The organism is Variovorax sp. OK605 (assembly GCF_900115445.1).
GTDB lineage: Bacteria > Pseudomonadota > Gammaproteobacteria > Burkholderiales > Burkholderiaceae_C > Variovorax.
This window is the reverse complement of sequence record NZ_FOWL01000011.1, coordinates 112,579-223,150: the sequence shown is the minus strand read 5'-3', so window position 1 is coordinate 223,150 and position 110,572 is coordinate 112,579. Positions and strand designations below refer to the sequence as shown.

General features: G+C 70.3%; 111 protein-coding genes (2 of these 111 running past the window's edge). 55 read left to right on the top strand and 56 right to left on the bottom strand.

The window, feature by feature from the left end; all coding sequences use genetic code 11:
• Positions 1–442, top strand: partial view of an oxidoreductase gene (locus BM013_RS27360; RefSeq protein WP_093130922.1) — the 3' portion only. 413 nt of this gene lie to the left of the window's left edge; 442 of the gene's 855 nt are visible here — the last part of the coding sequence; its start codon lies off the left edge, out of view; its stop codon occupies positions 440–442.
• Positions 443–451: 9 nt separating this feature from the next.
• Here BM013_RS27360 and BM013_RS27355 read toward each other — a convergent pair whose 3' ends face one another.
• Together BM013_RS27355 and BM013_RS27350 are read right to left on the bottom strand one after the other, a co-directional pair.
• Positions 452–1,375 carry a bestrophin family protein gene (locus BM013_RS27355; protein ID WP_093130920.1) on the bottom strand — a complete coding sequence of 308 codons (924 nt, stop codon included), beginning with the start codon at positions 1,373–1,375 and terminating at the stop codon, positions 452–454.
• Between the two features lie 41 nt (positions 1,376–1,416).
• Entirely contained in the window at positions 1,417–2,466 is a 1,050-nt protein-coding gene (locus BM013_RS27350) for a substrate-binding domain-containing protein (RefSeq protein ID WP_093130918.1), read from the bottom strand.
• A 128-nt stretch (positions 2,467–2,594) separates the two neighbouring features.
• On the opposite strand from BM013_RS27350, the gene BM013_RS27345 reads away from it, so the two are divergent.
• The 5 genes from BM013_RS27345 (at position 2,595) to BM013_RS40670 (ending at position 9,262) form a co-directional block, all read left to right on the top strand.
• Positions 2,595–5,780: a two-partner secretion domain-containing protein gene (locus BM013_RS27345; RefSeq protein WP_177225576.1), complete on the top strand. Its 3,186-nt coding sequence runs from the start codon at positions 2,595–2,597 to the stop codon at positions 5,778–5,780.
• A 146-nt stretch (positions 5,781–5,926) separates the two neighbouring features.
• The gene (locus tag BM013_RS27340) at positions 5,927–7,657 is read left to right on the top strand and encodes a ShlB/FhaC/HecB family hemolysin secretion/activation protein (protein ID WP_218153689.1); all 1,731 of its coding nucleotides are present in this window, start codon (positions 5,927–5,929) and stop codon (positions 7,655–7,657) included.
• 27 nt (positions 7,658–7,684) lie between these two features.
• Positions 7,685–8,125, top strand: coding sequence for a TonB-system energizer ExbB (gene exbB, locus BM013_RS27335; RefSeq protein ID WP_093130912.1), 441 nt, complete (start codon positions 7,685–7,687; stop codon positions 8,123–8,125).
• A gap of 4 nt (positions 8,126–8,129) precedes the next feature.
• Positions 8,130–8,489: an ExbD/TolR family protein gene (locus tag BM013_RS27330; protein ID WP_218152721.1), complete on the top strand. Its 360-nt coding sequence runs from the start codon at positions 8,130–8,132 to the stop codon at positions 8,487–8,489.
• Positions 8,486–9,262, top strand: coding sequence for a TonB family protein (locus tag BM013_RS40670; protein ID WP_143098357.1), 777 nt, complete (start codon positions 8,486–8,488; stop codon positions 9,260–9,262). The genes BM013_RS27330 and BM013_RS40670 overlap by 4 nt, the downstream gene beginning before the upstream one ends.
• Positions 9,263–9,301: 39 nt before the next feature.
• Here the strand turns inward: BM013_RS40670 and BM013_RS27320 are convergent, their stop codons facing one another.
• From BM013_RS27320 to BM013_RS27305, 4 genes are all read right to left on the bottom strand, one after another.
• A complete protein-coding gene (locus BM013_RS27320) occupies positions 9,302–10,810 on the bottom strand; it encodes a PepSY domain-containing protein (RefSeq protein WP_093130906.1) in 1,509 nt (502 codons plus the stop codon).
• 16 nt (positions 10,811–10,826) lie between these two features.
• The gene (locus BM013_RS27315) at positions 10,827–12,953 is read right to left on the bottom strand and encodes a TonB-dependent receptor (RefSeq protein ID WP_093130904.1); all 2,127 of its coding nucleotides are present in this window, start codon (positions 12,951–12,953) and stop codon (positions 10,827–10,829) included.
• A 123-nt stretch (positions 12,954–13,076) separates the two neighbouring features.
• Positions 13,077–13,448, bottom strand: a complete 372-nt coding sequence (locus tag BM013_RS27310) for a DUF2946 family protein (protein WP_177206599.1) — start codon at positions 13,446–13,448, stop codon at positions 13,077–13,079.
• 94 nt (positions 13,449–13,542) lie between these two features.
• Entirely contained in the window at positions 13,543–14,490 is a 948-nt protein-coding gene (locus BM013_RS27305; protein ID WP_093130902.1) for a LysR family transcriptional regulator, read from the bottom strand.
• 118 nt (positions 14,491–14,608) lie between these two features.
• Between BM013_RS27305 and BM013_RS27300 the strand changes: the two genes are divergently transcribed.
• The gene (locus BM013_RS27300) at positions 14,609–15,199 is read left to right on the top strand and encodes an NADPH-dependent F420 reductase (RefSeq protein WP_093130900.1); all 591 of its coding nucleotides are present in this window, start codon (positions 14,609–14,611) and stop codon (positions 15,197–15,199) included.
• Between the two features lie 42 nt (positions 15,200–15,241).
• Here the strand turns inward: BM013_RS27300 and BM013_RS27295 are convergent, their stop codons facing one another.
• The 4 genes from BM013_RS27295 to BM013_RS27280 all read right to left on the bottom strand — a co-directional run bounded on the left by BM013_RS27295 (position 15,242) and on the right by BM013_RS27280 (position 18,845).
• The gene (locus BM013_RS27295) at positions 15,242–15,865 is read right to left on the bottom strand and encodes a PAQR family membrane homeostasis protein TrhA (protein WP_093130898.1); all 624 of its coding nucleotides are present in this window, start codon (positions 15,863–15,865) and stop codon (positions 15,242–15,244) included.
• Positions 15,866–15,910: 45 nt separating this feature from the next.
• Positions 15,911–17,362: a glycerophosphodiester phosphodiesterase family protein gene (locus tag BM013_RS27290; RefSeq protein ID WP_093130896.1), complete on the bottom strand. Its 1,452-nt coding sequence runs from the start codon at positions 17,360–17,362 to the stop codon at positions 15,911–15,913.
• 186 nt (positions 17,363–17,548) lie between these two features.
• Positions 17,549–18,319: a class I SAM-dependent methyltransferase gene (locus BM013_RS27285; RefSeq protein WP_093130894.1), complete on the bottom strand. Its 771-nt coding sequence runs from the start codon at positions 18,317–18,319 to the stop codon at positions 17,549–17,551.
• Positions 18,320–18,323: 4 nt separating this feature from the next.
• Complete coding sequence (locus tag BM013_RS27280) at positions 18,324–18,845, bottom strand: O-acetyl-ADP-ribose deacetylase (protein ID WP_093130892.1); 522 nt, start codon at positions 18,843–18,845, stop codon at positions 18,324–18,326.
• Positions 18,846–18,921: 76 nt separating this feature from the next.
• Here BM013_RS27280 and BM013_RS27275 point away from each other — a divergent pair, with 76 nt between their 5' ends.
• A complete protein-coding gene (locus BM013_RS27275) occupies positions 18,922–19,200 on the top strand; it encodes a hypothetical protein (RefSeq protein WP_093130890.1) in 279 nt (92 codons plus the stop codon).
• 151 nt (positions 19,201–19,351) lie between these two features.
• Positions 19,352–20,356, top strand: coding sequence for a sialic acid TRAP transporter substrate-binding protein SiaP (locus BM013_RS27270; protein WP_093130888.1), 1,005 nt, complete (start codon positions 19,352–19,354; stop codon positions 20,354–20,356).
• Between the two features lie 200 nt (positions 20,357–20,556).
• Here BM013_RS27270 and BM013_RS27265 read toward each other — a convergent pair whose 3' ends face one another.
• Both BM013_RS27265 and BM013_RS27260 read right to left on the bottom strand, forming a co-directional pair.
• Positions 20,557–22,005 (bottom strand): GTPase/DUF3482 domain-containing protein, encoded by a 1,449-nt coding sequence (locus tag BM013_RS27265; protein ID WP_093130886.1) that lies wholly within the window; start codon positions 22,003–22,005, stop codon positions 20,557–20,559.
• On the bottom strand, positions 22,002–23,414 hold the full coding sequence (locus BM013_RS27260; protein WP_093130884.1) for a DUF2868 domain-containing protein: 1,413 nt from the start codon (positions 23,412–23,414) through the stop codon (positions 22,002–22,004). The genes BM013_RS27265 and BM013_RS27260 overlap by 4 nt, the downstream gene beginning before the upstream one ends.
• A 442-nt stretch (positions 23,415–23,856) precedes the next feature.
• Between BM013_RS27260 and tssE the strand changes: the two genes are divergently transcribed.
• Positions 23,857–24,489 carry a type VI secretion system baseplate subunit TssE gene (gene tssE, locus BM013_RS27250; protein WP_093130880.1) on the top strand — a complete coding sequence of 211 codons (633 nt, stop codon included), beginning with the start codon at positions 23,857–23,859 and terminating at the stop codon, positions 24,487–24,489.
• Positions 24,490–24,536: 47 nt separating this feature from the next.
• On the top strand, positions 24,537–26,417 hold the full coding sequence (gene tssF, locus BM013_RS27245; RefSeq protein WP_093130878.1) for a type VI secretion system baseplate subunit TssF: 1,881 nt from the start codon (positions 24,537–24,539) through the stop codon (positions 26,415–26,417).
• Between the two features lie 7 nt (positions 26,418–26,424).
• Here tssF and BM013_RS27240 read toward each other — a convergent pair whose 3' ends face one another.
• On the bottom strand, positions 26,425–27,033 hold the full coding sequence (locus BM013_RS27240) for a TetR/AcrR family transcriptional regulator (RefSeq protein ID WP_093130876.1): 609 nt from the start codon (positions 27,031–27,033) through the stop codon (positions 26,425–26,427).
• 83 nt (positions 27,034–27,116) lie between these two features.
• Between BM013_RS27240 and BM013_RS27235 the strand changes: the two genes are divergently transcribed.
• Positions 27,117–27,545 (top strand): VOC family protein, encoded by a 429-nt coding sequence (locus BM013_RS27235; protein ID WP_093130874.1) that lies wholly within the window; start codon positions 27,117–27,119, stop codon positions 27,543–27,545.
• Positions 27,546–27,554: 9 nt separating this feature from the next.
• On the opposite strand, the gene BM013_RS27230 is transcribed toward BM013_RS27235, so the two are convergent.
• Both BM013_RS27230 and BM013_RS27225 read right to left on the bottom strand, forming a co-directional pair.
• Positions 27,555–29,423: an ABC transporter ATP-binding protein gene (locus BM013_RS27230; RefSeq protein ID WP_093130872.1), complete on the bottom strand. Its 1,869-nt coding sequence runs from the start codon at positions 29,421–29,423 to the stop codon at positions 27,555–27,557.
• 21 nt (positions 29,424–29,444) lie between these two features.
• Positions 29,445–30,401 (bottom strand): LysR family transcriptional regulator, encoded by a 957-nt coding sequence (locus BM013_RS27225; protein WP_093130870.1) that lies wholly within the window; start codon positions 30,399–30,401, stop codon positions 29,445–29,447.
• Positions 30,402–30,645: 244 nt separating this feature from the next.
• On the opposite strand from BM013_RS27225, the gene BM013_RS27220 reads away from it, so the two are divergent.
• The 7 genes from BM013_RS27220 to BM013_RS27190 all read left to right on the top strand — a co-directional run bounded on the left by BM013_RS27220 (position 30,646) and on the right by BM013_RS27190 (position 37,580).
• A complete protein-coding gene (locus BM013_RS27220) occupies positions 30,646–31,083 on the top strand; it encodes a DUF1810 domain-containing protein (RefSeq protein ID WP_093130868.1) in 438 nt (145 codons plus the stop codon).
• A 123-nt stretch (positions 31,084–31,206) separates the two neighbouring features.
• Positions 31,207–31,614: a DUF2934 domain-containing protein gene (locus tag BM013_RS27215; RefSeq protein ID WP_093130866.1), complete on the top strand. Its 408-nt coding sequence runs from the start codon at positions 31,207–31,209 to the stop codon at positions 31,612–31,614.
• Positions 31,615–31,748: 134 nt separating this feature from the next.
• Positions 31,749–32,360, top strand: a complete 612-nt coding sequence (locus BM013_RS27210; protein WP_093130864.1) for a Dps family protein — start codon at positions 31,749–31,751, stop codon at positions 32,358–32,360.
• 40 nt (positions 32,361–32,400) lie between these two features.
• Positions 32,401–35,019 (top strand): excinuclease ABC subunit UvrA, encoded by a 2,619-nt coding sequence (locus BM013_RS27205; RefSeq protein WP_093130862.1) that lies wholly within the window; start codon positions 32,401–32,403, stop codon positions 35,017–35,019.
• A gap of 122 nt (positions 35,020–35,141) precedes the next feature.
• Positions 35,142–35,543 (top strand): hypothetical protein, encoded by a 402-nt coding sequence (locus BM013_RS27200; RefSeq protein ID WP_093130860.1) that lies wholly within the window; start codon positions 35,142–35,144, stop codon positions 35,541–35,543.
• A gap of 108 nt (positions 35,544–35,651) precedes the next feature.
• Complete coding sequence (locus tag BM013_RS27195) at positions 35,652–36,599, top strand: oxygenase MpaB family protein (protein ID WP_218153688.1); 948 nt, start codon at positions 35,652–35,654, stop codon at positions 36,597–36,599.
• 138 nt (positions 36,600–36,737) lie between these two features.
• Positions 36,738–37,580: a DODA-type extradiol aromatic ring-opening family dioxygenase gene (locus BM013_RS27190; RefSeq protein WP_093130858.1), complete on the top strand. Its 843-nt coding sequence runs from the start codon at positions 36,738–36,740 to the stop codon at positions 37,578–37,580.
• Positions 37,581–37,645: 65 nt separating this feature from the next.
• Here BM013_RS27190 and BM013_RS27185 read toward each other — a convergent pair whose 3' ends face one another.
• A complete protein-coding gene (locus tag BM013_RS27185; protein WP_093130856.1) occupies positions 37,646–39,136 on the bottom strand; it encodes a glycosyltransferase family 2 protein in 1,491 nt (496 codons plus the stop codon).
• A gap of 130 nt (positions 39,137–39,266) precedes the next feature.
• On the opposite strand from BM013_RS27185, the gene BM013_RS27180 reads away from it, so the two are divergent.
• Positions 39,267–39,827, top strand: coding sequence for a cytochrome b (locus BM013_RS27180; RefSeq protein ID WP_093130854.1), 561 nt, complete (start codon positions 39,267–39,269; stop codon positions 39,825–39,827).
• Entirely contained in the window at positions 39,824–40,684 is an 861-nt protein-coding gene (locus BM013_RS27175; RefSeq protein ID WP_093130852.1) for an alpha/beta fold hydrolase, read from the top strand. The genes BM013_RS27180 and BM013_RS27175 overlap by 4 nt, the downstream gene beginning before the upstream one ends.
• A gap of 38 nt (positions 40,685–40,722) precedes the next feature.
• Here the strand turns inward: BM013_RS27175 and BM013_RS27170 are convergent, their stop codons facing one another.
• Both BM013_RS27170 and BM013_RS27165 read right to left on the bottom strand, forming a co-directional pair.
• Positions 40,723–41,748 carry a Bug family tripartite tricarboxylate transporter substrate binding protein gene (locus BM013_RS27170; RefSeq protein ID WP_093130850.1) on the bottom strand — a complete coding sequence of 342 codons (1,026 nt, stop codon included), beginning with the start codon at positions 41,746–41,748 and terminating at the stop codon, positions 40,723–40,725.
• On the bottom strand, positions 41,745–42,740 hold the full coding sequence (locus tag BM013_RS27165) for a Bug family tripartite tricarboxylate transporter substrate binding protein (protein ID WP_093130848.1): 996 nt from the start codon (positions 42,738–42,740) through the stop codon (positions 41,745–41,747). The genes BM013_RS27170 and BM013_RS27165 overlap by 4 nt, the downstream gene beginning before the upstream one ends.
• Before the next feature lie 157 nt (positions 42,741–42,897).
• Here BM013_RS27165 and BM013_RS27160 point away from each other — a divergent pair, with 157 nt between their 5' ends.
• The 7 genes from BM013_RS27160 (at position 42,898) to BM013_RS27130 (ending at position 51,069) form a co-directional block, all read left to right on the top strand.
• Positions 42,898–44,349, top strand: a complete 1,452-nt coding sequence (locus tag BM013_RS27160; RefSeq protein ID WP_093130846.1) for an FAD-dependent oxidoreductase — start codon at positions 42,898–42,900, stop codon at positions 44,347–44,349.
• An 84-nt stretch (positions 44,350–44,433) separates the two neighbouring features.
• Positions 44,434–45,303, top strand: a complete 870-nt coding sequence (locus BM013_RS27155; RefSeq protein WP_093130844.1) for an IclR family transcriptional regulator — start codon at positions 44,434–44,436, stop codon at positions 45,301–45,303.
• A 54-nt stretch (positions 45,304–45,357) separates the two neighbouring features.
• Entirely contained in the window at positions 45,358–46,653 is a 1,296-nt protein-coding gene (locus tag BM013_RS27150) for an aconitase X (RefSeq protein WP_093130842.1), read from the top strand.
• Complete coding sequence (locus BM013_RS27145) at positions 46,650–47,099, top strand: aconitase X swivel domain-containing protein (protein WP_093130841.1); 450 nt, start codon at positions 46,650–46,652, stop codon at positions 47,097–47,099. The genes BM013_RS27150 and BM013_RS27145 overlap by 4 nt, the downstream gene beginning before the upstream one ends.
• Positions 47,096–48,796 (top strand): dihydroxy-acid dehydratase, encoded by a 1,701-nt coding sequence (locus BM013_RS27140; RefSeq protein WP_093130839.1) that lies wholly within the window; start codon positions 47,096–47,098, stop codon positions 48,794–48,796. The genes BM013_RS27145 and BM013_RS27140 overlap by 4 nt, the downstream gene beginning before the upstream one ends.
• A 121-nt stretch (positions 48,797–48,917) precedes the next feature.
• Entirely contained in the window at positions 48,918–50,069 is a 1,152-nt protein-coding gene (locus tag BM013_RS27135) for a porin (RefSeq protein ID WP_093130837.1), read from the top strand.
• A gap of 22 nt (positions 50,070–50,091) precedes the next feature.
• On the top strand, positions 50,092–51,069 hold the full coding sequence (locus BM013_RS27130) for a Bug family tripartite tricarboxylate transporter substrate binding protein (protein ID WP_093130835.1): 978 nt from the start codon (positions 50,092–50,094) through the stop codon (positions 51,067–51,069).
• 21 nt (positions 51,070–51,090) lie between these two features.
• On the opposite strand, the gene BM013_RS27125 is transcribed toward BM013_RS27130, so the two are convergent.
• The 8 genes from BM013_RS27125 to BM013_RS27090 form a co-directional block, all read right to left on the bottom strand.
• Positions 51,091–52,230, bottom strand: a complete 1,140-nt coding sequence (locus tag BM013_RS27125) for an acyl-CoA dehydrogenase family protein (RefSeq protein ID WP_093130833.1) — start codon at positions 52,228–52,230, stop codon at positions 51,091–51,093.
• Entirely contained in the window at positions 52,227–52,559 is a 333-nt protein-coding gene (locus BM013_RS27120) for a DUF6285 domain-containing protein (protein WP_093130831.1), read from the bottom strand. Before BM013_RS27120 ends, BM013_RS27125 begins: the two co-directional genes overlap by 4 nt.
• Before the next feature lie 3 nt (positions 52,560–52,562).
• On the bottom strand, positions 52,563–53,585 hold the full coding sequence (locus tag BM013_RS27115; RefSeq protein ID WP_256221710.1) for a phosphotransferase family protein: 1,023 nt from the start codon (positions 53,583–53,585) through the stop codon (positions 52,563–52,565).
• 1 nt (position 53,586) lies between these two features.
• A complete protein-coding gene (locus BM013_RS27110; RefSeq protein WP_093130829.1) occupies positions 53,587–55,110 on the bottom strand; it encodes an acyl-CoA synthetase in 1,524 nt (507 codons plus the stop codon).
• Between the two features lie 48 nt (positions 55,111–55,158).
• Positions 55,159–56,022, bottom strand: a complete 864-nt coding sequence (locus tag BM013_RS27105; protein ID WP_093130827.1) for an enoyl-CoA hydratase-related protein — start codon at positions 56,020–56,022, stop codon at positions 55,159–55,161.
• Positions 56,019–57,152, bottom strand: a complete 1,134-nt coding sequence (locus tag BM013_RS27100) for an acyl-CoA dehydrogenase family protein (RefSeq protein WP_093130825.1) — start codon at positions 57,150–57,152, stop codon at positions 56,019–56,021. Before BM013_RS27100 ends, BM013_RS27105 begins: the two co-directional genes overlap by 4 nt.
• Positions 57,149–58,339 (bottom strand): acyl-CoA dehydrogenase family protein, encoded by a 1,191-nt coding sequence (locus tag BM013_RS27095; RefSeq protein WP_093130823.1) that lies wholly within the window; start codon positions 58,337–58,339, stop codon positions 57,149–57,151. Before BM013_RS27095 ends, BM013_RS27100 begins: the two co-directional genes overlap by 4 nt.
• Before the next feature lie 137 nt (positions 58,340–58,476).
• Complete coding sequence (locus tag BM013_RS27090) at positions 58,477–59,340, bottom strand: class I SAM-dependent methyltransferase (protein WP_093130821.1); 864 nt, start codon at positions 59,338–59,340, stop codon at positions 58,477–58,479.
• 271 nt (positions 59,341–59,611) lie between these two features.
• Between BM013_RS27090 and BM013_RS27085 the strand changes: the two genes are divergently transcribed.
• Together BM013_RS27085 and BM013_RS27080 are read left to right on the top strand one after the other, a co-directional pair.
• Positions 59,612–60,673, top strand: a complete 1,062-nt coding sequence (locus tag BM013_RS27085) for an AraC family transcriptional regulator (RefSeq protein ID WP_093130819.1) — start codon at positions 59,612–59,614, stop codon at positions 60,671–60,673.
• 13 nt (positions 60,674–60,686) lie between these two features.
• On the top strand, positions 60,687–61,787 hold the full coding sequence (locus BM013_RS27080; protein WP_093130817.1) for a hypothetical protein: 1,101 nt from the start codon (positions 60,687–60,689) through the stop codon (positions 61,785–61,787).
• A gap of 57 nt (positions 61,788–61,844) precedes the next feature.
• On the opposite strand, the gene BM013_RS27075 is transcribed toward BM013_RS27080, so the two are convergent.
• Positions 61,845–63,032 (bottom strand): ABC transporter substrate-binding protein, encoded by a 1,188-nt coding sequence (locus BM013_RS27075; RefSeq protein WP_093130815.1) that lies wholly within the window; start codon positions 63,030–63,032, stop codon positions 61,845–61,847.
• A 187-nt stretch (positions 63,033–63,219) separates the two neighbouring features.
• Here BM013_RS27075 and BM013_RS27070 point away from each other — a divergent pair, with 187 nt between their 5' ends.
• From BM013_RS27070 to BM013_RS27035, 9 genes are all read left to right on the top strand, one after another.
• Positions 63,220–64,482, top strand: coding sequence for a dienelactone hydrolase family protein (locus BM013_RS27070; protein ID WP_093130813.1), 1,263 nt, complete (start codon positions 63,220–63,222; stop codon positions 64,480–64,482).
• A gap of 14 nt (positions 64,483–64,496) precedes the next feature.
• The gene (locus BM013_RS27065) at positions 64,497–65,462 is read left to right on the top strand and encodes a PDR/VanB family oxidoreductase (RefSeq protein ID WP_093130811.1); all 966 of its coding nucleotides are present in this window, start codon (positions 64,497–64,499) and stop codon (positions 65,460–65,462) included.
• Positions 65,463–65,489: 27 nt separating this feature from the next.
• Entirely contained in the window at positions 65,490–66,818 is a 1,329-nt protein-coding gene (locus tag BM013_RS27060) for an aromatic ring-hydroxylating dioxygenase subunit alpha (RefSeq protein ID WP_093130809.1), read from the top strand.
• The gene (locus BM013_RS27055; RefSeq protein WP_093130807.1) at positions 66,815–67,300 is read left to right on the top strand and encodes an aromatic-ring-hydroxylating dioxygenase subunit beta; all 486 of its coding nucleotides are present in this window, start codon (positions 66,815–66,817) and stop codon (positions 67,298–67,300) included. The genes BM013_RS27060 and BM013_RS27055 overlap by 4 nt, the downstream gene beginning before the upstream one ends.
• Positions 67,297–67,890, top strand: coding sequence for a cysteine hydrolase family protein (locus tag BM013_RS27050; protein WP_093130805.1), 594 nt, complete (start codon positions 67,297–67,299; stop codon positions 67,888–67,890). The genes BM013_RS27055 and BM013_RS27050 overlap by 4 nt, the downstream gene beginning before the upstream one ends.
• A complete protein-coding gene (locus BM013_RS27045) occupies positions 67,887–68,681 on the top strand; it encodes an SDR family oxidoreductase (protein WP_093130803.1) in 795 nt (264 codons plus the stop codon). Before BM013_RS27050 ends, BM013_RS27045 begins: the two co-directional genes overlap by 4 nt.
• A gap of 74 nt (positions 68,682–68,755) precedes the next feature.
• Positions 68,756–68,971, top strand: coding sequence for a hypothetical protein (locus BM013_RS40665; RefSeq protein ID WP_143098356.1), 216 nt, complete (start codon positions 68,756–68,758; stop codon positions 68,969–68,971).
• Between the two features lie 223 nt (positions 68,972–69,194).
• Complete coding sequence (locus BM013_RS27040) at positions 69,195–69,689, top strand: BspR family type III secretion system anti-sigma factor (protein ID WP_256221709.1); 495 nt, start codon at positions 69,195–69,197, stop codon at positions 69,687–69,689.
• Between the two features lie 201 nt (positions 69,690–69,890).
• Complete coding sequence (locus BM013_RS27035) at positions 69,891–70,502, top strand: RNA polymerase sigma factor (RefSeq protein WP_256220030.1); 612 nt, start codon at positions 69,891–69,893, stop codon at positions 70,500–70,502.
• 63 nt (positions 70,503–70,565) lie between these two features.
• Here BM013_RS27035 and sctC read toward each other — a convergent pair whose 3' ends face one another.
• The 22 genes from sctC to BM013_RS26930 all read right to left on the bottom strand — a co-directional run bounded on the left by sctC (position 70,566) and on the right by BM013_RS26930 (position 87,574).
• Entirely contained in the window at positions 70,566–72,470 is a 1,905-nt protein-coding gene (gene sctC / locus BM013_RS27030; protein WP_177225575.1) for a type III secretion system outer membrane ring subunit SctC, read from the bottom strand.
• A gap of 50 nt (positions 72,471–72,520) precedes the next feature.
• The gene (locus BM013_RS27025) at positions 72,521–72,967 is read right to left on the bottom strand and encodes a type III secretion system chaperone family protein (protein WP_143098354.1); all 447 of its coding nucleotides are present in this window, start codon (positions 72,965–72,967) and stop codon (positions 72,521–72,523) included.
• Positions 72,964–74,034, bottom strand: coding sequence for a type III secretion system export apparatus subunit SctU (sctU, locus tag BM013_RS27020; protein WP_093130795.1), 1,071 nt, complete (start codon positions 74,032–74,034; stop codon positions 72,964–72,966). Before sctU ends, BM013_RS27025 begins: the two co-directional genes overlap by 4 nt.
• The gene (gene sctT / locus BM013_RS27015; RefSeq protein WP_093130793.1) at positions 74,031–74,837 is read right to left on the bottom strand and encodes a type III secretion system export apparatus subunit SctT; all 807 of its coding nucleotides are present in this window, start codon (positions 74,835–74,837) and stop codon (positions 74,031–74,033) included. The genes sctU and sctT overlap by 4 nt, the downstream gene beginning before the upstream one ends.
• 10 nt (positions 74,838–74,847) lie before the next feature.
• Positions 74,848–75,117, bottom strand: a complete 270-nt coding sequence (sctS, locus tag BM013_RS27010; protein ID WP_093130791.1) for a type III secretion system export apparatus subunit SctS — start codon at positions 75,115–75,117, stop codon at positions 74,848–74,850.
• Between the two features lie 31 nt (positions 75,118–75,148).
• Positions 75,149–75,796: a type III secretion system export apparatus subunit SctR gene (gene sctR / locus BM013_RS27005; RefSeq protein WP_093130789.1), complete on the bottom strand. Its 648-nt coding sequence runs from the start codon at positions 75,794–75,796 to the stop codon at positions 75,149–75,151.
• A gap of 5 nt (positions 75,797–75,801) precedes the next feature.
• The gene (gene sctQ / locus BM013_RS27000) at positions 75,802–76,965 is read right to left on the bottom strand and encodes a type III secretion system cytoplasmic ring protein SctQ (protein ID WP_093130787.1); all 1,164 of its coding nucleotides are present in this window, start codon (positions 76,963–76,965) and stop codon (positions 75,802–75,804) included.
• A gap of 5 nt (positions 76,966–76,970) precedes the next feature.
• The gene (locus tag BM013_RS26995) at positions 76,971–77,678 is read right to left on the bottom strand and encodes a hypothetical protein (RefSeq protein WP_093130785.1); all 708 of its coding nucleotides are present in this window, start codon (positions 77,676–77,678) and stop codon (positions 76,971–76,973) included.
• Positions 77,675–78,184 (bottom strand): type III secretion system stalk subunit SctO, encoded by a 510-nt coding sequence (locus BM013_RS26990; protein WP_093130783.1) that lies wholly within the window; start codon positions 78,182–78,184, stop codon positions 77,675–77,677. The genes BM013_RS26995 and BM013_RS26990 overlap by 4 nt, the downstream gene beginning before the upstream one ends.
• On the bottom strand, positions 78,181–79,521 hold the full coding sequence (gene sctN, locus BM013_RS26985) for a type III secretion system ATPase SctN (RefSeq protein WP_093130781.1): 1,341 nt from the start codon (positions 79,519–79,521) through the stop codon (positions 78,181–78,183). The genes BM013_RS26990 and sctN overlap by 4 nt, the downstream gene beginning before the upstream one ends.
• Positions 79,522–79,555: 34 nt before the next feature.
• Positions 79,556–80,206, bottom strand: coding sequence for an HrpE/YscL family type III secretion apparatus protein (locus BM013_RS26980; RefSeq protein WP_093130779.1), 651 nt, complete (start codon positions 80,204–80,206; stop codon positions 79,556–79,558).
• Entirely contained in the window at positions 80,167–80,991 is an 825-nt protein-coding gene (locus BM013_RS26975; protein ID WP_093130778.1) for a hypothetical protein, read from the bottom strand. Before BM013_RS26975 ends, BM013_RS26980 begins: the two co-directional genes overlap by 40 nt.
• A complete protein-coding gene (gene sctJ, locus BM013_RS26970; protein WP_093130776.1) occupies positions 80,991–81,812 on the bottom strand; it encodes a type III secretion system inner membrane ring lipoprotein SctJ in 822 nt (273 codons plus the stop codon). Before sctJ ends, BM013_RS26975 begins: the two co-directional genes overlap by 1 nt.
• Positions 81,809–82,243: a type III secretion system inner rod subunit SctI gene (gene sctI, locus BM013_RS40660; protein ID WP_093217609.1), complete on the bottom strand. Its 435-nt coding sequence runs from the start codon at positions 82,241–82,243 to the stop codon at positions 81,809–81,811. The genes sctJ and sctI overlap by 4 nt, the downstream gene beginning before the upstream one ends.
• A 17-nt stretch (positions 82,244–82,260) precedes the next feature.
• Positions 82,261–82,782 (bottom strand): hypothetical protein, encoded by a 522-nt coding sequence (locus tag BM013_RS40655; protein WP_143098353.1) that lies wholly within the window; start codon positions 82,780–82,782, stop codon positions 82,261–82,263.
• Positions 82,779–83,249: a tetratricopeptide repeat protein gene (locus tag BM013_RS42155; protein ID WP_305728018.1), complete on the bottom strand. Its 471-nt coding sequence runs from the start codon at positions 83,247–83,249 to the stop codon at positions 82,779–82,781. The genes BM013_RS40655 and BM013_RS42155 overlap by 4 nt, the downstream gene beginning before the upstream one ends.
• A 44-nt stretch (positions 83,250–83,293) precedes the next feature.
• Positions 83,294–84,532, bottom strand: coding sequence for a type III secretion system translocon subunit SseC family protein (sctE, locus tag BM013_RS26955; protein WP_093130774.1), 1,239 nt, complete (start codon positions 84,530–84,532; stop codon positions 83,294–83,296).
• A gap of 14 nt (positions 84,533–84,546) precedes the next feature.
• Entirely contained in the window at positions 84,547–85,329 is a 783-nt protein-coding gene (gene sctB, locus BM013_RS26950) for a type III secretion system translocon subunit SctB (protein ID WP_093130772.1), read from the bottom strand.
• An 85-nt stretch (positions 85,330–85,414) separates the two neighbouring features.
• Entirely contained in the window at positions 85,415–85,903 is a 489-nt protein-coding gene (locus tag BM013_RS26945) for a SycD/LcrH family type III secretion system chaperone (protein ID WP_093130770.1), read from the bottom strand.
• Between the two features lie 17 nt (positions 85,904–85,920).
• On the bottom strand, positions 85,921–86,532 hold the full coding sequence (locus BM013_RS26940; protein ID WP_093130768.1) for a hypothetical protein: 612 nt from the start codon (positions 86,530–86,532) through the stop codon (positions 85,921–85,923).
• Positions 86,533–86,584: 52 nt separating this feature from the next.
• Positions 86,585–87,205, bottom strand: coding sequence for a hypothetical protein (locus BM013_RS26935; RefSeq protein WP_093130766.1), 621 nt, complete (start codon positions 87,203–87,205; stop codon positions 86,585–86,587).
• A 72-nt stretch (positions 87,206–87,277) separates the two neighbouring features.
• Positions 87,278–87,574, bottom strand: coding sequence for a hypothetical protein (locus BM013_RS26930; RefSeq protein WP_093130764.1), 297 nt, complete (start codon positions 87,572–87,574; stop codon positions 87,278–87,280).
• Between the two features lie 257 nt (positions 87,575–87,831).
• Here BM013_RS26930 and sctW point away from each other — a divergent pair, with 257 nt between their 5' ends.
• The 8 genes from sctW to BM013_RS26890 all read left to right on the top strand — a co-directional run bounded on the left by sctW (position 87,832) and on the right by BM013_RS26890 (position 94,622).
• Positions 87,832–88,962: a type III secretion system gatekeeper subunit SctW gene (sctW, locus tag BM013_RS26925; protein ID WP_093130762.1), complete on the top strand. Its 1,131-nt coding sequence runs from the start codon at positions 87,832–87,834 to the stop codon at positions 88,960–88,962.
• Between the two features lie 5 nt (positions 88,963–88,967).
• Positions 88,968–89,351, top strand: coding sequence for a type III secretion system chaperone family protein (locus tag BM013_RS26920; RefSeq protein WP_143098352.1), 384 nt, complete (start codon positions 88,968–88,970; stop codon positions 89,349–89,351).
• A gap of 174 nt (positions 89,352–89,525) precedes the next feature.
• The gene (locus BM013_RS26915; RefSeq protein WP_093130758.1) at positions 89,526–89,954 is read left to right on the top strand and encodes a type III secretion apparatus assembly protein SctX; all 429 of its coding nucleotides are present in this window, start codon (positions 89,526–89,528) and stop codon (positions 89,952–89,954) included.
• A 7-nt stretch (positions 89,955–89,961) separates the two neighbouring features.
• Complete coding sequence (locus BM013_RS26910; RefSeq protein WP_256221708.1) at positions 89,962–90,363, top strand: type III secretion apparatus assembly chaperone SctY; 402 nt, start codon at positions 89,962–89,964, stop codon at positions 90,361–90,363.
• Positions 90,360–92,465, top strand: a complete 2,106-nt coding sequence (gene sctV / locus BM013_RS26905; protein WP_093130754.1) for a type III secretion system export apparatus subunit SctV — start codon at positions 90,360–90,362, stop codon at positions 92,463–92,465. The genes BM013_RS26910 and sctV overlap by 4 nt, the downstream gene beginning before the upstream one ends.
• Positions 92,462–93,883, top strand: a complete 1,422-nt coding sequence (locus BM013_RS26900) for a hypothetical protein (protein WP_093130752.1) — start codon at positions 92,462–92,464, stop codon at positions 93,881–93,883. The genes sctV and BM013_RS26900 overlap by 4 nt, the downstream gene beginning before the upstream one ends.
• An 86-nt stretch (positions 93,884–93,969) precedes the next feature.
• Positions 93,970–94,278, top strand: coding sequence for a hypothetical protein (locus tag BM013_RS26895; RefSeq protein WP_093130750.1), 309 nt, complete (start codon positions 93,970–93,972; stop codon positions 94,276–94,278).
• Between the two features lie 95 nt (positions 94,279–94,373).
• Positions 94,374–94,622 carry an EscF/YscF/HrpA family type III secretion system needle major subunit gene (locus tag BM013_RS26890; RefSeq protein ID WP_093130748.1) on the top strand — a complete coding sequence of 83 codons (249 nt, stop codon included), beginning with the start codon at positions 94,374–94,376 and terminating at the stop codon, positions 94,620–94,622.
• A gap of 96 nt (positions 94,623–94,718) precedes the next feature.
• Here the strand turns inward: BM013_RS26890 and BM013_RS26885 are convergent, their stop codons facing one another.
• Positions 94,719–96,872, bottom strand: a complete 2,154-nt coding sequence (locus BM013_RS26885) for a hypothetical protein (protein ID WP_093130746.1) — start codon at positions 96,870–96,872, stop codon at positions 94,719–94,721.
• Between the two features lie 14 nt (positions 96,873–96,886).
• A complete protein-coding gene (locus tag BM013_RS26880; RefSeq protein WP_093130744.1) occupies positions 96,887–97,336 on the bottom strand; it encodes a type III secretion system chaperone in 450 nt (149 codons plus the stop codon).
• A 206-nt stretch (positions 97,337–97,542) separates the two neighbouring features.
• On the opposite strand from BM013_RS26880, the gene BM013_RS26875 reads away from it, so the two are divergent.
• Positions 97,543–97,986, top strand: a complete 444-nt coding sequence (locus tag BM013_RS26875; RefSeq protein WP_093130742.1) for a type III secretion system chaperone — start codon at positions 97,543–97,545, stop codon at positions 97,984–97,986.
• Positions 97,987–98,017: 31 nt separating this feature from the next.
• Here the strand turns inward: BM013_RS26875 and BM013_RS26870 are convergent, their stop codons facing one another.
• A complete protein-coding gene (locus tag BM013_RS26870; protein WP_093130740.1) occupies positions 98,018–98,458 on the bottom strand; it encodes an ATP-binding protein in 441 nt (146 codons plus the stop codon).
• A gap of 164 nt (positions 98,459–98,622) precedes the next feature.
• Here BM013_RS26870 and BM013_RS26865 point away from each other — a divergent pair, with 164 nt between their 5' ends.
• The 3 genes from BM013_RS26865 to BM013_RS26855 are packed head-to-tail and all read left to right on the top strand — an operon-like array spanning position 98,623 to position 103,512.
• Complete coding sequence (locus tag BM013_RS26865) at positions 98,623–99,348, top strand: hypothetical protein (protein ID WP_093130738.1); 726 nt, start codon at positions 98,623–98,625, stop codon at positions 99,346–99,348.
• Complete coding sequence (locus tag BM013_RS26860) at positions 99,345–101,432, top strand: hypothetical protein (protein WP_093130736.1); 2,088 nt, start codon at positions 99,345–99,347, stop codon at positions 101,430–101,432. The genes BM013_RS26865 and BM013_RS26860 overlap by 4 nt, the downstream gene beginning before the upstream one ends.
• Positions 101,422–103,512 (top strand): PP2C family protein-serine/threonine phosphatase, encoded by a 2,091-nt coding sequence (locus BM013_RS26855; RefSeq protein WP_143098351.1) that lies wholly within the window; start codon positions 101,422–101,424, stop codon positions 103,510–103,512. Before BM013_RS26860 ends, BM013_RS26855 begins: the two co-directional genes overlap by 11 nt.
• Here BM013_RS26855 and BM013_RS26850 read toward each other — a convergent pair.
• Positions 103,494–104,249, bottom strand: coding sequence for a GNAT family N-acetyltransferase (locus tag BM013_RS26850; protein WP_143098350.1), 756 nt, complete (start codon positions 104,247–104,249; stop codon positions 103,494–103,496). The two genes, BM013_RS26855 and BM013_RS26850, sit on opposite strands and share 19 nt — an antisense overlap.
• Before the next feature lie 154 nt (positions 104,250–104,403).
• On the opposite strand from BM013_RS26850, the gene BM013_RS26845 reads away from it, so the two are divergent.
• Together BM013_RS26845 and BM013_RS26840 are read left to right on the top strand one after the other, a co-directional pair.
• Entirely contained in the window at positions 104,404–107,100 is a 2,697-nt protein-coding gene (locus BM013_RS26845; protein WP_093130730.1) for an MFS transporter, read from the top strand.
• An 89-nt stretch (positions 107,101–107,189) separates the two neighbouring features.
• Positions 107,190–108,305, top strand: coding sequence for an ABC transporter substrate-binding protein (locus tag BM013_RS26840; RefSeq protein ID WP_177225574.1), 1,116 nt, complete (start codon positions 107,190–107,192; stop codon positions 108,303–108,305).
• 65 nt (positions 108,306–108,370) lie between these two features.
• Here the strand turns inward: BM013_RS26840 and BM013_RS26835 are convergent, their stop codons facing one another.
• A complete protein-coding gene (locus tag BM013_RS26835; protein ID WP_093131037.1) occupies positions 108,371–108,799 on the bottom strand; it encodes a GNAT family N-acetyltransferase in 429 nt (142 codons plus the stop codon).
• A 158-nt stretch (positions 108,800–108,957) separates the two neighbouring features.
• Between BM013_RS26835 and BM013_RS26830 the strand changes: the two genes are divergently transcribed.
• Both BM013_RS26830 and BM013_RS26825 read left to right on the top strand, forming a co-directional pair.
• Entirely contained in the window at positions 108,958–109,290 is a 333-nt protein-coding gene (locus BM013_RS26830; protein WP_093130726.1) for an STAS domain-containing protein, read from the top strand.
• Positions 109,291–109,407: 117 nt separating this feature from the next.
• Complete coding sequence (locus BM013_RS26825) at positions 109,408–109,617, top strand: hypothetical protein (RefSeq protein ID WP_093130724.1); 210 nt, start codon at positions 109,408–109,410, stop codon at positions 109,615–109,617.
• Between the two features lie 79 nt (positions 109,618–109,696).
• Here the strand turns inward: BM013_RS26825 and BM013_RS40650 are convergent, their stop codons facing one another.
• Positions 109,697–109,894, bottom strand: a complete 198-nt coding sequence (locus BM013_RS40650) for a hypothetical protein (protein WP_143098348.1) — start codon at positions 109,892–109,894, stop codon at positions 109,697–109,699.
• Between the two features lie 371 nt (positions 109,895–110,265).
• A protein-coding gene (locus BM013_RS26820) for an RraA family protein (RefSeq protein ID WP_093130722.1) crosses the window boundary here: on the bottom strand, positions 110,266–110,572 show its 3' portion. 365 nt of this gene lie beyond the right edge of the window; only the last 307 of its 672 coding nucleotides appear in the window; its start codon lies off the right edge, out of view — the gene reads right to left on this strand; the stop codon is at positions 110,266–110,268.

Here is a 110,572-nt window from a genome sequence, read left to right as displayed (position 1 = left end):
GTCCATCGGCGGGCTGTCGAGCTTTGCGGCCACGGGCTACTACCACGGCACCAAGTACGCGGCGGAGGGCATCTCGGAGTCGCTGGCCATCGAGGTCAGGCCGCTGGGCATCGGCGTGCTGATCGTCGAGCCGGGGCCGTTTCGCACGAACTGGGCGGGCCCGTCGATCAAGCAGTCGGCCACGCGCATCGAGGCCTACGACGCCACGGCGGGCGAGCGCCGCAAGCAGACGGCCGCGCGCAGCGGCAACCAGGCCGGCGACCCGGTGCGTGCGGCGCAGGCCATCATCGATGCCGCGCTGTCCGACAACCCGCCGCTGCGGCTGGTGCTGGGCAAGGCGGCGCTCGACCTGGCGCGCAAGAAGCTCGAGTTCATGCGCGGCGATTTCGATGCGTGGGAGTCGGCGACGCTGGGCGCCGACTTTCCGCCGGGCGAGGGCTGAGCCAGCGGCTCAGGTCTGGATGTAGGGGGCGGACACCTGCGCGGCGCCTGCCTTGGCGCCCGGTTGCGGCTCGCCCATCATCTCGCGCAGCGTCGACTCGATCATTTGGGACATCGCGTCCAGCGCCAGGTCGTTGGGCTCGGTGCCGAAGGGCTCCTCGATCTCGGCGCCCAGCGCCTCCAGCGCGAAGAAGGTATAGGCGATGAAGGCGACCACCACCGGCGTCATCGGCCCGATGGCGTCCACCAGCCCGAAGGGCAGCAGCACGCAGTACAGGTAGATGGTGCGGTGAATGATCACCGAGTAGGTGAACGGAATCGGCGTGCTCGCAATGCGCTCGCAACCGCCCAGCGCCTCGGTGAGGCGGCCCAGCGGCACTTCCATCGACTGGGCGAGCATCGGGTCGAGCCGGCCGGCCTGGCGCTGGCCGCGCATCCATTCGCCCACCATGAGCAGCAGCACCGCCGGCTTGAACCGCACGGCCTGCAGGCGCGCGCAGTCTTCGGGCGGCAGCAGCCGCGCGAGGTCGGCCGCGGGGTCGGTGCCGCGCAGCTGGTGGCGCAGCGCATGCACGAAGGCGATGAGGCGCAGCGTGGGCACGTTGGCCTGCGCGGGCGCATCGGCCAGCGTGAGCACCTGCCGCACCAGCGAGCGCGTTTCGTTCAGCAGCGCACCCCACAGCGTACGCGCCTCCCAGTAGCGCGAGTAGCTCGTGCCGTTGCGAAAGCCCAGGAAGATGGCCAGCGTGAGGCCGATGAGCGAGAAGGGCACGAAATTCAGCGGCACCTTCCACTGGAACACCCGGCCGTGCAGCACGGTCACGAGCACGGCGAAGGCGGTGGTCCACAGCAGCTGCGGCAGGATGGCCAGCAAGACCGAGCCACGCCATACGAACAGCATGCGCAGCCAATGGGGGCGGGGTCGGACGATCATCGGTCGGCGATTATCCGCGTGCGACCGATGACCGAGGCGGGCTACAGCACGTAGCAGTTGTTCAGGATGATGTTGCGCGCATCGGTGCTCGCCAGGTAGGCAATGAACGCGTCGACCGCGGCATTGCTCGACCCGCTGCGCCCGCGAATGGCCACGGCGTCCTGAAGCAGGCGGTCATGCGGCGGATTGCCGTTGACGGTGGCCGGCGTGTATTCGAAATAGCTGCCCGTCAGGGAACGGACCGCGCCCGCGCCATTGCACACCTGGGATTTGGCGACGAAGCCCATGTTCGGATATGCCGTTGCGCCGGTGCTGGCATTGACGGCGTTATAGGTGGTGCCGATCGTCGAATATTGCGTGAATTTGGCGTCGTACGAACCGCTGGGGTAGGTGATGCCATTGACCCGCGTCAGCACCTGCTGCGCGGCGGTGCCATAGGGCGCCGTGGTGGGGTTGGCGATCGCGACCTGGCCATTGGCGTAGGCATAGCTCGCGGGGCTGGGAAAGCCGCCCGAGCCCGAGCTGCTCACGTTCGCACCGTACTTGGACCACAGGATCAATTTGCCCTCCGCATAGCGGAACGGCACCTGCACCACGCTGGAATAGCTGGTCCGCAATGCGGCCGGCGTGGTGTCGTCCGCCGCAAAGAACAGGTCATAGGGCGTGGTGCCGCCGGGCGAGGACAAGGCGGTGCCGATGGCGGTCTGGAAATCCCCGGTGGCGCCCGACGTCACGGTGAACGAGGTCCCCGAATACGGCAGGCCGGCCAGCGCATAGGCGTCGATGAGCTGGTTCAACGCGCCCTGGAAGTTCGCAGCCACCGCCACGGTGACCGTTTGCGCCCAGGTGGCGGGCGCGGCCAGCATCAGCACGCTGGCTGAAACACTCAATGCGATTTTCCTGATTGCCTGTTTCGATACTGTTTGGGACACGGTTTCTCCTCGTTGAATTAAATGGGCCGTGGTGCGTTTCGAATAAAAACGCAATTCGGGCGAGTCGAATGAATTTCTCCCTGCTCTTCTTTTTTTGATGAATCTGATTTGCGCCGTATATTTGCCGGCATATAGAGCGCATAAGAAATCGGGTTGCATGCCTGGAATGCGCGCCGCTGGTTTGCACCGAGAAACAAAAAGTTAAGCGGTCGCTATACTCGCAGAAATATAACGAAGAAGGTGGATAAATGAAGAGGGCGCCGTCCGGTCAACATCCCTGCGCGGGATTGTTTAAAACAAAAGTCTCCTTCGCCATTTCGGCGCTTCTGCTTTCTTATTCATCGCCGGGCTGGGCCGCGCCGCAGGGCGCCAGCGTGGCCGGCGGCGTGGCGGCCGTCACGCGCACGGGCAGCGTCACCCACATCGACCAGGGCACGCAGCGCGCGGTGATCAACTGGCAGGGCTTCAGCATCGGCGCGGGCGAGACCGTGAACTTCAACCAGCCCAATGCTTCCGCGGTCACGCTGAACCGCGTGGTCGGCAACGAGCGCAGCGTGATCGACGGCGTGCTCAACGCCAACGGCAAGGTGTTCCTGGTCAACGCCAGCGGCGTGCTGTTCACAAGGGGCAGCAGCGTGAACACCGCCGGCCTCGTGGCCAGCACGCTCGACCTCGACAACGCCGACTTCGAGGCCGGCCGCTACGTCTTCAAGGGCAGCGGCGGCTCGGGCTCGGTCGTCAACATGGGCACGCTCACCGCGGCCAGCGGCGGCTACGTCGCGCTGCTGGGCGGCACGGTGTCGAACCAGGGCGTGATCGTGGCGACCAAGGGAACCGTGGCGCTCGCCAGCGGCGAGAAGATCAGCCTCAACTTCAACGGCGACTCGCTGGTGAGCGTGAGCATCGACGAAGGCACCTTGAACGCGCTCGTCGAGAACAAGGGGGCCGTGCAGGCCGACGGCGGCAAGGTGTTCCTCACCGCCAGGGCCGCCGACGACGTGCTGGGCAGCCAGGTGAACAACAGCGGCATCGTGCAGGCCCGCACGCTGGACGACCTGAAGGGCGACATCGTCGTGCATGCCTACGGCGGCACGGCCAGCGTGGGCGGCACGCTCGACGCATCGGCGCCCGTGCGCGGCGACGGCGGCACCATCGAGACCTCGGGGCGCAGCGTGAAGGTGGCGGACGACGCCAGCGTCACCACCCGGGCCGCGAACGGCAAGACCGGCACGTGGACGCTCGACCCCGACGGCTTCACCATCGGCGCGGGCGGCGACATCCGCGGCACCACGCTGGGCGCGCTGCTGGGCAACAACAACATCGCCATCGAATCGACCGGCGGCAACGGCGCGGACGGCCACATCCACGTCAACGACGCTGTCAGCTGGTCGGCCGACACCGCGCTGACCTTGAGCGCGACGAACGACATCCGCATCAACGCGCCGATCACGGCCACCGGCGCGAACGCGGGACTGAGGCTGAACTACGGCGGCGACTACCGCATCGACACCGACCACGGCGTGTCGGTCACCCTCGGCGGTGCGAATGCGAGCCTGGCCATGAACGGCAACGCCTACACGCTGGTCCACAGCATGAGCGACCTGGAGGCCATCGACGATGCGGGTGGCGTCGCGGCAGGCCGCTACGCGCTGGCGGGCAACCTCGATGCGTCGGGCAAGACCTACACCAACACGGTGGTCTCGAAGCTGTCGGGCACGCTGGCGGGGCTGGGCCACACGATCGCCAACCTGACGATCGCGGAGCCGAAGCAGACGAGCGGCCCCAGCCTGGTTGAGACGGGCCTGATCGGCACGGCGCAAAGCGGCAGCATCGTGCGCGACATCGGGCTGTCGAACGCCAGCGTGAGCGCCTATGGGCGGGTCGGCGCACTCGCGGGCGTGAGTGCCGGGCGCATCAGCCAGGCCTGGGTGAGCGGTGCCGTCACCGGCGCCAGCAGCGTGGGCGGGCTGGTGGGCGTGAACAACGGCACCATCGAGCGTTCGTACGCCACCGCCACCGTGACGGGCTCGTCGCTCTACGAGGGCTACAGCAGCATCGGCGGCCTCGTCGGGCAGAACAGCGGCGCGGCCAGCCGCATCGCCGACTCGCATGCCACGGGCAACGTGACGGCCCTCAATGCGTTCGAGTTCAACAACGGCTCCATCGGCGGGCTGGCCGGCGGCAACCTCAACGGCACGATCGCCAATTCATATGCAACCGGCCGCGTGACGGTGTCGGACAACGCAATCACGGTCGGCGGGCTGGTCGGGCTGACCGGGGGCGCAACCGGCCTCATCACGAACTCGTATGCCACCGGCGACGTCACGGGCGGGCAGGGCAACATCGGCGGCCTGGCGGGGCGCAACATCTCCGGCGGGCGCATCGTCGACTCCTATGCCACAGGCAACGTCACCGGCGGCGCCCGCGTGGGCGCCATTTCCCCGAACTTCGGCGGGCTGGTGGGCGAGAACAGCGCGGGCACCATCTCGGGCTCGCATGCGAGCGGCACGGTGACGGCTTCTTCGGGATTCGCCGGTGGCCTGGTCGGCAGCAGCGGCGGCACCGGCGCGAGCATCAGCAACTCCAATGCAAGCGGCGACGTCAAGGGCGGCGCCGGCAGCTACGCGGGGGGCCTGGTCGGCTACAACAGCGACAGCAGCACCATCTCCGGTTCGCGCGCCTCGGGCGATGTCACGGGCGAGAACGCGGGTGGCCTGGCGGGCGGCCACTCCGGCACCATCACGGGCTCCGAGGCGAGCGGCCATGTGACGGGCTCCAACGCGGCTGGCGGCCTGGTCGGGCTGATGGGGGGCGGCACGGTGACCGACTCGCGTGCCAGCGGCGACGTGACGGGCCGCGACAACGTGACGGGCGGGCTGGTGGGTGAATTCCGCGGTGGCGTGATCGACAAGTCGTTTGCCACCGGAAGGGTCGTGACCGAGAGCGGCGGCCCCGGTGCCCTGGTCGGAAGCAGCACAGGCACGGGCACCGTCACCAACAGCAGCTACCGCGATGTGGCGGCCGAGGCCGAGGCGCAAGCGGCGGCGCGTGCCGCAGCCGAGGCCGCAGCGCGTGCCGCAACCGAGGCAGCCGCCGCGGAAGCCGCCGTGCAGGCCGCGGCACGGGCTTCCGCAGAAGAGGCCGCCCAGGCCACCGCCAACGCCACGGCCGCAGCGCAGGCCTTGGCCTTTGCCGCAGCCCGCGCCGCCGAGCTGCAAGCCCGCGCCGATGCCGGCGCGCGCCTCGCATCGGCCGCCGAAGCCGACGCCCGCCGGCAAGCCGAAGAGCGCCCCGTGTTCGCCACCACCGCGAGCCTGGCCCCCCGGCCCGTTGCCATCGCGGACCACATCGTCTTTGCCGACCGGCGCAACTTCTCGGCGAACGTGCAGCGCATCGAAGTCGATGGCCAGGTCTTCGACCTCGAGGACGAGGCCGCACCGCCAGCGTCCACAGCGCCGGTCCGCAAGCCCTAGCCAGGCATCGCGTTCGCGCAGGAGGCGCGCCCCTCGCGGGGCCGCTTCGCGCGCGGGCTGCTGACAGTGCTTCGCGCCTTTCATCCTCAGCCATCTCCGTCATCTTCCGATTCTTCCGCCGTGACATGAACCCGACTTCCCGCGCCTTGTCTTCCCGTCTTCCGCCCCACGCACTCGCCACCCTGTTTGCACTGTGCCTCTGCGCCATCGACAGCCATGGCCAGGCGCTGCCGCTGCCCAGCTACGGCATCGGCGACGCCGTGCGCGAGGCGCAACAACCGCCGCGCCCGCCCGCGCCCGCCAGGCCTCCCGCGCCGGTGATAGACGCGCCGCAGGAGCGCCCCATGAACCTGCCCGCCGGCGAGACCCTGGCGGTGCGCGCGTTCCGCGTGGAAGAGGGCGCCGAGCTCGTGCCGCAGGCCGAACTGCAGCTGGCGCTCGACCCCTACCAGGGCCGCGCGCTGTCGATGGCCGAAATCGAGCAGGCCGCGGCGAAGGTCTCCGCGCTCTACCGCGCCCACGGCTACCTCGTGGCGCGTGCCTACGTTCCGCGCCAGGACGCCAGCGGCGGCACGCTGGTGATCCGCGTGCTCGTGGGCACCTACGGCAACTTCGCGCTGAAGAACCGCTCGCTGGTGCGCGACAGCGTGCTGGGTGACGTGTTCGCTTCGGTGAGAGGGCAGCGCGCCGCCGCCGTCACGCCCGTTGCCCCTGTCTCTCGCGCCGAACTCGAGCGCGCGATGCTGCTCGTGAGCGACATGCCCGGTGCCACGCTGCCGCGGCTCACCGTCTCGCCCGGCGAGGCGCAGGGCACGTCCGATTTCGACATCGACGTGGGCGAGGCGCCGCGCGTCGGCGGCTACGTGGCCGGCGACAACCACGGCTCGCGCTACACCGGCCGCAACCGGCTCAGCGCGGGGCTCGACATCAACTCGCCCTTCGGCATCGCGGACAAGCTGTCGTTCAACCTCATGGGCGCGCAGGGCGGCGGGCTCGACAACGCCCGGCTGGCCTACAGCCTGCCGCTGGCCGCCAATGGCCTTCGCGTGGAGTTGGCCGCGTCGCGCACCAGCTACCACCTGGGCGCGGACTACAGCGACCTCGAAGCCCGCGGCCGCGCGCACACGGTGGAGGCCACGTTCAGCTACCCGCTGGTGCGCAGCCGAGAGCAGAACCTGTCGCTGAGCCTGAACCTCGCGGCCCGCCAGTTGCGCGACGAGATTGGCGCGGTCGACTCGGTGAGCGACAGGCGCGTCAAGGTCGCCACCTTCGGCGCGCAGCACGAAGCCTGGGGCAACGTCTTCGGCCGCGCCGGCTACACCAACCTGAGCGCGGGGCTGACCTGGGGCCACCTCGGCATCGACGATCCCGCGCAGCGGGCGGTCGACTGTGCCTGCGCCAACACCCTGGGCAGCTTCGCGCGGCTCAACCTGCGGCTGGCCGCCGGCCTCGAACTCGCGAAGGACTGGAGCGCCAACGGCACGCTGAGCCTGCAGAAGGCGCTGCGCAACAGGAACCTCGACGGCAGCGAGCAGATGGGCATCTCGGGGCCCGGCGGCGTGAAGGCGTACCGCGAGTGGGTGAGCGGCGACAACGGCTACCTGTTCAACCTCGAGCTGCGGTATGCGCTGCCCGCGCAGGAAGGCCTCGTGCATTCGCTGGGTGTGTTCGCGGACGTGGGCCGCGCCTGGCAGCAGAACAGCAATGACGCCGCCGGCAACGGTGTGCGGCTGTCCGATGTGGGCGTGGGCTATTCCGCGCGCTACCGGTCGATGTTCGCGCGCGTGCAGGTGGCGCGGGCTGCGGGCGCGCGGCCGCAGGAGTTCGCGCGCGACGGCAGGACGCGCGTGCTGCTGCAGGCCGGCGTGCTCTTCTGACATGGCCCGAGAAGAAAGGAAAACCGAATGAACGCGAACTGGCTCACAGCCGCCATCGACTACGGCGTGATCGGACTGCTGGTGGTGCTCAGTGTGGTGGTGGTGGCCATCGGCATCGAGCGTGCATGGCTGTACCGCAGCATCGACACCCACGCCGTGCGCGACATCAAGTCGCTCGAACTGGTGCTCACGCGCAAGCTCTTCGTCATTGCCTCGGTGGCCAGCAATGCGCCCTACCTGGGCCTGCTGGGCACGGTGTTCGGCATCATGCTGACCTTCTACAACATGGGGCAGGACAGCGCGATCGACAGCGGCAAGATCATGGTCGGCCTGGCGCTCGCGCTGAAGGCCACGGCCGTGGGGCTGGCGGTGGCGCTGGTGTCGGTGGCGCTCTACAACACGCTGCTGCGCAAGGCGCAGGTGTTGATCCTCGAATGGGAGATCGCGCGTGACCGACAAGCCGATTGACAGCATGAACATGCTCCCCTTCGTCGACATCATGCTGGTGCTGCTCACCATCGTGCTGACGACGTCGAGCTTCATCGCCAGCGGGCGCATTCCGGTGAACCTGCCGCAGGCCAGCGCCAGCCGGTCGGACACGGCGCACACGCAGACCATCGCGATCGACGCGGCGGGCACGGTGCACTTCGGCGGCGAGGCGGTCGACACCGACGCGCTGAAGGCCAGGCTCGCGCCGCTGGACCGGCAGACCGCATTCCTGCTGCGCGCCGACCGCACGGTGCAGCTGCAGCGCTTCATCGATGTGGCCGACGTGCTGAAGCAACTGGGCTTTGCCAAGGTGGCCGTGCAGACGGAGGCCGGCAAGCGATGACCGGTGCGCCGCCGGTGCAGCGCGTGCGGCCGGTGCTGGCGGTCGGCTTCGGCATCTCGCTGCTGCTGCATGCGCTGGTGCTGTTGCCGTGGCTGCTGCTTGGACGCGCCTCAGCGCCGCCACGGCCGCCACCGCCTCCGCGCGAACAGCTCGTGGTCGACCTGCTCGGATTGGTGGGCAACCGGCAGGTCGAGCAGCAGCAGGCGGGAAGGCCCGCACCGGAGCCTGAGCCACACCCACAGCCACAACCCCAGCCCGAGCGCCAAGCCGCGGTGAAGCCCGTGCCTGCGCCGAGGCAGCCCGTACGCAAAGAGCTTCGGGAGAGGGCGCCTGAGCCTCCGCGGGCAGCACCGAGCCCGGTGTCGGTTCCCGCGCAGCCGGCGGAACCCGCCCCGCCCGCGGCTGCGGTGGCTGCGGCACCGCAGCCCCTCGGCGCCGAGGAAGATCGCGCCCGGCAGACCGTGCGTGCGCGCGAGACCGACGCGAGCGTCTTGCGGCAGTACCTCGCGAGCCTGAGGAAGGCGGTGCAGTCGAGGCTGGTCTATCCGTCCGAGGCACGCGAGGCGGGCCATGTCGGCGCGCCGGCGATCCGCTTCACGCTCACGGAGAGTGGCGATATCCTGGCGGGCTCGCTCGCGGTGCAGCGCAGCAGCGGCCATGCGGCGCTGGACGAAAGCGCGCTGCGCGCCGCGCAGTCCAGCGTGCCTTTCGAGAAGCCGCCGCGGCAGATGAACGTGGTGATTGCGGTTGCGTTCGCGAAAGAAAGCAATTGAGAAAAAAGCGCGCCGGCGTCCAGCGGCGGGTGCCGCCTATCAGGCCTGGGCAAGCCGGGTTCGCAAACGGCGATACCCGATCACGATGCCCGTGAGGCTCACCAGCAAGCCGCCCACGCTCAACAGGATCAACACCGCGTCGCGCGCCGATGCCCAGCGCAGCATGGACTGCAGGTCCCAGCTGTGCAGGAAGCTGAAGAGCCAGCGGCCCCGGCGCTGCGCGCGGTCCGCGCTGACGGCGATGTCGCCCGTGTGCGGGTCGAGGTAGACCCAGGTGTCCTGCGCATCGCCGAAGCGGATGCGCCAGACAGGCAGGCGGCGCTCGGCGGCGCCCATCATGGCCTCGGGCTGGCGGCCGTAGTAGTGCAGGTCGTACTGATCGAGCTGTTCGTGCGACACCATCGGCGCGCTCATCAGGCGTTGGCCCGCGCGCAGAAGCTCGGCGTCCGGCCACTGCATCAGCACGCGGTAATCACTGCCTTCCTGCACCACCAGGCGCGTGTCGTTGGCCGCGTTGCGCGCCAGCACGAAGGGCCGGCCACCGAGCACCCGCCATTCCAGTTCGCTCGCCTGGAAGTGCGCCGCCTGCAGCAGCGCCAGCAGCTTCGGCACCGGCAGCGCGAGCCGCGTCTCCTGCGGGCTGCCGCCGCGGTAGGCCGCCACGTTCGGCCGCGCTCCCTTGGCGTCGAAGACGCCCAAGGGGTTCATCGACATCAGCCCGCTGAAGATCCATGTGAACACGATCGACGCGAACACCAGCCCCAGCACGTGATGCCAGTGCAGGTGGAAGTCGCGGTAGGGCGAGCGGGAACCCGACTTGTAGCGCCCGCTGAACCGCCAGCGCCAGATGCCCGCCACCGTGCCCGTGACGGACGTGACCACGCACACGGCCGAGAGCACGATGACGATCCAGCTCCACGTCGCGTCCACCGAGCGGTCGCGAAACATGTAGAGCCAGTGCAGCCAGGCGCCGACGTAGTTCCACAGGCGCTGGGCGCGTGGTGCGTCCATCACCACCTGGCCGGTGGTCGACGACACATACAGCAGGGTGCGGGCGGCATCGTGCATCTGCACCTCATGCAGCGGACGGTGCGCGTCGAGCCCGCGCGAATGCGTCCATCGGTCTTCCCGCACCTGGCCGAGGTAGCTTGCAGCCGCGCCGGGGACGAATGCCCTTGCCGCACGCGTGGCAGCCGCTGCGTCCACCGGCGGCGCCGGCGTGCCGTCGACGGCATCCGCCACGGCGTATCCGCCGCCCTTGCCACGAACGATGTAGCGGGCGCGGCCACCCACGGTGCCCAGCACCACCTCTTGCGCGGCGCCGTGCGCGCGGCCGGGCGCCAGCGCGGCGTCGACCGGCACGCAGCAGGTGCCCGCGTCCAGCGGCGGCAGCGCCTGCATGCGTTCCCACGGCGTCAGCTTCGGGTAGCCCACGAAGAGCATGACCACCCCGCTCACGAACCACAGCGCCATCAGCACGCAGGCAGCCACGCCCGTCCAGCGATGGACGAGGTAGGTCAGGCGTCTTGCGCGTTTGCTCCAAGTCATCGGACGGCCCCGTCCATCAGAAGCGGTGGTACGCCGTCAGCTCGACGCGGCGCCCGTCGCCCACGAACCATTGTGTGTTGGTGTAGTAGGCGGTGGTGTAGTAGCGCTTGTTGAACACGTTGAAGCCGCGCAGCGTCAGCGTGGTGTCGGGCGTGACCTGCCAGCGCAAGGCCAGGTCGGTGGTGGTGTAGGCGGGCAGCGCCAGCGTGTTGGCGTTGTCCGCGTAGCGCTTGCCGACGTAGCGCAGGCCGGAGCTGAGCGTCCATTGCGGCAGGAAGCTCCAGCTCACCCACACGTTGGCCAGCCGCCGCGGCACGTCGGTGGGAACGTTGCCCGCGCGCGAGACGGCCACGCCGCGCACCGTTTCGGAGAAGTCGTCGTAGCGCGCGCGAAGCAGCGAGGCGTTGGCGTCGAGTTGCCACCCCGACGCGAACGCCATGGCCAGCGTCGCCTCGATGCCCTTCGACGAGCGCTGCCCCACCTGGATGCTTTGCGCCGGGTTGCCCGGGTCGCGCGTGACGAGGTTGTTCTTGGTGATGTGGTACGCGGCCAGCGTCCATTCGCCGCGCTGGCCCCAGAAGGCCTGCTTGAGCCCGACCTCCGCCTGTTTGCCGGTGGAAAGCGCGAACTTGCTGTTGGCGGGCGACAGCATGAGCAGCCCGCCGACCGGGTCGGCCGCCTTGGCGAACTGCGCATACAGCGCCAGGTTCGGCACGATCTCGAACACGGTGCCGATGCGCCAGCCGGTGTTGGAGAAGGACTTGTCGAACGACGGCGTGCCGGCGACGAGGTCGCGCCGCGAAATGCGCGCGTGGTCGTGGCGCAGGCCGCCGATCAGCGACCAGCGCTCGCTGAGTTCGAGGCGGTCTTCCGCGAACACGGCCGACTGCCGCGCTTCGTTGGTGTAGCGCGGAATGAAGGGAACGCTGCTGTAGAAGACGCCGGGCACCGGGTTGAGCGGATCGACCGAAGGCGATGCGCCCACGTAGGTGTTGTTCGTGTGCGTGAACGAACTCGTGTTCACGTCGAAGCCCACCGACGCCTGGTTCTTCAGGCCGAACAGCCGGCCCTTGAAAGTGGCGTCCGTCGTGTTGCCGGTCTGCGACTGGTTGTGCAGGATCTCGGTGTTGCCCGACCGGTCGATCAGCCCCGTGCGCGGGCTGTAGGCATAGGCCTCGGCATTGCGCCAGTAGCGCGTGCTCTCGATGCGGTAGAGCCGGCTGCGCACGCTCATGTCGGCGCCGGGCGTCCACTGCGCCGCGAGCTCGCTCCAGCGGTCGTCGTACCGGATGGCGCTGTCGCCCACGTTGTAGTTCTTCTCGCGCAGCGCCGGCAGTTGCCGGCCATCGACCAGCGGCGTGCCGAAGTAGCGCATCGGGTTCTGCCTGCCTTGGGCGTGGCTGAGCTTCAGGCTGAATTCGGGCGACACGTCGAGCTGCACCGCACCGGAGATCGTGCGGTTGCGCGAGTCGCCCCTGTCGACCCAGCCGTCGGACCGGTCGCCGCTCAGGTCGAGGCGGTAGGACAGCTTGTCGTTGATGGCGCCGCCGCTGCCCAAGTCCAGGCGCTGCGTGCGGTCGGTGCCCAGCGTGGCCTGCACCTCGTTCTCGATGGGGCCGTGCGCCGGCTTCTTGGGAATGACGTTGACCACGCCGCCGATGGCGCCGTCGCCGTAGACGACCGAGGCCGGGCCGCGCAGCACCTCGACGCGCTCGACCGACCAGGTGTCGAACGGAAACGTCACGCCCACGCCGCCGTACTGGCGCATGCCGTCGTACAGCCGCATCACCGAGGTGGTGTCGGTGAAGCCGCGCGCGGACAGCGACGAGCCGCCGTTGCCGGGGTGCGCCAGGCTGCTGATGCCGGGCGAGCGGGTGATGGCGTCGACCAGGCTGGCGTCGCCACGCTCGCTGAGTTGCTCGCGCGTGAGGGTGCTCACGCTGGCGGGCGTCTGCAGGGGCGTGAGGCCGAGGCCGGAGCCGGTCGACACAGGGGCGGCGAGGCTCGCGTCCTGGGTGGCGGTGATCGACACGGCGGGCAGCGTGGCCTGCGCATCGGCGGCGGAGGCGGAGGCGGCGAAAGCGGGCAGGGCCACGCACGGGAATGCCGCGGCCAGTGCCAGCGACAGGAGGGTCTTGTTCATGGGAAATCTCTCTTCGGGCGCGCCCAGCCACGCACGGGCGCGCCGACTCATTGCAGGGACGGGCCGCGCGCGGTTCGCCCGATTCACGGGCGGCACGTCACGCGCGGCAGGTTCGAGAAAGCGTCAGGAGAGAGAAGGGGGCCCGCGCGCGGGCAGGGGCGCCGCGGTGGCGGCGGCGATGTGCGCCGAAGGAACCGGCCGCGTCGCATGGGCGAGCGGCTGAAGCACGGGCAACGCGAGCGTCGGCGTGGCGGGCGGCGCGCCGACCATCACGCACAGCGGGCAGTCCATGTGGGCAAGGCCCATTTCCTGCGCGCCGTCGTCGGTGTGCACGATGGCCTTCACCAGGCCGTTGGTCGAGCACACGAGTTCGATGGACTGCGGGTTCACGACCGGCGACGCAATGGCCACGCCGAGCGACAGCGCGAACCAGAGCAGCACCCCTCGGACCAGGCTCGCACCCGGACGCCGCAAGCCCGCGCGCGTGGCGGGCATGAGGTGCTGGATGGCGCGGGTGGAAGACATCGGCGCGGATTATCGGCGACGTGTGGCGTGGCCGCGCAACTGCTGTCCCCCTGTTCCGAAAGGATCAGGCCTGCACCGCGCCCGCCGCACCTGCCATGCCCGCTACGCCCGCCATGCCCGACGCGCCCGCCTTCATGCGCGCGATGAGCCACCGCCCCGCGGGCCCGGGCGGCGCCGATGCGGGGTGCACCGCGGCCATGGTCAAAGGCGTGCCTTCGCGGGGCATGTCCTCGATGTCCAGCCGCACCAGCTTGCCCGAGGCAATGTCCTGCTCGACCATGTGCAGCGGCATGCTGCCCCAGCCGACGCCGTCTCTCAGGAACGCATGCTTGGTCGAGAGGTCGGCCAGGCGCCAGGTCGACGGCGACAGCACGCCGAAGTCCTGCCCCGCGAGCAACGGCGAGCGGTCGGTCAGCACCAGCTGCACGTGCCTGGCCAAGGCATCGCGGGGGATCCGCCCCGCCCAGGCCGCAAGCGGATGCGCCGGTGCCGCGACCATCACCAGCAGCACCTGGCCCAGCCGCTCGCTCGTGAGCGACGGGAAGGCCATCGGCAGGACGCTGAGAAAGCCCAGGCTGCAGCGGCCGTCCATCACGGGCTGGTACGCGGCGCCCAGGCCTTCGACGAAGAGCCGCAGCGGCGTGAGCGGGAAGCGGGTTGCGAACTCCTTCGCCGCCTCGGTGATCGCGGCGGTGGGGAAGAACACGTCGACCACCACCGAGAGCTCGGCCTCCAGGCCCGCGGACATCAGCCGCGCGCGTGCCTTCAGCGTGTCCACGCCCGACACGATGTTGCGCGCGTCCGCGAGCAGCAGCACGCCTTCGGGCGTGAGCTTGGGGTAGCGCCCGGAGCGGTCGAACAGCACCACGCCGATCTGCGCCTCCAGGCTGCCGACCCAGCCGCTCACGGCCGACTGCACGCGGTTGAGCTTGCGGGCCGCGGCCGAGAAGCTGCCTTCGTCCACGGCGGCGATGAAGGTGCGGAGCTGGTCGAGTGAAACGCCGTCGAGCATGGAATGTCAATCCATCCCAAAAGGAGATGGATCGAATCTCAATATACCGTCTTTTCAGATCGGACCGAAGCGCCCACCATTGGCCCATCGATCAACGAACACCTCACGGAAAGCTCCCATGACCTACGCCATCATCGGCACCGGCAACGTCGGTTCCGCCCTTGCCCGCCACTTCGCCCGCGCCGGCATCGACGTGGCCATTGCCAACACCCGCGGCCCCAGCTCGCTCGCCGCGCTGGCGGAAGAACTCGGCGGCCATGTCACCGCGGTCGCGCTGCCCGAGGCCCTTGCCGCCGACGTCGTGATCCTGGCCGTGCCGTTTCGCGCGCACGCCGATGTGGCACGTGCGGCCACCCAGGGCTGGACCGGAAAGATCGTCGTGGACGCGATGAACACCTATGGCATTGCGCCGGAAGAACTGAAGGGCCAGGCCTCCAGCGACGTGGTGGCGGGCGCGTTCCCGGGCGCGAAGGTGGTCAAGACCTTCAACCAGCTGCCCGCGAAGCTGCTGGCGGCCGACCCTGCCGACAGCGGCGGGCGTCGCGTGATGTTCGTGGCGGGCAACGACGAGGCGGCCAGCGCATCGGTCGCGCAGCTGGTGGACGCGCTGGGCTTTGCGCCCATCGCGCTTGGCAGGATCGACGAAGGCGGCGCATTGCTGGCACTCGGCGGGCCGCTGGTGCTGAAGAACCTCGTCAAGCTCGGCTGAACCGACGCGGCGGCGGCGCTGCGCGCCCTTCTGGAGCTACAGCTACAGCACGAACCAGCCGACCGCCACGTAGTGGCTCGCGGTGCCCGCCAGCACGAACAGGTGCCAGGCCCCGTGCGCGTGCCGGAAGCCTTGCCGGTTGCGATAGAACACCGTGCCCGCCGTGTACAGCACGCCGCCGACCAGCAGCCACATCAGTCCGGCGGCGTCGAGCCGCGCGGCCAGCGGCACGGCCGCGAGCACGCCGAGCCAGCCCATGCCGATGTACAGCCACAGCGGGGGAGGCTTGGGCGCGCCGCCCTTGGCCGGCGCCAGCTCGCGCCAGATGCCGAAGAGCGCCGCGCTCCAGATGATCGCCAGCAGCAGGCCGCCCCACACGCCCTGCAGCGTGACCAGCGCGAAGGGCGTGTAGGTGCCCGCGATCAGCAGGTAGATGGCGCAATGGTCCGCCCGCTCCCACATGCGCTTGAGCCGACCGCGCGTGCTGTGGAAGAGGGTGGAGGCCGCGTACAGCGCCACCGCCGAGAGCGAGAACACCAGCGCCCCCGCGATGCGCGCGGGGTCGCCGGTGGGCACGGTCTTCGCGAGCAGCAACGCCGCCGCGGGCAGCGCGAGCAGCAGGCCGAGCAGGTGGCTGTAGCCGTTGAGTCTTTCGCCAGGGTACATGGGGTGCGCGGCCTGCTGTCTTCGGTCTGCGTGCGGTGCGGCGCCTCAGCGGCCCGTTTCCGTCAGGTACGTCTTGCGCGCGGCGAAGGCGGTGTTCGCGAAGTCCGAGAACACGCCGTCGATGCCCGCGCGGAAGTACAGCAGGTACTCGGCCACGGGGTCGCCCTTGTACAGGCCGGCCAGGTACTTGGCTTCGTTGCGGAAGGTGTAGCTGTGCACGAAGAGGCCGGCCTTGTGGGCGTCGGCGATCAGCGCGGTGGGCTTCACGGTGTTCACGTCGGCCAGGCCCTTGTTGGGCGTGACGAAGGGCGCGATGGTGTGCGCCATGACCTGCGGCTTCCACGGGCCGATGCCGTCGGCATAGGTCTTCACCTCGGCCAGGCCGGCGGGCGTGAGCATTTCGCCGAACCACTTCGGGTTGCCGGCCAGCGTCCAGCTGTAGGGGCGGCCGTCGACGAAGGTGTAGACGTCGGTGGTCACGTAGATCATCTCGCCCGTCTGGTAGTTGACGTCGTTGCCGTCCACCAGCTGCACCGCGCGGGCCTTCAGGCCGGCCGAGCGCAGGTACTTCAGGCTCTCGGGCTCGAAGCTCTGCACGAAGATCGGCGCGTCCTTGCGGTTGAGGTCGTTGAAATTCATGATCTTCAACAGCGCGTCTTCCAGCGGGTGGCTGCCCACCGGGCCGCAGCCGTTGGCAATGGCCTGCGCGTTGTTCCAGATCGGGTTCTTCGTTTCCGGGTACACGGTGAGCGCGCGGCCGGTGGAGGCGCTCTTGGCCTTGGCGATGTCGATCACTTCCTGGAAGCTCAGGATCGGCAGCTTGCCGTTGAGGTCGGTGGGGCGCAGGTCCTTGGCGTCGTAGGTGGTGCCGCGGATCCACTGGCGCAGCTCGTCCATGGTGAAGTCGGTGATGGACCAGTCGTCGGTGTGGTCCTCGCCGTCGACGATGAGCGACTTGAGCACCGACTTCGAATCGCTCGGGTCGGTCAGGTCGCTCAGGTACTGGGCCGGGCCGTTGGCTGCGATGGGCGGGTACGTGACGTTGACCAGCACGCCCTTCACCGTGCGCTTGCGCCCGGCGACGGTGGCGTTGGTCTTGGCCACGTCGGCCACGTTGGTGTTGTCGCTCAGCCAGGGGTTGTGGCGCGCCACCAGCACGCAGTCCTTCGTGAGGTGCAGGTCGGTCTCCAGCGAATCGGCACCGGCGTCGGCCGCGGCTTCGTAGGCGGTCCTTGTTTCTTCCGGATACAGGCCCGGCAGGCCACGGTGGCCGATGACAAGGGGCACGGAACCGTCGAGCGTGCCCAGCGGCGCGGGTGCGGGCGGGGCCGGGGCTGGCGCCGGGGCCGGCGGGAGCACCGGAAACGCGATGCCGCCGCCACCGTTGCCGCCGCCACAGGCGGCGATCACGAGGCAGCCGCCGACAGCGGCAATGGCCGCCACGACGGCGCGAACCGGACGGGGGGCGGGTGCAGGAACGCTCTTCGTTGTTGTCATGTGCGGTCTTGGGATGGTTGTGGAAGGAGATCGAAAGCCGCCGGATGCTAGGTTTGGCCCATGACGGGACAGTGACCGGCAAACTTTTCCAACACTGCGAATCACCCGCGACCACAACCGGCCGCAACCGACCACTACCAAGAGCTCTCGAGCAGCTTTACCGAACCGCGCCGTGCTGGCGCCCGCTCAGGGCCGCGTCCCCACCAGCACCGGCTGGAAGAAGGCATCGTCGATGCGCCGCACCTGCGCCAGCCCCGCCTCGCGCATGAGTTCGCACAGCCGCGTCGTCGACACCGCGTAGTAGCGCGAGCGCATCACGCGCGTGCGCACCTCGCGGGTCGCGAGGTCTTCGGTGACGAAGAAAAAGCCCAGGTCGTAATGCGCGCCCCGGCCGCCGTCGTCGAAGTCCCAAACCTGGAACAGCACGTGCCGCTGGCCGTTCTCGACGCGCGCGCCGTAGTGCTTCACGAGGTTGCTGCCGCGCGCCTCGCTGTCGTAGTCGCGCACGCTGACCACGCAGCCGCCCCCGGGGCGCAGGCATGCGGTCATCTGGCGCAGGGCGGTGAGCAGGTCGTCGTCGGTCTGCAGGTGCGGCATCGAGTTGTCGCACGACATCACGATGTCGAAGCCGCCGCCGTGGTGCGTGTGCGCCTCGCGCATGTCGCACACAGAGAAGGCGACGTCGAGGCGGCGCGCCTGGGCCTCGCTGCGCGCGCGTTCGATCTCGCGCGCGGACAGGTCCGACGCCGTCACCCCGTGGCCGAGCGCGGCGAGCCCGAGCGCCTGCGTGCCGATGCCGCACGACACGTCGAGCACCTTGCGGGGCTTGCCCTGGCCAGGCCATTCGGCCTCGATGAGCTGCGAGAGCCGCTCGCCCTGTGCGCGGACGCTCTCGTTCCAGTCCGGATAGATCAGGTGGTAGAGCGGCGCGAGGGTGTCGTAGAAGTTGTCGGTCATGCGCTCATTCTGCGGAGCCGGCGCGCAGCGCGGCCTCGTACACCGCGAGGTCGCTCGCCGAGAAGCAGCAGAACACCACCTCCTCGACCGACGTTTCGCCCTGCAGCGCCTCGCGCACGGTGGTCACCGCCACGCCGGCCGCCAGCTCGACCGGATAGCCGTAGATGCCCGTGCCGATGCTCGGGAACGCGATGCTGCGCACGCCTTGCGCGGCGGCGATCGCCATCGACCGCCGGTAGCACGCGGCGAGCAGCTCGGGCTCGCCCGATGTGCCGCCGCGCCACACCGGGCCGACGGTGTGCACGATGAAGCGCGCGGGCAGCCGATAGCCCTTCGTGAGCTTGGCTTCACCCGTCTTGCAGCCGCCCAGCAGCCGGCATTCGTGCACCAGGTCCGGGCCGGCTGCGCGGTGGATGGCGCCGTCGACCCCGCCGCCGCCGAGCAGCGAGGAGTTGGCGGCGTTGACGATGGCGTCGACCTGCAGCGTGGTGATGTCGGCGCGCAAGGCGCGAAGGGTGTGAGTCATGGCGTGGCTTGTCTGGTCTGTCGACAGGGCAATCATGCCGCGTCGGCCCGACAATCCGCCGGTCCATTCACCCACCATGTCCAGATATCCAGCAGCCACTCTCACCGGTCTCGGCCTGGCGTTGTCCCTGGCCGCCTCGGCCTTCTTCTTCTGGGCCTGGTACGACCGCTACCTGAGCCGCGACTTCAACGAGCTCGGCCGCTTCTACGACGCCGAATGCCAGTGCGTCTACACCACGGCCGGCATGGTGTGGGTGCTGCCCGCGGGCGCGTTCCTGCTGCTGGCCGTCGGGCTGCTTGCACTGGTGGTGCGCCGCACACGCGCCCGCAAGCCCTCGGCGCCACGCGCCTCCTGACCGCGCAAACCCCAGTCGGGCAAACCCCGCTTCCTGCGGTTGTTTCGAGTCCTTACGATCCGCTCGCCGGACGCGATCGACCGGCACCTGTCCGCCGCCATGGCGCCGATCTTGCATGAGCCCGGGTTGTTCTCAACCCGAGGGAGAGTCGATGAAAAGCTTCTTGCCGTGGCGCCGCGCAGGCCTTGTCCTGTTCGCGCTGGGGGGCGCCATGGCGATGGCCGCGCAAGCGCAAGCGCAGGTGGTGCAGCTCAAGTGGGGCCACGTCTACGAGCCCACGAGCATCTTCCACCAGCAGGCCGAGCTGGCGGCGCGCAAGATCGCCGAGCAGTCCGAAGGCAAGATCAGGATCGAGGTGGTGCCCTCGTCGAAGCTGGGGCAGGAGTCCGACTTTCCGCTGATGCTGGCGAACGACTCGGTGCAGATCGCCTACGTCGGCGAGGCCACATTGGCCGAGGGCTATGCGCCGCTGGGCCTGGCGAGCTACCCCTTCGCCTTCAAGGACCTCGACCACATGCGCCGGTACCTGGCGAGCCCGTTGCTGGCCGAACTGATGAAGGGCTACAACGAGAAGAGCGGCAACCGCATGGTGGCCGCCGTGTACTACGGCGCGCGGCAGGTCACCTCGGCCAGGCCGCTTGCGAAGCCGGAAGACTTTCGCGACCTGCGCCTGTACGTGCCCGACGCCGCGGCCTACCAGCTGTTTGCCACCGCGCTCGACGCCAAGCCGGTGACGCTGCCCTTCATGGCGCTCTATGGTGCGCTGAAGAAGAACGAGGTCGAGGCGCAGGAAAACCCGCTGGGCATCGTGCGCTCGAAGAAGCTCTATGAAGTGCAGAAGTACGTGCAGCTCACCGCGCACGTCTACGACACGCTGGGCATCGTGATCGGCAAGGCCGCGTGGGCGAAGCTTTCGGCGCCGCAGCAGGCCATGGTCGAGAAAACGCTGGCCGATACCGCGAAGTGGACCAACGTCGGCGTGATCGCGGGCGAACTGGAAGACGAGCAGTTCCTGCGCGGCAAGGGCATGACGGTGTCGCCGGTGAACCGGCAGCTGTTCCTGGAACGCATCGCCAAGCGTTCGACGCCCGAGCAACTGGGTGCGCGGCCGGGCGACTTCCGGCGGCTGCAGGCGCTGGCCTCGGGCGCGAACTGACGGCGTTGTCTCGCGTGCGGCTCATGCGCGGCGGCTGAGACCCCGCTTCCTGGCGGAAGCTGTTGGCGTGCACCTCGGCGATGTCGGCGGCGTCGACAAACTCGCGCAGAGGCTCGACGAAACCTTGGAGCGCCCCGCCGCGCCGGGTTCGCAGGAGCCGGCCAGCTCCGCCGCAAACGAAGCCTCTGGCTCGACAGTGTTCAGGCGGGCTCGAAGGCGCGCAGCAGTGCGTGCGACAGGTCGGCGGCGAGCGCTTCGCGCTGCGGTGATGCGCGCCAGAAGATGCGGGTGGCCGCGTTGCCGCCGGCTTCCCAGTCCGGGTGGTTGCGCGCCGGTTGCGCGGCGCGCACGGCGGCTGCGGTAGCTTGCACAACGGCGTCGTTCACGGCGCCTTCGGCCGCACCTTCTGTCGCTGCACCGGCGCTGATGCGCTGCGTGGCCGCATGCCCGCGCTGCTCCAGCGCCTGCGTGAGCTTCAGCTGCCAGGCCACCAGCGCGAACAGCACGCCGTCTTCCACCGTGAGCTCGTGCATGTCGCGCAGCTTGTTGGCCAGCTTGCGCCCGAGCGGGCCCCAGCCCTGCGACACCGCACCGCCGATGGCGCCGCCGAGCGCCGCACCGGCGCCCAGCGAGAGGCCGGCCACGGCCAGGTCGGCGACCACGCCCACGGCCGCGCCGATGACCGCGCCCTTGCCCAGGCGCAGGCCGGCGTCCTTCATGGCCTCGGGGTTGAAGAAGTCGAGCGTCCAGCGGCCTTCGACCATCGGCAGCGGCGCCTCGTCGGCGTCGCCCTGGCGAAAGCCGTAGAGCGCGAGCAGGTCGTCGGTGCAGTGCTGCGCCTTGTCGAACACCGCCTTCTGCAAGGCGGTGACGAGCGCCTGCCGCCGGACGGTGTCGGCGAACTCGGTGGCCGACACCGTGCGGCGCACGGCCGCGGCGTCGACCAGCAGGTCGGCAATGCGCGTGCAGGCCGACTGGCGGCGCTGCGCGGCCTCGGTGTCGAGCGCGTCGACCACGCCGCGCAGCAGCTCGCGGCGATCGCGCAGCAGGGTGGCGAGGTCGTTGTACAGGTCGTGTTCGGCGCCGACGAAGGGCGCGGCCGCATCGAAGCGAACCTGCACGTGCAGGCCGTAGGCCGACAGCAGTTCCTTCCAGGCCGGCTCGCGGCTGGCGGCGTCGCGCACGAAGTTGAGCACCGGCAGCACGGGGCGCGCGCAGGAGTTGAGCAGCTCGATCTCGTCGCGGAACTTGGGCAGCACCGGCTCGCGCACGTCGATGACCAGGAAGGCGGCGTCGATGTCGAGCATGGTGCGCAGCACCTTGGCCTCCTGCTCGAACACGCCGTGGGCCTCGGGCCCCTGCAGGAAGCGGCGGATGCGCTCGGGCGGCGTGGCCTGCGCGTCGAAACCGGCGAGGTGCTCGCGCAGCGCGACGGCGTCTTCGAGGCCGGGCGTGTCGAAGAAGCGCACCGCGGCGGCGCCGTTCACCTCGAGGTCGACCGATTCGACATGGCGCGTGGTGCCGGGCCGGTCGGACACCTCGCCGAAATGCACGCGCCGCGTGAGCGTGCGCAGCAGCGAGGTCTTGCCGGCGTTGGTGTGGCCGACGACGGCGATGCGCAGGGGCTGCGTCTGCTGTTGTGCGGTCATGGCGTTGTGGCGGCTTCGTGCAGCGCGGCGTCGAGGCGGTCGCTGGCCGCGATGCGTTCCAGGCCGGTGTCGCGCAGCCAGTCGAGCCAGCGCCGCACCGCGCTCTCGCCCGGTGCATCGGCCAGCCACAGCCGGCATTCGCCGCAGTGCGCCAGCACCTCGCGCAGGAAGCGTTCGGTGCCGCGGTCGGGGCTCGAGGCGGCGTGGCACACCAGCAGCACGGTGCGCGGATGCACGCGCGCCAGTTGGTCGAGCAGCGCGCGGCGGGCCGGCCCGCTGCCGTCGATGCGTTGAATCTCCATGGCGTCGGCTGTCGATGCGGCGGGCAGGGCGGCCGGCGGCCAGGGCGTGTCGGGCGGCAGTTCGAAGCCGATGACGAACAGCACGTCGCGCAGCTGCGCCTCGGACAGGCTGGCCGGCGTGGCGCCGTGCGTGCGGCCGGGGTCGGCATCGACGATGGCGGCCGGCGCCATCGCGGCGAAGCGGTCGAGCAGCTTGCGGTAGTAGGGCTCGCGCCAGTCGGGCTGCAAGGCCTTGCGGCGGCTGCGCCACATGGCGGCGCTCAACAACACGAGCGCCACGCGCGGCAGCAGGCCGTAGACCACGATGCAGCCGGTGAGCCACAGCGCCCAGGTGCGCTGGCCGCCGGTGCTCGCCGCGCCGGGGGCGGCCATGACGGTGGCCGCGTCGGGCACGGGAAAGCCCAGCTTCGCGGGCGCCCAGCCCAGCACCTGGACGGCCTGCACGAAGAAGGCCGGCTCGAGGATGGTGGTTTCCCAACTCAGCGTGTAGCTGCGGAAGGCGAGCGCGAACAGCATCGCGGCCAGCACCACGGCGAACGACAGCGACCAGATGCCGTGGCTCACGAGCCCGAAGGCCCAGGGCAGCAGCCTGGCGCGCGACATCAGCCCCGTGGCCGCGCGCACCAGCATGGGCGCCTGCCCGCGCTTGCCGCCCGCCACGCGCGCGGTGAGCGACAGCCAGATCCACCCGAGCGAGGCGGTGCCGCCGAAGCCCAGCGGCATCCACAGGCCCGCCAGCCACAGCAGCAGCGTGAGCGCGTGCAGGCCCAGCAGGCTCACCAGCGCGACGATCACGTTGATGTGGCGGTCGCCGCCGCCCACCACGTTGCCCGCGAGCCCGAGGCCGGCGGCCACGATCAGCGCGACCATGCCCAGCAGCACCCACGGCGCCCATTGCCGCGCGCGGGCGAGTTCAGCTTGCAGGCCGATGCGCTCGCCGAGCTGGAGCGCGCGTTCGGTGACTTGCGCGTGGCCGTCGGCCGGGCGCGAGGCGGCGATGCGCATGGCTTGCGCGTCGTCGAGCGGGCCGTTCTGTTCGGCCCATCGAACCGCCTCGGTGATGACCGCATCCGAAAAAACTGGGTCGCGCAATGCGGTGTTGGTCAACAGGGTCCCTTCGCGAATGACGAGGCCCCGTGCAGTGACGGGGCGCGCAAATTATGCCCGGCGCGCCACGGGCGACCATGAGAAACGGGGCCGCGAACGGCCCCGTTGTCCAAGGTAGAGAGAGCAGCTGCCGCTGGCCTCGTCTCAGCGCAGGCCGAAGAACGAAAGCACGGCGACCACGACCACGACCAGACCGACGATGTAGATGATGGAATTCACGCGAGGACTCCTTTGTGTTGAATATGTATTCAGCTTCGTCGCAAGGCCACGGAAAGACTGTCGGCAAGGGGCGGCGTGTGCTGTAGGACTCGCAAAGCGAGCGGCGCAGGCATCGCCCCGCGCCAAGGGGTTTCCCGTGGGTTGTCCGAGGAATGTGACGATTGTTTGCAATGGGCAACGGGCGCCCACGCAAGACTCGGCGCCTCTTTGTGAAGCCGACCTCATGCGACCTGCCGAGCCCCCGATCTCCAGCCTTTCAAGCCCCTCCACGCCGCCCACCCGGTTCACGGGCGCCGACCCCGTTCATCCCGGCGCCCGCCCGCTTCGCGAGCCCGGCGCGCCCGAAGCCCCCGCGGTGCGTATCAACGCCCACCTGCTGCCCACGCTGTTCGACCGCCTGCGCGACGAGGCGCCCAGCCGCGGCTCGGAACTGCCTTCGGACTACACCGTGAGCCCGGCGCAGATGCGCGACATCGTGCAGCGCGACCTGGCCTTTCTGCTCAACACCACCAATGCCGAAGACCTGATCGACCGCAAGCGCCACGCCGAGGCCGCGTCATCGACCGTCAACTTCGGCGTGCCGCCGCTGGCGGGCAGCTACCTCTCGCAGCGCAAGTGGGGGGACATCGAACGCATCATCCGCCGCGCCGTGTACGACTACGAGCCGCGGCTCATTCCCGAGACGGTGTCGGTGGTGCCGCTCATGAAGGAAGACGGCGCGGCCGAGGCCTGCAACGTGCTGCTGTTCGAGATTCGCGCGCTGATCAACCTGCAGCCCTATCCGCTGGCGTTCACCGTGCAGAGCGCCGTCGATCTGGAGACCAACCGCATGAGCGTGCTGCATGTGGCGCGCTGAGGCCCACCTTTCATCGCTTTTTCATCACTTCAGGAACCCCGAGCCTCATGGACCCCCGACTCCTCGACTGCTACAACAAAGAGCTGGTCTACATGCGCGAGGCGGCGAGCGAGTTCGCCAGCGCGCACCCGAAGATCGCGCGGCGCCTGGGCATGCACGGCATCGAGGTGGCCGACCCCTACGTGGAGCGGCTCATCGAGTCGTTCAGCTTCCTGTCGGCGCGCATGCAGATCAAGCTCGATGCGGAGTTTCCGCGCTTCACCCAGCGCCTGCTCGAGGTGCTGTACCCCAACTACCTGAGCCCCACGCCGTCGATGGCGGTGGCGCAGCTGCACCCGAGCGTGAAGGAGGGTGACTTCACGCGCGGCTTCGTGGTGCCGCGCGGCACGGCCTTTCATGCGCGCGTGCCCGCCGGCGAGGAAACGCCGTGCGAGTTCCGCTCCAGCCAGGACGTGACGCTGTGGCCCGTCGAGATCGCCGATGCCAGGCTCACCGGCGCGCCGCCCGACATTCCCGCGCTGGAGCGCTACCTGCCGCCGCACGTGCAGGTGACGGGCGCACTGCGCCTGCGCTTGCGCATCGTGGGCGAGATGAACTTCAGCACGCTGGCGGGCCTCGATCGCCTGCCGATCTACCTGCGCGGCAACGAGCAGGTGGCCTCGCACCTGTTCGAACTGCTGCACACCTCGGCGGTGGCCACCTTCGTGGGCGAGCCCGGCAAGCTGACGGAACGGCCCCACGTGGTGACCGAAGGCGCGCTGGTGCACGAAGGCCTGGGCCCGGGCGAGGGGCTGCTGCCGCTCGAATGGAACACCTTCCACGGCCACAACCTGCTGCACGAGTACTTCGCGTGCCCCGAGCGCTTCTATTTCTTCACGCTCACGCAGTTGGCACCGGGGCTGGCGCGCGTGCACGGCAAGGAGGTCGAGATCGTCGTGCTGCTGGGCAAGCCGCCGGGCGCCTTGGGCGCGCTGGTCGACGCGGGCCAGTTCGCGCTGTTCAGCACGCCGGTGGTCAACCTGTTCGAGCGGCGCACCGACCGCATCGAGCTCGACGAGGCGCAACCCGAGTTCCACCTGGTGCCCGACCGCTCGCGCCCGCTCGACTTCGAGGTGTACGCGGTGCGGCGCATCGCGGGGCAGCAGGCGCAGACCACGGCCGAACTCGAATTTCGCCCGCTCTACCAGACGCTCAACGAGGACGAGGGCAACTACGGCCGCTACTTCTCGGTGCGCCGCGAGCCGCGGCTGGTGTCGAACACCGCGCGCAAGTACGGCACGCGCACGCCGTACATCGGCACCGAGGTGTTCCTGTCGCTGGTCGACCAGCACGAGGCGCCGTACCCCGAGCGCCTGCGCTACCTCTCGGTGAAGGCGCTGCTCACCAACCGCGACCTGCCGTGCCTCGTGCCGCGCAACGGGCATGCCGATCTGGCCGTGTCCGACTCGGTGCCGGTGTCGGCGGTGGGGCTGATCCGCCCGCCGAGCACGCCCAAGTCGCCGTTCGCGCAGCGCGAGATCGCGTGGCGGCTGATTCGCCAGCTGGGCTTCAACCACCTGCCGCTGGCCGACATGCCGCACCGCGAGGGCGCGCAGGCGCTGCGAGACATGCTGCGGCTGTTCGTCACGGCCGACAACGACGTGCTGGGCCGGCAGATCGACAGCCTCGTCGGCTCGCGCATCGAGCCCGTGACGCGGCGCCTGCCGGGCGCGGGGCCGCTGATCTACGGGCGCGGCGTGCAGTGCACGCTCAGCGTTGACGAAGAGGGCTTCTCGGGCACCAGCCCCTACCTGCTGGGCCTGGTGCTGGAGCATTACCTGGCGCGGCACGTGAGCATCAACGTGTTCACGCAGACGGTGCTCGAGTCGATGCAGCGCGGCACCGTGGCCAGGTGGCCGGTGCGCATGGGCGGCCGCGGAGTCGTCTGACGGGGCTTCAGCCCTTCTTTGCGGGCCTTGCGGAATTTGAAGGCCTTGCGGGCCCCAGCGCCTGCTCGACCAGCCAGCGCATGGCGGCGCGAACCTCCTTGGCGTCGGCGCCGGCGTCGATCTCCAGCGCCGCGCGGTCGAAGGCGGCTGACAGCAACTGCGACAGCGCATCCACCGAGACCTCGCCGCGCCCCATGCCGGCGCGCTTGAGGCCCTCGCGCAGCGAGTGCGCCGCATTGGCATCGTCGATCGCCATGGTCTCGGCCACGCCCAGCACGGCGGGGCCGTCGACCAGCAGCAGCCGCGTGCGGCCCGGGACGGTCATGGCGCCCAGGTAGGCCTCGCTGCCTTCGAGCAAGGCTTCGCGCGGGTCCAGTTGCTTGGGCGTGGCGGCTTCGATGTCGGCCGCCACGGCCATCGCCTCGCGCGCCAGCACCTGGCGGAACAGGTCGCGCTTGTCCGCGAAGTGGTGGTACAGCGCGCCGCGGGTGATGCCCGCGGCCAGCGCGATTTCAGGGGTGGAGGTGTCGCCGTAGCCCTTGCTGACGAAGAGGGCGCGCGCCGCTTCGAGCAGCGCGAGCTGGGTGTTTTCGGTGCGTTCGCGGTTGGTGGCCATGGCGGGTAATTTACATGCAGGCTGTCTGTAGGTTAGTATTTAACGTACGTACAGTCTGTATGTTTCATGGAAAGGACCCTCCGATGAAAGTCACGAGCTACTACCCCGTCGTCATGACCCGCGACGTGGCCGGCACCGCCGCCTTCTACCAGTCGCACTTCGGCTTCGTGCCGCTTTTCACCAGCGACTGGTACGTGCACCTGCAGCTGGCGGACCAGCCTTCGGTGAACCTGGCCGTGCTGGACGGCCGCCACGAGACCATTCCCGAGGCGGCGCGCGGCCAGGTGGCGGGCGGGCTGCTGCTGAACTTCGAGGTGGACGACCCCGACGCGGTTCACGACCGGCTACAAGCCGCCGGCCTGCCCATCCTGCTGCCGCTGCGCGACGAGGCCTTCGGCCAGCGCCACTTCATCACGCGCGACCCGAACGGCGTGCTGATCGACATCATCAAGCCGATTCCGCCGAGCGGCGAGTTCGCCGCGCAGTACGAGGCCGGCGCGCTGCCGACCTGAACGCCTTCATCAGGCCCGCAGCGCCTCTTCCTCGTCGAGGTTGTCGCCCAGGAAGCCGCCGCTCTGGTGCGCCCACAGCCGCGCATAGAGTCCGCCGCGCGCCATCAGCGTGCGGTGGTCGCCTTCCTCGACCACGCGGCCTTCGTCGAGCACGATCAGGCGGTCCATTGCCGCGATGGTCGACAGCCGGTGCGCAATGGCGATCACGGTCTTGCCTTCCATCAGCGTGTACAGGCTCTGTTGGATGGCGGCCTCCACCTCGGAGTCGAGCGCGCTGGTGGCTTCGTCGAGCAGCAGGATCGGCGCGTCCTTGAGCATCACGCGCGCAATGGCCACGCGCTGGCGCTGGCCGCCCGACAGCTTCACGCCGCGTTCGCCCACGTGCGCCTCGTAGCCGCGGCGCCCGGTGGCGTCGCCCAGCGTCTGGATGAAGTCGTGCGCCTCGGCACGCCTGGCCGCCGCCTCGATCTGCTCCTGCGGCGCGTCGGGCCGGCCATAGGCAATGTTGTCCGACACCGAGCGGTGCATCAGCGAGGTGTCCTGCGTGACCATGCCGATGTGGCTGCGCAGCGAGTCCTGCGTGGCGTGCGCGATGTCCTGCCCGTCGATCAGGATGCGCCCGCTCTCGAGGTCGTGAAAGCGCAACAGCAGGTTCACCAGCGTCGACTTGCCCGCGCCCGAGCGGCCGACCAGGCCGATCTTCTCGCCGGGCTTCACCGTCAGGTTCAGGTCGTCGATGACGCGGCGGCCACCATCTTGGTCGCTCAGGCCGTAGCGGAAGCTCGCATGCTCGAAGCGCACCTCGCCGCGCGGCACCTCGAGCACCTTGGCGTCCGTCGCGTCGAGCACGGTGCGCGGGCGCGACAGCGTCTTCATGCCGTCCTGCACCGTGCCGATGTTCTCGAACAGGCTCGTCATCTCCCACATGATCCAGTGCGACATGCCCTGCAGCCGCAGCGCCATCGCGGTGGCCGCGGCCACCGCGCCCACGCCCACCGTGCCGTGCGACCACAGCCACAGCGCCATGCCGGCCATGCCGGCGGTGAGGCCCATGCTCAGCGTGTGGTTGACGATTTCGAAGGCGCTCACCAGCCGCATCTGGCCGTAGCCGGTCTTCATGAAATCGCGCATGGCGTCGCGCGCAAAGCCCGCTTCGCGGTGCGTGTGCGAGAACAGCTTGACCGTGGCGATGTTGGTGTACGCGTCGGTCACGCGGCCGGTCATGAGCGCGCGGGCGTCGGCCTGCGCCTTGCCGACCTTGCCCAGGCGCGGCACGAAGTACGCGAGCGAGGCGATGTACAGCGCCAGCCAGATCACGAAGGGCCACACCAGTTGCGCGTCGAGCACGCCCACCAGAATGATCATGGTGGCCACGTACACGCCCATGGCGACCAGCACGTCGGCCAGCACGAACACGGTGTCGCGCACGGCCAGCGCGGTCTGCATCACCTTGGCCGTGATGCGGCCCGCGAACTCGTCCTGGTAGAAGGCCATGCTCTGGCCCAGCATCAGCCGGTGGAAGTTCCAGCGCAGGCGCATCGGCAGGTTCACCGCCAGCGTCTGGTGCTTCACGATGGTCTGCAGCGCCACCACGCCGATGCTGATCGCCAGGAACGCGGCCAGCCACAGCAGCGTGTCGCCGCGCTCGGCCCACAGGCGCGAAGGCACCTGCCCGCCGAGCCAGTCGACGATGCGCCCGAGGATGGCGAACAGCGCCGCCTCGAAGGTCGACATCAGCGCGGTGAGCACCGCCATGACGGCGATCTTGCCGCGCACGCCGTGCGTGCAGGCCCACAGGAAGGCGAAGAAGCCCTGTGGCGGCAGCGTGGGTTCGGCGGCGGGGTACGGTTGGAGGAGTTTTTCGAAGAAGCGGAACAAGGACACGGTCTCCCAGAGAGCTCAGGACTTTAGCCGTGCCTGCATGACCTTGCCCCGAAAAGGTGCGTTCTGCGGCGCTTTCGCCGGCGCCTGCGCGCCGAGCCGCTCGCTCAGGAAGTCGATGAAAGTTCGCAGTTTGGGCGACATGTACTGCCGGCTCGTGTACACGGCGAACAGCGTGACCGGCATCGATTCGAACTCCGGCAGCAGCCGCACCAGCCGGCCCTGCGCGATGTCCTCGTCGATCAGCCACAGCGGCATGAAGGCGATGCCCATGTCCGCATGCACCGCGTGCAGCGTGAGCGTGGTGTCGTCCGAGCGCATGGCCGGCGCCAGCCGCAGCGGGAACATGCGCCCGCCCGGGCCCTTGAGCGCGAGGTTCTCCAGGTTCACGTAGCTCGGAACGATGGCGCCCAGCTTCGCCAGGTCGGCGGGCAGCGCCGGAACGCCGCCCTTGCGCGCCAGGTAGGCCGGCGTGCCCGCCAGGTAGAAGGGCACGCGGCACAGCGGCCGGGCAATCAGCGCGGGCGAGGGCTCCTGCGTGGCGCGCAGCGCAAGGTCGTAGCCGTCGGCGGCAAGGTCGACCTTGCGGTTCTCCAGATGCATGTCGACCAGCACCTCGGGGTACTTTTCGCGGTAGTCGGCCAGCACGCGCGCGAAACGCGGCGTGGCACACCACACGGGCGCGCTCACCTTGAGCTGGCCGCGCGGGGTGTCATGGGTCTGGCCGATGGCGGCCTCGGCCGCGTCGAGCAGGTCGAGCGCGCGCCGGCTCTGCTCGTACCAGGCGGTGCCGGCCTCGGTCAGGCTCAGGTGGCGGCTGGAGCGGTGCAAGAGGCGCGCGCCCAGCGATTTCTCGAGTTGCGCGACATGCTTGCTGGCCATGGGCGGCGACATGCCCAGGCGCCCGGCGGCTGCCACGAAGCTGCCGGCCTCCACGACTTCGCGGAACACCCGCAGGCTGGTCATTCGGTCCATGTTCGGTCCATCGGCACACCTTTCAATCTTTCCTGCCAGGAACTTGGCCGGCGCATCGTAGCCTGCCGGTTTCCTGAAAGGAAATGTCGCGGCGCCGCCGGGCCGCGCTTGTGCTGCTGCGATCGGCCGGTCCGCTTGCCCCACGCGGCGAAAGCCTACCGGCGCCCCCGGCGCATGCCCACGGCTTCCCGGCACCGGCGCCGTAGCCTCGTCCGACCGCAGCAACGAACCGGAGACCCGAGCGATGCCTTTCGATCTGGAACGCTTTCTGAGCGCGCAGGCGCCGGTGCACGAGGCCGTGTGCGCGGAACTCGCCGCCGGGCGCAAGGCGAGCCACTGGATGTGGTTCATGTTTCCGCAGCTGCGCGCGCTGGGCCGCAGCCCGACCGCGAAGTTCTTCGGCATCGAGGGGCTGGACGAGGCGAAGGCCTACTGGGCGCATCCGGTGCTGAGCGAGCGGCTCGCCCTGTGCACGCAGCTCGTGCTCGACGTCCGCGGCCGGAGCATCCACCAGATCTTCGGCTCGCCCGACGACATGAAGCTGCACTCGTGCATGACGCTGTTCGAAGCGGCGGCTCCGGAAGAGGCTCGCTTCGCCCGGCTGATCGAGCAAGGTTTCGGTGGCGTGCGGGACGACAACACCCTTGCGCTGCTGCGCCCGCAGGGGCGGCAACCCGGCTGAGGTGGTGTCCGACCTGGAGAAGGGAAACAGGCTCGCGATGCGCAGGCGTTCGGGCGCCAAACCTTCCAACCATTCCATCCAAATCCGGTCCATCCGAATCCAGTCCATCCAAAGGAGCACCCCATGAGCAGCACACCCCTCGGTTCCGGCGACGGAACCCGCCCCACCACCGGCGGTGGCGTCGACAACATCGGCGGCGGCGAGAAGTTTTCTTCCACGAAGAACAAGGCCGGCGAAGACGTTTCCGGCCCGGCACCGAAGGAGCGGATGCAGTCCAAGCGCAAGAGCGCGGAGGCCAGCCAACGCGACGACTCCGCGCCACTCGGCCTGGCTGAAGACCTCACGCCGGAGACCAACCGGGAGCCCGGGGGAGGCAGCGAGCCCGCCGGCGACTCGGCCTCCCGCGAAGAAGCGATCCGCCGTGCCGCGTACGACGCCTACCAGCGCAGGGGCGGCGAGGGCGGTCATGAAACGCAAGACTGGCTGGAGGCCGAAGCCGAGGTGGACCGCCAGCACGCCGCGAAACGGTGAGCGACCAACCAGGAGCGGGCAGCTTGCCGTCTCGCGGTCGAACGGCCTCGATGCAAGCGGCCTTCCGCCCTACAGGCAGCGCGCGAAGAACGGACTAGAACCCGAGCACTCAACACACAAACCTGGAGTTACCGATGGCAGCACCTTCCGCAAGCAACAAGTCCGCGCTGGCTGGCGCACCCGCCTCGTCGAGCGAAGTGGCGCCCGACCTCGACCAGCCGAGCCACGAGACGCAGAAGTTCGGCGAGATCGTCAAGATGCCCAACGGGCTGTCCGAAAAGGTCTGCAAGGGCAGCGTGGCGCTGCTGAACCAGTGCCTGGCCGACACCATCACGCTGCGCGACATGTACAAGAAGCACCACTGGCAAGTGGTCGGCCCCACGTTCAACCAGCTGCACCTGATGTACGACCAGCACTTCGAGGCGCAGGTGCTGCTGGTGGACATCCTCGCCGAGCGCATCCAGCTGCTGGGCGGCATCGCGCTGGCCATGGCGGCGGACATTGCCGAGACCACGAAGATCAAGCGCCCGCCGCGCGGCCGCGAGCCGGCCGCCGTGCAGATCCGCCGGCTGGCCGAGGCGCACGAACTCATCATCATCGAGGCCCGCAAGGCGGCTAAGGCGGTGGACGAGGCCGGCGACGACGGCAGCAACGACGTCTTCGTGAGCAACATCCTGCGCACCAACGAACTGCAGGTGTGGTTCCTGACCGAGCACCTGGTGGCGGCGTCGCCGGTCACGGCCTGAGCCGTTCCGGCTTTCGGGTGGGGGCCGTACGCTATCGCCCATGGACGATCAACGCAACGACCCCTCCTATTCCGCGCACCCTGTCGGCCGCTTCGTGCGCGTGCGCGGCGCGCGCGAGCACAACCTCAAGGACGTCGACGTCGACATCCCGCGGGATTCGCTCGTGGTGTTCAGCGGCATCTCCGGCTCCGGCAAGTCGTCGCTGGCGTTCGGCACCTTGTATGCCGAGGCCCAGCGGCGCTACCTCGAGTCGGTGGCGCCGTATGCGCGCCGCTTGATCGACCAGGTCGGCGTGCCGGCCTTCGACAGCATCGAGGGCCTGCCGCCGGCCGTGGCGCTGCAGCAGCAGCGCGGCACGCCGAGTGCGCGTTCTTCGGTGGGCAGCGTCACGACCCTGTCGAGCCTGTTGCGCATGCTCTATTCGCGAGCCGGCGACTATCCCGCGCGGCAGCCGATGCTGTACGCGGAAGACTTCTCTCCCAACACGCCGCAGGGCGCCTGCCCGGTGTGCCACGGCCTGGGGCGCGTTTTCGAGGTGACCGAGCAGTCGATGGTGCCCGACGATTCGCTCAGCATCCGCGAGCGCGCCGTGGCCGCGTGGCCGCCGGCCTGGCACGGGCAGAACCTGCGCGACATCCTGGTGACGCTGGGCCACGACGTCGACAAGCCCTGGCGCGACCTGCCGAAGAAGACGCGCGACTGGATCCTGTTCACCGACGAGCAACCGACGGTGCCCGTGTATGCCGGCTTCACGCCGGCCGAGACGCGCGCCGCACTGCGCAGCAAGACGGAGCCGAGCTACCAGGGCACCTTCATGGGCGCGCGCAAGTACGTGTTGCACACCTTCGCCACCACGCAAAGCGCGCTCATGAAGAACCGCGTGTCCCGCTTCATGGTGGGCGCGCTGTGCCCGTCGTGCAAGGGCAAGCGGCTCAAGAAGGAGGCCTTGTCGGTGCGCGTGGCGGGCCACGACATCGGCGAGATATCGCAGATGCCCCTGGGCGAGTTGTCGCGCGTGCTGGCGCCGGTGGCCGCGGGCAAGCTGCCCGGGCAGTCGGAAGAAAAGCGCATCGCGGCGCAGCGCCTCGCCCACGACCTGCTGGAGCGCGTGGGCACGCTGCTCGACCTGGGCCTGGGCTACCTGTCGCTCGACCGGCGCACGCCGACCCTGTCGCCCGGCGAACTGCAGCGGCTGCGGCTGGCCACGCAGATCCGCTCGAACCTGTTCGGTGTGGTCTATGTGCTCGACGAGCCCTCGGCCGGCCTGCACCCGGCCGACGGCGAGGCGCTGGTGGTGGCGCTCGACATGCTCAAGCGCGCGGGCAACTCGCTCTTCGTGGTCGAGCACGACCTGTCGCTGATGCGGCGCGCGGACTGGCTGGTCGATGTCGGGCCGGAAGCCGGCGAGAAGGGCGGTGTCGTGCTGTACAGCGGGCCGCCGCAAGGCCTGCGCGGGGTGGCGGGCTCGCACACCGCGCGCTACCTCTTCGGGGAACGCACGGCGCACCCGAAAGCGCCGCGCCCGCCCGCCGGCTGGCTCAGGCTGGCCGGCATCTCGCGCAACAACCTGAGCAGGCTGAGCGCCGAATTTCCGCTGGGCGTGCTGACCGCGGTGACGGGTGTGTCGGGCTCGGGCAAGTCGAGCCTGGTGACGCAGTCGCTGGTCGAGCTGGTGTCGGCGCACCTGGGCCATGAGCCGCCCGAAGCCGAAGAGGAAGCATCGGGCGAACCGTCGGTCATGCAGCGCGCCACGGGCCGCATCGTGCAGGGCATGGAGAACATCCGCCGGCTGGTGCGCGTCGACCAGAAGCCCATCGGCCGCACGCCGCGCTCCAACCTCGCGACCTACACCGGGCTCTTCGACCATGTGCGCAAGCTGTTCGCCGGCACCCCGGCCGCGCGGAGGCACCGCTACGACGCCGGGCGCTTCTCGTTCAACGTGGCCAAGGGCCGCTGCCCTGACTGCGAGGGCGAGGGCTTCGTCAGCGTCGAGCTGCTGTTCATGCCCAGCGTGTACGCGCCGTGCCCCACCTGCCATGGCTCGCGCTTCAACCCGCAGACGCTGAAGGTGACGCTGCGCGGCAAGACGATTGCGCAGGTGCTGGGCATGACGGTCGACGAAGCGCACGCGTTCTTCGAGGCCGACGCCGCGGTGGAACGCCCGTTGCGCCTGCTGCGCGCCATCGGCCTGGGCTACCTGCGGCTGGGCCAGCCCGCCACCGAGCTGTCGGGCGGCGAGGCGCAGCGCATCAAGCTCGCGACCGAACTGCAGCGCGCGCAGCGCGGCGACACCCTGTACGTGCTCGACGAGCCCACCACCGGCCTGCATCCGGCCGACATGGACCGGCTCATGGTGCAGCTCAACGAGCTGGTGGACGCCGGCAACACCGTCATCGTGGTGGAGCACGAGATGCGCTGGGTCGCGGCCTGCGACTGGGTGATCGACATGGGGCCGGGCGCCGGCGGTGAAGGCGGGCGCATCGTGGCCGTGGGGCCGCCGCGCGCGGTTGCGGCGGTGGAGGCGAGCCGCACCGCGCCCTACCTTCGCGCGTGGCTGGAAGAAGATGTGCCCGACGTGCCCGACGTGCCCGACGTGCCCGACGTGCCCGACGTGCCCGACGTGCCCGACGTGCCCGACGTGCCCGACGCACTCGCATGACCGCAGCCTAAGCCGAAGCCGGGCTTCGTCCTACCCGGCGCGCACTTCGCGCTGCCTACATTGCATTGCATGGAGACGCGAGGTGCGGCTCCTTCCAACATCCGCTTCAAGAGGGACTTCCAATGAAAAAACATCTTCTGGTTCTGGCGATTGCATCGAGCTGCTTTGCCATGGCTTCCGCCAATGCCATGACGAAGGACGAATACAACGTTGCCAAGGAAAAGATCTCGGCCGACTACAAGGTCGCCAAGGCCAAGTGCGACACCCTGAAGGACAACGCCAAGGATGTCTGCGAGAAGGAAGCCAAGGGCGTGGAAAACGTGGCCAAGGCCCAGCTGGAGCAGGACTACAAGCCGACGCCCGGCCACGCCAAGAAGGTGGCCGAAGAAACCGCCACGATGAACTACGACGTTGCCAAGGAAAAGTGCGACGACCAGTCCGGCGATGCCAAGAGCGCCTGCGTGAACCAGGCCAAGGCCGACCACGACAAGGCCAAGGCCGACATCAAGGCAATGAAGGGCTGACCCGCTGCCGTACGATGAAGAAGAGCGCCTCCGGGCGCTCTTTTTTTGCCGGTCGGCCGCGTCGGAAGTGCCACGAAAGGCCGGTACCAACAAAAGAAAAATCGCACGATGTCGCTTTCCCGATCGCCCAGCAGCGCCACGACCTTGCAGCTCCCTTCGTGGATCCAGCAGGCCATCGACGGCCTGGCGTCGGACATGCTGAGCCCGCCGGGCGTGTCGGCGGTCGACTTCACGCAGCCGCGGGGAGAGCCCGCGCTGGCACCGCACGGCTCGATGTCCTGGAAGATCTTCAAGAACCCGGTGGCCATGTTCGTGGGCGGCGTCGCGGCCGTGATCCTCGAGCTTGCGCAGCCGCGCGTGCGCACGGGCGTGTGGGAGCACTCCACGTTTCGCACGCAACCGTTGGCAAGGCTGCAGCGCACCGGTCTCGCGGCCATGGTGACGGTGTATGGCGCCAGCAGCGTGGCGCAGAAGATGATCGCGGGCGTCGTTCAGCGCCATGGCCAGGTGCACGGGCAGACACCCGCGGGCGATGCGTACGCGGCCACCGATGTCGAGCTGCTGAGCTGGGTGCAGGCCACGGCGGGATTCGGTTTCGCGCATGCGTTCGATGCCTGCGTGCGGCCGTTGAGCCCCGACGAATTCGACCGCTTCTATTTCGAGGGCGCACCGGCCGCGCGTTTGTACGGCGCCCTGCAGGCCCCCACGTCGCGCAGCGAGATGCAGGCGCTGTTCGACAGCATGGCCGACCGCCTGGGGCCGTCGCCCGTCATCTTCGAATTCCTCGAGATCCTCCGGCGCACGCCCATCCTGCCCAGGGCGCTGCGGCCAGCACAGTGGCTGTTGATGCGGGCGGCCGTGGAGATCGTGCCGCCGCCGTTGCGTGAACACCTGGGGCTTGGCCGCGCCTATGGCCTGAACGGCTTTGAAAGGCGACTGGTGCGATGGAGCGGGAGCCTTGCCGACCGGGTGATGCTGGCCCAAAGCCCCGCCGTGCAGGCGTGCCGGCGGCTCGGATTGCCCGACAACTATCTCTATCGGCGAGTCAACGAGTGACGGCGGTCGCGCCGCCGAATGTGCCGGTTCTTCCTGTTCTCGATGTTTCCTGACAGGAACCGATTCGATGCATCGCAGCCTGTCGATTTCCTGCGGGGAAATGTCTACAGTCGATGCAACGCTTGAAGGAGCATCGACTTGACCCACGACCAAACGAACACATCGCAGCTTTCGAGATTGCCCACGTACTTCATCTCGCACGGCGGCGGCCCCTGGCCGTGGATGAAGAAGGAAATGGGCCCGACCTACGACCAGCTCGCGGCCTCGCTGGCCGACATGCCGCGCCAGATCGGCCGCACGCCCAGTGCCATCCTCATGGTGTCGGCGCACTGGGAGGCGCCCGTCTTCGCGGTGCAGGGCAACCCCAAGCCGCCCATGATCTACGACTACGGCGGCTTCCCGGCCCACACCTACGAGGTGCGCTACGACTCGCCGGGCTCGCCGCAACTCGCGCAGCGCGTGCAGTCGCTCATTGCCGAGGCCGGCCTGCCGGTGCAGATCGACCCCGAGCGCGGCTACGACCACGGCATGTTCTCGCCGATGGCCGCGATCTACCCGAAGGCCGACGTGCCGGTGGTGCAGCTGTCGCTGCGGCGCGGGCTCGACCCGGCCGAGCACCTCGCGCTGGGCCGCGCGATCGCGCCGCTGCGCGACGAGCACGTGCTGATCGTGGGCAGCGGGCTGAGCTATCACAACCTGCGCAACTTCGGCCCGCAGGCGCACGGCGTGTCGAAGGCTTTCGACGACTGGCTCGATGCGGCGGTGGCCAATGGCTTGCCCACCGAGCGCAGCGCGCAGCTGCTCGACTGGGCTTCAGCGCCCGCGGCGCGCATGGCGCATCCGCGTGAAGAGCACCTGATTCCGCTGATGGTGGCGGTCGGCGCGGCCGAGGCCGAGGCCGGCGAGCGCGTCTATCACGAGGAGACCTTCATGGGCGGGCTCGTGGTGTCGAGCTTCCGGTTCGGGGAAGCGGCCGCCTAAAAAGAAGACAACGAAGAAGCGCGGCCCGTTCCGTTCAGTCAGCGGCCGGGCCCTGCCGCCCCGCCTCAGCTGTTGCGGCGCTGCACCCCATCGGCATCGACCAGCCCCACGCGCGTCTGCCGCCCCCACGTCCCGCGCCCCGTCAGGAACGTCCACCAGCCCCAGGCCGCACCCGTGTGGCGCAGGATCTGGAAGGTGAAGGGCTCGACCAGCGCGGCCGCGAAGGCCTGCATGAAGTTGGCTTCGCTGCTGTGGCCGATCCAGCGGCGGTACAGGTACACCGACCACAGGTGAAAGGCGAGGTCGAGCACGATCTTCGCGCCGATCACGCCGGCCACCGGCGCCAGCACGCCGAATTCGCCGCGCACCAGGTACACCAGCAGCAGTGCGAAGGCGGCCAGGCCGTACAGCGGCTGCAGCGTGTCGATGGCCTTCACGGGCAGCATCGCAATGCCGAGCCAGCCGTAGCGCCGGTCGCCGACCATGGCGCGGTACCAGTACTGCGTCTGCAGGAAGCCGCCGAACCAGCGCCGGCGCTGGCGCAGGAAGGCGCCGGTGCTGCTGGGCGCGTCGGTGTGCGCCTGCGCGTCGCCGAGCACGCGCACGGTCCACGGCAGGCCGTGGGCCTGGGCGTGGCGGTGCAGGCGGTGGATGAGTTCGTAGTCCTCCACCAGGCAGTCGGTGTCGAAGCCGCCCACGGCGCGCACCGCCTCGGTCCGGAAACCCGCGAAGGCGCCCGAGATCAGCAGCAGCCCATTGACTTGCATCCACGCATAGCGCGAGAGGAAGTTGCGGATGTACTCGTAGGTCTGGAACCACTGGAAGCAGCGCCCCGTCAGGGTGCGGCTGCACACGGGCGTGATGACGCCGGTGGCGGCCACCAGGTTCGGCTCTTCGGTGAAGGCGCGGCGCACGGCGCCGATGGCCTGGCTGTCGAGCAGGGTGTCGCCGTCGACGGTGAGCACGGTGTCGGTGTCGATGCACACGATGGCCGCGTTCAGCGCCACCGCCTTGCCGCCGTGGGGCAGGCGCAGCCAGTAGAGCGAGGGGTGCGTGGCGCTGGCGGCGCTGAGCTCGCCCAGCGGCGGCGCGACCAGGCCGTAGCGCGCGGCCAGCAGCTCGGCCGTGCCGTCGCTGGAGCCGTCGTCGGCAATCACGATGCGGTCGGGCACGTCGCTCTGCCCGAGCAGGGCGGCCAGTGTGACGGGCAGCACGGCGGCCTCGTTGTGCGAGGCGACGATCACGCCCAGCGTGTTGCGGCGCATCGCGGCCGCGGCAGAAGCAGAAGCAGAAGCGGGGCCGGAAGAAGGCGAGGGCCGCTGCCGCAGGATCGGCAGCGTCATCCAGGCCACGAACAGCAGCAGCACGGTGTCGTACAGCACGTAGGCCACGCCGACCGACCAGGCCCGCACGTTGCCGACCTTGAAGGCCATGGCGAAGAGCAGGGCCCACAGCACGAGCACGCCGCCGTGGATCAGCCAGCTCCGCAGCGGGGTGCCGGGGGGAGACAGGCGCGGCGAGGCGGCCGCAAAGGCGCGTTGGAGAGGATCGTTCAAGAGAAGGTGCCCGGGCGAACTGGTCGTTGATACGCAAAAACTCGGCCTGCGGTTTCGAAAGTCCCATGGCAAACCCGGGACAATCGCTCGCGCCACAGACTGAGTCGCCTCACGCCCGAAAATTCCCCGCATGCTCGCACAAACCCGTTACACCCGAACCGCGATCGCGCTGCACTGGCTCATTGCCGTGCTCATGGCCGTCAACATCGCGTTGATCCTGCTGGTCGACCACTACCCCGACGAGTGGGTGCGCCCGGCCGTCGACACCCACAAGTCGATCGGCATCACGGTGCTGGGGCTGGTGCTCCTGCGCATCCTGTGGCGCGCCACGCACAAGCCGCCGGCCATGGCGGGCTCGCTGGGCGCGCTGGAGCGCTTGGCGGCCCATGCGGCCCATGGGGCGCTTTACATCCTGATGATCCTGCTGCCGCTGTCGGGCTGGATGCACGACTCGGCCTGGAAGGACGCCGGCACCCACCCGATGTTCCTGTTCGGCCTGTTCGAGTGGCCGCGCATCGGCTGGATCATGGCCATCGAGCCCGCGCTCAAGGAAACCTGGCACACCGTGCTGGGCGGGGTGCACACCTGGGCGGGTTATGTGCTCTATGTGATCTTCGGGCTGCATGTGCTGGGCGCGCTGAAGCACCAGTTCCTGGACGGCGAGCGCGAGCTGCAAAGGATGTGGCCATGACGCCGCAAGACACTGAAGACGCACGCGCGGTCATCGCCCGCATCGACGCACTCTCGACCCACCACGACCCGGTGCACGAAGGCGTGCGCGTGCGCTGGCGCCGTTTCGGCACCGACACCACGAAGCCGCCGCTGGTGCTGCTGCACGGTGGCCATGGCAGCTGGATGCACTGGCTGCGCAACGCGCAGGCGCTGTCGGCCGGCCGCACGCTGTGGCTGCCCGACATGCCCGGTTTCAACGAATCCGACGCGCCGCCGCGCGTGGCGCCCGGCGAAGACTCGCTGCCGCCGCTGCTCGACGCGCTGGGCGGCACGCTCGACCAGCTCGTCGGCGCGGGCACCCCCATCGACCTGGGCGGCTTTTCCTTCGGCGGGCTGACCGCCGCGCGCTTCGCGGTGAAGCGCGGTGCCATCCGCCGTTTTGCGGTGGTGGGCAGCGGCGGCCACGGCACGTTGCGGCGCATGACGGCGCAGATGATCGACTGGCGCGCCGCCCCCGACCGCGAGGCCGAGCGCGCCGCGCTGCTGAACAACCTGGCCGCGCTGATGCTGCACGACCCGGCGGCCATCGACGCGCTGGCCTTCGAGATCCACGACATCTCGTGCCACGGCACGCGCTTTCGCAGCAAGGAGGTGTCGCAGTCGGGCGGGCTGCAGCAGGCGCTCGACACGCTGGGCGTGCCCACGCTGCTGCTGTGGGGCGAGTTCGACGTCACCGCCGACCCGCGCCCGCTGGTGGCCCGGCTGGTCGCCGAAGGGCCGGCGCGCGAAGGCGTGGTGATCGACGGCGCCGGGCATTGGGCGCAGTACGAGCGCGCCGACGAGGTCAACGCGCACCTGCTGAAGTTCTTCGGCTGAGGCGCCAGAATCCCGGCGTTGCCGCTGCCTGCTGATGTCTACTGGGGCTGCCTCACCAGCCCCAGCTTGCGGATGATGTCGCCCCACTGGTCGTAGGTCGCGCGCGTCAGCGCGGCCAGTGTCGCGGGGCTGGACGACTCGGCCTCGTACGCGCCCTGGCGGAAGAAGTCACGCGTGGCCGGCATGGCCAGCACCTGCGCCAGCGCGGCGTTGAGCTTCTCGACCACCGGTGCCGGCATGCGCGCCGGCCCGTAGAAGCCCAGCCAGCTCGGCATGTCCACGCCGCTCACGCCCTGTTCGCCCATGGTCGGCACGTCGGGCAGCATCGGGCTGCGCCGGGGCGCGGCCACCGCCAGCATGCGGACCTTGCCGGTGGCCGTGTTCTGGATGGCGTTGGGCGCCGCGTCGAAGTAGTACTGCACGCGGCCGGCGAGAAAGTCCTTCGCGGCGTCGGCACCGCCCTTGTAGGGCACGTGCACCACGTCGAGCCCGGCCTGCCGCGCGAAGGCCTCGCCGTAGATGTGCGACGAGGTGCCGGTGCCGAAGGAGGCATAGCTCATCTTTCCCGGGTTGGCCTTGATGTACGCCACCAGCTCCTGCACCGTGCGCGCCGGCACGCTCGTGTGCACGGTCAGCACCAGCGGTCCGCGCGCGCCGAGCGAGATGGGCGTCAGGTCCTTGAACGGGTCGTAGCGCACCTGCGCCAGCGTCTGCGGGTTCTGCGCCACCACGGAAGAGGGCGCGTACATGAGGGTGTAGCCGTCGGGCGCGGCGCGGATCACTTCCTCGGTCGCGAGGATGAAGCTCGCGCCCGGCCGGTTCTCCACGATCACCGGGATCTGCAGCACCTCGCCGAGCTTGTGGGCGACAAAGCGCGCCTGCGAATCCGACGCGCCGCCCGCCGCCAGGCCGAGCACGATGCGCAGCGTGCGGTTCCTGTCGGGGAAGGGCGCGGCGGCGCGGGCGGTCAGCGGCCACATCGGCGCCAGGACCGCAGCGAGCGCACCCAGCGAGACCCCGGCGGTGAACCGGCGGCGACGGAGCATGGCCTGCAGGCCGCTCATTGCTTGGCCAGCCCGACCTGCTGCACCATCGCGCCCCATTGCTCGTAGGTGGCGCGCGTGATGCTCGCGAACTCCTCGGGCGTGGTGGCGCCGGCTTCGTAGCCGCCGCTGCGGTAGAACTCGCGCACCTGCGGCATCGCCAGCACCTTGGTGAGCGCGGTGTTGAGCTTCTCGAGCACGGGCGCAGGCATGCGCGCCGGCCCGTAGAAGCCCAGCCAGCTCGGCAGGTCGAGCCCGGCGTAGCCCTGCTCGGCGAAGGTGGGCACGTCGGGCAGTGCGGCCACGCGCGCGTTGGCCGCCACCGCCAGGATCTTCACCTTGCCCGTGGCCGAGGTGATGACGGCCGACGAGGCCGAGTCGAACATGTACTGCACCCGCCCGCCGATCAGGTCCTTGGCCGCGTCGGAGCCGCCCTTGTACGGGATGTGCACCGCGTCGATGCCAGTCTTCTTCACGAAGGCCTCGCCGTAGATGTGCGACGAGGTGCCCGCGCCGAAAGAGGCGTAGCTCACCTTGCCCGGGTTGGCCTTCACGTAGGCCACCAGTTCCTTCACGTTGTTCACCGGCACGGTGGTGCTCAGCGACAGCACCAGCGGCCCGCGCCCGCCCATCGAGATGGCGGTGAAGTCCTTGAACGGGTCGTACGGCACCTGGCTGAAGGTGTGCGGGTTCTGCGCCATGGTCGACGACGGCGCGTACAGCAGCGTGTAGCCGTCGGGCAGCGCGCGCGAGACCTCGTTGGCCGCCAGCATGGTGCTGGCGCCGGGCTTGTTGTCGACGATCACGCTGGTGTGCAGCACCTCGCCGAGCTTCTGCGCCACGATGCGCGCCTGCGCGTCGGTGCCACCGCCGGCGGTGAAGCCCACGACGATGCGGATCGGCTTGCCGCGCGCCGGAAAGTCCTGCGCCAAGGCCAGCGGCGCCAGGCCCAGGAAGGCCGCGGCGCCCAGGGCCGAGCCAAAGGCACGGCGGGTGCCGTGAAGTTTCTTCATCGATGTCTCCGTTTGGAATTTCTTTTCTTATATTGATCTTGAAAACCATAAAAAGCCATATTCACTAGGGAATACCCCAGAGATATACCTTTTGAGTTTGACAAAATGGAAAGTGAAATCAAAATAAGACGAAACAAGCCAAGCCGAGAACGCATTCATGAAAACTGTCGTCCGCACCGACGAGCGCATCCTGTCTTCCGACATCTTCGACCGCGACAGCCGCGTCAAGCGCCCTGACCACGGCAGCTGGGCCGAGCCCGGCAAGGACATTCCCGTGTACCACCGCTGCGGCGTGCTGGTGGTCGGCGGCGGCCCGTCGGGCACCGCCGCCGCGGCGGCCGCGGCCCGCGCGGGTGCCGACGTGGCGCTGCTGGAACGCTACAACCACCTGGGCGGCCTGTCGACCGGCGGCCTGGTCATCTGGATCGACCGCATGACCGACTGGCAGGGCGAGCTGGTCATTCGCGGTTTCGCCGAAGAGCTGTTCGACCGCCTGCCGGCCGACGCCATTGCCGGCCCGGTGCGCGAAGACTGGGGCTCGCAGGACGCGGCCAAGGCCGCGCACTGGTCGCAGCGCACGGCGGCGTACCACGGCGTGGTCACGTGGTCGCCCACCATCGACCCCGAGCGCCTGAAGCTGCTGTCGCAGGAGATCGTGCTGGAGCGCAAGGTCAAGCTCATCTACCACTCGTGGGCCGCCATTCCCATCGTGCAGGACGGCGCCGTGAAGGGCGTGGTGTTCGAGAGCAAGGAAGGCCGCATGGCCATCATGGCCGACGTGGTGGTCGACGCCACCGGCGACGGCGACCTGTTCGCCCGCGCCGGCGCCGCCTACGTGAACGACATCGAAGAGGCCGATGTGCACCACTGCATGAACACCTCGTGGCTGTTCGGCGGCGTCGACATGAACCGCTGGATCGAATTCAAGGCCGGCCAGCCCGAGGCCTTCACGAACTTCATGGCGCGCGGGCGCGAGGCCTGCGGCCTGTTCGAGCGGCCCTTCGTTTCGTGGCGCAACGACGTGGCGCTGTTCATGGGGCCGCGCCAGTCGGGCTACTCGGCGCTCGACGTGGACGACCTCACCGCGGTGGAAGTGCGCTCGCACCGCGCCATGGCCGCGCACCTGGACTACTTTCGCGCGCATGCGCCCGGCTTCGAAGATGCGTACCTGATGCTCAGCGCGCCGCAGATCGGCGTGCGCCACGCAAGGCGCCTGACCGGCGTGGGCGCCGTGCTGCGCAGCCAGTGGCCCGACGGCGTGCCGCTGGCGGACGAGATCGGCGTGTCGCCGGCGGTGTCGCCCAAGTTCCCGAACATCTCCATTCCCTACGGTGCGCTGGTGCCGCAGCAGCTCGACGGCCTGCTGGCCTGCGGGCGCCACATCTCGTGCGACCGCAACTCGCACGGCTTCATGCGCGAGATTCCGCAGTGCTGGATCACCGGCCAGGCCGCGGGCGTGGCGGCGGCGCTGGCCTCGCGCGGCGGCATTGCGCCGCGCTTCATCGACGTGGGCGCGCTGCAGTCCGAGCTGCTGGCGCAGGGCGTGTACCTGCGCACCGGCGCGGCGCAGGGCGCCGCCGCGCTGGCCACCGCCGAAGCCGGCGCCTGAACGCCGGCCCGAGCCTTTGCCATGACCCCGGCAGACCACCCTGCGCAAGCCTCTACATTGGAGAGTCTTGTGAAGGGTCCTCCCATGTCCACTGAAAAAAACGACACCTCCCATTCCGCCGCCGAACCGGCCGAGCCGGTTGAAACGCGCGGCGAACGCTCCGACACCGTGAGCGCGCTGGAGCGCGGCATCTCGGTGCTGCGCTGCTTCAGCGAAGAGCGCCCGGTGCTGGGCCACGCCGACGTGGCGCGCATCACCGGCATTCCGCGCCCCACCGTCAACCGGCTGGTCGCCACGCTGCTCTCGCAGGGCATGCTCAAGCCCGCGCAGGCGGCCGACCGCTTCATGCTCGGGCCGGGCGTGGTGTCGCTGTCGCGCGTGTTCCTCGGCAGCCTCGACGTGCGCGCCGCCGCGCGGCCCAGCATGCAGGCGATGGCCGAAGAGGTGGGCGCCTCGGTCTACCTGGCGGTGCGCGACGGCATGGAAATGGTGCTGATCGAGGCCTGCCGGCCGCGCTCGTCGATGCTCTCGGCCCGGCTCGACGTGGGCTCGCGCGCGCCGCTGGCCAACTCGGCGCTCGGCCGCTCGTACCTCTCGGCGCTGCCCGAGGCGCAGCGCAACCAGCTGATCGATTCCATGCGCCTGCTGCGCGGGCCCGAGTGGGACAGCATTGCGCCGGCCATGAACCGCGCCATCGGCGAGTCGCGCCGGCTGGGCTACTGCCTGTCGCTGGGCGAGTTCCACCGCGAGATCAATTCCGTGTCGGTGCCGCTGATCGGGCCCGACGGCGAAGTGATGGCGCTCAACGGCGGCGGCGCCGCGTTCGTCTTCACCGAAGAGCGGCTGCGCAACGAACTCGCGCCGCGCCTGCACGACATCGCGCTGAGCATCGCGCGCGACATCGGCGGGCACGTTCCTACACCGACACCGACACCGACACCCCCGCCGGGCTAGCAGGCCCGGCCGGGGGGCTTCCCCCACGACCACAGAAGAACGGAGACACAGGCCATGCACCTGAGCGATGAAGAAAAAGCCATGCGGGACGGCCGGGACGGGCCGGCCGTGCAGAAGGCGATGGACCTGCTGATGCGCTACGGCGATGCACTGGGCGCCGAGCGGCTGGTGGAAACGCGCAACGTCTGCGCCACCATCACCTCGACCACGCCCTTCCAGCGCGACTTCGCGCTCGCCAAGGGCGGCGGCATGGACGCGGTGTTCTCCGAATTCAGCCTCGACAGCCAGGAGACGGTCGAGATCCCCAAGTTCAAGGTCTTCACCAGCCACCTGCAGCTGGGCTTCGACCCCGGCCAGCCCGAGCGCATGGGCGTGAGCGAGGAGATCGTGCAGTTCTACAACCGCAGCGAGCGGCATGCCGCGGGCCTGGGCGCGCAGATCATGAACACCTGCACGCCCTACCAGGTCGGCAACATTCCCACGCGCGGCGAGCACTGCGCATGGATGGAATCGTCGGCCGTGGTGTATTGCAACTCGGTGCTGGGCGCGCGCACCAACACCGAAGGCCGCGAGAGCACCGGCGCGGCCATGCTCACCGGGCGCATTCCGTACTGGGGCTACCACCTCGACGACAACCGGCGTGCCACGCACGTGGTCGAGCTCGACATCGAGGTCGAGTCGGTGCAGGACTGGGGCCTGCTGGGCTACTACATCGGCGAGCACGTGCAGGAGCGCGTGCCGGTGGTGCACAGCAGGCGCGGCATCGGGCGCGTGCCCAACCTGCCGCGGCTCAAGCACTTCGGCGCGGCGGCTTCGTCTTCGGGCGGCGTGGAGATGTACCACATTGCCGGCGTCACGCCCGAGGCGCTGACGCTCGAGCAGGCGCTGGGTGGAAGGGCGCCGGTCGAGGTGCTGCGCTACGGCGAGGCCGAGCGGCGCGCCACCTACGAGAAGATCAACGTGACCGGCAAGGACGCCGAGGTGCAGTACGTGATGCTCGGCTGCCCGCACTACACCATCGAGCAGATCTGGGAGGCCGCGCAGCTCATGGAGGGCCGCAAGGTGCACCCCGATTGCGAGCTGTGGATCTTCACGCCGCGCGCCATCAAGTCGCTGGCCGACCGCAACGGCTACACGAAGATCATCGAGGACGCGGGCGGCATCCTCATGAGCGACAGCTGCTCCGCCATGAGCCGCGCCGTGCCCAAGGGCACGAAGACCGTGGCGCTCGACTCGGCCAAGCAGGCCCACTACCTGCCCGCCATCCTCGGCGTGCAGGCCTGGTTCGGCAGCACCGCCGAATGCATCGACGCTGCCTGTACCGGGCGCTGGAACGGGGGCTACGCATGAGCACGGCCGTCTTGAACGAACAGGTCATCGTCATTCACGGGCGCAAGGTCGTGGGCGGCGTGGCCGAGGGCGAGGCGCTGGTCACGCGCGACCGCATCTCGGGCTGGGGCGGCATCGACCCGCGCACCGGCACCGTCATCGAGACGCGGCACGAGCTGCGCGGCCGGAGCTTCGCGGGCAAGGTGCTGGTGTTCCCCGGCGCCAAGGGTTCGTCGGGCTGGTCCGCCATGTTCCACATGACGCGGCTCATGAACGTGGCGCCCGCCGCGTTTCTCTTCAACGAGATGACCACCAAGATGGCGCTGGGCGCGGTGGTCACGCATTCGCCCGCCATGACCGACTTCGAGCGCGATCCGCTCGCCTGCATCGAGACCGGCGACTGGGTGCGCGTGGACGCCGACCGCGGCGTGATCGAGATCACCAAGAAAAAAAGAGGCACGCCATGACCCGTCCCCTGCGCAGCAACTTTCCGCGCGGCTCCTACCTCTGGTCGGTGCGCAACGCGCACTGGCGCGCGCTCGGCATTCCCGAGGAGGACTGCGAGAAGCCGAAGATCGCGATCGTCAACAGCTCGTCCGAGCTGGCGGCGTGCTTCAGCCACCTCGACCGCGTGGCGGTGGAGGTGAAGGCCGCCATTCGCGCGGCGGGCGGCGTGCCCTTCGAGATCCGCACGGCCGCGCCCAGCGACTTCATCACCGGCGCCGGCGCGCGCGGCGCCTACATGCTGGCCGCGCGCGACCTGGTGACCAACGACATCGAAGTGGCCGTCGAAGGCGCGCAGCTCGACGGCATGGTGTGCCTCACCTCGTGCGACAAGACCGTGCCGGGCCAGCTCATGGCGGCCGCGCGGCTGAACATTCCCACGCTGCTGGTGCCCTGCGGCTACCAGCCCAGCGGCGAGTACCGCGGCCACCACATGGACATCGAGGAGGTGTTCATCGGCGCGATGCACGCCGTCACCGGCAACCTGCCGGTGGAAGAGCTCGTGGGCATGAGCCGCGAGGCCATCCGCGGCCCCGGCGTGTGCTCGGGCCTGGGCACGGCCAACTCGATGCACATCGTGTGCGAGGCGCTCGGCATGGCGCTGCCAGGCAGCGCGCCGGTGGCCGCGCTCAGCGAGAAGATGATGGCCGACGTGCGCGCCGCCGGCACGCGCATCGTGCAGATGGTGTGGGACGACCTGAAGCCGCGCGACATCCTCTCGCCCGGCGCTTTCGCCAACGCGGTGCGCGCGGTGCTGGCCATCGGCGGCTCGCTCAACACCGCCAAGCACCTGCAGGCGGTGGCCACCGAAGCGCAGTGCGGCGTCGACGTGTACGGGCTCTTCGAAAACCTCGGCCCCACCACGCCGGTGCTGGCCGGCGTGCGGCCCATCGGCGCGCATTCGATCGAAGCCTTCGAGGCGGCGGGCGGCTGCCGCGCGCTCATGAAGCAGCTCGCGCCGCTGCTGGACACCGGTGCGCGCACCGTCACCGGCGCTATCGTGGCCGACAACCTGCAAGGCTTCGGCGTGGCCGATGCCGAGGTGATACGCCCCATCGAGCGCCCCGTGGCGCCGCTGCCCGCCATCGTGCTGCTGCGCGGCAACCTCGCGCCAGAGTCGGGCCTCATCAAGACCGGCATCGCCGAGCGCAAGGTGCGATGCTTCACCGGCCCAGCCGTGTGCTTCTGGAGCGCCGACGCCGCGATCACCGCGCTGAAGCAGGGCGAGATCGTGCCCGGCCAGGTGATCGTGATGCGCGGGGCCGGCGCCTGCGGCGGCCCCGCGATGGGCGGCGGGGCGTCGCGCGTGGTGTTCGCGGTCGACGGCGCGGGGCTCGGCGACGACGTGGCGCTGCTCACCGACGGCCACCTCTCGGGCCTGGTCTGCAAGGGCCTCGTGGTGGCCGAGGTGTCGCCCGAGGCGGCGCTGGGCGGCCCGCTGGGCCTGCTGCGCGACGGCGATGTGATCACCATCGACCTCGATGCGCGTCGGCTCGACGTCGCGCTGACCGACACCGAGCTGCAGGCCCGCCGCGCCGACTGGCAGGCGCCGCCGCCGGCGAACGACACCGGCTGGCTGCAGCAGTACCGGCGCAACGTCGGCTCGCTTTCGCAGGGCGCGGTGCTGGTGCGTGCGGAGCGCCGCGAGCCCGCGAGCTAGACCCACCCCTTTCCCCAGGCTGAGACCACCCCGGCGCGCATGCCCGTGCGCCCCGGGTGGCGCAGCCCTGCGCGCGTGCCGAGTTGTTCAACCAAGAAAAGAAGCAGGAGACAGAGAAAAAATGAAAAAGCAATGCATGTGGCCGGCGGTCGGTCTGGCGGGCCTCACCGGCCTTGCGAGTCTTGCGGGCGGGGCGGCGCACGCCCAGTCCAGCGTCACGATGTTCGGCGTGGTGGACCTGGGCATCCAGTACACCCACGGCGCCGGCGTGGGCTCGGTCAAGGCGCTGTCGAACGGCGGGCTGTCGACCAGCCGCCTGGGCTTTCGCGGCACCGAAGACCTGGGCGGCGGCCTGCGCGCGGGCTTCTGGCTCGAGGGCAGCCTGAACCCCGACACCGGCGGCGGCCGCGCCAGCAACTCCAACAACCAGACCAGCGGCGCGGGCACGGCCGGCCCGATCACCTTCGACCGCATGTCCTTCGTGAGCCTCTCGCACGACAGGCTGGGCGAGCTGCGGCTGGGTCACGACTTCATTCCCACGCACTACAACAGCATCTACTTCGACCCCTTCAACGCCAACGGCGTGGCGCGCGCGGGCAACCTCACCTTCGCGGCCGCGGGCACCGGGCCGCTGCCCACGGGCATCACGGGCAGCAACACCGTGAGCTACTGGCTGCCGGCCAACCTGGGCGGCCTCTACGGCATGGCGATGGCCGGCACCGGCGAGAACGACTCGACCGCCGCGAACCGCGACGACGGCAACTTCGCGGGCGCGCGCATCGGCTTCGCGTCGGGCGCGTTCGACATCGCGGCGGCGTTCACGCGCACGCACTACAACGCGGGCGCGGCCATCGGCAAGTACTCGCACGCCAACATCGGCGGCTCGTGGGACGCGGGCTTCGCGAAGTTCTTCGCGCTCTACAACATGGTGCGCGTGGAGGTCCTGGCCGGCACCGTGCGCAAGAACACCGCGGAGATCGGCGCGCACATTCCGGCCTTCGAGGTCGGGCGCATCCGCATCAGCTACGCCTACCTGAACGACCGCAGCGACGACAGCGTGCGCAACGCCGACGGCATGCCGCGCAACCGGGACGACGCGCGCCAGTTCGGCATCGGCTACGTGCACAACCTCTCGAAGCGCACCGCGCTGTACGGCACCTACGCGCGGCTCATGAACAGCGGCCAGGCGCGCTACGTCGTCAGCGGCGGCGTGGCGCCCGCGGCCGGGCAGCGTTCGTCGGGCTGGGAGTTCGGCGTGCGGCACGCCTTCTGAACCTGCTCCAAAGGAGAACACCATGCAACGCAGAACCCTGACTGCGGCGGCCCTGTGGGGCGGCGCCGCCGCGCTGTGCGGCCTGCCGGCGGCCGCCGCGCTGGCCGACGAGGCCTACCCGCAGAAGCCGCTGAGGCTGATCGTCGGCTTCGCGCCCGGCGGCGGTGCCGACGTGCTCACGCGCATCATCGCGGAGGGGCTGGCCAAGCAGCTCGGCCAGCAGGTGATCGTGGAGAACCGGCCCGGCGCCGACGGCGTGCTGGCGGCGCAGGCCACCTCGTCGGCCAGGCCCGACGGCTACACGCTGCTCATGGGCACCAACACCGCGATGGTGGCCGCGCCCACGATGCGGCCCACGCCGCCGTACGACCCGTTCAAGGCCTTCACGCCCATCAGCTCGGCCGGGCAGTTCTCGATGTTCCTCGTGGTGCCGTCGAACCTGCCGGTCAAAAGCGTGGGCGAGCTGCTCGCGCTGGTGGCGTCGAAGCCCGGCGCGCTCAACTCGGCCTCGAGCAACAGCGCGTCGGAACTCGCCATGCTGCAGCTGCTGGGCGAGCGCAAGGTGGTCAACGCGCGCTACAAGGGCGACATGCAGGCCATGACCGACCTGCTGGGCGGGCAGATCCACATGATGTTCACCACCGGCACGCTGGCGCCGGGCTTCGTGAAGGAAGGGCGCATCCGCGCGCTGGTGGCACTGCTGCCGCAGCGCAGCGCCCTGCTGCCCGACGTGCCGACGGGCGGCGAGCTGGGCCTGGGCAAGCTCACCATCACGCCGTGGGCCGGCTTCTTCGGACCGCCCGGCCTGCCGCCGGCCATCACGCAGAAGCTGTCGCTGGAGCTGCAGAACACGCTCAGGCGGCCGGACGTGCGAGAGCAGCTGGGCCAGCAGGGTTTCGAGGGCTACGGCATGAGCCCGGAGAAGTTCGGCGCATTCTTTCGCGCGCAGTACGACGCGTTCGGCGCCACAGTGCGCGAGCACAACGTGAAGTTCGAATAGGCCCTGCCAACCGGTCCGAGCTCAGCGCATGAGCTCGCGCGCGATCACCACGCGCTGGATCTGGTTGGTGCCCTCGAAGATCTGGTTGAGCTTGGCGTCGCGCATCATCTTCTCCACCGGATAGTCGCGCACGTAGCCGTAGCCGCCGAACACCTGCACGGCGTCGGTCGTCACCTTCATGGCCACGTCGCTCGCGAAGCACTTGGCCATGCTCGCGAACTTGGGCAGCTGCTGCCAGTCGCCGGCGTCGGCCAGGCGCGCGGTTTCGTACACCAGGCAGCGCGCGGCCTCGATCTGCATGGCCATGTCGGCCAGCATGAACTGGATGCCCTGGAACTCGATGATCGCGCGCTTGAACTGCTTGCGCTGCTTGGCATAGGCCAGCGCCGCGTCGAGCGCGCCCTGCGCCAGGCCCACCGACGCCGCCGCGATGGCCGGGCGGTTGAGGTCGAGCGCGCGCATCGCCGAGCGGAAGCCCTTGCCTTCCTCGCCCAGGCGGTTTTCGGCGGGCACGCGCACGTTGTCGAGGTAGACGGGCACGTTGATCGTGCCCTTCATGCCCATCTTGCGTTCGTTGCGCCCGAAGGTGAGGCCCTTGCTGGCCTTCACGTCGACGATGAAGGGGCTGATGTCGTCGGCCCCGCCGCGCTCGCCGGTCTTGGCGAACACCAGGATGTGGTCGGCGCGGCTGCCGAAGGTGCACCACTGCTTCTGGCCCGTGAGCAGGTAGCTGTCGCCGTCGCGCACGGCGCGCGTGCGCATGCCGCCCACGTCGCTGCCGCAGTCGGGCTCCGAGATGGCAATGGCCGTGACGGTGCGGCCTTCGGCCAGCAGCGGCAGGAAGCGGTTCTTCTGTTCCTCGGTGCCGAAATGCATGATCGGCAGCGCGAACATGGTGTTCATGCCCGCCATCAGCGCGCACGACTCCGACACGCGCGAGATCTCCTCGCGCGCGATGCACACCATCGTGAGGTTCGCGCCCGGGCCGCCGTAGGCCTCGGGCACCCACAGCTGCAGCAGGCCCATGTCGCCGTAGATGGGAATGAGCTCTTCGGGAAAGCGGTCGTTCTCGTCGATCTCGGCGGCAATGGGCGCCACGTGGCGCTCGACCATGCGGCGCACGCCGTCGCGAAAGGCGGTCTGTTCTTCGGTGAAGTTCATGGGGCAGGGCTTTCGGGGTTCGTCCACTTGGGGTTGTTGAGGGCCAGCGCCTGGGCCAGGTCCGCGCGCAGCTGCGCGGCCAGGCCGGGCGAGTCGATGGGAAGCAGGCCGCTGCGGATCGCTTCGGCCAAGGCGAGCTCGGCCGCGCCGGCGCCGGCGCCGTTCGGCGGCGCGGCCGACCGCAGCTCGCGCTCGACGATGCGCAGCACGTTCACCGTCACGCGTGCCTGGAACCGGTGGTAGCCGTCGAGCGTGGGCAGCAGTTCGTCTTCGAGGTAACGCGCGGCGGCCTGCAGCAGGGTGGCGGCGGGTGGCACGGAGGTCGGCATGGCTCAGCCCTCGATCAATTGGAAGAAGTCCCACAGCGGCTCTTCCATGCGCCGCCCCACGGCGCACAGCTCCACGCTGGCCGGGCTGCCGTCGCCGCGCACCGAGAGCCCGCGCCGCACGCAGCCGATGGCCCACTTCAGGTTGGAGAAGGCCTCCCAGAAGCGCACGCGCGCCGGGTCGACCGGCACGCCGCTGGCGCGTTCGTAGGCCGCGTACAGGTCGTCGCGCGCGCCGAAGCCGCCGGCCTCGGGCGCGCCGCCGAAGCGCCAGGTCTTCATGCACAGCACGCCCAGGTCCTGCATCGGGTCGCCGATGCGCGCGATTTCCCAGTCGAGCACGCAACGGATGCCTTCGGGGCCGACGATGAGGTTGCCGGTGCGGAAGTCCGAATGCACGAGGGCATCGCGCCACGCCGTGGGCAGGTGCCGGCGAATCCATTGCAGCGCGAACTCGAGCGCGGGGTGGCGAAAGCCGGTGCGCTCGAGCAGGTCGCCGTACACCGCGAGTTCCTGCGCGGGCGACAGGTGCTGCAGGAAGGGGAGCTGCTGCGTCGGCGTGGCGTGGATCGCGGCCAGGATGGCGCCCGCCTGCGCCGCCATCGCGGCGCGTGCCACGGCAAGGGCCGGGTCGCCCACCACCTTGCGCCCCAGCGTCTCGCCTTCGACGCGCGCGGTGACGTAGCCACGGTCAAGGCCGTCGTGCACGTCGAGGATGGCGACCACCCGCGGCGCCGGCACGCCGTGCGCGCGGGCCGCGATCATCACGCGTGCGTCCTCGGCGGCGTCGAGCTTCGGCGCACAAGGGCCGAATGAAGGGCCGGGTGAAGGTCCGGACGAAGGCAACCGCGCGGGCGTCTGCTGCAGGATCATCGGCTGCCGCCCGTCGCCGGTCAGCAGGTCGAACGACCAGGTGGTCTTGGTCGCGCCGCCGGTGAGCCGGCGCAGCTCTTCGACGCGGCCGTTCAGCCCCGCGTGCCGCTGCAGTGCGCTCGCCAGGCGCGGGCCGAGGTCGTGCACGCCGGACACCTCAGATCTTCCGGCCCGCCGCCTGCCAGAACGGGTCGCGCAGCCGGCGCTTGAAGATCTTGCCGCTGTCCTCGCGCGGCAGCGCCGCGTGAAAGTCGATGCGGCGCGGCACCTTGTAGCGGGCGATGCGCGCTTCCAGGAAGGCGCGCAGCTGCGCCGCGTCGGGCGTGGCGCCGGGCATCGGCTCGACGGCCGCGGCCAGCGACTCGCCCATCTCGTCGTCGGGAATGCCGAACACCGCGCAGTCGCGCACGTCCGGGCACTGCAGCAGCACCGCCTCGATCTCGGCCGGGTAGATGTTCACGCCCGCCGAGATCACCATGTCGGCGCGGCGGTCGCACAGGTAGAGGTGCTCGTCCTTCACGTAGCCGACGTCGCCGCAGCTGACGAGGCCGTCGCGCTCCACCTCGGCGCGCTTCTGGGGGTGGTTGTGGTAAGTGAAGTCGGCGTACGCGGGCACGCGCACGAAGATCTCGCCGACCTCGCCCGGCGCCACGGGCCGGCCGTCTTCGCCGTACAGCGCCATGCGCGCGCCGGGCGTCAGGCGGCCCACGCTGCCCGGGAAGGCGAGCCAGTCTTCGGGCGTGCTGAGCGTGGCGGTGCCCACCTCGGTGCCGCCGTAGGTCTCGTAGACCACCGGGCCCCACCAGTCCATGAGCGCGCGCTTGGTCTCGGGAGAGCAGGGCGCGCCGGTGTGCGTCACCCATTGCAGCGAGCGCAGGTCGTGGCGCTGGCGCACCGCCTCGGGCAGCTTGAGCATGCGCACGAACATGGTGGGCACCGCCACCATGTGCGTGATGCGGTGGCGCTCGATGGCCGCGAGCGCGGCCTCGGCGTCGAACCGGGTCTGCATCACCAGCAGGTCGGCCACCTGCAGCGCCTGCCGAGCGAAGGCATTGGGCGACGAGTGGTACAGCGGTCCGCCGATCAGCGCGCGCACGCCCTGGCGCAGGCCGTACACGCTGCGCAGCAGTTCGACGTAGGCCGCGGCCTGCTCGGGCGTGGCGGCATCGCGCTTCACGCCCTTGGCACGGCCGGTGGTGCCCGAGGTGTAGATCATGGTCGCGCGGCTGCGCAGCGGCGGGCCGTCCCACGGCGCGAAGGCCTCGAGCCACGCGTTCCATTCGGTGGCGCCGGGCGGCAGCGCAACGGCCTCGTCGTCCAGCGAGAAGCTGCGTTTCGCCTCGGGCGGCGTGGGCACGGTGATGACCCGGGTGGTGGCCGGCACCTGCTCCCGCACCGGCGCGAGCAGGTCGGCGTGCGCGACCAGCACCTTCGGCTGCACGTCGTTCACGATGTAGAGCACCTCTTCGGGCTTGCCGTGCCAGTTGACGGGCACCGCGTAGGCGCCGAGCGCGGCGGCCGCCTGCTGCGCCTCGAAGAAGGCGAAATCGTTGCGCAGCAGCAGCGCGACGGCATCGCCTTCGCGCACGCCCAGCGCATGGAGGCCGCGCGCGGCGCGCAGTGCGCGCTGCATGAGCGCATCGCGCCCCATGCTGCGCTGGTCGAGGATCACCTGGCTCATGTCGTCGTGTCTCCGTGATCTGGCGGCGCTTTCATGCCGCTTCTTGTTTCAGGCGCGGAAGGCGGGCTCCGTCCACCATGGGTAGAACGCCGGCATGCCGTCGCTCACCCGGTCGGGAAAGCGCGCGGGCCGCTTCTGCCTGAACGAGGCCACGCCCTCGGCCGTGTCCGCCGAGGTGCCGCGCGCCGCCAGCGCGGTGCTCTCGAGGCGGTGCGCCGCCATCGGGTGGCCCTCGCCCAGCATGCGCCACATCAGCTGCCGCGTGAGCGCCACCGACACCGGCGCGGCGTTCTCTGCGATGCCGCGTGCCAGCGCCTGCGCGCGGGCCAGCAGGTCGCCGGGCTCGCACACCGCGCTCACCAGGCCGCCCGCGGCAGCCTCGGCCGCATCGAACACGTGCCCGCCCAGGCTCCATTCGAGCGCCTTCGAGATGCCCACGACACGCGGCAGGAACCAGCTCGCGCAGGCGTCGGGCACGATGCCGCGCCGCGCAAAGACGAACCCGAAGCGCGCGTCGCTCGCGGCAATGCGCACGTCCATCGGCAGCAGCATCGAGGCCCCGATGCCCACGGCCGCGCCGTTGACCGCGGCGATCAGCGGCTTGGTGCAGGCGAAGAGCCGCAGCGCGAGCACGCCGCCGCCATCGCGGCCCGGCTCGTCAGCGGAATCGGGATCGGGTGCGCCACTGAAAGCGCCCGCGCCCTCCGACAGGTCGAAGCCCGCGCAGAACGCGCGGCCCGCGCCGGTGACCACGATGGCGCGCACCGCGTCGTCGGCATCGGCGCGGTCGATGGCCTCGCACAACTCGCGGCGCATCGCGCGCGTCATGGCGTTCATCTTCTCGGGCCGGTACAGCGTCAGCGTGAGCACCGGGCCCGAGCGGTCCCAGCGGATCGTCTCGAACGCGCTCATGCCATCGCCGCGAGCCGCATGGCCTGCGCCTCGACGTCGCCGAACAGCTGGTCGATGAGCGTGACGCGGCGCAGGCAGTGGCCGACCGCGTATTCCTCCGTCATGCCGATGCCGCCGTGCACCTGCACCGCCGCGTGGCACACGGCGCGTGCGTGCCGGCCGATCACCAGCTTGGCGCGCGCGAGGTCGGCGCGCGCGCCGGGCGCGTCGAGGTCGTCGGCGGCCACCGCCGCGACCATGGCCATGCTGCGCGACATTTCCAGCGCCACCAGCATCTCGGCCGCGCGGTGGCGCAAGGCCTGGTTCTCGCCGATGGCGCGGCCGAACTGCCGGCGCGTGCCGAGGTAGTCGATGGCCAGCGCGTAGGCCGTTTCCATGGCGCCGACCGCGTCCGCGCAGACGGCGGCCGTGCCCATGGCCAGCGTGCCTTCGAGCGCGCGCAGCGCGGCGGCGCCGTCGTGCGGATCGCCCAGCGGCTGCGCCCTGGCGGCGTTGAAGCGAAGCTCGCCCGCGGGGGTGTCGTCGACCAGCCGGTGCGCGCGGCAGGCGATGCCCGCGGCGCGCGCATCGACATGGAACAGCGCCACGCCGTGCGCGTCGCCGGGCTCGCCCGCGGTGCGCGCGCTCACCACGAAACGGTGGGCCGACGGCGCGTGCAGCACGTTGCACTTGGCGCCGTCGAGCAGCCACTGGCCGTCCTGCTGGCGCGCGCGCGTCTCTATCCACAGCGGCGCATGGCGCGCGGCCTCTTCGTCGTGCGCCCAGGCCAGCCGCAGCTCGCCGCTGGCCACGTCGGGCAGCAGCTGCACCTGCAGCACCTCGTCGGCCGCCAGCCGCACGGCGGTGGCACCGAGCACGATCGACGACAGGAAGGGCTCCAGCACCAGCGCCTTGCCCAGTTCCTGCATCACGGGCATCAGGTCGGCCGCGCCGCCGCCAAAGCCGCCGTGCGCCTGCGGCAAGGGCAGGGCGGTGAGGCCCAGCGCGGCCAGTTGCTGCCACGCGGCCAGGCTCCAGCCGGTGGCCGACGCGGCAATGGAACGGCGCTTTTCGAAGCCGTACACATCACCGAGCAGGCGCGCGAGGCTGTCGCGCAGCGCGAGCTGTTCGTCGTTCAGTTCGAAGTTCATGCCTGCGCCGCTCCGGAGCCCAGGATGGTCCTGGACAGAATGTCTTTCTGCACCTCGCTCGTGCCGCCGTAGATGCTGGCGGCGCGGCTGTAGAAATAGCGCATGGCCAGCGGGCCGGCCCAGTGCGCGGCGCCTTCGCCGTCGTGCGGGCGGCGCTCCATGGCCGAGGGCCCGGCGATGCGCTGCAGCAGTTGCGCGATGTCCTGCTGCAGCTCGGTCCCCTTGAGCTTGAGCACCGAGGCGAAGCCGGGGTTCTTCTGCGCCGTGTCGGGCGAAAGCAGGAAGCGCCAGTTGGTCACCTCCAGCGCGCGCACTTCGGCGTCGAGCATGGCGAGTTCGCTGCGCAGCTTGGGGCTGTCCAGCAGCGGCCGGCCGGCCTCGGTGAGCCTGCCCGCCAGTTCGCGCGCGTATTCGAGCCGCTCGCGGCACAGGCCCACGTTGGCGATGCCGGTGCGCTCGTTCATCAGCAGGTACTTGGCGCAGTCCCAGCCGCGGCCTTCCTCGCCCACGAGGTTGCCGACCGGTACGCGCACCTCGTCGAAGAACACCTCGTTGAGGTGGTGCTGCCCGTCGATGGAGGTGATGGGGCGGATGGTGATGCCGGGCGTGCGCAGGTCGATCAGCAGGAACGAGATGCCGTGCTGCTTGCGGCCCTCGCCGTCGGTGCGCACCAGCGCGAACACCCAGTCGGCCAGGTGCGCGGTGGTGGTCCAGATCTTCTGGCCGTTGACGACGTAGTCGTTGCCCTCGCGCCGTGCGGCGGTGCGCAGCGAGGCCAGGTCGGAGCCCGAGCCCGGCTCCGAGAAGCCCTGGCAGAACCAGAGGTCGAGGTTGGCCAGCTTCGGCAGGAAGTGGCGCTTCTGCGCGTCGGTGCCGAACTTCATCAGCACCGGGCCGAGCATGCCCACGTTGAACACCTGCGGCAGCGGCGCGCTCGCGCGGAACAGCTCGTCGAGCAGGATCAGCCGCTCGGCCTGGCCCAGTTCGGCGCCGCCGTACTCGCGCGGCCAGTGCGGCGCGGCCCAGCCCTTCTCGTTGAGGATGCGCTGCCAGGTGACGGTGTCCTGCTTGCGCGGCGGATGGCCTAGCCGCAGGCGCTCACGGATGTCGGCGGGCAGGCGCGTGTGCACGAAGCGGCGCACCTCGTCGCGGAATTCGGCCTGGCGGGCGGTCAGATCCAGATTCATCGATAGCAGGGCGGGGACGCCCGAAGTTGGCTGAAAGGATCATAGCCCGATGCGCTTCATTGGATCAACCATTAAATTTTGGGCAATAAAAAAGCGCCGGAGTGCCGGCGCTTTCGGTCGCATCTGGCGAGCCGTCTTCAGGGCTTGACGAACTTCAGCACGAACTCGTCCTTCGGCTGCGGCGGTTCGGGCGTGTTGCGGTCGCGCGGGTCCGAGGGGTTGCGCAGGAAGTTGCCTTCGCCCACTTGCCTGAACCCGGCCCGCTCGACTTCCGCGCGCAGGAAAGCTTGCTCGATGCGGTGCAGCGTGCCCGATTCGGAAATGCCCGTGCCCGCGCGTCCCGCGTGGTCGGCGATGACATAGATGCCGCCCGGCTTGAGCGCGGCGAACACGGCACGGTTCACCGCGGCGCGGTCCACGCCCATGTGGCCGAAGTCGTGGTAGTTGAACATCAGCGTGACCAGGTCAAGGCCGTTCGCCGCGAGCTCGGGCGGCACCGGGTCTTCGAAGGGCCGGACCACGGCGACGATGTTGCTCGCGTTCGGGTTCCTGGCGCGTTCGGCCAGCGCGACGGGTGAAGGGCGCGGCCCGGCGGAAGGTGCTGTGGGTGCCGTGGGTGCCGTGGGTGTGGCGCCTATCGGCGCGGGGGCCGCGGCACCCTCGGGCTGCGCGGGGCGGCTCATCGGCGGGCGCGGCGGGCTCTGGCCGTACACGCGGCCGTTCGCTCCGGTGGCGCGCGCGATCAGCTCGGTGGTGTAGCCGCCGGCCGCGCTCAGGTCGAGCGCGACCATGCCGGGGCGCACGCCGATGAAGGCCAGCATCTCCTGCGGCTTGCGCCGCGCGTCGTTGCGCCGGTCGGCGTCGCTGCGATCGGGGCTGGCAACGATTTCGGCGATGCGGGCCTGCGAGATCGCCGGTGTCTGCGGTCCCGGCGTGGTGCAGGCGGCGAGCGCCACGGTGAGGCCCGCGAGGGCTGCGGCAAGGGTCTGGCGAAAGGGCATGGACGAGCTCCGGGTTTCGGGTTCCAGGTTCCGAACAGGGATTGCATCCGGCCCCCATGGCGCGAACGCAGCCCCGCCAGTCTATGCCTCGGTTCTTTCGCCTGCCTGAGGCCGGTGGCTGCCGGCCATCGGCTGGGCAAGGTTCTTGCTGCAAATGCGGGGCTGCCCGGGCAACTCCCATGGCGGCAAGCGGCTGCCGGACGTAGATTTCCGGCGTGCGGCAGGCATCCGTTCCTGTCCGCTTCCCCCACTTTGATCCGCAGGAGTGTCCGTGGACGCATGGTCGAGCCAGCAGTTGTCGCCGTTGTACGGACGCGAGGTCTTTCGCTCGCGCGAGGCCGACGAGACCCATGCGCGCGTCGCCCATGAACTCAAGCCGCACCGCAGCGTGTGGGGCCATGGCGACGTCGACGCCATCTTCTGCCGCGCCGAGCTGAGCGCACTGTCGTTGTGCATCCTGCGCTACGGCTGCGACGTCGACATCGAGCCCGACGCGCTCGGCAACTTCGTGCTCGTGCAGATGCCGCTGCGCGGCCATGCCGACATCCACACCGGCGGCCAGACGCTGCAGATCCACCCCGGGCAGGGCGCCATCGTCTCCGCGCACAAGCCGGTGCGCCTGCGCTGGCATGCGGACTGCGAACAGCTGATGCTGAAGATCGAGCTCAGCCGGCTGCAGGAAGTGGCGCGCCAGGCCTTCGCGCTGCGCGGCACGGACACCGTGGGCGAGATCGATTTCGAGATGCCCTTTCGCCTCGACGACGCGGCGGGCACGCAGTGGTGCCGCATGGTGGCCGGCCTGGCGTCGCTGCTGCCCTCGAGCGGCTTCGCCTCGTTCGATGCGCGCTGGCTCGCGCACTGCGAAGACAACCTGATGCTCTACCTGCTGTGCCACCACCCGAACTCGGTGCTGCAGCGGCACGCCGACGTGCAACGCGGCTCGGAGCAAACGAGCCTGCAGCAGCTGCGGCGCGCGGAAGAATTCATGCGCGAGCGGCTCGATGCCGCCTTGTCGCTGGAAGACGTGGCGCAGGCCGCGGGCGTGACGCGGCGCGGGCTCGGCCTGCTGTTCAGGCGCTACCGCGACCTGTCGCCCGGCGAGGTGCTGCGCAACATGCGGCTGGACGCGGCGCATGCGCAGCTGGCGCGCAACGACGGCGCGAGCGTGACGGAGGTGGCGCTGAACTGCGGGTTCTCGCACCTGAGCCGGTTCGCGGCCTGCTACAGGGAGCGCTTCGGGCAGCTGCCGCGGGATACGTCGCGGCATACGTCGCGTGATACATCGCGTGACACCGTGAGAGACAGCTCGCGCCTTTCGGTTGCGAGGCACTGACACTCACGCAGCCATGACCGTCTCGCTTGCCGCTTCGCTCATCGATCTTGCCCTCGGCTTCGAACTCGCAGCGATCGGCAAGGCCGCTGGCAACCGATTCGCGCTCGAGGGCGTGACATGCAAACCCGGACAGGACGGCGCCATCGAGGTCCGGGTCCAGAAACTCGAGGCGACCGCACTGCGGCTCGCGTTCGGGCCGCTCGTGCTGGACATCGGCCGCATTGCCCTGCACGAGCTGGTGGCGCGGATACGGACCGACGCCGGCGCGGCGCGCCTGGCTGCCGTCGAGGCACGCGAAGCGGAGTTCTCGGGATGGAAGCTGCAGGGCCCTTTGAGCTTGCCGTCGCAGATCCGCAAGGTCTGGGACGCTTCGCAGAAGCCTGCCGAACCGGCCGCGGATGCATGGCGCCTTGACCCGTTCGGCCAGGCCGAAGGCACCGTGCGTGCACAGATCACCGACGCGCACCTGCTGTTCGACGCCGACGTGACGGTGCCGATCCGGCACGGCGAGATCGACTTCAACGATGCGACGGTCGAGCATGTCGGACCCGACTCTCGCATGGGCATCAGCCGGCTGGGCCTGTACGTCGACGCGCCCAACGGGCGCAGCTACCTGTACCAGTTCGCGTCGGCGCCGCTGGCCGGCGTGGAGTTCGAGCGCCGCGGCGCGTTGCTGAGCCCGTGGGTCTCCGAGCGTGGCAAGCTGCAGCTGCAGGTGTTCGCGGAGTCGACGCTCCGGCAAGGTCGCGAGAGCCTGGACCCGGGGCTGACGGCGCAGGCGCGCCTGCTGTTGGGCCGCACCGCGCTGTCGGGCGAGGTCCGGCTCGGCGATGGCGTGCTGGCCATGCCGGGCGTGCAGGTGCATCTGGAAGGACGCGACGGCGGCGCCAATGTGCTCGCGCTGCATGCCGATTCCGTCGGCCGTGGCTTGACCGCGGAGATCGCATCGTTTGCGGCGCGCGACGCCGTGGCGAGCTGGCAGGGCGCGCAATTCGGCTTCGACGCGCTGGCCGCGGCGCTCGCGCTGCAGTTGCTGGTCGAAGGGCCTTCCATGCGCTTCGTGCTCGACCTGGGGAGCGGCAAGGTCACGAAGCCGCGATTCGCTTCGCGCTGAGAGGCAGGCAACGCGACCGGCACGACGCACCGGACGTCGCACCGGTCTTTGCCTTCTTCAGGACTTCATCGCGCACTGCGCCGCGCTGGTGTCCTGGTAGTTCTGCAGCACCGTCCCGATCACCTTGTTGGCGATGCGCCCGTTGGCGTCCTTGCCGATCACGCGCAGGTAGTAGTTCTGGATCGGAAAGTTGTTGGCGCCGTAGCGGAAGTCGCCGCGCACCGACTTGTAGTTGGCCGCCTTGATCGCCTTCAGCAGCGCGGGCCGGTCGGCCACCTTGCCGCCGACGTCGCGCACCGCGGCGTCCATGGCCATCAGCACGTCGTAGGCCTGGCCCGCATAGAACGAGGGGTTGCGTCCGTTGTTCTGTTCGCGGAAGGCGGCTACGAAGCGCTGGTTGGCGGGGTTGTCGAGGTCGAAGGACCAGTGCGCGGTGTTGAAGAGGCCGAGCATCGGGTCGCCGACGGCCGGAATCATGTCTTCGTCGGCGGAAAAAGCCGTGGAGATCAGCGCCACGTCCTTCGACAGCCCCGCGCCCACGAACTGCTTGATGAAGCTCACGCCCATGGCGCCGGGCAGGAAGAAGTACAGCGCGTCGGGCTTGGACGCGCGGATCTGCGCGAGCTCGGCCGAGTAGTCGAGCTGCCCCAGCTTGGTGTAGAGCTCGTCGCCCACCGAGCCCTTGTAGGTGCGCTTGAAGCCGGTGATGGCGTCCTTGCCGCCGGGATAGCTGGGCGCGATGAGCGCCACTTTCTTGAAGGCCTTGTCGGAAGCGAACTTGCCGGCCGCCTCGTGGTACGCGTCGTTGGGGTACGACGCGCCGAAGAAGTACGGGTTGCAGCGCGCGCCCGAATAGTCGCTCGGGCCGGTGTTGCTCGACAGGTAGGGCACCTTGGCCGCGAAGAGCGGCGGGCCGACGGCCAGCGCGACCGAGGAGCCGACCGGGCCGGTGAACAGGTCGATCTTGTCGCGCATGAGCATGCGGTCGACCGCCTGGCGCGCGGTCTCGGGGTTGCCGGCGGTGTCGGCCTCGACGTACTCGACCGGCACGCCGCCGAGCTTGCCGCCCAGCTGCTTCATGGCCACGGCGAAGCCGGCCTTGGCCTCGGCGCCGCCGACGGCGAACGGGCCCGACAGGTCCATGGCGAGACCGACCTTGACTGTCTGCGCCTGCGCGGGGGTGGCCAGCGCGCCGACGGCGATGGCGATGGCCCACAAGGCGGGTTGGATGCTTGCCTGCGACATGAAAGAGCTCTCCTGTGGAGGGGGTTCGGTGAACGTGGGGGAGGGAAATGCAGGGCGCAGTCTGTGGGCCGCGGCGGCGCGGCGCTATCCGTTTCGTGCAGCCGGACCGGTTGCACGAAATGGACAGACAGGCGGGCGGGGCGGTCCACAGAATCGCCGCCGAACCCACCACTCCAGAGACACCCCGATGAGCAGCTACATCGACATTCCGGCCGCCGACGGCCAGCAGACCTTCCGCGGCTACCTGGCCCTGCCGGCCTCGGGGCGCGGCCCCGGCATCGTGCTGTGCCAGGAAATCTTCGGCATCAACGACTACGTGCGCGAGGTGGCCGACCTCTACGCCGAAGAGGGCTACGTGGTGCTCGCGCCCGACCTGTTCTGGCGCATGGAGCCCGACGTGGAGCTGGGCTATTCGCCCGAGGACTGGCAGCGCGCCTTCGGTTTCTTCCAGAAGTTCGACATCGATGCCGGCGTGGCCGACGTCACGGCGAGCGTGAAGGCGCTGCGCGCGCACCCGGCCTGCACCGGCAAGGTCGGCGCGCTGGGCTTCTGCCTGGGCGGCAAGCTCGCGTACCTTGCGGCCGCGCACTCGGGCGTGGACGCGGCCGTGGGCTACTACGGCGTGGGCATCGAGGGCGCGCTCGACCTGGTGCCGAAGATCGAATGCCCCCTTGCGCTGCACTTCGCGGAGCTCGACCAGTTCTGCCCGCCCGAAGCGCGCGCGCAGGTGCTGGAGGCCTTCGCGGGCAAGCCGGGCGCGCAGATGTACGTGTACCCCGGCGTCGACCATGCCTTTGCGCGCACCGGCGGCGACCACTTCGACAAGCCTTCCACGCTCATGGCGCACCAGCGCTCCATGGCGCTGTTCAAGGAAGCGATCGGCCCGGTCTACGACCTGTCGGCGCTGTGGGACAAGCACTGCGAGTACGAGTTCGCCACGCGCGACGTGGTCGCGACCATGGCCACGATGGTGAGCGAGCCCTACGTCAACCACATCCCGACGATGACGGGCGGCGTGGGCGCCAAGGAGCTATCGCGCTTCTACAAGCACCACTTCATTCCGACCACGCCGCCGGACACGCGGCTCACGCCCATCTCGCGCACGGTGGGCGCCACGCAGATCGTCGACGAGATGCTGTTCTGCTTCAACCACACGGTGGAAGTCGACTGGATGCTGCCGGGCATCGCGCCCACGGGCAAGCCGGTGGAAATTCCGCTGGTGGCGATCGTGAAGTTCCGCGGCGACAAGCTGTACCACGAGCACATCTACTGGGACCAGGCCAGCGTGCTGGTGCAGATCGGCCTGCTCGACCCGAAGGGCCTGCCCGTGGCCGGCGCGGAAACGGCACGCAAGCTGGTCGATGAAACGCTGCCGTCGAACACGCTGATGACGCGCTGGGCGAAGTCGACCGCGCTGACCATCGCCGACCCGGCGCTGCCGCCGGGATGAGCGGCACGCCCGATATGCCCGATATGCCGGACATGCTGGAGCTGGTGGTGGCATCGGTCACCTCGCTCACGCCGGCCATCAAGGCCTTCGTGCTGCGCAGCGCGAACGGGGCGCCCTTGCCGCCGTTCGCACCGGGGGCGCACCTGGGCGTGCAGGTGATGCAGCCCAACGGGCATGCGGGGCAGCGCGCCTATTCGCTGGCGAAGCCGCACAGCAATGAAGACTGCTACGAGATCGCCGTGCTGCACGAGCCGCAAGGCGCGGGCGGTTCGGCATGGATGCATGGCCTGACGGAAGGCGCGGCGCTGACCGCGCACGCGCCGCGCAACGACTTCGTGCTGCACAAGGGCAACGCCGCGCCGCTGCTCATCGCGGGCGGCATCGGCATCACGCCGCTGCTGTGCATGGCGCGGGCGCTGGCCACCGAGGGCCAGGCCTTCGAGTTCGTCTACGCCACGCGCAGCGAAGAGGCCACGGCCTACCTGCAGGAAGTGCGCGCGCTCGGCGGCACGCTGGTGCACGACGGCGGCGATCCGTCGCGCGGCATCGACCTGCGCGCCTTGCTCGCGGCACCGGCCAACGGGCGCCACCTGCACGTCTGCGGCCCGCGCGGCATGGTGCAGGCCGTGGTCGACACGGCGCGCGCGCTCGGCTGGCCCGGCGACCACGTGCACTTCGAGCTCTTCGCCGGTGCACTCGAGCAGGCCGGCGACAAGGCCTTCGAGGTGCGCACGCTGCGCTCGGGCAAGACGCTCACGGTGCGCCCCGACCAGAGCCTGCTCGACGTGCTCATCGCCGCCGGGCTCGACCCGCTGTACTACTGCCGCCAGGGCGACTGCGGCGTGTGCGCCGTCGACGTGGCCGAAGGCGTGCCCGACCACCGCGACCACAACCTGAGCCCGCGCGAGAAGGCGGGCGGCAAGACCATCTGCACCTGCGTGTCGCGCGCGAAGACGCCGCAGCTGGTGCTCGACATCTGACGACCCCACGATTCCAGGAGACCCACCATGACCACCGACCTGCAGGACCTCGTGCAGCCCGACCGCGTGCACAAGCGCGTGTACACCGACCCCGCCATCTTCGAGCTGGAGATGGACCGCGTCTTCGGCCAGGCCTGGCTCTACGTCGGCCATGAAAGCCAGGTGCCCAAGCCCGGCGACTACTTCACCACCCGCCTGGGCCGCGAGCCCGTGGTGATGGTGCGCCACACCGACGGCGAGGTGCACGTGATGTTCAACCGCTGCCCGCACAAGGGCGCCAGGCTGGTGCCCGAGGGCAGCGGCAGTGCCGGCAAGTTCCTGCGCTGCCTGTACCACGGCTGGACCTTCAAGTGCGACGGCTCGCTGCTGTCGGTGCCGCTGCGCAGCGGCTACGAAGACACGGCGCTCGACCTGAAGGACCCGCAGTACGGCGTGCGCAACGTGGCGCGCGTGGCCACGCACCGCGGCTTCGTGTTCGCGAGCCTTTCGAAGGAGGGGCCCGGGCTCACCGAATTCCTGGGCGGCGTGGCCACCTCGCTCGACAACTTCTGCGACCGCGCGCCCGACGGCGAAGTGGAAGTGGCGGGCGGCGTGCAGCGCGTGATCCAGCGCAACAACTGGAAGATCTTCTTCGAGAACCTGCACGACACCATCCACGCGGTGGCCACGCACGAGTCGTCGTGGCGCGCGGCCAAGGAAGAGTACGAGGCCATGCCTGCGGGCACGCCCAAGCCCTTCGAGGTGGTGATCGTCGACGGCAACGGCGAGCCGCTGGACTTCTGGGAGAAGCTCGAGCTCAAGGGCTACGACAACGGCCACGGCTTCATGGAAGGCATCTTCGTGGCGCCGACCGACCCGGTGAGCCTGGCCTACGTGGCCTCGCTGGAGGCCAGCAAGGGAGCAGCGCGCGCCGACGAGATATTGCGTGTGAACCGGCACAACACCATCGTCTACCCGAGCTGCTCGCCGCACACCTCGTTCCAGCAGATCCGCGTGATCCGGCCGCTGTCGGTGGACCGCACGCTGGTCGAGATCTTCAGCTTCCGGCTGAAGGGCGCGCCGGAAGCGAGCTTTCAGCGCACGTTGAAGTACACCAACATCGTGAATTCGCCGTCGTCCAACGTGATGGCCGACGACCTGGAGGCCTACAACCGGGTGCAGGAAGGCCTGGGTTCCGACGGCGGCGACTGGGTCAGCATGCACCGCGCGGCGGGCCGCGACCAGCCGCTGCCCGGAGGCCGCGCCTCCAACGGCAACAGCGAGATGCCGTCGCGCAACATGTTCGCGGCCTGGGCCGGGTACATGGGTGCGAGCGTGGGGGCGGGCGCGGGCGTGCAAGCCGGGAGCGCCGAATGAACTTCATCGACTGGAACGAACAGCAGGCGGTCACGCAGTTCCTGCACCACGAGGCGCGCCTGCTCGACGAGCACCGCTGGGACGAATGGCAGAAGCTCTTCACGCCCGACGGGCTGTACTGGGTGCCGCTGGTGCACGGCCAGACCGACCACGTCAACCATGCCTCGCTGTTCTGCGAAGACACCTTGCTGCGCTCGATGCGCGCGCGCCGGCTCGAGCAGGCCCGTGCCTATTCGCAGCAGCCGCCCACGCGCACGGTGCACGTGGTGGGCAACATCGGGCTCGAAGCGCGCGACGAGGCCGGTTGCGTGGTGCGCTCCAGCTTCATGCTGCTGGAATGGCGCAAGACCGAGCAGCGCGCCTTCGGCGGCAGCGTGGCGCACACGCTGCGCCGGGAGGGGGATGCGTTCCGTATCCAGATGAAGCGCGTGGACCTCGTCAACTGCGACGCGCCGCACGAAGCCCTGCAGGTGTTCATGTGAAGGCCGCGCTGCTGGCCATGCACTACCAGAACGACGTGCTGCACGCCGACGGCAAGGTGCGCGTGGGCGTGGCCGCCGACGACCCGGCGCGCCCGCGGCTGATCGCCTCGGCCGGCCGCCTGATCGCCGGCGCCCGTGCCCACGGCGTGCCGGTGATCTTCGTGCGCATCGCCTTCGCGCCGGGCTACGCGGACTGCCTGGACAACTGCACGCTGTTCCGCCGTGTCGCCGAGACCGGCGCGGTGCAGGACGGCGCCTGGGGCGCGCAGTTCTACAGCGAACTCGCGCCGTTGCCGGGCGAGGCCGTGGTCACGCACAAGCGCAACAACCCCTTCTGGGCCAGCGGGCTCGAAGAGGCGGTGCGTGCCACCGGTGCCGGCCGGCTGTACGTGGCGGGCATCGCGACCAACCACGTGGTGGAGCACGGCGCGCGGCATGCGAGCGACCTGGGCTACCGCGTGGCGGTGGTGGCAGACGCCTGCAGCACCGCGCAGGCGCACCTGCACGCGGCCAGCCTCGAGACACTGGCGATGCTGGCGGACGTGGTCCAGGTCGACGATGCCGTGCGGCAGATGGGAGGCCTGCAATGACCCCGGAGCTGCAAGGCAAGGTCGCCATCGTCACCGGCGCGGCCGCGATGCTCGGCAGCGCGATCGTGCGCGCGTTCGTGCAGGCCGGCGCCCAGGTGCTGGCGGTCGACATCGACGTGCCGCGTGGCGAGGCGCTGGCGGCCGGGATCGGCGCGCGCTGCCGTTTCGTGGCCTGCGACATCGCCTCCGACGCGGCGCTCGACGCCTTGGTGGCGGGCGCGTTGGGCACCGAAGGGCGCATCGACTTCCTCGTGAACAACGCCGTGGTCTACGGCGACGCCGGGCTCGACGCCGCGCGTGCCGACTGGCTGGCCGCGCTGAACGTCAACCTGGTCTCCGGTGCGATGCTGGTGCAGAAGACCACCGACGCGCTGGCGGCGCAGGGCGGCGCCATCGTGAACATGGGCAGCGTCGGCGGCAAGTTCGGCGCGGCGGGGCGGGCGCTGTACCCGGCGGCGAAGGCGGCGATCCTGCAGCTCACGCGCAACCAGGCGGCGAGCCTGGCGCCGCGGCGCGTGCGCGTGAACTCGGTGTCGCCGGGGTGGACGTGGTCGGACGCGCTCTCGCGCATGACGGGCGACGACCGCGCGCTGGCCGACCGCGTCGGCGCGCCGATGCATCCGCTGGGCCGGGTGGGCGACGGCGACGACGTGGCGCAGGTGGTTCTCTTCCTGTGCTCGGACGCGGCGCGCTTCGTCACGGGCGCGGACATTCCGGTCGACGGCGGGTTCTCGATGCTCGGGCCGGACCAGGGGCGATCGGCGCGGGACTGGTTCGAATCGCAGGCGTGAGGGGAGGGGCAGTCTCGGTCTGGCACGGCGCATGCGTGCGAGCCGAGGCATCACCAGCTCCCAAGGAGTCGCCGATGCGAAGTTCCGATCCAGACACGCGAGATGTCGCGCACGAGACATCGCCGGTGGTGATCAGCGTCTTCCCTGGAACGATCGCAATATGCGATGGCGACGAGGGACCTCGCAGCGGCACGCCCCCATTGGCGGCGGCCTGGCGCGCGCTCAGCCGCCTCGCCAGGGCGTTTTCGCAGCCGGGCAACCTGCACCTGAACAAATATTCGAGCGGCTGAACCGCCGCGAATCCTGGCCTCATGGGTACTAATTGACACTTAGTGACACTGGCTTGGGAACTGTTCGCTGACACGTGTTACATACGAGGACGCCCTCATGGGTGCTCCACTTACTGGCAACGTGTCTACCGCACCTCTTTCATCGTCAAGCCCTGTTTCGCCGCTGCCGAATCTGCGCGCGTTCGAAGAGGCCGCGCGTCAGAAAACCGATGGCGTCATCGAGTTGGACGGCGACCGGCTGCAGGTGCTCGCCACCGGTGCCACCCCCACGCAGCGTTCGGTGGCCTGGGTCAGGCCGCAGGGCGGGGCCGACACCACCTCCGCTTTCGTTGCCGCGCTGGGCCAGTCTTTCTCCGGCGGCATCACCCAGGCCGTGGCGCGCGAGCTCGACCTGGCCCCCGCGGCCGGCGTGCCGCTCGCCTCGCGCACGGTCAGCCTGGCCATCGACATGGCGCGCACCGGCCGCCAGGCGATGGACGGCGTCGACTTTCTCACGCGGCTCGACTTCTCGGCCGCCAACCGCGGCGCCGGCTTCGAAGCCGCGTGCCGCAACGCCGGCATGCAGCCGTCCGGCCTGGGCGCCGCGCAGCGCACGCACATCGACGCGGCGCTCGACAGCCGCTTTGCTGGCGCAGCCGAAGCCGGCCAGTCGCCGGTGTCCGCCGGCACCGCGGCCGGCTGGCTGTGCCAGATCCTGGCCGAACTCCCCAAGGACTGAACGGCGTCCGCCGTAGAGCGCCCGTGCTACCACGGGAGCCACCGCTCGTCAGATACCCAATTCTGGGGATTGGATACACAGGTAAACGAAAGTAAAATCCTGTGTCCAGGCGTTGCCAGCGCCTGCCCGCCGGCGGATTGCATGCATCCCTGTCGTGTCGCCCGCCGGGTTGTCGACACCCCTTCGTTTCCAAGCCTCCCCTTGTCCAACTGCCCCACCGAAGCTGAGAGCGACGACAGCGCCTGTGGCGAGGTGGGTGTGCTGACGCCCCCGGAGGGCATGAGCGAGGCCGAGGCGGGTACGCTGTTCCGCACCCTGGTGCAGACGCACAACACCCGGCTGTACCGCTTCATCATCAAGAACATCGGCAATCCGGGCGATGCCGAAGACCTGGCGCAGCAGGCTTTCATGGAAGCCGTGCGCTCGTTCCAGAGCTACCGCGGCGAGTCCGAGCTGTCGACCTGGCTCTACGGCATTGCGATGAACCTGGTGCGCAACTACCTGTCGCGCGCCCCGCACCGCCGTTACGAGTTCGTCGCCGACGACGAACTCGCCGCGCTGCCCGACGAGCGCCTCACGCCCGAAGGCATGCTCTCGCAGTCGCAGCAGATGCGCGCGCTCAACGAATCGCTGGCCGAGCTGCCGCAGAGCATGCGCGAGGTGCTGCTGATGGTGGCGGTGGACGAACTCTCGTACGAAGAGGCCGCCGTGCTGCTGACCGTGCCGGTGGGCACCGTGCGCAGCCGCCTGTCGCGCGCGCGCTCCGCGCTCAAGGCCCAGATGCTGGCGCGCGGCGCCGCACTGGACTTCTGAGCGCGGCCTTCCCGCGCTCCTTCACTCCTTCACTCCCTCACTCCCGCATTTCCGCACTCCCGCTCAGGGCGCCGCAGGCGAGTTCGGCGCCGCCGGTGCCGAATTCAGCGGCGGCAACGGCGCGGGCAACACCAGCGTGCCGGGCTCGATGATCGACGGCGCGGGCGACACCGTCACGGGCAGTCCGCCCGGCGCCGGCAGCACCGTCACCGTCGAGGCCCCGATGGCCGCGGCGCTGGCGGCCTGCATCTCGGCCCCGGTCGGCGCGGCGCCCGCCACGCGCGGCGAGGGCAGCGTCACCAGCCGCGGCTTGATCATGAACAGCCGCTCGCGCGACTGCACGTTGTCCGTGCGGTTCGAGAAGAACAGCCCCACTACCGGCAGCCGGCCCAGGCCCGGCACGCGGTCGTTCTGGCGCGTGGCCTGGCGCGTGTTGTAGCCGCCGATCAGCAGCGTCTGGTTCTCGCCCACGATGGCCTGCGTGCTCACCACGCTCTTGCGGATGGTCGGCAGGTCGTCGATGGTGCGGTCCTGGATCTGGCCGTCCTCGATGTCCACGTCGAGTTGCACCACCGCGCCGTTCGCGCGCTCGATGTAGTGCGGCGTCACGCGCAGCGTGGTGCCCACCGTCACCGGCGTCACCGTGGCCACGCGCTCGCCGGTGGTGCGGATGTAGAAGGTTTCCGACAGGTCCAGCAGCGCGCCGATGTGGTCCACCGTGAGGATCGACGGACGCGACTGGATCGACGCCTCGCCCATGCCCTCCAGCGCGCGGATGCGCGTGACCAGGAAGTTGCCCGCGCTCACCACCAGCGAGGTCGGGTTCACCGTGGCGCTGCGCGACACCGCGCCCAGCGTGATCTCGTTGCCCGAGGTCGACGCCGCGAGGTTGCCGAAGCCCGCCGTGGTGCCGCCGGTGCGCCCGCCCCAGGCGATGCCCAGCTCGTCGAGCCGGGTGGCGTTCACGTCGATGATGAGCGCCTCGATCTCGATCAGCGCGGTCGGCACGTCGAGCTGCTCGATCAGCTTCTGGTAGATCGGCAGGCGCTCCGGAATGTCCTGGATGATGAGCGCGTTGAGCCGCGAGTCGGCCTGGATCGACGGCACCAGCCGGCGGCTGTTCTGCTGGCCGGCCGCGGCGGCCAGCTTCGCGTCGCTCGACGATTCCCCGCCGCCGGCGGCCACCGGCGCGCCGGGCGCGGCGCCCGCCACCGTGGTCGCGGGCGCCATGCCCGTGCTGCTCGCGCGCAGCGGCGCGGCAATGGCGGTGAGCGTGGCGTCGCTGTAGGTGCCGCCCGTGCCCGAGCCGTTGACCAGGTTGCGCAGCACCTGCGCCAGCCCGGTGGTGGTGATCTGCCGGTCGCGGTAGAGCACCGTGCGGTCGTCCACCGTGGCGTGCTTGAGCCTGAACACCGTCACCTGCTGCCCGCCCGCCACCAGCGGCAGCGCCGCCACCGTGCGCTGCACCAGGCTCACGTAGCCGGGCGGTCCCGACACCAGCGCCACGCCCTGGTCGGGCAGTTCGCCCCAGCCGAAGCGCGCGTCGAGCACGCCCAGGCTGGTGAGCGCCTGGCGCATGGCGCCGATGCTCGCGCCCGAGGCGGTGATGCTGCGCGTGGTGGTTTCGGTGGTGCGGCTCACGTACAGCGTGCCGGCGTGCGTGAACCAGTTGAAGCCGTACACGCCGCCCAGCTGGTTCAGAAAGTCGGTCGGCGTGGGCGAGCTGAAGCGGCCGTTGACCGGGCCGGTCACCTGCGGCGACAGCTCCAGCGCCAGGCTGAAGCTGGCCGCGAAGTCGCGCAGCACCTTGGCCAGCGGCTGGCTCTCGGCGTAGTAGGTGTAGGGCGCGTCGGACCACGGCGGCGGGCCGGCGTGTGCGGGTGCGCCGGGCAGCGACAGCAGCGCGCAGCCCACCAGCGCGGCGGCCAGGGTGCGAAGCAGGGGGGAGCGGAAGGAGGTGCGGGGCATGGTGGCGTGAGGGCGCATGAGCGGGCGCAAGAGCAAGGGCGAGAGCAATGTCAGGCGGCCGCGACGGCCGGGGTCCAGAAGGCAAGTGCGTTGGCGAGCTCGCCCACCGCGTCGTCGATGTCCTGGGTCGATCCCGCGGCCACCGTGAGCTGCAGCCAGGCCGCGCGCTCGCGCGCGTCGATCACGCACGCGCAGGGCGACGCCAGCATGGTGCCGCAGGCCAGCCGGCCGATCGCCTGCACCAGCTGGTCGCGCGCGTGGCCCGGCTCGGGCAGCGCGCGCAGGCGCGAGGCCACGCGGATGCCGCCGCCCGGCAGGGCTTCCAGCCGCACGCGGTGGCGGCCGTCGATCACCAGGTCGACCGGGCCGCTGCCACCGGCATCGGCATCGGCCGCATGAGGCGCCTGCTGCGCGCGGTACTGCGCAAGAAGGCGCGCCGCGCCGGCATCGGCCTGGCGGGCGGAGGGTGAGGAAGAGGTGGGGAAGGACATGCTCATGGAAGAGGAGGGGCCAGCGGGTCGCCGTCCATCTGCCGCATCTGCGCCAGCAGCTTCAGCAGTTCGGCCACCGGCTCGACGAGTTCGGAAGGGATGTACTCGCCGACGCTCGCGTGCTCGGTGAGCGCGCGCGCCAGCGGAATGTTCTGCATCACCGGCACGCCGGCTTCGCGCGCGGCGCGCATCATGCGTTCGGCCAGCGCGCCTTCGCCCTTGGCCAGCACCACGGGCAGCGGGGTTTCCTCGGCGTCGTAGCGCAGCGCCACGGCCAGGTGGGTCGGGTTGGTCACCACCACGGTGGCCTTGCGCGCGCTCTGCACGGCGCCCTCAGCCATCATTTCCTGGTGCAGGTGCTTGCGCTGGTGCTTGATGTGGGGGTCGCCCTCCATCTCCTTGTATTCCTGCTTCACTTCGTCCTTGGACATCATCAGCCCCTTTCGGTACTGCAGGCGCTGCCACACGAAGTCGGCCAGCGCGATGGCGGCGTAGGCCAGGCCGATGTTGATCACCATCGTCTTCAGCAGCGAGCCCATCACCTTGCCCATGCCCGCGAGCCCGGCCTGCGGAATGCTCGTGAGGATCGGCAGCGCGTCGCGCAGCAGGATCCACAGCAGCGCCGACAGGAAGCCGATCTTCAGCACCGACTTGAGGAACTCCATGAAGTTCTTCTTGGAGAAGATGTTCTTCAGGTTGGCGAGCGGGTTGAGCTTCTGCGCCGAGGGCTTGAGCTTGTCGAACGCGAACAGGATGCCCACCTGCATCGTGTCCGCGAAGATGCCCACGCCCAGCACGATGCCGATGATCGGCAGCACGATCCACGCGGCCTCGCTCAGCAGCCGCGTCGCGGCCGTGTTCACGGCTTCGGTGAACTCCAGCTGCAGCAGCGTCGAGGGCAGCAATATGGCCTGCGCCAGCGTGTCCACGATGCGGCCCGCGCTGGCCAGCAGGTAGCCGAACAGCGCCACGATCAGCAGCGTCTGCGTGAAGTCCTTGCTGTAGGCGACGTCGCCCTTCTTGCGGCTGTCGCGCAGCCGCTTGGAAGTGGGCTGTTCGGTTTTTTCGCTCATCGCACGGCGCCCCCCCAGAGGTCCTGCAGGAACGGCAGGATGCGCCCGATGCCCTCGATCTGGTCCGCGCCGTAGTCGAACAGCAGCGAGCCGTAGAGAATCAGCACCAGCACCGCCAGCGCGCTCTTGATGGGCATGGCCATGAAGAACACCTGCAGCTGCGGCGCGAAGCGGCTCACCAGCGCCAGGCCCACCTCGGACAGGAACATGGCCACCAGCACCGGCCCCGCGAACAGGAAGGCGAGGCGGCCCAGCCGGTCGAGCTGCGCCAGCATCAGCGGCATGGCGTCGGCATTCAGCGCGGGTGCCCAGTGCACGATGCTCCACACCTTGAAGCTGTCGTACAGCGTGCCCAGCAGCAGCGAGAAGCCGCCGGCCAGCAGGAAGTAGACGATGAAGGCCTGGTTGAACAGGATGCCCATGGGCGAGGAGTCGTTGCCGGTGAGCGGGTTCAGCGTGGCCGCGATGCTGGCGCCGCGCTGGTTGTCGATGAGAAAGCCCACCGCCTCGAAGATCCAGAACGGAATGGCCGCCAGGTAGCCCAGCACGAAGCCGATGAAGGCCTCCTTCAGGATCAGCATCACCAGTTGCGGGGCGTTGAAGTCGGCCTGCGCGATCTCCGGCATCACGAACGGCACCGCCACCGCGCCCAGCGCGCCGGCCACCGCATAGCGCAGCAGGCCCGGCATGAGCTGCTGGTTGAAGATCGGCAGGACGATGAACATGGCGAGGATGCGCGGCTGCGTCAGCGCGAGGGCGCTGACGAAGTTCTTGATATCCGCATAAGTAACCTCGCCTGTCATTTCGTTCCGCTCAACGGCCCAGCGTGGGAATCACGTCGAACACCTGCACCGTGAAATTGAACATCTCGCCGCCGATCCAGCGCGCGGCCAGCAGGATGGTGAGCGACACCGCGATCAGCTTGATGCCGAACGACAGCGTCTGCTCCTGGATCTGCGTGAGCGCCTGGAACAGCGAGAACAGCACGCCCACCACCGAGCCGACCACGATCGGCGGCATGGACAGCCAGAGCACCAGGTACAGGGCCTGGGTGAAATAGGAGACGACGTCGACGCTTTGCATGGGAGGAGGGGCTGAAAGTGGAGGTGCGCCTTCAGGCGTAGGTCAGGATGAGGCCCTGGATCAGCCGCGACCAGCCGTCCACCATGACGAACAGGAACAGCTTCAGGGGCAGCGAGATCGTCACCGGCGAGACCATCATCATCCCCATGGCCAGCAGGATGTTCGAGACGATCAGGTCGATCACGACGAAGGGCAGGTACAGCAGAAAACCGATCTGGAACGCCGAGGTCAGCTCCGACACCACGAAGGCCGGCATCAGCACCAGGAAGTCGCGCTGCGTCACGTCGGCGGCCAGCACCGGGCCCCACATCTTCTGGGCGGTGCTCACGAAGAAGTCGCGCTGCGCGGGCTTGCTGTTGCGCACCATGAACTCGCGCAGCGGCTCGGCGCCTTCGCGCACGCTGCTCACCAGCGCGGGCACGCTGCGCAGCGCCTCGGGGCTGGTGGCCAAGCGGTCGTACATGTGCGCGCCCACCGGCGCCATGATGTAGGCCGACAGGATCAACGCCATGCCGTACAGCGCGATGTTCGGCGGCATCTGCTGCACGCCCAGTGCATTGCGCAGCAGCGACATCACCACCGCGATCTTCAGGAACGACGTCGTCACCACCACCACGGTGGGCAGCAACGCCATCAGCGCCAGCAAGAACGCAAGCGTGATCGGATCGAAATTTCCCATGCGGATCAGCCTTGCGCGTTCACGGGCGCGAACAGCGTTCGCACCGCCACGCCGAGCTGGCCGTCCACCTCGACCAGTTCGCCGTCGCCCACCAGCGCGCCGTTGGCGCGGATGCGCACCGCGCCGGCCAGCGGATGGCCGAGCTCGAGCACCTGGCCGGGTTGCATGGCGCGCAGCTGCGCCAGGCTCAGCGTGAGTTCGCCGAGGTCGAAGGACACGCGCAGCGGCACGTCGTCGAGCGAGGCGGCAACAAGGGTGGCGGGAGCGGCCGCGGCGTCGGCGGCAAGGTCGGCGGCGGTGTTGGAAACGGGCATGGTGGCGGTCCAGGGCGAAAGTACGGTGAGAGAGGGGGGCACGGCCGCGGCATCCTCGGCGGTGGCGTCGTCCATGGCAGGCAGCTGCACATGCAGCCCCGCGCGGCCGTCGGCGCTGAGCCACAGCACGCGGCGCGGCCCGGTCCATGCGGCGTCGAGCAGCAGCACGTCGCCCGCCTCGAGCCCGCCCAGTTCGCGGGCAGTGAGGCGGCTGTGGCCGATCTCGGCGCGCAGCGCGATCGGCAGCGCGTCGTCCAGCGGCCCGGGCTGCGGCGCGCGCTTTGCGACCAGGCCGGCCAGCAGCAGCAGACCGAGCGTGTCGGTCCACAGCACGCCGGCAATCGCCTGCGGGCCGGCGTCGGCCTTCAGCAGCAGCTCGCACACATGCGCGAAGGCGGCGGTGTCCTGCGGCGTCACTTCGACGGGCTCGGTCTGCAGCGCCACCAGCTGCGGCGCACCGCGGCCGAGCGACTGCAGGCCGTCGAGCACCTGGCGCAGCGCGGCGCTGACGGCGGCCGTGGCCAGTTCGGGCGGCAGCGTGTCGATGCGCACCGCATCGCCGAGCTCGGTGGCCAGCACGGCCTCCAGGCATTGCGCAATGGCTTCGGCGGGCAGCTGCAGCACGAACACCGCGCCGGCCCATTCAACGCGCGCGGTCCAGCAGTGCAGGCCGGGCAAGGCGTCGGGCCGCGGCGCGGGGCGCAGCGTGGCGCGCCAGGCACCGCCCAATGAGAAGGGGAGGCCGGCCGCGCGTTGCGCGAGCGCGCTGCGGGCCTGGGCCTCGTTGCGCGAGAGCCGCTGCGGTTTCAGCGCGACGGCGGCCCCGGAGGAAGAAGACGAGAGCATGGCGGACATGGAATTCAGGAGCGAGGCCAGAGGCCGGGGAAGGGGGGGGCGGCGTCCGCACCGCCTGCACTGCTTGCGCTGGCGGCATTGGCGGCACCGGGCGCGCCCGTCGATTCGACGGGGCACGGATCTTCGGGGTCGTCGGCCAGCACGCGCACCAGCGTCTCGCGTTGCAGCCGTTCGGCCAGGTTGCTCGCCAGCCAGCCGGCCGCGCGCGCCAGCCGTTCGCGCGCCGGCTCCAGCGTGCAGACGAACTGCGCGACCACGCGCCCGCCGTCCTCGAACACGTCGAGTACCACGCCGGCCAGGCCTTCGTCGGACAGGCGGATCTGCACCGCGCGCCGGCCGCTGCTGCCGTCGGACACCAGCAGGCGGCTCGCGAGCTGCGACAGCGCTTCGCCGGCGCCGGCCACATCGGGCGGCACGCCGGCTTGCGGCGATTCAGCGCGCGCGGCCGATGCCTGCGGCGCTGCCGGCGCCGGCGCGCCGAAAAGATCGACCGGTCGCAGCGTCTCGGCCGGCGCGCAAGCAGGCGGCGCACCCGTGCCCGTACCGCCGCGCGCGCCGTTGCTCAGCAGGTCGCGCATGCGGCGCGCCTCGTCCGACAGCTGGCCCGGGTCGCGCGCGTCGGCGCCCGGCTGGCGCTCGGCGTCGGGCCGCGCGTCGAAGGGCGACTGCTGCGGCATGCCGAGGTTCAGCGAGATGGGGCGGTCGGTGCTCACGTTGCGCTTTCCTGCTCGTCGGTGTGTTCCCAGTCGTCGCGGTCGCGCCGCACGCTGGCGGCTTCTTCCATCTCGAGGTCTTCCTTGCGCTCGGCCTCGCGCGAGAGCGCGTCGGCATGGTTGCGCGCGAGGTCGACGAACTTCGATTTCTGGCGCGACGCCTCCTGGTGCGCGGCGCGCGCGCCGTCGAGCTGCTGCAGCGCCTTCTGCTCGCCGCGTTCGGCCGCGGTCACGGCGTCTTCCTGCGCGGCTTCGCGCTGGCGCAGGCCGGCCACGGCAAGCTGCACGTCCTCGATGTCGCGCAGCCGCACGATGCGTTCGCACAGCTCGCGGTACAGCCGGTGCTCGGCCTGCAGGCCTTCGTCGACCAGCCGGCGCAGCAAGGCCTGGGCTTCTTCGTGCGCGCGCGCGGCGTCGCGCAGCGCGGCGCGCTCGCGCGCCACGACGATCTCGGCCTGCCCCTCGCGGAAGGACTTGATGGCCAGCAGTTCGCGGAACACGCTCACGGCCGGCGTCCCGTGCCCACCAGCTGCGCCAGGCGCTCCAGCGTCTGCGACAGGCTCGAATGCTCGTCGGTGCGCTGCTTCAGGAAGGTGCGGATGGCGTCGATCTTGTCGATGGCCTCGTCGGTCACCGGGTCGCCGCCGCGCTTGTACTCGCCGATCTTCACCAGCAGCTCGACCTCTTCGTACTTGGCCATCAGCTCGCGCATGCGCCCGGCGATCTGCTTGTGCTCGGGCGTGACCACGGCGTTCATCACGCGCGAGGCCGAGGCCAGCACGTCGATGGCCGGGTAGTGGTTGGCCGCGCCCAGCTTGCGCGACAGCACGATGTGGCCGTCGAGGATGGAGCGCGTCTCGTCGGCGATCGGCTCGGTCATGTCGTCGCCTTCCACCAGCACGGTGTACAGCGCGGTGATCGAGCCCAGGTGGTTCATGCCGGTGCGCTCCATCAGCTTGGGCAGCGTGGCGAACACCGAAGGCGGGTAGCCGCGCCGCGTGGGCGGCTCGCCCGCGGCCAGGCCGATCTCGCGCTGCGCGCGCGCGAAGCGGGTGACCGAGTCCATCAGGAACAGCACCTTCTTGCCCTGGTCGCGGAAGTACTCGGCAATGGCCGTGGCCACGTAGGCGGCCTTGGCGCGCTCCATCGACGACTTGTCGGACGTGGCGCAGACGATCACCGCCTTGCGCCGGCCCTCGGGCCCCAGTTCATGCTCGAGGAATTCGCGCACCTCGCGCCCGCGTTCGCCGATCAGCGCCACCACGGTCACGTCCACCGCCGCGCCTTTCACCAGCATGCCCATCAGCGTCGACTTGCCGCCGCCGGCCGCCGCGAAGATGCCCATGCGCTGGCCTTCGCCGCAGGTGAGCACCGCGTCGAGCGCGCGCACGCCCAGCTCCATCGGCTGGTGGATGATGCGGCGGCGCAGCGGGTCGGGCGCCTCGGCAAACACCGGGTAGAACTTGCTGGCCTCCAGCGGGCCGCGCTCGGCTTCGTCGAGCGGGCGGCCCAGGCCGTCGAGCACGCGCCCGAGCAGGCCGAAGCCCACCGGCACCATGTGCGCGCGGCCCGTGGGAATGACCTCGGTCGCGGCCGAGATGCCGTACATGTCGCCGATCGGCGTGAGCAGCGCGGCGTCGCGCGAGAAGCCCACCACCTCGGCCTTCATCTCGAAGTCTTCGCCGGGGTTGCGCAGGATGCAGACCTCGCCCACCTTCACGGTCGGCACCACCGCCTTGATGATGGTGCCCACCACCTGCGTCACGCGGCCCTTGATGCGCAGCATGGGCGCGTCCTGGAGCGCCAGCTCCATCAGCTCGGTGATGTAGTCGAACTGGCGCATCAGGCCCTGCCTTCGCGCATGGATGCGGCGGTGCTCATATGCGGCTGCCCAGCACCTTCTGGAAGGCGGTTTCCAGCGCCGCCACCTGGCCGTCGATGCTGGCCTCCACCAGGCCGATCTCGCTTTCCAGGATGCACGACTCCGGCGCCAGCCGGCCGTCGGGCACGATGTCCAGGTAGCCCACGCCGGGGTAGGCCGCCAGCAGGTCGTTGATGCGCGCGCGCACCATCTCCACCTGTTGCGGGTGCAGCCGCAGCGTCATCTGCTTCTGGTTGCGCACCACCGACAGCGCGTTCTTCACCACGATCAGCACGCGCTCGGTCTCGTCGAAGTCCGACACGATCTTGCGCACCGCCGACATCACCAGCTGCACCATGTCGGTCTCGACCTTGGCGAAGTAATCGATCATGCGGCCGCTGGTCTCGATCATCTTCTCGACCTGCGCCATCTGCGCCTCTGCCAGGCCGTCGGCATGGCCGCGCGCGGCTTCGGCGTCGTAGATCGCCTGCGCGCCGGCGACGATGGCGTCGGCCTGCGCGCGCGCGCTGTCGATGAGCGCCTGCGCGTCGCCGAGCGCGGCGACGTCGGCGCGGCGCAGCACGCGCTGCCCCGGCGCAATGCGCGCCTGCAGGGTGCGCGACGGGGTCAGCGGGTCGCGGCCGGGGTGGGGAACAAGGAAAGCCATGCGGGTTCGATGCGGTTCAGCAGGGTGAGGCACAGGTCGCGCGCGGCCACGGTGCGCAGGCCCGAGGCCTCGCGCACGCGGGGCAGCTCGGCCTCGGCGGGAAGTTTCAAGTCGGCGCGGCGGCGCAGCGCGGGCGCCGCGTCGTGCCAGGCTTGCGCCAGCACGCCGGCGCCCAGCAGGTCGGCCGCGGCGGGCAGGCTCGCGGCGCCCGAAGGCAGCCAGTGCGCCACGTCGTCCAGGCCAGGATGGGCGTCGGCCGCCGCGCCACGCGCGAAGGCCAGGCCGTCGGCGCCGATCGCCTCGCGCGCGGCGGCCACGTCGGCGCGCAGCACGGTGCGGCGCAGGTGGCGCCCGAGCAGCACCAGGCCGGCGTCGCGCGCGAGCCGGCCCAGCAGTTCGGGCTGCGCCAGCGCCAGCGGCAGCGCGGGCTCGCCGGCGGCGAGCACCGGGCGGCGCGCGCCGGCGTCCAGCGTGTCCAGCAGGTCCAGCAACAGGGCAGACCAGTCGCGGTGCAGTTCGCGCGCCACGCGCGGCAGCGCGGCCAGCCGCTCGAAGGCGGGCGAGGTGGCGGCTGAGGTGGCGGGGCGCAGCAGCGCGCGGCGGCTGGGGTGCAGGCTGCGGCTGGGCAGCAGGTTGAATTCGAGCAGGCGGGCCGACAGGGGTGAGTTCAGCGGCGAGGTCAGTGGCGAGTCAAGCGCCGAGCCGAGCAGCGGCAACGCCGCCCCGAAGGCGGCGCCTGCTGCGTGCGGCACCTCGGTCGCTGCGTTCGCTGCGGCCACGGCCATCAGGCGATGCCTTCCGCTGCCCGGCCGGCCGGCTTGCCACCGGCGGCGGCGCGGCGTGCGGGCAGCACGTAGCGCCACACGGCCCAGCCGAGGCCGCCGAGCGCACCGAGCGCCACCAGCGCGAGCACCACGATCAGCGCGCCGAGCGTGCCGCCCGAATCGGCGCCGAGCGTCGTGCCGAACAGCACCGGCTGCGGCGCGGCCTCGGCGCCGGGGCGCGCCTGCGAGGCCACGAAGATCACCGACACGCGCTCGGGCGTGAGGCCCGGAATGCTGTTGGTCACCAGCCGGCGGATCTGCGGCTGCACGATCTCCAGGTTGTAGCCGTCCTGGTGCTTGATGAACACCGCGGCACTGGAGGCCACGCCGCTCTCGCCGGCCGAGCCGCGCTCGGGCAGCACCACGTGCACCCGGGCGGCCAGCACGCCGTCCATCTTCGACAGCGTGCTCGACAGCTCCTGCGACAGTGCATAGATGTAGCGCGCGCGCTCTTCCAGCGGCGAGGAGATCAGGCCTTCCTTCTTGAAGACCTTGCCCATGCCGTCGAAGCGTTCGCGCGGCAGGCCCTTGGCGCGCAGCACCTCGAGCGCGCGGCCCACCTGCGCGCCGTCGACGCGCACGCCCACGGCGCCTTCCTTGCCGGGCACCTTGTCGGCGGTGATGTGCGCCTCGAGCAGTGCCGACAGCACCTCGTTGGCTTCGTCCTCGGGCACGGCACCCAGCAGGTCGACGCGCCCGCCGCAGGCGGCCAGCGCCACGCACGCGGTCAGTGTCGCGGCGCGCAGCATGCGGCGCAGCCAGGCCATCGCGGGGCCGCTCATTGCACGCGCACCAGTTGGTCGAAGTTCTGGGTCGAGCGGCTGATCGCCTTGCCGACCAGTTCGTACTGCACCGAGATCTGGGTCAGGTTCATCTGCATCTTCAGCAGGTCCTGCATGGCCAGCGGCTGCTCGGAGTTGAGCGTGGCCGAGACCGATTTCCAGGCGTTCTGGAAGTCGCTCGACACGCCCTGCATGCCCGAGAGGATGCGTTCGCCCATCGATGCCTGCGTGCCGGCGACGGGGCCGACCGGCAGCGGCTCGGCCACCGGGCCGCTGCGCAGCACCGCGCCGGCGTCGGCCGGCGGCGTGGCGTTCATGATTTCGGCGAAGCGCTGCGCGGCCAGCGAGTCCGGTGCCGCGGGCGTGTGAACGACCGCGGGAGCAGGAGCGGCCAGTGCGGCGGCGGTCACGGGGGTGGCAATGATGTCCATGGTCTGGCGTGATGGAGCTAGCGGAACGAGGCTGCGCGGTGCAGCCCCTGGAGAGAAGAGAAGGCGGCCGGCGGCGTGTCGGCAGCGGCAGCGGCGGAGGAGGCAGGCGCATCCCCCAGCAGCCGGCGCGCCAGCTGGCGGCTTTCGGATTCGGGCGTGCCCGCGGGCAGCGGTGCGTCGGCCACGGCGCGCAGCAGGCGGCGGCTTTCGTCGGCGCGCCCGTCGAGCTGCAGCGCCAGGCCGCGCCAGGTGTCGAGCGTCTCGCGCTCGCCGTCGTCGGCGGCCTGGGCCTGGGCCAGCACGTCCACCGCTTCGGCGGTGCGTGCCGCGTTCAGGAACGCCAGCGCCAGCCCCACGGCATGGAACGCCCGGCCGGGCCGCGCGAGCGCCAGCCCGTTGAAGATGCGGCGCGCGCGCCCCACGTCGCCCTGCCCGGACGCAAGAAAGCCCGCCTGCGTGAGCAGGCGGACGTCTTGCGCGGTCAGCGACGGCAAGCCCGAAGCCGGGGCTTCGGGCCGCGAGCGCCATCCCTGCATCATGTGGTGGCTTCTTCGCGCCGCGCCAGCCGTTCGAGCAGGGTGGCCGCGCGAGCGGACAGTTCGGGCGTGTCGGTGGCCGCGACCTGCTTGAGCAGGTGGCGCGCCGCGTCGATGTCGCCCTTGGCCGCGAGGCTTTCGGCCATGTGCAGCGCAGGCTCGAGATGCTCGGGGAACAGCACCAGCGCGAGCGAGTGCATGTTCACGGCCTCGTCGAAGCGGCCGGCCGCGTGCAGGCACAGCGCCAGGCCGGCCAGGTAGTGGCGGCGCGTGGGGCCGTACTGCACGAGGAAGGCGAAGATCGGCAGCGCCTGCGCGTGCTGGTTCTGCACCACGTGCGCGTAGGCCAGCGAGTAGATGACCTCGAGCTGCTCGGGCTTCAGGCGCCTGGAGCCGGGCAGGGCCTCGAGCTGCGCGAACAGCTGGCGGCCCATCGCGTCGTGCAGGGCGTCGGGGGTAGGGTTGGACATGGGAGGGGGTTCCTGTGTACGTGTCGGGCGTGTCGAGCGGGAGCTCAGACGGCCTGGCGCTTGCCGATGTTGGCGGTGATCTGCGACATGCTCTCGGCGGCGCCGTTGATCATCTGGCTCACGGCCTGGAGGCTGTCCTCGATCTGCTGGATGACCTTCTTGAGCTCTTCGCGGCCTTCTTCCATGGTCTTCTGCAGCTTGACCATGGCGGCCTCGAGTTCCTTCTTCTCGGCCAGCTTGCCTTCGGCGTCGCGCTGCGTGTGCGCCTTGGCGATGGCGATGCCGCCGGTGGCCGCGGTGGTGGCACCGGTGACCACGGCCGAGCTCGCGGCGATCATGGCGCTGGCCATCTTCACCGACGAGGACACGGCCGACGAGCCGCCCGAGGCCACGGCCATGCCGATGCCCACGGTCAGCGCCGCGGCCATGCCCACGGCCATGCCCACGTACTGCGTGGTCTGCTCGTCGGCGCCGGCCAGCTGGCAGATGCCGGTGGCCATGGTGCCCAGCAGTTGCGGCTCCACCAGCAGCATGGCGGGGCACATCATGGCCATGGCGCCGGCCATGACGCGGCCGATCTGCTGCGCCTTGTCTTCCGGCACGCCGCAGGCCTCGAGGAACTTGCTGGTCATGGTCATCAGCAGGTTGCCGATGCTGATCTCGGGCCCGCCGCACTCCTTGGATATCTGGTCGGCCAGCGAAATGGTCGCGCCGATCAGGCCGATGGTCGCCAGCGCCAGCAGCGGGGCGGCCGCGCCGCCCGAGGCCACGGTGGCCACCGCCGCCACGGCCACGGCCGCGATGGCCGCGATGACCGCGACGATCTTGCCGATCCAGCCGAAGATCTTGCCCAGCAGGCCCTGCTTGTCGGCCTCGCGGGACTTCTGCACCCACTCGTCGATCTTCTTGAGCTGGTTCTCGGTGTTCTTGCCGGCCTTGATCTGCGCCGTCTCCACGCTCGACTTGGCGGCGGCGAGCTGCTGGTCCTGCGACTTCGAGCGCAGGTTGCGCAGCAGCTCGATCATGTCGTCGGGGCCGAGCTGGCCGGCCGGCCCGTCGATGGCCGGCGCGCCGCGCGCGTCGGTCACTTCGTCGCCCTTGCCCGACTTGCCCTGCGCACCGCCGGAGATCTGCGTGAGCAGCTCCTGCATCTGCGCGAGCTGCTTCGCGTCGGTCGGGCTGGCCACCATGCCGGGAACCTGGCCGGCCGCGGTGCCCGCAGGGGGCCCCGGCGGCTGCAGGTTGGGCATGCTGGGCATGCCTGGCTTGATCGTGTTGTCCATGTCGTGGCTCCCGCTCAGATGTTGCGGGCGATGCCGCGGGTGGTTTCCACGCGCGACTGCTCGATGGAACCCAGCTTCTCGCGCACGTCGCGGATCACGTCCATCATCTGCTGCATCATGTCGTTGGCCTGCTGCGACGCGCTTTCGTGGACCTTCGCGGTGGCCTCGAGCTCGGCCTTCTTCGCGTCGTGGCCGGCGGCCTTCAGCTCCATGCTGGCGTTGGCGATGCTGCCGATGCCGCTCATCGCCTGGCCCAGGCCCGTGCCCGTGCCGGTGAGGGCGCCGGCCTCGACCTGGCCCTTGCCGAACGACGAGCCGGCAAGGCCGGCCTGCACGAGGCCGCCCGCGATCTGCATGCTGCCCGCGACCACGGCGCCGACGAAGCGGTCCTGCGCGGCGTTGCGGATCTCCTGCGCCGCGCTGTTGAGCGACTGCACCTGCGCCGTGAGTTCCGAGTTGCGCACTTCACGGACGCTGTTGCGCTGCTCCTGCGCCATCTTCTGGAACAGGGCCATCACCGCGTAGATGTCGCCGGCCACGTCGGTCGCGCCGAGGCCGTCGAGCGTGCGGACGGTGTCGCTGACGTTGCCCATCTCGTTCTTGCCGGAGCCCGGCAGGTCGAGGGAAATGCGCTTGTGGGCATCGTCGCCGCCGCGGTTGATGAACTGCAGCGCGTCAGGGCCCTGGCCCTTGGCGGCGGCCGGCGCTCCAGGGGCTCCCGGACCGCCGACGGCGTTGCCCGCCGGCGGCGCGATGTAGCCGGCGCCGCCGGGAGGAGGGGTGTTGATCGAAGTCATGGAGTCGTGTCCTTGAAAGGGATCCGTCGGATGTCTCGGGGTGTCTGGGGTGGGCGCGTGTCGGCGGGTCTGCGGGTGCGCCGGCTCAGGCCGCGAAGCCCATCGGTGCCAGCAGTGCCTCGGCGCGCGCCTTCACCACCGGGTGGGCGTCGGCGGCCAGCGCGATGGCCAGCTGCAGCGATTCCGCGGCTTCGGGCAGGCGGCCCATCGCGATCAGGCATTCGGCGCTGTGCAGCGGCGGGCGCGGGTCGTCCAGCGCGGCCAGCGTGGCGGTGGCGTAGTGCTGCAGCGCGTCGGTGTAGCGGCCCAGCATCTGGGCGGCGCCGCCCAGTGCGAGCAGATAGCGCGGTTCCAGGTGGTTGTAGACGATCAGCAGCGAGAACACCTTGAAGGCGTCCGAGTAGCGGCCCTGGGCGTAGTGGCCGTGGCCGAGCTGGTAGAGCGCCTCGCATTCCTGCGGCGTCACGCCCTGGGCGGCGCCCAGCGTGCCGCCCGAGCGCAGCAGGGCGCCGAAGCCGCCGTCGGCGGCGTCCATCTCGGTGAAGTCGGTGGGTTGTTGCGCGGTCGTGGTCATGACGGTGTCGCAGCGCCTCAGCGCATGTTCCCGATGATCGAAGAGCGGCTTTCCTGCATCTTCTTCACGAAATTGGTCATCACGTCGAAGGCTTCGTTGCGCTTGTTCGTGAGGCTCTGCAGGCGCAGCATGTCCATCTGCTGGCTGTTGCCCAGCGAGTCGATCTGGCCCTTCACCTTGGCGATGGCCGCGTCGATCTGGGCCTTGGTGGTGCTGCCCTTCATCACGTTGGAGCCGCTGGGCAGCGTGCCCGCGGTGCCGTCGCGGTAGTTCTGCGCGCTGGTCTGGCCGGCCGAGGAGCCGAAGCCCAGGTCGGCCAGGCCGGCCTGCTGGATGGCGTCGTTGATCGGGATCTCGATCTGGTGGACCTTGTCGTCGTTCCAGTCCTTGATGGTCGCGTCGGGCTTGGCGTCGCCGGGGAAGGCGGCCTGGGCCGCGTTCAGCGACGACAGCACGTTGTTCAGCTTGGAGATCTGGTCGTTGCGGTTCTGCACGCCCTGGATCTGCGAGTTCAGCTGGGCGTCCAGCAGCTGCGTGCGTTGCTGCTGGACCATCATCAGGGCCGTTTCGAGGTCCATCGACTGGATGTTGACGCTCGAGACGCCGCCGATACCGTTCACGGAAGACATGCTTTGTTCCTTCTTTCTTATGGTCTGGGTTCGCGTGGCCGGGCGATGCGCTTCAGCGCATGTTCCCGATGATCGAAGAGCGGCTTTCCTGCATCTTCTTCACGAAATTGGTCATCACGTCGAAGGCTTCGTTGCGCTTGTTCGTGAGGCTCTGCAGGCGCAGCATGTCCATCTGCTGGCTGTTGCCCAGCGAGTCGATCTGGCCCTTCACCTTGGCGATGGCCGCGTCGACCTGCGACTTGGTGGTCATGCCGCGGATGCCGCCGTCGATGCGCACTTCGCTGCCGTTGGCGTTCTTGGTGTTGGTGAGCGCGCCGTCGGCCGCGCTGGTCAGGCCGAGGTTGATGCCGGCGTTGATCATGGCCGTGTTCATCGAGCGCTCGGTCGGGTAGGCGCCGTTGACCGACTCGTCCTTCCAGCCCTTCGTGTCGCCCAGCTTGGCGTCGGGCTTGGCGTCGCCGGCGAACATCGCGTTGGCCGCATTCAGCCCGGCCAGCACGTCGTTGAGCTTGCTGATCTGGCCGTTGCGGTTCTGGACTTCCTGGATCTGGGAGTTCAGCTGGGCGTCCAGCAGCTGGGTGCGCTGCTGCTGGACCATCATCAGGGCCGTTTCCAGGTCCATCGACTGGATGTTGACGTTCGAGACGCCTTGGATGTTGCCGATGCTGCTCATGGTGTGTGCGTGTCTGAAGGGGACGGAGGGGGCTGTACGGGCTGAATGGGGGAGGCGAGGGCGGCGGCGGCCTCAGACCATCGGACGCGGGCGGCGCGGCGCGGTGCCGGTGGGGGCGGCGTTGAACGAGGCGCGGGCCTGTTCTTCACGGGTTTCCTGCTCGACGGCGTCCATGTCGGCCTTGAAGGCGGCGTTGGCTTCCTCGTGGTGGCGGGCCGTCATCTGGCCTTCCAGCACGGTGCGGACCTTCTCGGGGTTCAGGCCCTGGTCGCGAAAGAACTGTTCGCTGCTGGCGACGGACTGCTGGGCCTGGTCGATCAGCGCCTGGGCCTTGGCGATGATCTCGGAGGGGTTGTTCGATGCGGCCATGGGTCGTTTCTCCTGGGTTTGAAGGGCTTGACGGGTGTCAGGGGGTGCTGCGGGGCGGACGGTGCTCGTCCAGACAGGGGGTAAGTAACCCGTGCCGCGCGGCGGTTCCAAACGCCGGCAAACTTTTTTGCTCCTCTCTTGCTGGAACCATCGGCGGGCGCCGGTTACACACCCGGGGCACGCACGCATGCGGGTGTGCACGCTTTCGGTGCCTCCCGCCGTCCTGCTGCCCCCGGTTGCCCCCTTGCATGGGTCCTATGTCCAGAATCGACCTTCCCCCCTCATCCACGCCCTCGTTCGACACCGGCATGCGCCAGGCCGGCCCCGGCGCAGGCGACGCCGCGCTCGCCGGGCGCCTCGGCGGCCAGCAGGTCGCGGTCGACGACGGTCCCGACATGCTGGCCGACGCGGCCGAGGAAATCAGCCTGCACCACTCGGAAAAGGCCGAGAGCAAGCACACCGCCGAGCGCAAGAAGGAGCTCTACCAGGCCCTGCCGCTCATGGCGCCGGAGGCCATCGAGGCCTACATGGACGCCGCCCAGTCGGGCGACGACACCGAAAAGCTCGCCGCGCTGGCCAAGCGCATGCTGTCGGGCTCGGGCGATCCGGCGGCGCTGGCGCGCCAGGCCTTCGGCCAGCCGACCCAGCAGTACCTGGGCCTGCAGTACGCGCTGCAGCAGGGCGAGCGAGAAGGCGCCTCGGGCGACACGCTCGACGCCATCCGCGAGGCGCTGGCCGACCTCGAGATGGACCACGGCCCCGGCATCCGGGCCGACCTGAACACCATCGGCACCGCCGCCGAGGGGGCGATGAACGCCGCCGACGTGGCCGGTTTCCAGGCCACCTACCGCGACGTGGTGCTCGGCGACGCCACCCTGTCGGGCACGCTGAAGCTGGCGCTGGAGCGTTTCGGCGACGGCGATTTCGCCGCCGGCCTGGACCGCCTCACGCGCGCCCTGGGCCAGGACCTGGCCGCCGCGCGCCCGTCCACCGACGCGAACCGGCTGCAGGGGCTGGTGCGCGACCTGTACCACCTGGGCGTGGCCGCCACCGTGCTGGACGGCTGCGGCGAGCTGCTCGCCACGCTGGCCGGGCGCCACGGCGGCGACGTTCCCGCCTCGGCCGCCGGCAAGCCCGCGGCCGTCGCGCTGATGCAGGACCTGGTGGGCGTGAGCGGCGAGAAATGGGTGGCGGCCAGCCGTTTTTCGGCCATGGCCGAAAAGCACGGCGCCGCGGCGCCGAACGTGGCGATCGGCTTTCTCACCGGCGTGAAGGTGCTGCTGCGCGACATGCCGGTGCAGGTGTTCGCCGACGGCGAGCAGCGCCAGGGTGTTTTTCAGGCGGCGCAGGAAGCGCTGGATACGGCCATCGACCGCGAGGAATATTGATCAGCATGCAGACACTTCAAGAAGCATTGGCCGATTTCGGACACGACATGGGCATGAACGGCCGGCTGTCGCCGGGCGAGGGCGGCGGCACGCAGCTGCGCTTCGAGTCCGGCGCGGTGCTGGGTGTCGCGCCCCAGGGCGAGCACGTGGTGGTGCACCTGTGGGAGCCGGTGCGCCACGACGCCGCGCGCCTGCTGCTGCGCGCCATGAAGCTCGCGGGCAGCGCCGAAAGCGCCGAGGCAGCGGTGCAGCCCGGCCTGCGCAGCACCGCCGACGGCGACTGGCTGGTGCTGGGCACCCGCTTTCCGCTGGCCGAGTGCAGCGCCCGCCGGCTGCACGCCGCCGCCGCGCGCCTGCGCGAGGCTTTCGAGCGCGTGGGATCGGCCTGATGACCGCAAGCCCGTGGCCGGCGGATGGAACTTCCGCCGCGGCGCCGTTACTGACGCAGGCACGGCGCTGCCGCGACCCGGCTGCGGCGGCTTGTGCCGCGGCCGCCGGAACGCAGGCACCGGCCGCATCGGGTCTTTGCGTCTTTCCCGTCTTTCCATCAACCCGGAGCTCGCATGTCTGACATGAAACTGGGCGGACTCGCCTTCGATCGCGGCATCGACCGGGTCACCTACGCCCGCCAGGACGCGGGCACCGCCTTGCCCGAGCGCGGCGAGGCCGCCCCGCCCGACGTGGGCAGCCGCCCGCAGCTGGACGCGCTGCTGTCGCGCCCCTCGCTGGACGACGGGCTGGAGGAAGCCATTCGCCCGCAGCTGGAAAACCGCGACCTGCTGGCGCCCGCGCGCTTTCGCCAGGCGCTGGACGGCGCGCTGGCGCAGCTGCGCGAGACCGCCGAGCGCATGCAGCCCGCGGCCGAAGCCGCCGGCAACGACACCGGCACCGAGCAGCTGCGCGTGGTGAACCGCGCCGCCCGGCTGCTGAACGAGGAATGCGGCCTGCGCGACCTGCTCCAGATGTACCGCAGCGTGCTGTACCAGGGCTAGGGCAGGAATGAGCGACACCCCCGCGATGGCCGACACCCGCGTTCCGGCCGAACTGGAGCTGATGGACCTGCTCGGCTACATCTACCTGCAGCACGGGCGGCCCGACAAGGCCGCCGTGCTGCTGGCCGCGCGCGACGTGCTCGCGCCCGACGACACGCGCACGCTGCTGAGCCTGGCGCTGGCGCAGGTGCGCTCGGCCAAGCCGGCACGCGCCATCGACACGCTGGACCGCCTCGCGCTGCTGGGCGCGATGGACGCGCCCTTCCACCTGGTGCGGGCGCAGGCCCTGCACGCCCTCGGGCGCAGCGACGAGGCCGCGGGTGCGATGCGCGCCTATGTCTCGATGCGCGCCACGCCCCACACCGCCACTGCCGCCAACGCTGCCGCTGGCCCCGCCGCCCGTTCATGACCACCCTTGTTTCCAGCCGCCTGCAGCGCATCGTCCAGATCGCCACCAGCCGCAACGACCTGATCCTGGCCTTCTTCCTGGTGGCGGTCATCTTCATGATGATCCTGCCGCTGCCGACCTGGCTGGTCGACACGCTGATCGGCATCAACATGACGATCTCGGCCATCCTGCTGATGGTGGCCATGTACCTGCCGTCGCCGCTGGCGTTCTCGTCGTTCCCCTCGGTGCTGCTGGTGACCACGCTGTTTCGCCTGGGCATCTCGATCGCCACCACGCGGCTGATCCTGCTGCAGGGCGACGCGGGCCACATCATCCTGACCTTCGGCAACTTCGTGGTCGGCGGCAACCTGGTGGTGGGCCTGGTGGTGTTCCTGATCCTGACCATCGTGCAGTTCGTGGTGATCACCAAGGGCGCCGAGCGCGTGGCCGAAGTGGCGGCGCGTTTCTCGCTGGACGCCATGCCGGGCAAGCAGATGTCTATCGACGGCGACATGCGCGCCGGCACCATCGACATGGACGAGGCCAAGCGCCGCCGCAACATCGTCGAGAAGGAAAGCCAGCTCTACGGCGCCATGGACGGCGCCATGAAGTTCGTCAAGGGCGACGCCATCGCGGGCCTGATCATCGTGGCCGTGAACCTGCTGGGCGGCATCGTCATCGGCACCATGCAGCGCGGCATGACCGCGGCCGACGCGGCCAAGACGTACTCGGTGCTGACCATCGGCGACGGCCTGATCGCGCAGATTCCGGCGCTGTTCATCGCCATCTGCGCCGGCATGATCGTCACGCGCGTGCAGACCGGCGACGAGCCCTCCAACGTGGGCAAGGACATCGGCGCGCAGGTGCTGGGCCAGCCGCGCGCGCTGCTCATCGCCGCCGCCGTGGCGCTCGGGCTGGGGCTGATCCCGGGCATGCCGCTCACGGTGTTCGGCGTGCTGGCCGCGGTGATCGGCACCATCGGCTTCGTGCTGATGCGCGGCACGCGCCGCGTGGTCGACGAGAAGACCGGCGAGGTGACCGAGGTGCCCGCGCTGCAGCCGGCCGGCGAGAAGCGCGCCAAGCCCAAGACCGACGGCAGCGAGGAGTTCGCGCCCACCGTGCCGCTGCTGATGGACGTGGCCTCGGCGCTGCAGACCAGCTTCGACGCCGAGGTGCTCAACGAGGAGCTGCTGAAGATCCGCCGCGCGCTGTACTTCGACCTGGGCGTGCCGTTCCCCGGCATCCAGCTGCGCTTCAACGACGCGCTGCCGGTGGAGAGCTACAACATCCTGCTGTCCGAGGTGCCGGTGTCGCAGGGGCGCCTGCGCCCCGGCTACCTGCTGGTGCGCGAGACGACGCAGAACCTCGACGCGCTGCAGGTGCCGCACGAGGCCGACCGCAAGTTCCTGCCGCACATTCCCACCATCTGGGTGGCGGGCGCGCAGCGCGAGACGCTCACGCGCGCGGGCATTCCGTTCATGGACCCGAGCCAGGTGCTCACGTACCACCTGGCCTTCGTGCTCAAGAAGTACTCGGCCGACTTCATCGGCATCCAGGAGACGCGCTTCCTGCTGGGCGCCATGGAAGGGCGCTTCCCCGACCTGGTGAAGGAGTCGACGCGGGTGCTGCCGATCCAGAAGATCGCGGAAATCCTGCAGCGGCTGGTGTCCGAAGACATCTCGGTGCGCAACCTGCGCGCCATTCTCGAGTCGCTGATCGAATGGGGCCAGAAGGAGAAGGACTCGGTGCTGCTGACCGAGTACGTGCGCTCCACGCTCAAGCGGCACATCAGCTACAAGTATTCGAGCGGGCAGAACGTGCTGCCCGCCTACCTGCTGGCGCCCAACATCGAGGACACCGTGCGCGGCGCGGTGCGCCAGACCTCCGCGGGCAGCTACCTCTCGCTGGACCCCGCGGTCAGCAAGAAGCTGGTGGACAACATCAAGCGCGCGGTGGGCGACCTGTCGGCCAGCACGCAGCGCCCGGTGCTGCTGACCTCCATGGACATCCGGCGCTACATGCGCAAGATGATCGAGCAGGACCTGTATGAGCTGCCGGTGCTCAGCTACCAGGAGCTGACGCAGGAAATCAACATCCAGCCCCTGGCGAGAATCGACCTGTGAGCGCGCGGGACAACTTCGACCTCGATCCGCTGGAGCTGCGCGTGCTCAGCGGGTGCCATGCGGGCGCGCACGTGGAAGTGGCCGACGGCATGACCGTGGGCCGCGACGAGTCGGCCGACATCGTGCTGAGCGACCTCGATCCGGCGCTGGGCACGGCGCTGCTGTCGCTGGCGTCCGACGGGCGCTGGTCGCTGGGCGGCGACGCCCAGGGCGTGCCGGCGCGCGCCGGCGCGGTGCGGCGCATCGGCGGGTTGTCGCTGAGCGTCAGCGCAGCGCGCGCGGCCTGGCCGGTGGTGGCTGCGGACGAAGACGAGGTGGCGTCGGTGGTACCCGTGGCACCGATGGCGCCGACGTCAGAAACGCGGCCCGTGGCGGTTGCGGCCTCGGCCGCCCCCGCGCTTGCCCCGGTCGCCGTGAATCCCCCGCGCGCCGAAGGCCGCTTCCAGAAGCTGGCGCGCTCGCCGCTGGGCATTGCCGCCGCCGTGCTGGCCGTGGCGCTGGTGGGCCTCGCGGTGTCGCTCGGCAGCGCCTCGCGGCCCGCGCCCGCGGCCTCCTTGCCGGCATCGGCCGAACCCCGCACCGCCGCCGCGCAACAGCAACTCATCAAGGACGTGAACCTCGCGGTCGCGCGCGTCGACCCGGCGCTGCGCCTGCAGGTCACGCCGATGCCCGACGGCCGCGTGAGCGTCGCGGGCTGGGTCGGCTCCAGTGCCGAATGGGACCGCATCGCCGACGCGCTCGGCGGCCTGCGCCCCATGCCCGTGATGCGGGTGCGCGAGATCGGTGACCTGCGCGACGAACTGCGCAGCCGCCTCGGCCCGCAGATGCGCCCGCTCGAATTCGAGGGCGCCGGCAGCGGCGCGCTGCGCGTGAAGGGGCTGGCCCTGAGCCCCGCCGACCGCGAGCGCCTGCTGGCGGACCTGCGCGCGATGATGCCCGCCGGCGTGGAACTGCTCGACGGCCTGGAGCTGGCCGACCGCCAGGCCCCGGCCTTTGCCGGCATGCTGCGCGCGGCCGGTTTTTCCGACGCCAATGCGATGTGGGACGGCGACCAGATGGTGGCCAGCCTGCGGCTGTCCACCGCCGACCGCGGCCGCCTGGAGCAGGTGCTCGGGCAGTTCGGCAAGCGTTTTCCGGGGCTGATGTTCACTGTCGACGCACAACCCGCGCCCATTGCCGGCGCACCGCCCGTGTGGGCGCAGGCCGTGCGCGGCGCGCCGGGCGACGCCGTGCCGATGTCGCGCGCGGGCCTGCCGTTCCAGGTGCGCAGCGTGGCCGGCGGCGCCACGCCGGTGGTGCAGCTGGACGACGGCACGCGCCTGCTCGTCGGCGGCAGCATCGGCAACTGGCGGCTGGCCGCGGTCGAGCCCGACTACCTGGTGTTCGACGGCCCGCGCCGCGTCGCCGTGCTGCGCTGAGGCCCGGTCGGCCTCCTCGATCTGCTTGCCCTCGCCACCGAATTCCACTTTCGCATCGTCACCCTGAACCGGAGCCCCGCTTCCTCATGCCAGACACCCTTCCTACCATCGGCCGCATTCCCTTGCCGTCCGCGCGCACCGAGGCGGCCGCCGAGCCGCTGAGCGACCTGCAGGCCGGCTTGCAGGGGCCCGACGGGCTGCGGGTGCGCACCGAGGCGACCGACCGGCTGATCGTGCTGGAGCGCAGCCTGCGCCAGGCGATGGCGGCGGGCAGCACGCCCGACGAATTCAGCTCGCTGGTGGCGGCCACCGACGCCTGCGTGGCCGCGCGCGAGGTGCTGGAGCGCTACGCGCTGGAAGCCGCGCTGTCGGCGCCGGCGCCGTTGCAGCGCTGAGCCGGCCGGCATATTCTTCGACCGGCCGCATTTTTTCGATCAGTCCACCGCTTTCATTCTTTTTTCTTCCTCAACCATCCTTTGCGAGGTTTTCCATGGCCATCTCTTCCGTCGGCAACAGCGTCACTTTCCAGTCGATCAACAACAGCGTGGCCAACGTCACGCAGCGCGCCGAAGCCAACCTGCAGACGCGCATTGCCGCGATGGGCGACAACCCCACCACGTCCGACCTGCTGGGCCTGCAGCAGGAAGTGCAGCAATGGAACATGTTCACGCAGATCCAGAGCACGCTGGTCAAGGAAGTGGCCGACGCGATGAAGGGCGTGATCCAGAAGGCGGCCTGAGCTCCAGGCCTCCAGACGCAAAAAAGGGCTGCCCGCGGGCAGCCCTTCTTGTTGGTGGAGGCTGCACGCCTGCAGCCACCGAAGCGCCCGCAGCGTTCAGGTCGCGTCGGCGCGCGCGCTGAACTGCAGCGGCGTGTGCAAGGTCACCGCATGGTCGGGTGCCGCGCCCACGCGCAGCGTGAAGCTGTGGTTCGCATGGCTGGTGGCGGGGTCGACCGGCATCGTTTCGCCTTGCAGGCTCGACATCATGCTGAAGCCGGTCTGCTGGTGCGAGATCGTCAGGTGCACGCTGCCGTCGTGCTGCGGCTGCACGTCGTAGCGGGTCTGCACCTGGCCGTCCGCCGGCATGCCCGAAGGATTGCCGTCGCCCATGCCCAGCTTCTGCTGCGCCTGCATCTGCGCCAGCGGCGCGAGCGAGCGCTGGTAGGCCACGTTGGTGAGCGCCGTGAGCTGCGCCTGGCCGCCGGGCATCACGGCCAGCAGCGCCTGCAGGCCCTGTTCCTTCGACGCGGGATCGCCGGTCACGGCCAGCGGCTGTCCGCCGATGGCGTAGGTGGCGCGGTTGAAGTCCTTCATGAAGCCTTCGGGCACCTGCGCCTGCGCGGCCAGGCCGGTGGCGTGGGCGCCGGGTGCGCGCTCGGAACCGGTCGGCGGCGCCAGCACGCCGTCGCTGAACTCGCGGGCGGCCGCGCCCATGAGCGTGTGCATGGCGGCGGGGCGGTTGCTCTGCGGGGCGAGCGAGATGTGCACTTCCGCGCCGCGCCGCTCGACGCCGTGGCGGTCCGACTGCACGCCCAGCTCGTCGCGCGCGTCCTGCAGCTGCCGGCGCATGTCGGCCACCTCGTGCTGCAGCGCGACGTTGCCGTGCTGGACGGCCGCCGCGCCGATGCGGTCGATGGCCGCCTGCACGTAGGGCAGGCCGAACTTGTGCACCGAGCGAGCAAGCTCCTTGGCCGAGGCGTTGATGGCGCCGCTTTTCACGGCGCTGTCGATCAGCTTCGCGAAGGGCTTGGCCACCGGCTCCTTGAGCACGCCCTTGTAGACGTGCTCCTGGCGCTTGACCGCGCCGCCTTCGCCGCTGCCGGACTTCAGGCGTTCGGCCAGGCTGCCGAAGAAGTTGGTGGCATGGCCGATGTTGCGGTCGAGCGCGGAAAAAAAGCGCGCCACGGCCTGGCCCGTGCCCTGGTGCGGCTCGGTGCGGAAGTAGGGCGGGCAGCCCACCGACTCGAACTTGACGAACAGCTCCTGGTCGCCGTTGCCGGCCGCGAGCTTGTCGAACAGCATCGTGCCGCCCTGGCCGGGCAGCATGTTGCGGTAGTCCTCGATGCCGCGCTGGGCGGGTTTGCCGCTGTTGAACAGGCCGCAGATCTGGTGCGTGTCCTGGTGGCCGACGCGCTCTCCGAAGTGGGTGGACATGCGCGAGTCGGCGGTGGGCGCGGCCGCCAGGAATTTGTAGGTCGCGTTGCCAGGGTCCTTCATCACGAAGGAGCCCGAGGTCGTCATGTCGCTGGTGCCGGTGAGCTGGGCGCCGTCGGCGCGGTTGGCGTCCTGCTGCGCGGCCGCGGCCATCATGTACCAGCCGAGCGCGCGCGTGGTGTGCACGCTGCTGTCGACCTGCAGCTGGGCGCCGTTGACGTCGACCGTCAGCGGCGAGCCCGAGGCGTGCTGCGCCGCCGGCTGCGCGCTGAGCGCGCCGGCCAGCCGTTCGCCGGTGGCGACCAGGCCGCGCAGCTCGGTCTCGGTGATCGGCGTGCCCTGCTTCTCGGCGTGGGCCAGCACGCGCGACATCACGGCCTCGTTGGCGGCCAGGCCGCCGGGCACGGGCTGGCGCAGCTGGCTCAGCGTCTGGTGGTGGGCCACTTCGAACTTCTTGTCCGAGCGCGGCTCCAGCAGCTTCTCGTTGATGAGCCGCGGAATCTGCAGCACGGCGCGCGTGGCCAGCACCGCGCCGCCCACGGCCAGGCCCACGGCCAGCGCCACCGGCGCCAGCACGATGCCGGCGAGCACCTTGGCGGTGGTCTTGAAGAAGCTCTTGGCGCGCTCGGCGTGCACGTTGGCGTCGGCGCGAGCCTGGCCGTTGCCCACGCTGATCTGCCGCCCGGCCAGGCCGCCGGCACCGCCCTGGGCCTGCCCGTGGGGCACGCGCGGGCCCTGGGCTTGCGGCTGTACGCCGCCGAGGCCGCCGAGGCCGGCCTGGGGCTGGATCGCGCCGAGGCCGACGCCGCTGAACGCTGGATTGATGGTGTTCATGACAGCTCCCCGGTTCAGGCGCGCATGTGGAAGGCCATGCCGGCGGGCGGCAGCGCGTCGCTGCCGTCGGGCGTGCCGTTGACGAAGGAGCGCCAGAAGGTGGCGGTGTCGGCAAAGCCGTCGAGCAGCGCGGCCAGTGTGCCGCCGTCGATGGTGCCGATGGCGATGCGCCCGCACAGCGTCACGGCGCCGCTGTCGCGCTGCACGCCCAGCGTGCAGCCGCCGGTGCCGACCCAGAAGTTGTTGGCTTCGAGCAGGGTGCGCGAGATGCGCGCGAACTGCGCCGCGTCGGGCGTGCCCAGCACGGTGAAGAAGACCAGGTCGCTGTCGGCCGTTTCACCGTCGGGCTGCAGGCCGATGGTGTGCTCGTCGACGACGATTTCCTGGGTCGAGAGCAAATCGGCGGGGTCGAGCCCGACATTGGCGGCAAACGCTGTCAACAAGGCTTCGTACGAGGGATTCATGCTGCGCTCCGGGCGGATAGAGAAAGGTGATCGCCCATGAGTAACGACGCCGCGCGGCGGGTTCCCTGTGTTGCATTAAAACTTTTGGATTGCGATTTGACTTGTGCGGCAGGCAGAGTTGCACGATCATCCGGCGCCTTCGCGTCGCGCTTGCACTTGCGCACTTGCGCACTTGCACTCGCGAGCGACCCGCCCACTCAGCCTTCATGCCAGACGATCTCTCCCGCACTGTTTTTTCCGACCTCGGCCGCGCGCTCGGCATCGAGGGGCTGGCACCCGAGGCCGACGGCAGCTGCCGGCTGGTGTTCGACGGCAACCGGCTGGTCGAGATGAACGCTTCTCCCGCCCAGCGGCGGCTGCTGGTGTCGTGCCGCCTTGCGCAGTCGGCGGGCAACAGCACCGAAACCCTGCGCCTGCTGATGCGCGCGAGCTACCTGGGCGCGGGCGGCGGCTGGTTTGCGCTGGGGCCGCAAGACCGGCTGTACCTGCACTGCGCCTTTCCGCTGGCCGAGGCCAGCGGCGCGATGCTGCTGCATGCGATCGAACGGCTGCTCGACCACGTGGACACGTGGGAGCGCCGCCTGCAGGAAGGCGCGCTGCAGGACCAGGCCGCGATGGCGCGCATGGCCAACTTTGTGAACCGGATCTGAGAAAGCCGGGAAGGCGGCGCCCGAAGGCAAGTCAGTCGCCCAGCTTGGCGGTGGCTGCGGCCTTGCCGAAGCGCAGCTCGTTGGCGTCGCCCCGGCGCACGTAGTCCATGTGCGTGGCCATGCGGCGCATGAAGTGGATGCCGAGCCCGCCGGGCTCTCGCTCGTCGATGCTCAACGCCAGGTCGGGTTCGCGCGCATGGGTCGGGTCGAAGGCCGGACCCCAGTCGCGCACCAGCACCTCGAGCCGGTCGGGGGAGGGGGCCTCGACTTCGATCTCCACCAGGCCGCCGGCGCCGCGGTAGGCATGCATGACAAGGTTGGTGAGCCACTCGTCCATCAGCAGTCCGACGGGGCCCGCCACGCCGGGATGGATGTCGGCGTCATCGCACCAGCCTTCGAGCTGCGCAAGAAAAGTCGACACCGCCTCGGTGTGTGCATCGATCTTCTGCTGCAAGCGATGAGTCTGCGACATTCGGGTAACAATCTGTCAAAATCGTTGAGATTTACTTACATCAACGTCGGCGGGATTGTGGCACGCCCGCGGCGCATTGCACCCAGTGCTTTTCACTGACTGACGTCAAGATTTTCCGCAGAGTGTCCTCCGCCTCCACGCTTTCGCCTGCAGAACCCGAACCATTGTCCGGGGGAGCGAACGACGCCACGCGCGGCAAGAGCGCGGCCGGCCTGTGGGAAGCCGCCGGGCTGTGGGCCTTGTTCCTGGTGCTGGGCATCGCCTGGCTCGCCGGCTCGCTGTGGATCCTCGAGCGCCAGCAGGCGCAGGACCTGCAGCAGCAGCGCCTCGCGCTGACGGTGATGGAGCTCAAGGAAGCGCTCGAGGGCGACCTGGCCCTGGGGCTCGACCTGGTCGGCCATCCGCAGGCGCAGGGCCTGATCGACAACGCGCTGGAGCGCGACCGCGAGCTGCGCTCCATCGACATCGCCGGCACCGACGGCGTCACGCTCTTCAGCACCGACCGCGGCGCGGTCGGCGAACCGCTCGCGGCTTCCGTGTGGGCCGAGGCGCGGCGCGGCGGCGGCGTGCGCCACATCTGGAACGCCGAGGTGGCGGGCGAGCCGCTGATCGGCAGCGGGTTGCGCGGGCCCTTCGGCGAGCCGGTCGGCTACGTCGTGAGCGCCTACCGCACCGAATCCACGCCGTGGCCCAGCCTGCGTTCGTGGGGCTTCCTGGCACTCGTCACGCTGGCCACGCTGCTGGCCGGTCTCGGGCTGGCACGCCGTGCGCTGCGCCGCACGCAACCCGAAAACGCACCCGTCGCGCACAGCCTGGCCGCCGCGCAGGCCACGCGCCAGCGGCTGGAAGCCTGCCTCGGGCAGATCGACGAGCACGAGGTGGCCGAATGAAGGCCGCCGCGCTGTTCCCCGCGGTCGCCAGGCTGCGCGGCCCCGCCGGCCTGCCGGCGCGGCTCGGGCTGATCGCCTTCGTGCTGCTCTGGGTGCTGGCGGTGCTGCTGTCGGCGCGCACGTACACCGTGCTGGCCGACACGCGCGCGGCGGGCGATGCGGTGCGCGCGCGGCTCATGGCGCAGGTGCTGGCGCAACGCGTCGACCGCGCGCTGTCGCTCGGCATTCCTTTGGATCAACTGGTCGGCGTGCCCGAGCTGCTGCAGCAGCGCCTGGCGGCGTATCCGGACGTGCAATCGATCGCCGTGCACGACGCGGCCGGCCGCACGCTGTGGCAGGGCGCGGCGCGCGACAGCCAACTGCTCAAGGCCCGCCTGCCGCTGTTCGCCCTGCCCGAGGTCGCGGCCGACGCGCCATTGGCCGGCGGCGTGGGCACGGTGCGGCTGGTGGTGCGCAGCCCCGACCTGCTCGAATTCATGCGCTCGCTGGTGCTGCCGCTCACGCTCGGTTGTGCCTTCTTCGCGCTGCTGTCGTGGCTGGCCGCGCTGGCGGCCTTCGAAACCTCGCGCAGGTTGCGCGACCACGCGGTGCGCGCTGCGTCGCGCGACATCGGCGCGGCCCGCTACGACCGCCTGACGACCACGCTGCACCGCCGCGGCTTCGACCTGCGCGTGCAGCAGCTGGCACGCGCGGTGCGCGCCGCGCACGAAACGCTGGTGCGCGCGCGTCGCGTGGTGAGTTCGCTGCGCCGCACCGAGCCGCATCCGGCGCGGCGCGAATGGCTCGACCGCCTGCTGGCCGAAGCCGAGGGCGACGGCCGCTTCGTCGAGTCGGTGGATGCCGCGCCCGCATTGCGCCGCGTGGTTGCCGCCGACGCGGAGGCCGGCTGGTCGCTCGCCATGCTGGGTTGCGCGGCCGGCGCCGCGCTCACGCTGTGCGCCGCGGCCCGCGCGCCGGGCAGCTTCGTTGCATTCGCCTGGGCCGCCGGGTCGCTGGCCGTGGTGCCGGGCTGGCTGCTGGCGCGCCGCAGCCATGTGCCGGCGGTGCTCGTGCTGAGCGCGGCCGGCGTGCTGCTCACGCTCGCGCCGTGGTTCCAGGCGCTGAACGGCTGGCATGGCGATCTGCTGGTGGCCCTGGGCGCCGGGCTGGCGATGGGCGCGGCGGGCGCCGCGGCGTCCGCGATGCAGCGCACCGCGCGCCAGCGCCCCGACCTGCTGCCGCTGGCGCGCCGCCCGTGGGCCGCGAAGGTGGGCGCGGTGCTCGGGCTGCTGGGCCTGGGGCCCGCGCTGGCCGGCCTGGCCTTGATGGTGGCGCAAGACAACAGCGGCTGGCTGCCGCTCGCGCCGATGTTTCCCGCATTGCTCGCGGTGGCCTGCGTGTGGCGCTGGAACGCGGCGCGCAGCCCGTGGCGCACGCGCACGCGCTCGGGTCCGGCGGGGGCGCAACAGACCACCGCCCGTACTGGCGTGGTCGCGTTCGGCGTCGGCCTGACGGCGGCCGGCCTGCTGGCCTGCGCCACCGGCGGGGTGGCGGCGGAAGGGGCGGATGACCTGGTGGGCCTGGTCGGCGCGGGCATGCTCGCGGCGGCCGGCTTGCTGGCCGGCCTGTCGAGACCGAGTGGTGCACGCGGTGCACGCGGTGTGCGTGCCACGCGCGCCGTGGCCGTGCTCGGCATCGCCGTCGGCGCGGCCGGCGGTGCGCTCGCGCTGCTGAGTGCCGCCGGCGTTCTGGGCGGCGCGGCCCCGGTCGGACCCAGCGTGCCGATCGTGGCGGCGCGCTCGATGACCGACTGGCTCGCGACCGGCCTTCAATTCACGGCGGTGCCGCTGCTCGCATGGGCGCTGGGCGCGGCGTTGCGCAACGGCGGCATGCGCGGCGCATGGCCCGTGTCGCGCGCATGGGTTGCGGCGCTGGCCTCGGCCACCGGCGCACTGGCCGTGGGCGCGCTCATTGCCGCGCAGCCGCTCGGTGTCGAGCTGCTGCGCGAATTCGCGCCGGCCGCGGACCGGCCGGTGGTGCAGGCGAAATCGGAGGCGCGGCCGCGCGCCGTTCCTTCCGGAAAGGCGGCCGGCGATGGCACTTAAGGACAGGATCGGGCTCGTCGTGCTGGCCGGCCTGCTGATGCTGTGCGGCATCTTCGGCGTGGCCACGTGGATGCGCGACGGCCGCCAGCAGGCGCGCTACGACGCGCTGCTGATGCAGGCGCAGACCATCGCGTGGGAACGCGCGCAGACCGAGGCGGTGGCGCAGGCCGACGCCGCCGCGAAGCGGCTGGCCGCCGACCCGGCGCTGCGCGCGGCGGTGCAAGGCCGCGACCGCGAAGCCGCCGGCATGCGGCTCGACATGGAGGCGCAGGCGAAGGGCATGCGCGTCGACGTGCTGGACGCGCGCGGCGCGCTGGTGGCCACCACCGCCACCGGGCTCGACCCGGCGCCGCTCGGGCGCAGCGGCTGGTTTGCCGCGGCGGCCGAAGCAACGGGCAAGGACACTGCCGACGCGGCCGAAGGCGCGGACCGTGCCGACGCATTGCGCGGCCTGAGCCAGATCGACGCCATGCGCTACGCATGGGTCGCCATTCGCGGCTTCCCCGGCGGCGCGGTGGCGGTCGGCATTGCCGTCGAAGGCCGCCTGGGGCCGCTGGCGGCCAGCCTGGGCGGCGACGTGGCGCTGGTCAACATGCGGGGCCACGAAGTGGCCGCCACCCGCGCGGGGCTGCTGCGCCAGCACGGCATCGTGGTGCCGGTGCGCAGCCGCACGGCCTTCGTGCAGCGCGACGGCGACGGCGACCTGCAGGTGGTGAGCCTGCCGCTGCCCAACCTCGATGGCCGCGAGACCGCGGTGCTGGTCTGGCTGCGCGATGCCGCTGACAGCGTGCGCGCCGAGCGCCGCGCCGACATCGCCTTGACGACCGGGCTCGCGTTCTTCGCCGTGCTGCTGGCCGCGGGCCTGCTGCTGTGGCTGCGCCATGTGACCGAGCCGCTGGGCCGCGCCGTGGGCGTGCTGCAGTCGCTGGCCGCCGGCAAGACCGACGCCGCGCTCGACGAAGGCGAGGACGAGGCCGAAGGCGAAGCCGGCGACATGGCACGCGGCATCGGCGCCATCCGCGCCGAACTGCTGAACCTGCAGACCTTGCGCGACGAGCGCATTCGCACGCGCCGCCAGCAGGAGCGGCTCATTCGCGACCAGCTGCGCACGCTGGCCGACAGCCTGGAGCCCGGCTCGCGCGAGGAAATCATCGCCGCGCTGGGCGAGGCGCAGGGTGGCGCCGATGCGGCCAATGGCACCGGCACGGCCACCGACGCGGGCAACCAGCTCGCCGACCTGGCGAGCATCCTGGGCCGCATGTCGGGGCTCGTGACCGACCAGCAGAACCAGCTGCTCAAGCTGCTGCGCGACCTGCAGGCCGCGATGGAAACGCAGGCCATGTTCGCGAGCCTGCAGCAGGAGCTGGAGATCGCGCGCCAGATGCAGCTGTCGATCCTGCCGCGGCTGCGGCCCGACGCGGCCAGCGTGGACGTGCGCGCCACCATGATCCCGGCCAAGGAGGTCGGCGGCGACTTCTACGACTACTTCATGGTCGACGACGAGCACCTCGCGGTGGTGGTGGCCGACGTGTCGGGCAAGGGCGTGCCGGCGGCCTTCTTCATGGCCATCTCGCGCACGCTGCTCAAGAGCAACGCCCTGTTCATGCGCACGCCGGGCGCGACCATTGCCGCGCTCAACGAGCAGCTGTGCGCCGACAACGACCAGATGATGTTCGTCACCGTGTTCCTGGGCGTGCTGCACCTGCCCAGCGGCGGCTTCAGCTACGTCAACGCCGGCCACAACCCGCCGCTGCGTTTGCACGGCGGCCAGGTCGAGTACTTTCCGCGCGGCCAGAACATGGCGCTGGCCGTGCTCGAGGGGCAGGACTTCACCGAGGGCAACACCGTGCTCGCGCCGGGCGAGACGCTGCTGCTCTACACCGACGGCGTGACCGAGGCCACCAACCGCGAAGGCGTGCTGATGGGCGAGCAGGCGCTGCGCTCGCTGCTGGCCGAGGCGCATGCCGCCGGCGCCGACCTGCCGCAGGCGGTGGTGCGCGCGGTGCACGCATTCGAGAACGGCGCCGCCCAGTCGGACGACATCACCGTGGTGTCGCTGACCTACAGGGGGCTGAATTGAACGTCGAGCCGGCGCAGGAAGCGCAGCCGCACGCGCGCGGCCTCGCGCACCTCGCCGAGCGCAACGTAGCCTTCGGCGAAGGCGCTGCGCTGCGCTGCAGCGTCGTTGCTGTCGATGAGGCGCTCGTCGCCCGTGTCCACGTGCAGGCCGTGGTCGAGGTCGATCAGTGCGATCTGGCGCTGCACGCCGTCGATCTGCGCGAGCGCCGCCAGATGAAGGCCGCGCCGCAGCATGTTGTGGCGGCTCGTGTGGTTGTGCAGCGAGACCACGGCGGCGCACAGGTGGCGCCCGTGGGAACGCGCCAGCGCCAGGCGCGTGCCCAGCAGCGTGCGCTGCAGGCCCAGCCCGCGCCAGTCGGGATGCACCATGCAGCTCGCCAGGTGCGCCAGCGCGCCGCGCAAGGGCAGCGGCAGGCCCAGGGCGTGGGCGAGGTTGGCGGGGTCGTCGTGCGCGGGCAGGCCGATCATCGCGTAGGCCACCAGCCGCTTGCCGTCGAACATGCCGACGGTTTCGCCGCAGGGCGCGCGGTGGGCGCGCAGGAACGCGGCCTCGTCGTCCTCGCGGATGTAGCAGTCGGGGTGGGAGAGGCCGCCCAGCACCTCGTCGCGCAGCATGGCGATGTCGTCGGCGTCGGCCTCGTTGAGCAGCCGGGCACGCAGCATCGATGCGTGGCGGGCCTGCGCATTCGGCACATCCGGCAGGGTCGCGAACGACGACGACAAGAGCGACGGGGACAACAGGAACTCCTGAAAAGCCGGCTGCCGGCTGCTGTTGGAAATAATGATTTTATGTTACTAATGTCAGCAATAGTTTCTCAAATGCCCTGTTCGAGCTGCCGGGTTGCCGCCCCTAACTGACCTACCTGACCTTCCCGCCCCTGTTGCCGCGCCGATGAGCGATACGACCCTTTCCACCCCACATCCCGCCGCGAGCGACGCCGAGGCCGCGCGCCGCCGCCTGCGGCGCCAGTCGCTGCTGTTCGCCAGCCTCTTCAGCCTGCTGCTGTTCGGCCTGTCGCTGCTGCTGATCGCGTGGCGCGTGGAGCAGGTGCTCGTCACGCTCACGCAGGACCGCACCGACCGCATGGTTCGCCAGCTCGCCGAGGACGGCGAGAACGCGATGCGCCTGGGCCTCACGGTGGGCGATCTCGGTTTTCTGGAAGCGCAGATGGCGCGCCTCGCGCAGCGCGAGCCTTCGCTGCGCATGGCGCGCGTGGCCTCCACCGACGGCCAGGTGGTGGCGCGCTACGGCGACGCCGCGCTGAAGGACGCGGTGGCCCCGCGCTGGGACGCGCGCCTGCTGGCCGATGCGTCCGCGCCCGTGGCGCCCGGCAAGGAAGCGCGCGAGGCGCCGGTGGCCGAGCGCACCACGCCCACGCATGTGCTGGGCGGCACCGTGCTGCTCGACCCGGCGGGCGTGCCGGCCGCCACGGTGTGGGCCGTGTTCGATCCCACCGCGCTGCGGCGCCAGGCGCGCGACGCGGGCCTGACCGTGGTGCTGCGCGCGCTGCCGCTGGTGCTGGTGTCGCTCGCCGTCATCTGGGCGGTGCTCTACCTGTGGGGCTGGCAGACGGTGCGCATGCTGCAGCCGTCGCTGTCTTCGGCGGCGTCTTCATCCACGCGCGAGCGCGGCGTGCCGCGCTGGGCGCTGGTGCTGCTGCTGGCCGGCGTGCTCGCCGCGCCGCTCGCATTGGTGGGCATTGCGCGCGAAGCCGCGCGGCCCTTCGTCACCACGCAGATCGAAGCCAATGCCGACGCCGTGCTGGCCGCGATGGCCGCGCGCATCGAACGCGCGGTGCAGTACGGCGTGCCGTTGAACGCGCTCAATGGTGTCGATGCGCTGTTCACCGAACAACTCGCGGCGGCGCCCGAACTGTCGGGGCTGTCGCTGCGCGACGCGAGCGGGCAGAAGGTGGCGCAGGCCGGTGGCACCGGCAGCGGCACGGCGGCAAGCGATGCCGGCGGCGTGCTGGAGCGCACCCGGGCGCTGGCCGGCACCGACGCCCGCATGGTCGTGAGCTACCCCGCCGACTACGTGGACCGCACGCTGGGCGCGATGCTGGTCGACCTGTTCCTGGCGCTGGTGATTTCCGCCGTGCTGATGCGCGAACTCACGCGCGGCCTGTGGCGCCGTTCGCTGCTGCATCCGCTGATGGAGTACCGCGCCGCGCGCGGCTGGCAGCGTTTCGCGGCGCGCGTGCGCCGCCGCCGCGGGCACGAAGCCGGCTCCGGCGCGGAAGGCACCGCGGCCGCAGCGGCGCAGCGTGCGCGCGCGCTGCTGGGCTGGACCTCGGCATCGGACGTGGCCACGGGCACGGCAGCGACCGTCTCGCCAGCCGCCGCCGACTGGGGCGTGCAGATGACGCGCCTGCGCCTCGCGGTGTTCCTGGTCGCGCTGTCCGAAGAGTTGCTGCGGCCCTTCTTCACGGTGCTGGCCAGCGAGATGGCCGGGCCCGGCAGCGGCTGGTCGCCCGAGATGCTGGCCGGCATTCCGGTGGCGGCCTTCATGGCCACCTTCGCCGCCGCGCAGCCGATGGGGCCGTGGATCGCGCGGCGCTTCGACATCCGCCTGAGCCTGATGCTCGCGGCCATCGCCGGTGCCGGCGCGCTCGCGGCGTCGGCCTGGGTGCACGAGGCCTCGCTGCTGGTGCTGCTGCGCGCCATCGGCGGCGCGGCCTACGGCCTGGCGCTGATCCTGGCGCAGACCGCCGTGGTGCGCTTCACGCCGCAGGCGCAGCGCGCGCGCGGGCTGACCGAGGTGGCCACGGCCATCGTGGCCGCCGGCATCGTCGGGCCGCCGTTCGGCGGCATGATCGCCGGCCGCGTGGGCGACTCCTTCGGCATGGTGGCGTGCGCGCTGGCCATGCTGCTGGCCTTTGCCGCGCTGCTGCGGCTGCGCCTGCCGACGGTGGCGGTCAACCCGCCGGCCGCGGGCTCGGCCGCCGCGCGCGGCGGCTGGCGCGGCTACGCGGCGGTGCTGCGCGAGCCGCGCGCCATGACCATCATCCTCGGCTCCGCCGTGCCGGCGCGGCTGGTGGCGGTGATGGTGCTGTCGATCGTCGTGCCGCTGTACATGCACGACATCGGCCAGCCGCCCGCGGTGGCGGGGCGGGTGCTGCTGCTGTACTTCCTTTGCTACGCGATGACGGCGTCGCTCATGGCGCACTGGTCCGACGCGGCCGGCGAGCGCCGGCGCTTCATCGTGGCCGGCTGCGTGATCGCCGGCGCCGCCTGCCTCGCGGTGCCGCTGCTCGGCGGCCTGTGGGGCATGGCCGCCTGCTGCGCGCTGCTGGGCGCGGGGCAGGCCACGCAGTCGCCGTCACAGATCGCCATGGTCACCGAGGTCTTCGAGAAGAAGCCGCCGCAGCAGCGGCTCGCGACGCCGGAGCAGGCGATTGCCGCCTACCGGCTGATCGAGCGGCTGGGCAGCGTGGCCGCGCCGTTCGTGACCGCGCTGGCCATTCTCTGGGCGGGCCTGGCGGGCGCGCTCAGCGTGGTCGGGCTGGCGGTGGCGCTGGCCGGCGCGGCCGTGTGGTTCGGCCTGCGGCCGGTGGCCACGCGCGCGACGGTGCCGGGAGCGGCCGCATGACACGCTCTTTGCCGCGTTCTTTCCCTGTCCGATCCGTTCGACCCTTTTCTTCGCTGGGAGGCACTGCCGTGTCCCGACATGACACCCCGATGACCATCGCGCGCCGAGCCGTGCGCACCCTCGCGTGCGGCTTGCTGCCGCCGGTGCTGGCCGGCCTGGCACTCACGGCGGCGGCGCAGCCGGCCGCCACGCCCGGCGCCGCTTCAGCCGCCGCAGCCGCCGCGAAAGGCGCGGCCGGGCCGGTCACCATCGCCATGGTGATCCCGCGCGACGAGCAGAGCATCGAGACCGGCTTCAAGGCCTACCTGCAGCGCAACGGCCTGCAGGTGCGCTACGTGCCGATCCGTGCCAGCGAACGCCCCGAAGACGCTGCCGCCTTGCGCCGCCAGGTGCGCGACGCCAAGGCCGACCTGATCTACGTGTGGGGCACGCCCACCGCGCTGTCCTTGGCGGGGCGCTTCGACGCGAAGGGCGACGACGCGATCCGCGACACGCCGATCGTCTTCACCTCGGTCACCGACGCGGTCGGCGCCGGGCTGCTGCCGTCGCTGGAAAAACCAGGTCGCAACGTCACGGGCGTGGGCCACGTCGCACCGCTCACGGTGCAGCTCAACGCGATCCGCGCGTACCGGCCGTTCAAGCGGCTGGGCTACCTGCACAACCCGGCGGAGCCCAACTCGCGCCAGATCCGCGAGCAGCTCGGCGAACTCGCGCGCATCCAGGGCTTCGAGATCGTCGACGCCACCGTGCCGCTGCTGCCCACCGGCGCGCCCGACCCGGCGCCGCTGCAGCCGCTGATTGCCGACCTGGCCAAGCGCGGCGCGGACTTTCTCTACATCGGCCCGAGCACCTTCCTGGCCTTCACGCACCGCGACGTGGTGACGCAGGCGGCCATCGACGCGCACCTGCCGACCTTCTGCGCCACCGAGAGCGTGGTGCGCCAGTCGGGTTGCATGTTCGGCCTGTTCTCCAACGGCGCCAACGTCGGGCGCTTCGCGGCCTGGAAGGCCATGCAGGTGCTGGTCGAGAAGAAGCCCGCGGCCGAGGTGCCGGCGTCGACGCTGCAGCGTTTCTCGCTGCTGGTGAACATGCGCACCGTGCAGTCGCTCGGCCTCTATCCGCCGATGCTGCTGCTCAACGTGGCCGAGGTGATCAACGTGCCGAAGACCGCGCAGGCCGATGCCGGCGCGCCGGGCGCGAAGTGATGGGCCACGATGGGCCATGCGCGCGACCGTGCCGCTTCCCCATCCACGCGCCCGTGCCGCTTCCTTCAGTCGCCAACCAGCTTCTTCTGCAGGTTGAGCCAGGGCGTCTCGTACCAGCCCTGGCGCAGCCAGAACGCGGTGCCGGACTCGTTCTCGCGCAGCACGAAGATGTTGCACTTCACGATGCCGGCGGCGGCCAGCCGCTCGAGGCAGTGATCGACCAGCTGGCGGCCGATGCCGCCGCCGCGCCATTCGCGGTCCACCGACAGGTGGTGCAGCGCGCCGCGCCGGCCGTCGTGGCCGCACAGCACCGAGCCGATCATGCGGCCCTCGGGCGTGCGCGCCACCGCGCTGAAGCCGGGGTTGCGCGCCAGGAACACCTCCACCGCCTGCGCCTCGTCCGATTCGTTCAGGCCCATGCCCTCGGTACGTTGCCACAGCGCAAAGGCCTCAGCATGGTCGGCGGGAACAAAGGAGCGGATCTGGACGGTCATGGCGTGGCGGCGGAAGAAAAAACAAAAGTCTGCGAAGGCGAAAAGGCCGCCGATTCTGGAGGTCGCGCCGGGCCCGGTCAATCGCGACGCCCACCTACAATCGCTCGCCTGGCCGCCGGCCGGACGACTTCTTTCACCGCTTCCTCGGACTCTCACCCATGAACATCGAACAGGAAACCCGTGGCGACGTGCTCGTGGTGCGTCTTGCCGGCCGTCTCGACAGCAGCAGCGCCCCCGAACTCGAGCGGATGCTGCTCGAGCAATTCACCGCCGGCCTCAAGCGCCTGGTGTTCGACTTCTCCGCGCTGGACTACGTCAGCTCGGCCGGCCTGCGCGTGATCCTGCTGGCCGGCAAGAAGCTGCGCGCGGCGCAGGGCAAGCTGGCCCTGGTGGGGCTGCGCGACATGGTGCGCGAAGTGTTCGAGATGAGCGGTTTCCTCACGCTCTTCGCCGTCACCGACACGGTGGACGAGGGCGTCGCGAAGGTCTGAAGGGGCCGTGTCCGCAACGCCTTTGCGAAGCCTTCCTTGAAGCGCGCTGTCGGCCAAACCCCACTGGGCAATGTAAAGAACGTGCGAGTACCGCATGGCTGAAGACATGATTGGACGATGAACAAGACAGAGGTCATGGCCACGTCGATCGACATGGCGCGCAACGGCCTGGGAATGACGCCGGGCGATGCATTCGACTACATCGCCGGGCTCATCGGCGCACAGGATCCCGCGAGCGAGCTGTACGACAGGGAAGTGGAACAGCTGCTGCGGCTGGCCGCCTGCCTCTGGACCTTGCGGCGCGATCTGGTTTCCCCGGGCGCCTGACGGGCGCCTGACTCTTGTTCGGCGGCGGCAACTGCCGCGGGAAGAGATGCAGCGCCCGCACGCCGGTCTTGCCGAGGCGCTATCTGCGGGCTTGCGCCTCAGCGGGGTCGTGCTGCTGGCCTTGCTGCAGTTTCGCCTCGTCGGCGTTCCGGTTGTAGACACAGGCACCGTAGACCAGCGCCACCAGCGCAAGCGCGACCGGCACCAGCACGAGCCGCTGCACGAGTGAGCGTTCCCGTGCTTCGGGGTCCTTGCGCTGTCGTGTGTCCGTTTTCAACTTCGCTCCTTTGAAACTGGCCTGGCCTGCCTTGGCGTGAGGCGAGCTGCAGAGCCTATGCAGGAGCGCCGGGAGCACCTATACGCCGTTCGGCCCCTTTCGAGTCCGCACGACGGCGTGGTCAATGCGCAAGGCGATGTGCGGACGGGTCAGGGCTGAGCGGGCATGCGATCCGAGCGCAGGGGCTGCCGGACAAGGGCGATGCCGCACGGGGCCTCGACGCACCGTTCGAAACCCAGTGTAGGCCTTGTTTTTCGATGGCGCACCTTGTCTTTGGCACTAGAGCGCCCAGGGTACTTGGCTGCTTGTGCCCGCCATGCAAGCGTCCACGCAGCGGGCCGAGCCCACGCGTTCGCGCGAACGAGATGGCGTCAGTTGGCGCAGCGCGCCTCCAGCGCATCCAGGAACGACCGGTCCCAGCGTCCTTCCTTCATCGCCTGGATGGTCCGGGCCTCCGTCTCCAGATGCGCGCGGGCCTTCTCGATCAGCAGCTCGGCCTCGTCGCGCGGGAACGCCATCAGCCCGTCCTGGTCGCCCACGACGATGTCGCCCGGGTTCACCACCATGCCGCCCACCGACACCGGCACGTTGATCTCGCCGGGGCCGTCCTTGTACGGACCGCGGTGGTTCACGCCGCGCGCATACACCGGGTAGTCGCGCGCGCGGATCTCGGCCACG

Coding starts and splice junctions, on each gene's coding strand:
- BM013_RS27355 (WP_093130920.1), bottom strand. CDS start 1,375: ATGATCGTCCGACCCCGCCCCCATTGGCTGCGCATGCTGTTCGTATGG.
- BM013_RS27350 (WP_093130918.1), bottom strand. CDS start 2,466: ATGCAACCCGATTTCTTATGCGCTCTATATGCCGGCAAATATACGGCG.
- exbB (WP_093130912.1), top strand. CDS start 7,685: ATGAACGCGAACTGGCTCACAGCCGCCATCGACTACGGCGTGATCGGA.
- BM013_RS27330 (WP_218152721.1), top strand. CDS start 8,130: ATGAACATGCTCCCCTTCGTCGACATCATGCTGGTGCTGCTCACCATC.
- BM013_RS40670 (WP_143098357.1), top strand. CDS start 8,486: ATGACCGGTGCGCCGCCGGTGCAGCGCGTGCGGCCGGTGCTGGCGGTC.
- BM013_RS27320 (WP_093130906.1), bottom strand. CDS start 10,810: ATGACTTGGAGCAAACGCGCAAGACGCCTGACCTACCTCGTCCATCGC.
- BM013_RS27315 (WP_093130904.1), bottom strand. CDS start 12,953: ATGAACAAGACCCTCCTGTCGCTGGCACTGGCCGCGGCATTCCCGTGC.
- BM013_RS27310 (WP_177206599.1), bottom strand. CDS start 13,448: ATGCCCGCCACGCGCGCGGGCTTGCGGCGTCCGGGTGCGAGCCTGGTC.
- BM013_RS27305 (WP_093130902.1), bottom strand. CDS start 14,490: ATGCTCGACGGCGTTTCACTCGACCAGCTCCGCACCTTCATCGCCGCC.
- BM013_RS27300 (WP_093130900.1), top strand. CDS start 14,609: ATGACCTACGCCATCATCGGCACCGGCAACGTCGGTTCCGCCCTTGCC.
- BM013_RS27295 (WP_093130898.1), bottom strand. CDS start 15,865: ATGTACCCTGGCGAAAGACTCAACGGCTACAGCCACCTGCTCGGCCTG.
- BM013_RS27290 (WP_093130896.1), bottom strand. CDS start 17,362: ATGACAACAACGAAGAGCGTTCCTGCACCCGCCCCCCGTCCGGTTCGC.
- BM013_RS27285 (WP_093130894.1), bottom strand. CDS start 18,319: ATGACCGACAACTTCTACGACACCCTCGCGCCGCTCTACCACCTGATC.
- BM013_RS27280 (WP_093130892.1), bottom strand. CDS start 18,845: ATGACTCACACCCTTCGCGCCTTGCGCGCCGACATCACCACGCTGCAG.
- BM013_RS27275 (WP_093130890.1), top strand. CDS start 18,922: ATGTCCAGATATCCAGCAGCCACTCTCACCGGTCTCGGCCTGGCGTTG.
- BM013_RS27270 (WP_093130888.1), top strand. CDS start 19,352: ATGAAAAGCTTCTTGCCGTGGCGCCGCGCAGGCCTTGTCCTGTTCGCG.
- BM013_RS27265 (WP_093130886.1), bottom strand. CDS start 22,005: ATGACCGCACAACAGCAGACGCAGCCCCTGCGCATCGCCGTCGTCGGC.
- tssE (WP_093130880.1), top strand. CDS start 23,857: ATGCGACCTGCCGAGCCCCCGATCTCCAGCCTTTCAAGCCCCTCCACG.
- tssF (WP_093130878.1), top strand. CDS start 24,537: ATGGACCCCCGACTCCTCGACTGCTACAACAAAGAGCTGGTCTACATG.
- BM013_RS27240 (WP_093130876.1), bottom strand. CDS start 27,033: ATGGCCACCAACCGCGAACGCACCGAAAACACCCAGCTCGCGCTGCTC.
- BM013_RS27235 (WP_093130874.1), top strand. CDS start 27,117: ATGAAAGTCACGAGCTACTACCCCGTCGTCATGACCCGCGACGTGGCC.
- BM013_RS27225 (WP_093130870.1), bottom strand. CDS start 30,401: ATGGACCGAATGACCAGCCTGCGGGTGTTCCGCGAAGTCGTGGAGGCC.
- BM013_RS27220 (WP_093130868.1), top strand. CDS start 30,646: ATGCCTTTCGATCTGGAACGCTTTCTGAGCGCGCAGGCGCCGGTGCAC.
- BM013_RS27215 (WP_093130866.1), top strand. CDS start 31,207: ATGAGCAGCACACCCCTCGGTTCCGGCGACGGAACCCGCCCCACCACC.
- BM013_RS27210 (WP_093130864.1), top strand. CDS start 31,749: ATGGCAGCACCTTCCGCAAGCAACAAGTCCGCGCTGGCTGGCGCACCC.
- BM013_RS27205 (WP_093130862.1), top strand. CDS start 32,401: ATGGACGATCAACGCAACGACCCCTCCTATTCCGCGCACCCTGTCGGC.
- BM013_RS27200 (WP_093130860.1), top strand. CDS start 35,142: ATGAAAAAACATCTTCTGGTTCTGGCGATTGCATCGAGCTGCTTTGCC.
- BM013_RS27195 (WP_218153688.1), top strand. CDS start 35,652: ATGTCGCTTTCCCGATCGCCCAGCAGCGCCACGACCTTGCAGCTCCCT.
- BM013_RS27180 (WP_093130854.1), top strand. CDS start 39,267: ATGCTCGCACAAACCCGTTACACCCGAACCGCGATCGCGCTGCACTGG.
- BM013_RS27175 (WP_093130852.1), top strand. CDS start 39,824: ATGACGCCGCAAGACACTGAAGACGCACGCGCGGTCATCGCCCGCATC.
- BM013_RS27170 (WP_093130850.1), bottom strand. CDS start 41,748: ATGAGCGGCCTGCAGGCCATGCTCCGTCGCCGCCGGTTCACCGCCGGG.
- BM013_RS27165 (WP_093130848.1), bottom strand. CDS start 42,740: ATGAAGAAACTTCACGGCACCCGCCGTGCCTTTGGCTCGGCCCTGGGC.
- BM013_RS27160 (WP_093130846.1), top strand. CDS start 42,898: ATGAAAACTGTCGTCCGCACCGACGAGCGCATCCTGTCTTCCGACATC.
- BM013_RS27155 (WP_093130844.1), top strand. CDS start 44,434: ATGTCCACTGAAAAAAACGACACCTCCCATTCCGCCGCCGAACCGGCC.
- BM013_RS27150 (WP_093130842.1), top strand. CDS start 45,358: ATGCACCTGAGCGATGAAGAAAAAGCCATGCGGGACGGCCGGGACGGG.
- BM013_RS27145 (WP_093130841.1), top strand. CDS start 46,650: ATGAGCACGGCCGTCTTGAACGAACAGGTCATCGTCATTCACGGGCGC.
- BM013_RS27140 (WP_093130839.1), top strand. CDS start 47,096: ATGACCCGTCCCCTGCGCAGCAACTTTCCGCGCGGCTCCTACCTCTGG.
- BM013_RS27135 (WP_093130837.1), top strand. CDS start 48,918: ATGAAAAAGCAATGCATGTGGCCGGCGGTCGGTCTGGCGGGCCTCACC.
- BM013_RS27130 (WP_093130835.1), top strand. CDS start 50,092: ATGCAACGCAGAACCCTGACTGCGGCGGCCCTGTGGGGCGGCGCCGCC.
- BM013_RS27125 (WP_093130833.1), bottom strand. CDS start 52,230: ATGAACTTCACCGAAGAACAGACCGCCTTTCGCGACGGCGTGCGCCGC.
- BM013_RS27120 (WP_093130831.1), bottom strand. CDS start 52,559: ATGCCGACCTCCGTGCCACCCGCCGCCACCCTGCTGCAGGCCGCCGCG.
- BM013_RS27110 (WP_093130829.1), bottom strand. CDS start 55,110: ATGAGCCAGGTGATCCTCGACCAGCGCAGCATGGGGCGCGATGCGCTC.
- BM013_RS27105 (WP_093130827.1), bottom strand. CDS start 56,022: ATGAGCGCGTTCGAGACGATCCGCTGGGACCGCTCGGGCCCGGTGCTC.
- BM013_RS27100 (WP_093130825.1), bottom strand. CDS start 57,152: ATGAACTTCGAACTGAACGACGAACAGCTCGCGCTGCGCGACAGCCTC.
- BM013_RS27095 (WP_093130823.1), bottom strand. CDS start 58,339: ATGAATCTGGATCTGACCGCCCGCCAGGCCGAATTCCGCGACGAGGTG.
- BM013_RS27090 (WP_093130821.1), bottom strand. CDS start 59,340: ATGCCCTTTCGCCAGACCCTTGCCGCAGCCCTCGCGGGCCTCACCGTG.
- BM013_RS27080 (WP_093130817.1), top strand. CDS start 60,687: ATGACCGTCTCGCTTGCCGCTTCGCTCATCGATCTTGCCCTCGGCTTC.
- BM013_RS27075 (WP_093130815.1), bottom strand. CDS start 63,032: ATGTCGCAGGCAAGCATCCAACCCGCCTTGTGGGCCATCGCCATCGCC.
- BM013_RS27070 (WP_093130813.1), top strand. CDS start 63,220: ATGAGCAGCTACATCGACATTCCGGCCGCCGACGGCCAGCAGACCTTC.
- BM013_RS27065 (WP_093130811.1), top strand. CDS start 64,497: ATGCCCGATATGCCGGACATGCTGGAGCTGGTGGTGGCATCGGTCACC.
- BM013_RS27060 (WP_093130809.1), top strand. CDS start 65,490: ATGACCACCGACCTGCAGGACCTCGTGCAGCCCGACCGCGTGCACAAG.
- BM013_RS27055 (WP_093130807.1), top strand. CDS start 66,815: ATGAACTTCATCGACTGGAACGAACAGCAGGCGGTCACGCAGTTCCTG.
- BM013_RS27045 (WP_093130803.1), top strand. CDS start 67,887: ATGACCCCGGAGCTGCAAGGCAAGGTCGCCATCGTCACCGGCGCGGCC.
- BM013_RS40665 (WP_143098356.1), top strand. CDS start 68,756: ATGCGAAGTTCCGATCCAGACACGCGAGATGTCGCGCACGAGACATCG.
- sctC (WP_177225575.1), bottom strand. CDS start 72,470: ATGCCCCGCACCTCCTTCCGCTCCCCCCTGCTTCGCACCCTGGCCGCC.
- BM013_RS27025 (WP_143098354.1), bottom strand. CDS start 72,967: ATGAGCATGTCCTTCCCCACCTCTTCCTCACCCTCCGCCCGCCAGGCC.
- sctU (WP_093130795.1), bottom strand. CDS start 74,034: ATGAGCGAAAAAACCGAACAGCCCACTTCCAAGCGGCTGCGCGACAGC.
- sctT (WP_093130793.1), bottom strand. CDS start 74,837: ATGACAGGCGAGGTTACTTATGCGGATATCAAGAACTTCGTCAGCGCC.
- sctS (WP_093130791.1), bottom strand. CDS start 75,117: ATGCAAAGCGTCGACGTCGTCTCCTATTTCACCCAGGCCCTGTACCTG.
- sctR (WP_093130789.1), bottom strand. CDS start 75,796: ATGGGAAATTTCGATCCGATCACGCTTGCGTTCTTGCTGGCGCTGATG.
- sctQ (WP_093130787.1), bottom strand. CDS start 76,965: ATGTCCGCCATGCTCTCGTCTTCTTCCTCCGGGGCCGCCGTCGCGCTG.
- sctN (WP_093130781.1), bottom strand. CDS start 79,521: ATGCGCCAGTTCGACTACATCACCGAGCTGATGGAGCTGGCGCTCCAG.
- BM013_RS26980 (WP_093130779.1), bottom strand. CDS start 80,206: ATGGCTTTCCTTGTTCCCCACCCCGGCCGCGACCCGCTGACCCCGTCG.
- BM013_RS26975 (WP_093130778.1), bottom strand. CDS start 80,991: ATGGCCGTGGCCGCAGCGAACGCAGCGACCGAGGTGCCGCACGCAGCA.
- sctJ (WP_093130776.1), bottom strand. CDS start 81,812: ATGAGCGGCCCCGCGATGGCCTGGCTGCGCCGCATGCTGCGCGCCGCG.
- sctI (WP_093217609.1), bottom strand. CDS start 82,243: ATGGACATCATTGCCACCCCCGTGACCGCCGCCGCACTGGCCGCTCCT.
- BM013_RS40655 (WP_143098353.1), bottom strand. CDS start 82,782: ATGATGCAGGGATGGCGCTCGCGGCCCGAAGCCCCGGCTTCGGGCTTG.
- BM013_RS42155 (WP_305728018.1), bottom strand. CDS start 83,249: ATGTCCAACCCTACCCCCGACGCCCTGCACGACGCGATGGGCCGCCAG.
- sctE (WP_093130774.1), bottom strand. CDS start 84,532: ATGGACAACACGATCAAGCCAGGCATGCCCAGCATGCCCAACCTGCAG.
- sctB (WP_093130772.1), bottom strand. CDS start 85,329: ATGACTTCGATCAACACCCCTCCTCCCGGCGGCGCCGGCTACATCGCG.
- BM013_RS26945 (WP_093130770.1), bottom strand. CDS start 85,903: ATGACCACGACCGCGCAACAACCCACCGACTTCACCGAGATGGACGCC.
- BM013_RS26940 (WP_093130768.1), bottom strand. CDS start 86,532: ATGTCTTCCGTGAACGGTATCGGCGGCGTCTCGAGCGTCAACATCCAG.
- BM013_RS26935 (WP_093130766.1), bottom strand. CDS start 87,205: ATGAGCAGCATCGGCAACATCCAAGGCGTCTCGAACGTCAACATCCAG.
- BM013_RS26930 (WP_093130764.1), bottom strand. CDS start 87,574: ATGGCCGCATCGAACAACCCCTCCGAGATCATCGCCAAGGCCCAGGCG.
- sctW (WP_093130762.1), top strand. CDS start 87,832: ATGTCCAGAATCGACCTTCCCCCCTCATCCACGCCCTCGTTCGACACC.
- BM013_RS26920 (WP_143098352.1), top strand. CDS start 88,968: ATGCAGACACTTCAAGAAGCATTGGCCGATTTCGGACACGACATGGGC.
- BM013_RS26915 (WP_093130758.1), top strand. CDS start 89,526: ATGTCTGACATGAAACTGGGCGGACTCGCCTTCGATCGCGGCATCGAC.
- BM013_RS26910 (WP_256221708.1), top strand. CDS start 89,962: ATGAGCGACACCCCCGCGATGGCCGACACCCGCGTTCCGGCCGAACTG.
- sctV (WP_093130754.1), top strand. CDS start 90,360: ATGACCACCCTTGTTTCCAGCCGCCTGCAGCGCATCGTCCAGATCGCC.
- BM013_RS26895 (WP_093130750.1), top strand. CDS start 93,970: ATGCCAGACACCCTTCCTACCATCGGCCGCATTCCCTTGCCGTCCGCG.
- BM013_RS26890 (WP_093130748.1), top strand. CDS start 94,374: ATGGCCATCTCTTCCGTCGGCAACAGCGTCACTTTCCAGTCGATCAAC.
- BM013_RS26885 (WP_093130746.1), bottom strand. CDS start 96,872: ATGAACACCATCAATCCAGCGTTCAGCGGCGTCGGCCTCGGCGCGATC.
- BM013_RS26880 (WP_093130744.1), bottom strand. CDS start 97,336: ATGAATCCCTCGTACGAAGCCTTGTTGACAGCGTTTGCCGCCAATGTC.
- BM013_RS26875 (WP_093130742.1), top strand. CDS start 97,543: ATGCCAGACGATCTCTCCCGCACTGTTTTTTCCGACCTCGGCCGCGCG.
- BM013_RS26870 (WP_093130740.1), bottom strand. CDS start 98,458: ATGTCGCAGACTCATCGCTTGCAGCAGAAGATCGATGCACACACCGAG.
- BM013_RS26860 (WP_093130736.1), top strand. CDS start 99,345: ATGAAGGCCGCCGCGCTGTTCCCCGCGGTCGCCAGGCTGCGCGGCCCC.
- BM013_RS26855 (WP_143098351.1), top strand. CDS start 101,422: ATGGCACTTAAGGACAGGATCGGGCTCGTCGTGCTGGCCGGCCTGCTG.
- BM013_RS26845 (WP_093130730.1), top strand. CDS start 104,404: ATGAGCGATACGACCCTTTCCACCCCACATCCCGCCGCGAGCGACGCC.
- BM013_RS26840 (WP_177225574.1), top strand. CDS start 107,190: ATGACCATCGCGCGCCGAGCCGTGCGCACCCTCGCGTGCGGCTTGCTG.
- BM013_RS26835 (WP_093131037.1), bottom strand. CDS start 108,799: ATGACCGTCCAGATCCGCTCCTTTGTTCCCGCCGACCATGCTGAGGCC.
- BM013_RS26830 (WP_093130726.1), top strand. CDS start 108,958: ATGAACATCGAACAGGAAACCCGTGGCGACGTGCTCGTGGTGCGTCTT.
- BM013_RS26825 (WP_093130724.1), top strand. CDS start 109,408: ATGAACAAGACAGAGGTCATGGCCACGTCGATCGACATGGCGCGCAAC.